Below are 96,977 nucleotides of genomic sequence, written 5' to 3'. Positions count from 1 at the left end.
TATGTTGGGGCGGGGGGGGGCGCCGCGGCCCGGGGGGGGTGGGGTGGGGGGGGCCCCTTTGGTTTGGGGCGGCCCCCCCCCCCCCCCCGCCGGGCTTGGCCGGGCGGGCCCCTCCCTCTCCCAAAGGGAGAGGGGTTTTGGGGGGCTCATGCCTGATTTCGATTATCTCGCGATCGACACCAAGGGGCGCGAGGCGCGCGGGCATATCGCGGCGCCGTCGATCGATGATGCGCGCGTGTTGCTCGATCGGCGGCGACTGTATGTCGTCAAGGTCGAGCCGGGTTCGGGCCGCCCGGCCAAGGGCAAGCCGCTGCTGGCTGACCTGCGCCTTGGCCGTCGCCGCATGAGCACCAAGCAATTGACGCTGTTCACACGTCAGCTTGCCACGCTCAACCGCGTGTCGCCGCTGGAGGAATCGCTGCGCACGATCGCGCGCCAGACCGAGCAGGAGCATGTCCGCGCGATCGTCGAATCGGTCCATGCCGGCGTGGTCGAAGGGCGGCGGCTGCACGAGGCGATGGCGCGCGAGGCCAGGAGCTTCCCGGCCTTGTACCGCGCGATGGTGTCGGCGGGCGAAACGTCAGGCGCGCTGCCGATCATTCTCGAACGCCTGTCGCTGCTGCTGGAGCGGCAAGCCGAGATTAACGGCAAGATTATCACTACGCTGGCTTACCCTATGGTGCTGGCGGTGGTGGCGATGGCGGTGGTAACCGCGCTGATGGTGTTCGTGGTGCCGCAAGTGGTCGAACAGTTCGACACGGTCGGGCAGCAATTGCCCTTCCTCACGCGCGCGGTGATGGGGCTGTCGGCCTTCCTGGTCGGCTATTGGTGGGCATTGCTGACGGGAGCCGCGCTGATCGGCGTTGGCGTTTGGCGGGTGCTGAAAGACCCCCGCGCGAAGCTCGCCTTCGATACGTGGCTCCTGAAGATCCCCTTGCTCGGTCGGTTGCTACGCGATCTCCACGCCGCGCGGATGGCGCGCACGCTGGCGACGATGGTGGCGAGCCGCTTGCCGCTGCTCGAAGGGCTGACGCTGACCGGCGGCACGATCCACAACCTCCGCCTCAAACGCGCGTCGGACGACATCATCGAATCGATCCGGGGTGGCGGCAGCCTGTCGGCGGCGATGCGGCGCACGGGTGTGTTCCCGCCCTTGCTGACCTATCTGGCGGCATCGGGCGAGGCAGCGGGGCAGCTCGACGACATGCTCGAACGCGCGGCGGATTATCTGGAGCGCGAATTCGATCGCTTCACCACCACCGCGCTGTCACTGCTCGAACCGCTCATCATCGTGGTGATGGGGGGCATTGTCGCCACGATCGTGCTATCGATCCTGCTGCCGATCCTGCAACTCAACACGCTTGCCGGACAATGAGGTCTGAAATGTCTGTTCCCCGCACTCGCCGCCGTGTTCGCCCGAGCGAACAAGGCTTTACGCTGATCGAGCTGATGGTGGTGGTCGTCATCCTCGGCTTGCTCGCCGCGATCGTGACCTACAATGTGCTGCCGCTGGGTGACCGGGGCAAGATCACCAAGGCCAAGGCCGATATCGCGCAGATCGAAGGCGCGCTCGATCTCTACAAACTGCAAAATGATGTCTATCCCTCGACCACCGATGGTTTGCAGGCGCTGGTCTCACCCCCCGCCGACGCCGACGCGTCGAAATATCAGCGCGGCGGCTATATCAAGAAATTGCCGCTCGACCCGTGGGGCAAGCCCTATCTTTATGCGTCTCCCGGCGCGCATGGCGAGGCCGATGTGTGGACGCTGGGCGCGGATCATAAGGAAGGCGGCGAGGGGGCCAATGCCGATATCGGTAGCTGGCAATAACGCGCGCGAGCGCGGCTTCACGCTGATCGAGCTGATGATCGTGATCGCGATCATCGGCCTGGCCAGCGCGGTGGTGGTGCTGGCGCTGCCCGATCCGCGCGGGCGGCTGACCGATGAGGCCGCGCGCTTCGCCGCCCGGACGCGCGCGGCGCATGATCTGGCGGTGGTGGGAGCGCGGCCGATCAGCGTGTGGGTGTCCGAGGGCGGCTATGGTTTTGACGAACGGCAGGACGGCGGATGGGTGGCGATGGCGGAAAAGCCATTGCGGGTGACACGTTGGAGCAGCGGCACGCGGGCGGTGCCGAGCGGCGCGACGCCGCGCGACCGTATCCTGTTCGATTCGACCGGCATGGCCGATCGCCCGCTCGACGTGACGCTCACGCGGTCGCGCGAGAGCATGGTGGTGCATGTCGGGGCCGATGGCGCGGTGCGGATCGGTGGTTAGGGTGCCGTCAGCGATGCGCGGTTTCACGCTGATCGAGATGATGGTCGCGCTCGCCGTGTTCAGCCTCGCTGCGCTCGCGCTGATCCGGCTGGAAGGCGCGACGATCCGGGGGGCGGCGACACTCGACACCACGCTGATGGCGCAAATGGTGGCGCGCAACATCGCGATCGAGGCGATGACCGATGCCCGACCGCCCACCATCGGCACTGCCACCGGCACCGAAGCGAATGGCGGGCGCGACTGGGCGTGGACGCGCGTGGTGCAGCCGACCGGCGACGCGCGCATCCTGCGCATCGACGTGACCGTGCTGGATCAGGCGGGTCGCAGCGCCGGGCATATTACGATGGTGCGTGACGGGGCGACCAAGCCATGAGGCGCTTCGCCGAACACGGCTTCACGCCCGTGAGGCGCTTCGCCGAACACGGCTTCACGCTGGTCGAAGTGATGATTTCGCTGCTGATCTTCGGCCTGCTGGCGGCGGCTGGCGTCGCGCTCCTGTCCTTCTCGGTGCGGGCGCAGGGGCTGACCGGGGCCCGGCTGGAGGCGGTGTCGGCGCGTAATCGCTTGTCCTCGATCCTGACCGCAGACCTCGCGCAGGCCGTGGTGCGCACGACGCGCGGCGAGGGGGGCGAGATGCTGCCCGCCTTTGCCGGGGAATCTGGCAGCAATGGCGCGGTGCTGCTGCGCGTGGTGCGCGGTGGCTGGAGCAATCTCGATGGCGCGCCGCGCCCGTCCGAACAGAAGGTCGAATATCGGATCGACGATGGCGCGCTCGTCCGCATTGCCTATCCGATGCTTGATGGCGCGCAAGCTCTGCCGCAAACCCCGCTCCTGTCGCACATCCGCACGGTCGCACTCCGCTATCGCCTCAAGGGCGCGTGGAGCGATCGCTGGATCGGCAACGCGGAAAATCCGCTGCCCGATGCGTTCGAACTCCGCATCGTGCGCGATCCGGGGGTGGAGACGCGCGAACTGTTCCTCGTCGGCACCGGATATGGCAAGCGCGTGACCAATGCGCGCTGAGGTGCCCAGGACCGAGCGCGGCGCGGCGCTGTTGACGGTGCTGCTGCTGGTCGCCGTCATCGCCGTCCTGGCGGGGGTCGCGCTCGAAAAGCTGCGGCTGGCGACTCGGTTGGGCGGCAATGCCGTTGCGCTCGACCAGGCCCGCGCCTTCTCGTTTGCCGCGGAAACGCTCGCCGTGTTCAAGATCAGCGATCTCTTGTCGAAGAGCCCGGACAAGGTGACGCTCGAGGGCGGCTGGAGCGGCCAGCCCTTCGCGCTGCCGATTCCCAACGGCACCGCCACCGCGACCGTCACCGATGGCGGCAATTGCTTCAACCTCAACAGCCTCGCCATTGAGGTAACGCCGGGCGTCTACGCCGCTTATACCCCGGCGCGAACCCAGTTCGCGCGCTTGATCGCGCTGGTTGATCCCACCGCGCGCTCGCCCGATGCGATTGCGGCGGCGGCGGCGGACTGGATCGACAGCGATAACAGTCCGCTCGATGGCGGTGCCGAGGATAATGTCTATGGCGGCGGCAAGCTCGCCTATCGCACCGCCAACACGCTGATGACCGATCCCAGCGAATTGCGCGCGGTCGCGGGCTTGACGCGGCTCGATTACGAGCGGCTGCGGCCGTGGCTGTGCACACTGCCGGTCGCGACGCCGTCGAAGATCAACGTCAACACAGTGTTGCCGGAACAGGCACCGTTGATCGCGATGCTCGGCCAGACCCTCTCGGTCGAGGCGGTGCGTCAGGCGCTGTTGCAGCGCCCGCCAAAAGGATTCGCCAATGCGGGGGCGTTCTGGTCGCAATCGGCACTCGCTGGCGGGGCGGGCGCGAACGGCGCGGGGCAGACCGATGTCAAGACGACGTGGTTCGCGCTGCGCGTCGATGTTGCGCTGGGCGGCACTCGGCTCGAACAAACTGGCCTGATCGACGCAACGGCCCTTCCCGCGCGGCTGGTATCGCGCCAATGGGGTGAGCGACCATGACCGATACGCTCGTCCTCTTTCTTCCGACGCACGACACCGCGTGGCGTTGGCTGCGGATCGCGGGCGATGGCGTGGCCGGGCGGGGCGAGGGGATGCCCGTATTGGCCGCCGTTGGCGAGGAACGCCTGGTCGCGGTGGTGCCCGCCGATGCGGTGACGCTGCACTGGGCCGAACTGCCCGACCGCTCGCTCGCCCAGGCGGTGGCGGCGGCGCGCTTGCTTGCCGCAGATGCGAGCGCAACCCCGATTGGCGAAGTGCATGTCGCGGTGGGGCGCGAGGAGGCGCTGGTCGAACGGCCGATCGCCGTCGTGGCGGCGACCCAGATGCGGGACTGGCTCAACGTCCTGGCAGACTATGGCATCGATCCCGATGTACTGCTGCCCGCGCCGTTGCTGTTGCCGCGACCGGAGGCGGGCTATGTCCGCGCCGATCTCGGCGGTGCGGGGGTGGTGCGGGGGCCGACCAGCGGCTTTGCCGACGAGGCCGGGCTGACCGATCTTATCACCGGCGGGGTTACGCCCGAGACCTTGCCGCGCGACCAAATGGAGGCGGCGATCATCGCGGCGGCCCATGCGCCCGTACTCAACCTGCGACAGGGGCCGTTTGCGAAGGTGGTCGCCACGGCGATCGATTGGGCGTTGATCCGGCGGCTCGGCTGGCTGGCCGGGGCGGTGTTGGCGGTGACGTTGCTGATCACCTGCGTTCAACTGCTGACCTATTCGCTCGCCGCCGACGATCTCGAACGCCGCGCCGATCTGCTAGCGCGCAGTGGCCTGGCGCGCGGCGAGGCGGTGAACGACGCTGACCGCCAACTCAGCGCGCGGCTCGAGCGGTTGCGCGGCGGCGGGCTCGGCTTCAGCCGCACCGCCGCGACCGTTTTCGCGGCAATGCGCGCGACGCCCGGTACCGAGATCCGCACGCTATCCTTCGATTCGAACGGGGCGATGCGCGTGACAGTGGGCGTTCAGAATGAGGGGCAGATCCTCGATTTGCAGCGCCGGATCGAAGCGAGCGGGCTCAGCGCTACGCCGATGGGGCAGTTTCAGTCGGTCGGCGGGCGCGTGACGGGGGACATCATGGTGAAGCCGCGATGACCGAACGCCTGCTCCTCTGGTATCGCGCACGCTCCCGGCGCGAACAATATCTGCTGCTGGCCGGTGGGGCGATGGCGGTGCTCGCCTTGGGCTATTTCCTGGTCGTGCCGCTCGGCGATGCGCTCGAATCGGCCAAGACGCGCCATGCAGATGCGGTGATCCGCCTTGGCGAGACGCAAGCGCGAGTCGACGCGGTAAAGGCGGCGCAGGCCGACCGCGCCGCGCCGCTGGGCGGCCCTCTCGAAACCACCGTGCGGATGCGCGCCAACGATGCCGGGTTCGCGCTTACCAGTGTCGTGCCGCAGGGTGGCGACCGGGTGCAGATCACGATCGCCTCGGCCCGGCCGGGGGCTTTGATCGGCTGGATCGCCGATCTGGAAGCTTCGGGCATCCTGGTCGATCGATTGGGAACGACCGACAATGGCGATCGCACGGTGGCGGTGCAAATGACCTTGAAGGCGCAGGGCCAATGATCCGTCTCCGCACCGGACTGGCGGCGCTGTTCAGCGCGATCTTTGTGCTGGCATTGATCCTGCTGTTGCCGCTGCGGTTCGCGCTGGGGTGGTTCGATCTCGATCGCACCGGCTTTGCTGCGCGGGCAGCCAGCGGCAGCGTGTGGGGGGGCTCACTGCGCGAGGCGCAACTGGGCAGCATCGCCTTGGGCGATGTCGATGCTGCATTGTCGCCATGGGCCTTGCTCGCGGGGCGCGCGCGACTCGCGCTGGAGGGGCACCCTTCGGGCACCGGGCGTGCCTTGCACGGCGCGGTCAGCGTCTCGCGGCACAGCGTCGGAATCGAGCAGATGACCGCTGGCGTACCCGTCGGGGACGCGTTTGCGCCGCTGCCCATTACGGCCATCGATCTGGACGATGTCAGCGTGCGGTTTGTGGACGGGCGGTGCGAGCGCGCCGAAGGGCGCGTCAAGGCAACGCTGGGTGGCGATATCGCCGGAATCACGTTGGGGCAGGGCCTGGCGGGCGCGGCGCGGTGTGATGCGGGCGCGCTGCTGTTGCCGCTCGTCAGCCAGGCCGGGACCGAGCAAGTGACGGTGCGGTTGTGGGATTCGGGACGCTTTCGCGCCGAATTTTTGGCCAAGCCGAGTGACGCTGCGGCCGCGCAAAAGCTGGAGCGCAGCGGGTTTCAGCACATGCCCAATGGATATCTTCTCTCGGTTGAGGGGAAATTTTGAGCTTGTATTCTTGACGCTGGCCCCCCCCGCCCGCTAGGGGCGCTTGCTCTGCGGCGATCGTAGTTCAATTGGTTAGAGCGTCGGCTTGTGATGCCGGATGTTGCGGGTTCAAGTCCCGTCGGTCGCCCCATTTCTTCAAGCAGCCAGGAATTCTAGCGTGACCAGCGGCTGGGGCTTCCCCGATTTCGACGATCATGAGGGCGTACACCTCTTCACCGATCCTGCCTCGGGGCTCCGTGCGGTCATTGCGATTCACTCGACCAAGCTAGGTCCGGCAGCGGGTGGCGTGCGCTTCTGGCATTATGCCGATAGCGACGGTGCGATCACCGACGCGCTGCGCCTGTCGCGTGGCATGAGCTTCAAGAACGCGATGGCGGGCCTGCCCATGGGTGGCGGCAAGGGCGTCGTGCTGGCGGAAAAGCCGGGCGATTCGATCAGCCACGCGCAACTGGAAGCCTTTGGCCGCGTGGTCGAATCGCTGGGCGGACGGTATGTCACGGCGGAAGACGTTGGCATGTCCGAAGCGAGCATGAAGACGATCGCGACAATGACCAAGCACGTCTCCGGCCTGCCGGTCGCGGCAGGCAGCGCGGGCGGTGATCCCGGACCTTATACCGCGATGGGCGTGTATCTCGGCGTCAAGGTCGCCGCCAAGCGTGGTCTTGGTGCGGACGTGATGAAGGACGTGCATGTCGCGATCCAGGGTGTGGGCAGCGTTGGCGGTGGTCTTGCCCGGCTGCTCGCCAAGGATGGCGCGCGGCTGACGCTGGCGGACGTGAATGCCGACCGTGCGAAGGCGCTGGCCGAAGAGCTTGGCGGCGAAACCGTGGCGGCGGACGCAATCCTCGGCATCAAGGCGGACATCGTCAGCCCCAATGCGTTGGGCGCGATCCTGACCCCCGAATCGATCGCCGCGTTGCAGACCACGGTGGTGGCGGGTGGCGCCAACAACCAGTTGGCAACCAAGGCCGAGGGCGCGGCGCTGCAGGCGCGCGGGATCCTCTACGCGCCCGATTATGTGATCAACGCCGGCGGCATCATCAATGTCGGGCTGGAATATCTCGGCCACGGTGACCAGGCCGAGGTCAACGCCCGCATCGCGCGTATCCCCGACCGCCTGATCGAAGTGTGGGACGAGAGCGACCGCACCGGCGCGCCTGCCGCCGACGTGGCGGACAGCATCGCGCGCCGCTTGATCGGCCGGGGCTAACGCACGGGCAGGCAGGCGATCATCGCACGCACGGCTGTGGCGGTTTCCGCCACGTCGCGCACCGCGATCGTGTCCATACCCGCCGCGCGCACGGCATCGTCATTGCCGCCGGGATAGATCGCGTCGCCGAGGAACAGCATGTCGGCGGTCGCGATGCCCGAATGTTCGGCAAGCCGCCGCATCGCATAGGCCTTGTCGATCCCCGCATGGGTGATGTCGAGCGAGGTCGATCCGCCGATATTGACTGATAGATCGGGCAGGGCCTTGCGCAGCAGCACCTGCATCGCCTTGCGCTTGGAGAAATCGGGGTCCCAGGCCTTTTTTGCGTCGAGCGGCGCTTCCTGCCCCAGCCCGGAAAAGGTGATCTGGCTGCCGCGATCCTCGACGCGCTCACCCCAGATCTTCTCGTCGGCAAAGCCCGCTTCCTTGGTCGCTTCAGTCAGCGCGCTTAGGATATGGTCGCGCTCGTCAGGCGCGAAGATCTCGGCATAGACCGGGCTCCATATGCCATCGATGAAGCGATAGAGCTTGGTGCCGGTGGTCGGCATGATGAACAGATGCTCGATCGCGGCGGGGGCGGGCAGGGCCGCAACCACCTGCTTTTCGAATTGCGGCCAATCGCCGCCGGAGATGACGGCAACCGAAACGCGTGCGAGCAGCTGGCCGAGCAAGCCTGCCATCTCATCCCCGATCTTCTGCTTGCTCTCGGCGAGCGTCCCGTCGAGGTCGAAAGCGATTAACTGTTTCACGATATCGATTCCTTAGACCGTTTGGTGGGCGAACGCGCGGCCGGACATGGGGTTGCGCGTCGACGCGCACACAAAATGGTCTAATGTAACGCGATGGCAAGCTTGATGGGTCCGCAATGAACGGTTGGGTGACACTGGCGCTGATTGCGTTGACGGTCGTTCTTGTTCTGTGGCGGGCGGGCGTTTCGCCGCACTTATGGGGTGTTGTCGTGCCCATCATGGTGCTGGGGGCGGTCGGGTACGCGATGCAGGGCCATGCAACCCTGCCGGGCCGACCGGCGCAGGCGAATGCCGCCACGGTCGTGATCGATCCCTCGATCGTCGATTTGCGCGGGGCGTTGCTCGGTCGATTTTCGGGGGATGGGGCCTATCTGGTCGCATCCGACGCGCTGATGCGACGTGGCAGCCGCGACAGCGGTGCGCAGGTAGTGCTGATGGGGCTTGGCCACTATCCGCGCAGCTTAACCTTGTGGGTTGGCCTTGGCACCGCCCTGGCGCAGCATGATAATACGGTTTCGCCCGCCGCGCGGCTCGCCTTCGATCACGCGACTCGGATTGCGCCGGATCATCCTGCACCGCCCTTTTTTGAAGGACTTGCCTATGTGGAGGCAGGCGATTTCCGTACCGCGCAGCGATATTGGGCAAAGGCGCTGGCCTTGTCCCCTCCCGAAATATCATATCGGCGCGAGATAGCGGTGCGTTTGTACGCGCTGAATGTCGCGCTCGCGCAACGCGGATATTGAGCGGCCACGAAAAAGGGCGCTTCCCGCGAAGGAAGCGCCCAATTCATCAGACCTGGGCGAAACGCCCGACAGTCTTACTTGGTAACGTTGTCAGCCTTGGCTGCGCCTGCGTCACGGACGTTGTCCGCCTTGTCGTGCAGCGCGTCAGCCGAGTTTGCGATCACGTCTGCAGCAGCAGCGTTCGAGGTGTTCGACGCAACGTCGTCGAGGACCGAAGCGTTGTTATCAATGCCGTCGGCGATGACGTCGGCGTTGTTCTCGATGGCGGCTGCTTCAGGGTTCTTGTGGCACGCAGCAAGCGACAGGGCACCGGCGGCAACGAGAACAAGGGCGATCTTCTTCATGCAATTGCTCCCAAGCAAATTAGCAGTTTCACGAACGGCCCAACGCCGTCGCGAAGGCTCGTGGCATAACGTCCTGCTGCGGTGCGTCAATCTTAAATTCGCCATAAGTCACCGCAAATGCCACCTTTCCGCCACATTTGCGACGGGTTGAGTTATGGTTACTTCTTTGGGGTCACTGCGCCCATCGCTTCGGGCGCATCGGCGACGATCGCGAGCAGCGTGGTCCAGGCGGCGACATTCTGGCGGAGTTGTTCCGGGTCGATACGATCGAGCGTGTCCTCGGGCGTGTGGTGATAGTCGAAATAGCGCAAGCCCGATTGGTTAAGATCAACTGCCGGAACGCCGGTCTTGAGCGTTGGACCGACATCGGTTCCGTCACCCCCCACACCCGCACCACGCACGATGCCGAGCGGGGCCAGCGCGACGGCCAGACGGTCGCCAACCGCTTTGGCGCTTTCGGGCAAATTGGTTTCGAAGCGCCACACACGATCCGCTCCGAAATCGGATTCGGATGCCAGTGCGTGGTTTTCGCCGGCATGCGCCTTGGCATAGGCCGCGCCGCCAAAGCCGCCTGTTTCCTCGTCGCCGAACCACACCACACGGATTGTCCGGCGATGCGGGCCCGAATCCAGCAAACGCTTGGCGGCGGCTGCCGTAATCGCAATGCCCGCACCATCGTCGATCGCGCCGGTGCCGAGATCCCAACTGTCGAGATGCCCGCCAATCAGGATCGTCCCCGCCGCGGGGTCGGTGCCGGGCACTTCGGCAATGACATTGCCTGACGTGCGGCTTGGCACCACCGTCGGCGTCAGCGTGAGGTGCAGCTTCACCTGCTTGTCGAGTTTGACGATCCGCTCGAGATTTTCGGCGTCGGCGACCGAAAGCGCGGCAGCGGGAATTGGCGTTACGCCCGGCGCGAAGTTGGTCGTGCCAGCGTGCGGCCCACGTCCGTGATCGGTACCGATCGATCGGATGACGATCGCGCTCGCCCCCTTGCTCGCCGCGATATTCGGGCCGACGAAGCGCGCCATGCCCTGGCTGCCATAGCTTGATCCGTCCTGGGTCGGTTGCATCGCATTGGAGACAAAGGCGATCTTTCCGGCGAGGCTGCCTGCGGGCGCGAGCAGCAAATCATTGAAGCTGGCGAAATAAGCGACGGGCAACGTCAGCCCCTCCGGCGGTGTCGCGCCCGAATTGCCGAGTGCGGTCAGGCGTAGCGGCTGGCGAAAGGGCCCTACCACCTCTGCCGTCTCGATGCCGCGCACCCATACGTTCTGGAGTTCATACGGTTCGATCCGCACATTCTTGAAACCCAGCGCCTTCAGCTTCGCCACCGCCCATTGCCGGGCGCGCTCCTCGGCGGGGGAGCCGTCGGGGCGCGGGCCGACCTCGGTCGTGATGCCGGATACGATGTCATAGGCGACATCGTCCTTTAGGGCCCCATCGCGCAGCGCCGTGACTGCTGGCGCGATCGCGACCGCAGGCGGTGCTACACGCTGGGCGAACGTTGGCGTCGCCAGCACGGTGGTGGCAAGAAGCATCGTGGCAGGGGCGAGGGCGCGAAGCTTGATCAAGGGCGGTTCCCGTCTGGTGGTAAAGAGTTGATGCTGAAGGTCCCGAGCGTCGTTGCCGCGCGGATGGTGGAAGGTCGATCGAGGGTAGAGTAAGACCAAGACGCGGCATGGTTGCAACGGGAATCGCGTCCGACAATCGAAATCCGAACGCAACTAGGGCGATCAGGTCTGTCATGGTGCCGATGGGGCCGCCTGCGATCCTCATGTCCTGCGCGGCCGACCGCCAACCATATCGTCGGCGCGTTGCCAAGCGCGCTGGCGGTCGCTATCTGCCGCCACTCAAATCCATCCTTCTCGATCCCGGAGCCCGCAGCCGATGGCCGTGCAGTACAGCTATGTAATGAAGGGCCTGACCAAGACCTTCCCCGGTGCCGCCAAGCCGGTGCTCAACAACATCCACCTGCAGTTCCTGCCCGACGCCAAGATCGCGATCATCGGACCGAACGGCTCGGGCAAATCCACGCTGATGAAGATCATGGGCGGCATCGACCCCGATTTCACGGGCGAGGCATGGGCGGCCGATGGCATCAAGGTCGGCTATCTGCCGCAGGAGCCGCAGCTCGACCCAACCAAGACCGTGCTCGAAAACGTCAAGATGGGTGCCGGGCCGATCGCGCAGATGGTCGAGCGCTATAACGAAATCGTCGCGATCATGGGCGATCCGCCCGAGGATTGCGATTATGACGCGCTGCTCGGCGAAATGGGCGAGTTGCAGGAAAAGATCGACGCGGCCGATGGCTGGAGCCTCGACAACCAGCTCGAGATCGCGATGGAAGCCTTGCGCTGCCCGCCGGGCGACAGCGCCGTCACCAACCTGTCGGGTGGTGAGAAGCGTCGTGTTGCGCTGTGCAAGCTGCTGCTCGAAAAGCCGAACATCCTGCTGCTCGACGAACCGACCAACCATCTCGATGCCGAAAGCGTCGCGTGGCTCGAAAATTACCTGCGCGATTATGTCGGCAACGTCATTCTCGTCACCCACGATCGCTACTTCCTCGACAATGTCGTCAACTGGGTGCTCGAGCTCGATCGCGGGCGCTATTACACCTATGAATCGAACTATTCGGGCTATCTCGAAAAGAAGGTGAAGCGGCTCGAGCAGGAAGAGCGCGAGGAGCAGGGCAAGGCCAAGGCGATCGCCGACGAGCTGGCGTGGATGCGGCAGACCCCCAAGGCGCGCCAGACCAAGTCCAAGGCCCGTATCCGCGCGTTTGACGAGCTGATGGAGAAGCAGGAAAACCGCGCCGTCGGCAAGGCGCAGATCCTGATCCAGCTGCCCGAACGGCTTGGCGGCAAGGTGATCGAGGCCAAGGGCCTGACCAAATCCTACGGCGACAAATTGCTGTTCGAGAATCTCGATTTCACGCTGCCGCCGGGCGGCATTGTCGGGGTGATCGGGCCGAACGGCGCGGGTAAATCGACGCTGTTCAAGCTGATCACCGGCCAGGAAACCCCTGACGAAGGCACGATCGAAATCGGCCAGACGGTGAAGCTCGGCTATGTCGACCAGTCGCGCGACGATCTCGACCCGAACAACAATGTCTGGGAGGAAATCTCGGACAAGCTCGAAATCTTCCGCTTCGGCAAGCAGGAGCTGGGCACGCGGGCTTATGTTGGCGCGTTCAACTTCAAGGGGCAGGACCAGCAGAAGAAGGTCGGCCAGCTTTCGGGCGGTGAGCGTAACCGCGTTCACTTGGCCAAGATGCTGAAGGAGGGTGGCAACGTCCTGCTGCTCGACGAACCGACCAACGATCTCGACGTCGAGACGCTGCGCGCGCTGGAAGAGGCGCTCGAATCGTTCGCAGGTTGCGCCGTGGTGATCAGCCACGATCGCTTCTTCCTCGATCGCCTCGCCACGCACATTCTCGCGTTCGAGGGCGACAGCCATGTCGAATGGTTCGAGGGCAATTTCGAGAGCTATGAGGAAGACAAGCGCCGTCGCCTGGGCGATGCGGCGGACCGCCCGACGCGGCTCGCCTACAAGAAACTGACACGATAGGCGCGGGGCGGAACGGCGTGGCGGGGCCACGCCGTTCCGCCTGCCGCTCAGGCGGTGAAGCGCTTGGTAAACCCCTTGGGGACGCGCTCGCCGTCGGCATTGGCTTCCAGATGGTCGACCCGCGCGAGGGGAGGCCCTTGTCGGCACGCTTCGGTCATTGCCGTGACAGCGTCATCCTCGCCCGCGACAAGCATTTCGATCCGCCCGTCCTTCAAATTGCGTACCCATCCGGTCACGCCAAATTCCTGCGCGCGGCGCACCGCCCAGTCCCGAAATCCCGTATTTTGAACCTTGCCGGTGACGAACACCCGCTGCACCACTGCCATTGTCATCAACCTTTTACTCGGCGCATCGTCTTGCGCGCGATTACCGTGCTGTAGCACCAAGCGCGCGAAGTCATCGGGGTTCGTCACGAATCCGTCGTAAATCCTGCAGTTTCCGTCGCGTGTTGGCGTTTCTTCACGGATAGGAGATCGCGATCACCTCATATTGCCGCTCGCCTGCCGGGAGTGTAACGCGGCGCACGTCGCCGATTGCGGCCCCCCGCAGCGCCCGCGCGATCGGCGCGTTCCAGCCGATCCGCCCGGCGGCGGCGTCGGTCTCGTCGTCGCCGACCAGCGTCAGTACGCGTTCGGCGGTGTCGCTAAAGTCTTCAGGGTCGGCGATCGTCACCGTCGCCCCGAACCATACGCGCCCCCGGTCCGGCTGCGCTGCTGGGTCGATGACCTTAGCCGCCTTCATCCGCCGGGCGAGAAACCCCAGCCGCCGATCGATTTCACGCAGGCGTTTGCGGCCGTAAATATAGTCGCCATTCTCCGAGCGGTCGCCATTGCCCGCCGCCCAGGAGATGACGTCGACCAGCTTGGGGCGCTCATCGCCCAGCAACTGCTGATATTCGGCACTGAGCGCGGCATAGCCCGCCGGGGTCATGTAATTGGGGCGATCGTCCATCGCGGATGCTACACCACATCTGCCGGTGCGCTGTCATCCCCAAGATGGGGTGTTTCAGCCTGGGGTGCTCTTCCCAAGATACCAACTGATCCGGTTCGCGCCCGACGACCGCGAACGGCTCGGGTTCATCAAATCATAGACCACGGCATTTTCGAGCACGCGCTGCACGTAATTCTTGGTTTCGTAGATCGGGATCGCCTCGATCCAGTCGACCATATCGACGCCGGGCAAGCGCGGGTCGCCATTGGCGCGCAGCCATTTGTTCACATTGCCGGGACCGGCATTATAGGCGGCAACGGCGAGCGGGTAGCTGCCGTAAATCCCGTAAATGTGCCGGAAATAAGTCGATCCGACCATGATGTTGTAATCGGTATCGGTGGTCAGCGCCGACGGATCGTAGCTGAGCCCGAGCTTGGTCGCGGTGTCGCGGGCGGTTCCCGGCATCAACTGCATCAGCCCGCGCGCGCCGGCATGGCTGATCGCGGCGCGGTCGAACTGGCTTTCCTGGCGGGCGATGGCGTGGATCATCGTCCAGTCGTCCTGGCTTGCGACGGGCACGCGGACATTGGGGAAGCCGACGGTGGAATATTCGCTCAGGCCATTTTGCAGCGCACTGCGCCCGACCATGACGCCCAGATCGGGGCGACCGAGCGTGCGCGACAATTCGGTCGACAGGACATGGTCGCTATCGGTCTTGGCGTCGATCGCGATCTGGCGGACGAAGGCGGTCTGGTCGACCCACGCCGCCGTCGTCCCGAGATATTGCGCGGCGCGTACCGTCTCGCGCGCATAGAAAGCCGCGCGGATTTCCGGCGCGACCGGGCGCAGGATCGGGTCGCCCGGCGGATTGAGCGGCTGGCCGATGCGCTCGCTCGCCAATTGGCCGTAAAACAGGTCGTGGAAGCCCGCTGCGCGCGCATAATAGCCATTGGCCTCGTCGCGGTGCCCGGCGGCCTCTGCCGCACGTCCGGCCCAGTACAGGCCCTTGGACTGCGTTGTTGGAGTCCGCGATGCACTGGCATAGAGCAGGAACAGCGGCACGGCATCGGCCGGGCGCGCGAGTTGCTTCAGCGCGGTCTGTCCGGCCAGCCAGGTGAGGCTCGTATAGTCGTCGCGCTCGCCATAGGGGCGGGTGCTGACGTCGGTGCCTGCGGGATAGGCATCGCTGACCTTGCGGGCGATATCATATGCCAGCGTCGCCTGACCGTCTGCTGCGGCTGCCTTGGCGTTGGTCAGCAGCACTTCGAACCATTGTTCGGGGCTGCCGGGCATCATCGCCAGCGCCGGACGCTGCGCCAGCAAGGTGCGCGCGCTGGCGGAGGCACCAGTGCTCCGCAGCCAATTGGCGCGATCCGCCAGCCAGCCCGGATCGGCCGCGCCATATTGCTGGGTCGCTACTGCACGCTCGGCCGCATCGGGGGCGTTGGTACGGAAGGCAAGGCGGGCGGCGAACACCGGTTGCCAGGCGGGGCTGACCAGCGCCATCTGCCGCTGTGCCGCCGCAAGCGCGCCCTGCCACAGCAGCATGTCCATCCGCGCATTATGGTCGGAGGGCGTCAGCGCGTTCGCAAAGCCGGTAATGATCCGCGCTTCATCGGCGGTGGAGAGCGACCCTGCGACCCAGGCGGCGCGCGCAGCCGCATTGGCCTCCTCGCGCACGCCCGTGGCCGCCAGTGCCTCGGCAAAGCGCGTGCGGCCTGAACCCGTCAAAGCTGGGAACCGGTGGAAAAATGCGACAACGGTGGAGGGCGACCAACCGCCCAGATCGAGCGACCGCTCCGCCGCACGCCGCAGGCCCATTTCCCCGGGCCAGCCGGGGTGGGCGAGGAGAAAGCGGGCATAGCGTTCGAAGCTATAGCCGCTCGGTTGTTGCAGCGCCTTCCACTCGGCGATCGACGCCGCCAGCGCGGCGTTGGTTGCGGTCGTGCCCGCCAGCACCTGTGTTGCCCGGCCCCAGCCGAGTTGATCCTGTGCGTCGCTCGACGTCACCGCGATGGTGGAAACCCCCGCCAGCAACAGGGCTGATTTAAGGAGCGAAGCAATCATGTGGACAGAATATGCCTTTCGTCCGTATTTGTCGCGCGACAAATCTAAAAATGCGACGGAATTCCGTCTCTCAGGAGCAACTTAACCATGTTTTCGGGATCAATCCCGGCGCTCGTCACGCCGTTCTCCACCGACGGCGCGTTCGATGAGTCGGCGTATCGCGATCTGGTTGAATGGCAGATTGACGAGGGTTCGACCGGTCTCGTGCCCTGCGGCACCACCGGTGAAGCAGCAACGCTGAGCGTGGAGGAGCATTTCCACATCGTCGGCATCTGCGTCGACCAGACCAGGGGCCGCGTGCCGGTGATCGCGGGGGCGGGCTCCAACGACACGCGCGTCGCGATCCAGAATATCAAGGCGGCCAAGGCGGCGGGCGCAGATGCCGCGCTGATGGTGCCACCATATTACAACCGGCCCAATCAGGAGGGCATCTTCCGCCATTTCGAGGCGGTGGCGCAGGCGTGCGACTTGCCGATCGTGCTGTACAATGTGCCCGGTCGCACCGTGACCGACATTGCCGTGGAGACGGTCGCGCGGATTGCGCATGCCTTCCCCAGCGTGGTCGGCATCAAGGATGCGACGGGGGTGATCCAGCGCGCATCGGCGCAGCGCGCGGCGTGCCCGGCGGGGTTCGTGCAGCTTTCGGGCAATGACGACATGGCGCTGGCGTTCAACGCGACCGGCGGGGTGGGGTGCATTTCGGTGACCGCCAATGTCGCGCCGGCTTTGTGCGCGGCGTTCCAGGCGGCGTGTGCGGCGGGGGACTATGCGGCGGCGCTGGAGCTGCACGACCGGCTTTTCGCGCTGCATGTGGCGCTGTTCACCGATGCTTCGCCGGGGCCGGTGAAATATGCGCTGAGCCGGGTGCGGCCGGACTTTCCGAAAGCGCTGCGCTTGCCGATGACCTGGCCGAGCGAGACGAGCCAGCGCGCGGTGGATGCGGGGCTGGCGGCGGCCGGGTTGGTTTGAGGGGGTAGGGACGTTTGGGGTTGGTGGGAAGCGGACAGGCGGCTTTCGGCGGCAGGCGCGTGTTAGCTGCCGTTCCCGACCTGCTCGTATTCGAGCCCTTGCGGCACAACAGCCATCGTTTGCAATCGTCCCTTGCCCAAGTAGACCAAGTAGCAGTTTCCCGCTGTAGAGAAGCGTCGTTCCAGCTCGCTACTCGGACACGCGTCTTGAATTGACCGCATGGCATCACCGGACAAAGAGTAGAGACGCACTCCATCTTTGATCTGAATTGCGCGTATGTCCTGTATCCAATGAGCTCGCGCCAACGGCATCGCTTTTCCAGCCGAGATAGGGAATGAGCCCGACCAGTGGTTATAGTCCTTCTGGAGATACCGCACCATCAACTGTGAATTTGCTCGATTGTCGACGACGGTGGGCCACGCGTCACAGCCTGAAAGGAATGGCAGAAGCAATAAAACGAATGACCGCATTTGGGCAGCCTATGAGGTGGGGTTCATGGCTGCAAGTGGAGCGAAATCACACATGCTCACTCTGGCAACACTGCACCGGGACAGATTGTCGCACCTTCCCCGTTCGTTTCGAGCGTAGTCGAGAAATGGCAGCTTGCGTTGCGCGGGGTTTCTCGACTTCGCTCGAAACGAACGGTTGGGGGAGATGCGAGGCGTTAAGTGCGCCCCCGCCGCTCAATCCTTGGCGAAAAAGCGGTCGATCACGTCGCGCGCCAGGCGGGCCGGGCGCAGGGTGGTGGCGTCGAGGCAGCACCAGCTCGATTTGACTTCGGCGAGCACGTCTTCGCCGCGCTTGATGATCGTTTCGTAGAAAGCGCGCGCGCCCTGCACCTTTTCGAGCAGCACGGTGGCGATCACTTCGTCGTCGAGAAAGGTCGGCTTGCGATAGGTGATCTCGTGCTTCAGCGCGACCCAGGCGTGAGTCGCCAGCGCTTCTGCCGGGGCAAAGCGCTGCCAGTGGCTGACCACCGCATCCTGTACCCATTTGAGATAGGAGGCATTGTTGACATGGCCCATGAAATCGATGTCGGCGGCATCGATGGCGATGGCGAAGCTGTGCGTCGCGAATTTGGGGCTCAGGCACTCGGTCATACCCTCACCTTATAGGATTGGCGCGCGCATAGCGAGCGAACAACGCGCGCGACCTGCGCAAAATGTGCGATCTTGCGGTGGGTCGGTGCCAATCTGCGCTTGTGGCTTTTGTTTCGCGGCGACAGCGCCTACATCGCCGCTCTTATGGCCCGTCCAAAGCCCCCCGTTTTCGAAAAAACCAAGATCGTCGCCGAGAACCGGCGCGCGCGTTACGATTATGCGATCGATACCGTCTATGAAGCGGGCATCGCGCTGACCGGGACCGAGGTGAAGAGCCTGCGCAGCGGCACCGGCTCGATCGCCGAAAGCTATGCCGAGGTGAAGGACGGGCAGGTGTGGCTGATCAATTCCAACGTGCCCGAATTCAGCCACGGCAACCGCTTCAACCATGAGCCCAAGCGCGCGCGCAAGCTGCTGTTGCATGAGCGCGAGATCAACAAGATGCACGGCGCGGTGGCGCGCGAGGGCATGACGCTCGTGCCGCTGATGGTCTATTTCAATTCCAAGGGCCGCGCGAAAGTCGAGCTGGCGCTGGCCAAGGGCAAGAAGGCGCATGACAAGCGCGATTCGATCAAGGAACGCGACTGGAAGCGCGAGCAAGGGAGGCTGATGCGCGACCGTGGTTGACGTCGTCATCCGCGCCCGCCGCACGGCACAGATCATCGCATTCGCGCGTCGCCACATCCCCACGCGGGAAAGCGTGGAGGCGAATCGCTATCTTCGTCCCGTTGCGCACCGCATTCTCGCCCCGGAATTGTGGCGCTTTACGCGTCGTTCGGTGCCGCGGGGCGTCGCTTTGGGGCTCTTTACGGGCGTCCTGTTCCCATTCGCGCACATGCCCCTGGCGGCGGTGACTGCGCTTCCGGTGCGTGCCAACGTACCGGTCGCCGTCGGGACGACGTTGTTGCACAACCCGGTCACAACGGTGCCGCTATTCTGGTGCGCCTACGAACTCGGGCATTGGGTGTTGCGGCTCGATCGCAGCGTGCCGGGCGCGCCGATTGCCAGCAATGTGAAGGCCAATGTCGGCCTGCTCCATTGGCTGGTTTCGCAGGGTGGTCCGGCGACGATTGTCGGCCTGATTTTGATCGCTGTAGCGCTGTCGGCGGCAGGTTTTTTTCTGGCCGGACTGGTGTGGCGCGTCCGCATCGGTCGCAAATGGCGCAGGCGTGCTGCGCAAAAAGGGCCGAAACAAGCGATTTGACGGAATGTGTCATGCGGTTACAACACGCTCCATTAAATGTCCGTTGAGAGGATTTTTGCATGCGTCGTTCGTTGGTCACGGTTTCCCTGCTCGCGTCTGCGGCACTGGTGGGGGTGACCCACGCAAATCCGGCACCGAAGCCCAAGGTTGCAGCGAAGGCAGAGCCCGCGCCGAAAGCGGCCGGTGCCGAGATCGGCGCGTTCGGGCTCGATATTGCCGGCATGGACACCAGCGTTAAGCCGGGTGATGATTTCGTGAAGTTCGCAGGCGGCAAGTGGGAAGCAGCCACCGAGATTCCGGCGGACAAGGCGACGTACGGTATGTTCAACCGCTTGGCCGACCGCTCGCTGGAACAGACCCGCACGATCCTGGATGCTGCGGCGAAGCGTCCCGGCGACAAGATCGGCGATTTCTATGCGAGCTTCATGGATGACGCCGCGATCAACGCCAAGGGCATCGATCCGATCAAGCCGTGGATCGCCGAAATCCGCGCAGCGGGCGACAAGACTGCGCTGGCGGTCGAGATGGCCAAGCTGCAACGGATTGGCGTGGGCGGCCTGTTCCGCATGGGCGTAGGCCAGGACGACAAGGCCCCCGATACCTACATCGTCGGGCTGAGCCAATCGGGCATCGGCTTGCCCGATCGTGATTATTATCTGAAGGACGACCCCAAGCTCGCCGACACGCGCGCAAAATATCAGGCCTATCAGGTGCAGATGCTGGGCCTCGCCGGTGTGGACGATGCCGCGGCGCGCGGCGCGGCGGTCTACGCCTTTGAAAAGACGCTGGCGACCGCGCATTGGGACCGCATCAAATCGCGCGATTCCGATCTGACCTACAATAAGTGGTCGGCGGCTGACTTCGCGGCCAAGGCCCCGGGCTTCCCGTGGGAGGTCTACATGAAGACGGCGGGGACCGCAGGCCAGGGCAATTATCTGGTCGGGATGCCCAGCGCGTTGACCGACGAAGCCAAGGCTTTCGCCGATGCCCCGGTCCAGGTGGTCCAGGATTTCCTGATCCTGCGCTTGCTGCGCAGCTACGCCGGCGTTCTCGCCAAGCCGATCAACGACGCCAATTTCGCCTTTTATGGCACGGTGCTGAGCGGTGCGCCGCAGCAGCCGGTGCGGTGGAAGCGCGGCGTGGGGATCGTCAGCGGGGCGATGGGCGAACAGGTCGGCCAGGAATATGTCGCGCAATATTTCCCGCCCGCGACCAAGGCGGCGGCGGACCAGCTCGTCAAGAACATCATCGCGGCGATGAGCGTGCGGCTGGACAATCTGACCTGGATGGCCCCGGAAACCAAGGTGAAGGCGCACGCCAAGCTCGCCGCCTTTACCCCCAAGATCGGCTATCCGTCGAAGTGGCGCGACTATTCGGCGCTGACGGTGAAGCGCGACGACATCGTCAGCAATGTCGCGGCGGCGAACGCGTTTGAATATGAGCGCGATCTGCACAAGCTCGGCCAGCCGATCGATCGCACCGAATGGGGCATGACGCCGATGACGGTGAACGCCTATGCCAATCCGCCGATGAACGAGATCGTCTTCCCGGCGGCGATCCTGCAGCCCCCCTTCTTCGATGCCAAGGCGGACCCGGCGGTCAACTACGGCGGCATCGGCGTGGTGATCGGGCATGAACTGAGCCACCATTTCGACGATCAGGGGCGCAAATACGATCCGACCGGCAAGCTCGCCGATTGGTGGACCGCAGAGGACGTCAAACGCTTCACCGCGATGACCGACAAGCTGGTCAAGCAGTATGACGCGTATGAGCCGCTGCCGGGCCTGCACATCAAGGGCGGGCTGACACTGGGCGAAAACATGGCGGATCTTGCCGGGCTGGCGCTGGCTTATGATGCGTATCACCGCTCGCTTGGCGGGAAGCCTGCTCCGGTGATCGACGGGCTGACTGGCGACCAGCGCTTCTTCCTTGGCTATGCGCAGGTCTGGCGGATCAAGTTCCGCGAACCGGCGCTGCGTTCGCAGGTGATTTCGAACGAACATTCGCCCGGGCCCTTCCGCACCGCCGAGGTGCGCAACGTCGATGCCTGGTACAAGGCGTTCGGCGTGAAGGCGGGCGAGAAGCTGTATCTTGCCCCGGCTGACCGTGTGAAGGTCTGGTAAAGGCGGTATTCTGCACCGCGCCGCCTGGACGGGTGGCGCGGTGCGGCGGTGTCTGGCCGCTTTGCCCTTGACGCTCCCGGCGCATCGCCCAATGCAGGTGCGGATGGCATCGCTTCCAACGTCTCCGAACCCGTCTCGCGGCGCAGCTTTGATCGCGATTGGCTGCGGCTGCGCGGCTGCGGCGATCGTTCTGGTGGTGATCGGCAGCGCGCCGATTGCGGCGGCGTTCTTTGCGACCGCGCTCGTGGCGACGGGCGGGCTGCTGTTGTTCCGCCGTCTGTTCCCGCGCACCGCGGAACTCGCTGCCGAGCCGGATTGGAGCGTCGCGCGTACGGTTGCGGAGAGCAGCCCGGATGCGATTGCGGTGACCGATCGAGCCGGACGGTTGGTGTGCGCCAACAATCGCTACGAGACGCTGTTCGGCGGCTTTGCGACCCCGCCGGGGCTGCCGTTTGATGCGACTGGTGTGGAGCTTTTGGGGGCTGCCGGACGCGCCGCCTGGCGTGATGGCTCGGCGGGAGTCGCCCGACTCCTCATCAAAGGCGCGCAGCTTTCCGCCGAAGTGACGCGGGCCGGCGAAGACGGCAACCTTCTGGTCTGGCGTTTCCATGCAACGCAGGGCCTGGATCTCGCCCAGACGATGGAGAATTTGATCTCGGGAGCGACGGGCGATCGACTCGGCAGCGCCGGGATCATGGCGGCGTTGATCAATCCCGACGGGCGGATCCGGGCGGCGAACCGCGTGTTGCGGGCACGCGCGATGGGGCATGAGGAAGGCGCGATCGTCGGTCGCGACTTTGCGCGCTTTCTGATCACCGACTCGCACGGCATGGCGCGGTTCGAACGCGAAGGGCTGGCGCAGAACCCGTTGCGCGTTCTCCAGATCCCGTTTCTCGATGGGGAAGACGCGCCGATGCTGGTCGCGCTGATCGACGAGGAAGAGAATAGCCAGCCTGCCATTGGCGAAAGCGCGGCGGCGCATATCAAGAGCCTGGTGTCGTTGATGCCGTTCGGCGTTGCCTTGATCGGCGGCGACGGGCGCTTCGTGCAGATGAACGACGCCTTTGCGCGGGCGGCGGCGGTCGATCCGCACAGCCCGCCCATCTATCCCGGCGATTTGCTGGTGCGCGAAGACAAGGGTGTGGTCGCCGACGCGATCCGCCGTTTTGCCGGTGGCGCGACGCATTCAACCGACCTTGCGGTGCGGCTGAAGGATCATCCCGACGAGCCGGTCGCCCTGTCGATCGCGGGTGCGCGCGGCCTCGGCAATTCGGCAGTGTTGTTGAGCCTCAAGGACAATAGCGAGGAAACGCGGCTGAAGCGCGAAGTGGCGCAGGCCACCAAGATGCAGGCGGTGGGGCAGCTCGCGGGCGGTGTTGCGCACGATTTCAACAACATCCTCACCGCGATCATCGGGCATTGCGATTTGATGCTGATGCGCCATTCGCCCGGCGACAGTGATTATGACGACATCCAGCAAATCCGCGCCAACTCCAACCGCGCGGCCAGCCTGACGCGGCAATTGCTCGCTTTCTCCCGCCAGCAGACGCTCAGGCCGCAAGTGCTGCAACTGCCCGACGTGATTTCCGAAGTCACCAATTTGCTTAAGCGCTTGTTGGGCGAAAGCGTCACGCTTACCGTCAAACATGGGCGCAACCTGGGGCCGGTGCGTGCAGACCCCGGGCAACTCGAACAGGTCGTCGTCAATCTCGCGGTGAACGCGCGCGATGCGATGATGGCGAAGGATCCGCGCGGCACCGGCACGCTGGCGATCCAGACCTATGCGGTCACCACCGCCGAAGTGCGCAAGCTCGCATCGGATATCCTTCCGGCCGCCGATTATGTCGTGCTTGAAGTGGCCGATACCGGCGGCGGTATCCCGCCCGATGTGCTGCCAAAAATCTTCGAGCCCTTTTTTACGACCAAGGAGGTGGGAAAGGGCACCGGGCTCGGTTTGTCCACCGTTTATGGGATCGTCAAACAATCGGGTGGCTATATCTTTGCCGATAATGTGAAGGCTGGACCGCGCGGGCAGGCGGGGGCGGTATTTACCATCTACTTGCCGGTCCACACCGTCGGTGCCTTGGCGGAAGCGCCACCCGCACGGATTTTGCCGCGCGAGAAGCCGGTCGATCTCTGGGGCACAGGCACGATCCTGCTGGTCGAAGACGAGGACATGGTGCGGGCCGTTGCCGAACGGGCGCTGACACGGCAGGGCTATACCGTGCTGTGCGCCGAACATGGGGAGGCTGCGCTCGAACTGTTGGCATCCGGCCCAAAGCCCGATCTGCTCATATCGGACGTGATGATGCCGTTGATGGATGGACCGACCATGGTGCGGCAAGCGCGCGCGCGCTATCCCGATCTGCCGATCGTGTTCATGTCGGGCTATGCCGAGGAGACGATTCGCAAGTCGATCGATCTCGACAACGTCGCCTTCCTGGCAAAACCGTTTTCGGTACAACAGCTTGCTGAAGCGGTGCGGGCGGTATTGGGTGCGAAATGATTTGGCGCATTCCGGCATGCCCGGCTAAGGGCCTATTATGAGCGGGCCACAGACCATTTTGATCGTCGAGGACGAACCCTTGATTGCGATGATGATCGAGGATTTTCTCGATGTCTTGGGAAAGCGTCATGGCGGCACGGCGGATAGCGTTGTGGCCGCGCTGGCGTTGATTGAAGCGGGTGGCATCGACGCTGCCATCCTGGACGTCAATTTGCGCGGCGGGGAGAAGAGCTTCCCGATCGCGGCGGTGCTTGCGGAGAAGGGCATTCCGTTCGTTTTCGCGACCGGCGGGTCGCATGATAGCGTCGGGGAAGAGTATCGCGATCGTCCGACTCTGGCCAAACCTTTCACGATGGATGGGGTTTCCAAGGCATTGGCGGCATTGGGCTAATCAGGCGGCTGATGGGGGGCTGATCACGATCAACCCAACAAAGCCGGCCTGATGCGGACCCATCGCGGCGCTCTGCCGTTTCTCCTGCCACAATCCCGGCACGGAGACCGATCGTGGCACTTTCCAGCTCAGACATTTCGCCATCCGCTTTGACAAACCCGCAAAAGGTTGGTCCCAAACCGCCGTTCGAACGCCAGAGCCAGCCTTGGCCGGGCCTTGCGCGCGACATGCGGCCCCGGCCCGATCACGGTGAATCGACCTATCGTGGCTCCGGTCGTCTGGCCGGTCGCAAGGCTTTGATTACCGGTGGCGACTCCGGGATGGGACGGGCGGCCGCCATCGCTTACGCGCGCGAAGGAGCCGACGTTGCCATCAACTATCTGCTGGAAGAGGAGGCGGATGCCCGGGACGTGATCGATCTGATCCGCGCTTCGGGCCGAGTCGGAGTCGCCATCCCCGGGGATTTGTGCAGCGAGGATTTCTGCACCACCCTGGTCCAGACCGCAGTCGATACGCTTGGTGGGCTCGACATTCTGGTCAGCAATGCCGCCCGACAACAAACCCACGGCTCGATCCTCGACATTTCCACCGAGGAATTCGACCGGACGATGAAGACCAATATCTACGCGCCGTTCTGGCTCATCAAGGCGGCGCTGCCGCATCTGGCACCGGGATCGTCGATCATCGGGACGACGTCGGAGCAGGCAACCGATCCGTCAGAAGATCTGTATGATTACGCGCAAACCAAGGCAGCAACCACCAATTATGTCCGCAGCCTCGCCAAACAACTGGCGTCGCGGGGAATCCGCGTGAACGGCGTCGCACCGGGGCCGATCTGGACCCCGCTGCAGGTGTCTGGCGGCGCGACGATGGAAAAGCTCGAGCAGTTTGGTGGTCAGACGCCGCTCGGTCGCCCGGGGCAACCGGGCGAGCTTGCCGGGATCTACGTTCTGCTGGCCGAAAGTGGCGGCAGCTACGCCACCGGACAAGTCTATGGCGCAGCGGGCGGCAGCGGAATGCCGTGATCCTGCCGGTTTTTTTAAAGAGGTTGTCGTTCTACTCTTGTTCCATAAGAACAAACACGATACACGGTGCATCACGCATTGAACGCACCCGGCGTTCGGTCTAGCGCAGGAGGCTACCAATGGCGGTATCGTTGAAGGTCATCGACAGCAAAATGGCAGCCTCAGACAAGCAAGCAGACAAAGCCACCGCAGAACGCGCCAAGGCGCTGGAAGCGGCGCTCGCACAAATCGACCGCGCCTTTGGCAAGGGGTCGGCGATGAAGCTGGGCTCGAAACAGACGATGCAGGTCGAGGTGATCTCGACCGGCTCGCTCGGGCTCGACATTGCGCTCGGCGTCGGCGGGTTGCCGCGTGGGCGCGTGATCGAGATTTACGGGCCGGAAAGTTCGGGCAAAACGACGCTGGCGCTGCACGTGATCGCCGAGGCGCAAAAGGGCGGGGGCACGGCGGCGTTCGTCGATGCTGAACATGCGCTCGATCCCGTTTATGCCAAAAAACTGGGCGTAAATATCGACGAGCTGATCGTCTCGCAGCCCGACACGGGCGAGCAGGCGCTCGAAATCGTCGATACGCTGGTGCGCTCCAACGCGATCGACGTGCTGGTGGTCGATTCGGTCGCAGCCTTGGTGCCGCGCGCGGAAATCGAAGGCGAAATGGGCGACAGCCATGTCGGTTTGCAGGCGCGACTGATGTCGCAATCGCTGCGCAAACTGACGGGCTCGATCAGCCGCTCGCGCTGCATGGTAATTTTCATCAACCAGCTGCGCATGAAGATCGGCGTGATGTACGGCAACCCCGAGACGACGACGGGCGGTAATGCGCTGAAATTCTACGCCTCGGTGCGCCTCGACATTCGTCGCACCGGCCAGATCAAGGATCGCGACGAGATCATCGGCAACACCACACGCGTGAAGGTCGTCAAGAACAAGGTCGCGCCGCCGTTCAAGCAAGTCGAATTCGACATCATGTACGGGCAGGGCGTGTCCAAGATTGGCGAGATTCTGGATCTGGGCGTCAAGGCTGGGCTGGTCGAGAAATCGGGCGCGTGGTTCAGCTATGACAGCGTCCGCATCGGGCAGGGGCGTGAGAACGCCAAGACCTTCCTCAAGGAAAATGTCGAAATGTCCGATCGTCTGGAAAAGGCGATTCGCGCACGGACCGACAAGGTCGCCGAGGAAATGATGGCGGGTGCGGAACCCGATGAAGGTGACGACGAGATGTGAGTTTCGCCCCGGTCTGCTGCGGCGGGCCGGAGCAGGGGATGGCGGCAGTGCACGGCTGCGTCCCACCACGATGGCGGTATCGAGCGCTCTCGGTGCCGTCGCAGAGACCGGGAAGGCCCGCCAGCGATGGCGGGCCTTTCATATTGCGGCGGCGGGATGGCCGGAGTGCAGAGTGGCGACCCCCGGCGTCGGGCACCGCAAGGTAGCGTGTGACTTGTGTGCCGCATCGCTGCTAGGATGCGGGCAACAAGCCGACCCGGAGAGCTCTCATGACCTTGATCGTCCACCATCTCGAAAACTCGCGCTCGCAGCGAATTCTGTGGATGCTCGAGGAACTCGGGCTCCCCTATGAGATCAAGCGCTATGAACGGAACAAGCAGACGATGCTGGCTCCGCCCGAACTCAAGCGAATCCACCCGCTTGGCAAATCGCCGGTGCTCGAGGATACCGAGCTGGGGGATGTGATCGTCGAAACGGGCGCTATCGTCGAGTATCTGGTCGAGCGCGGCGATGGTCGGTTGGGGCCGCCCGCGCACCGCGATGGTGTGCTGCGCTATCGCCAGTTCCTGCATTATGCCGAAGGGTCGATGATGCCGCCGCTGCTCGTGCTGCTGGTGGTCAACCGCATTCCGCTGCTCGGCAAGACCGCCGCCAAGCGCATCCAACCGATGATCGACGTCCATCTCGATTATGTCGAAGCCGAGCTGTCGAGCCGTCCATGGTTTGCGGGCGACACGATCACGGGGGCCGACATCATGATGAGCTTCCCGCTGGAAGCCGCGCGCAGCCGCGCGGGCCTCGATGCCTCGCGCCCGGCGACGATCGCGTGGCTCGACAAGATCCACGCGCGCCCGGCCTATCAGGCGGCGCTCGCCAAGGGTGGACCCTATGCCTATGCGTGACGGGCGTCTTTAAAGCGGATCGGACCCCGTTCGCCCTGAGCTTGTCGAAGGGCTCCTATCCCAGCGCGGTGAGCGCGCGGGGAAGAAGGGCTTCGACAGGCTCAGCCCGAACGGCTTTTGGGCGGTCCTGCTTAAGATTAACCGGCGCTATGCGTGATCGGCGCGCGGCAGTTCGTTCAGGCCGATCTCGGGAGGCTCGGGCGCTTCCAGCGTCCCCTCCCATTTGGCGATGACGCTGGCGGCGATGGCATTGCCGACGACGTTGGTGGCCGAGCGCCCCATGTCGAGGAAATGGTCGACGGCGAGGATCAGCAGCAGGCCGGCCTCGGGGATGTGGAACACCGGCAAGGTCGCCGCGATCACCACCAGGCTGGCGCGCGGCACGCCGGCGATCCCCTTGGAGGTGATCAGCAAGGTCAGCAGCATCGTCACCTGCGCGCCGATCGACAGATGGATGTCGTAAGCCTGGGCGATGAACAGCGACGCGAAGGTCATGTACATCATCGACCCGTCGAGGTTGAACGAATAGCCGAGCGGGACGACAAAGCCGGCGATCTTGGGCGGCACGCCGAAGCGTTCGAGCGCCTCCAGCACGCGCGGCAGCGCGGCTTCGGACGAGGCGGTGGAAAAGCCGATCATCAGCGGCGCGCCGATATAGCGGAGCAAGCTGCGGGTGCGCGGACCGACGATGAGGTAGCACAGACCGAACAGCAGCGCCCACAAGACCGCCAGCCCGAAATAGAAGCTGCCCATGAAATAAGCGAGGTTCTTGATGACGCCGGGGCCTTGCTCGGTCAGCGTGGCGGAGACGGCGGCGAACACCGCGATCGGCGCGAACATCATCACGTAATTGGTGACTTGCAACATCACCGCGACCAGCGCCTCGGTCGCGCGGACGAGCGGCGCGGCTTTCTCGCCGACCGCCGATATCGCGACGCCGAGAAACACCGAAAAGACCACGATCTGCAGGATTTCGTTGGTCGCCATCGCATCGAAGATCGACGAGGGCACGACATGGGTGACGAACTTGGCGAGATCGAACCCGGCTTTGTCGAGCCCGCTGCCCTCGGTCACGGGCGGCAGCGCCAGATGCGGCGTGAGGCCGAGCACTTCACCCAGCGACGCGGTGACATGGAACAGCACCAGCCCGAGCGAGAGCGACAGCAAGCTCGCGCCGACGAACCACGCGACGGCGCGCAGGCCGATCCGCCCGAGCGCGCCGGTGCCGCCCATATGCGTGATGCCGACGACGAGGGTCGAGAGCACCAGCGGCGCGATGATCATCTTGATCAGCCGCAGGAACACCGTGGTGATGATCGAAATATAGCCGGCGATTTCCTTCAGCCGCGCCGCGCTGGCGGGGGTGCCGTTGTCGATCGCGGCGTTGAGCGTCCATCCCACGGCGAGGCCCAGCACCAGCGCGATCAGGATATAGGTCGTCAATCGCTTCGCCACGTTTCACCCCTTTTTGTCGTTCGTGTCATCAACGGGAGAAAGTGCGAGCGGTCAAGCCGAAGTGCGGCGTTGCTGCGTTGCGGCGGCCGCCTGCCGCTGGCACAGTTGCGCCAACGACAAAGGGGCGCGAGACGATGAAGATGTTGACGCGGCGTGGGTTTGCAGCCGGAGCAGCGATGCTGCCGGTGCTTTCGGCCAGTGGTGTTCTGCGCGCGGCTGAGCCGGATCTGACGAGTCTGCGCAACATCGCCAGTGGCGCGACGCCGATCGGGCCGGACGAGCGCCGCGCGCGCATCGCCCGCGCGCAGGCGCTGATGAAGGCGCAGGGCATTGGCGCGGTGCTGATCGAATCGGGATCGAGCCTGGTGTATTTCACCGGCGTGACGTGGTTTCGCAGCGAACGGCTGACCGCGGCGATCCTGCCGGTCGAGGGCGAGCCGTGCATCGTCACGCCATTCTTCGAGGAACCCTCGGTCCGCCAGACGCTGGGCGTCGCGGCTGAGGTGCGCGTGTGGCAGGAGGATGAGGATCCGCTGAAGCTGGTCGCGGGCTTCCTGCGCGAACGCAAGCTGGCGGAGCGGCCGATCGGCATTGAGGAAACGGTGCGCTATTTCGCGGTCGATGGCCTGGCGCGCGCGCTGCCGGGGGCGAAGATCGTCTCGGCCAATCCGGTCGTGCGCGGGGTGCGGATGCGCAAGACCGCGCCCGAGATCGCGCTGATGCAGACCGCGACCGACGTGACGATCGCTGCCTATCGCTGGACTGTGCCGCGCGTCGAAAAAGGCATGAAACCCGCCGACATCGCCGCGCTGATGAACGCCGCGACGCGGCAATTGGGCGGCGCGCCCGAATTCGCGCTGGTGCTGATCGGCCCGGCGGCGGCGCTGCCGCACGGCAGCCACGAACCGCAAGTGGTGGCGGACGGGCAGATCGTGCTGATGGATTGCGGCTGCACCGTGCAAGGCTATCAGTCCGACGTCTCGCGCACCTTCGTGTTCGGCAGCGCGAACAAGGAACAGCGCACGGTGTGGGATCAGGTCCGCGCTGGCCAGGCCAAGGCCTTCGCCGCCGCGCAAATCGGCACGCCGGCGGGGGCGGTGGATGATGCGGTGCGCGGGTTCTATGCGTCGCTCGGCTATGGGCCGGGCTATCGCTTGCCCGGCCTGTCGCACCGCACCGGGCACGGCATCGGGCTTGACGGGCATGAGCCGGTCAACCTCGTCCACGGCGAAACCATGCGGCTGGCCGAGGGTATGTGTTTTTCGGACGAGCCGGGCCTGTATCTGCCGGGCAAGTTCGGCGTGCGGCTGGAGGATTGCTTCCACATGACCGCGACCGGGCCGAAATGGTTCAGCGTGCCGCCGACTTCGATTGATGCGCCGCTGGGGTGAGGGGGCTAGTTGTGCCGACGTTGCCGGATTGGTGGGTAATGGCCCTAGGGGAGTGGGCCACTGCCTTGGATGGGAATTCGCTTTTCAATGATCTTCTGACCCAGGTAGCTGCCGCCCCTGAGTTGCAAGCACTGCGGCGTTTCAAAGTCCCCTTTTCGGGCAAAGATGAGACTTTTCATCTGATAGATTGACTTGGCTGGCCGCGCTTTCAGCAAAGCTTTGACGGTATTGGCATTTCCCAAATCAATGCCCTCCAGCTTTGGTTCTGTCCCTACGTTAGTATCCTTCCCGCTCGAGCATTCGACAACATAAACATGAGGATACACCTCTGAGTGAGAAATACGCTGAACGTCTTCCTTTTCTAATAATGCGGTGAGTAGCACCCATATCCCGAAGCCATAAGGCTTGCGTGATGCCGCTTCGGCGTCATTCTGAAATTCAGTCGACGAGGCCGGTCGAACAATTGCATTCCTGGCATCGATTTCGACCGAACAGCCTGTTAGCAACATTGCGCCAGCCGCCACTATGGATGATGAAAAAGGCTTCATAGCTCCTATCTAACGGCTATCTCCGATGTCGTATATTGGTCGGAAAGAGATTTCCCGCAGTTTTGATACTATTGTCAGTTGCGCCACACCCCGCTTCCCCGGCGAAGGCCGGGGCCCAGTGGTGGGCGGGTTATGGCGGGGGCTGGTCTTTCTTGCATCTGCCCTACCTACTGGGCCCCGGCCTTCGCCGGGGAAGCGTGTGGTGGGGGGCGTCTTGGGGCGCCCCGCTCCCGTCAGATCAACGCCGCCGTGAACGCGCTCTTGTCTCCGTGCCAGCGCGCCACCGCCGCCGCCCGGTCCTTTTCCGCCGCTGCCGTCTGCCCCAGCGCGGTCAGCGCGTCGGCCCTGACCGACAGGCTCACTGGGTCGCGCGGGCGGCGGGTGAGGGCGGCGTTGGCTTGGGCGAGCGCTTGCTTGGCATCGCCTGCGGCCAGCAAGGCGGCGGCGAGGCTGCGTTCGGTTGGATACCACCACACGGGCGGATCGTCGAAATGGGTCAGGACCTTGGAGGTTTCGATCTTCGCCGCCGTGCGATACGCCTTCACCGCATCGGCCGGGCGGTGTTCCAGCATGGCTGCGCGGCCTTCGAGCACGGCCTTGGCGATGCGCATCAGCGCGGTTGCCTGCAGGCTGGCATCCTCTTTGTTGGCAGGGCCAGCGCGCAGCGGGATCGCCGCCGCTTCGGCACGGACTGCGGCGGCATTGCCGAGGCGTGCATAGGCTTCGCCGCGCGCATAATGGCGATAGGCGCGCAGGAAACCGTACGCCGCGCCGGGTTCGGGCAGCGCCAGCACCGCGGCCGGATCGGCGAAGCGGCCTTGCGCGAAATAAGCGGTGCCGCCGACCATTTGCTGGAACGGGTCGGATTTGGGCGCGCGCGACAGTGCCCCGAGCACGGGCGCGGACAGCGCCAGCGCATCTTTCGCGTCACCCGCGATCAACGCGCCGCCAATGCCGAAATGGACATTGTGCGCGTGGTAAGGCTGGCGGAACACGCCGTCTGGCTCGGGCGCATGCGCGGCCTTCGCATCGGCGACGCCCAGCGCCGCCGCGCGGACATTGGCGGTGGCGGCATCCTGATAGCGGCCGATCCAATAATAGGTATGGCTCGGCATGTGGATCAAATGGCTGGCGGCGGGGGCGAGCGCGGCGAGGCGGTCGGCATAGCGCTCGGCGCGCGCCGGGAAGCCGCTCATCTCGGTCGCGTGGATGTAGAAATGGATGGCGGGGGTGAAATCCGGGTTGCGCTTGAGCACCGTCTCGAGCAGCGCGACCGCGCGCGGCAGCGTGTCGCCGCGCTCGCCCAGCGCCGCCGGGATCATCCAGGCATCGGCGGCGAGCGTCAGCAGCTCGTCACTGTCGGGGTGCGCGACCGCGATCGCTTCCATCGCACGGGCAAAAGTGATGTCGCCCTTCCCCTTGCCGCCGCCATCGCGGTAGCGCAGCGCCAGCGCCGCGAGCAGCTGGCGTTCGAGCAGTGGGCCGGTCGCAGCCATCGGGATCGCCGCATCGACCAGCTTGCCCATCTTCACTTGGGTGGCGGCGTCGACGGGGAAGTTGATCGTCGGGCCGCCCGACCAGGCTTCGCCCCAGCGGCACATTGCGCAGGCCGGGTCGAGTCGCGCGGCCTCGGCAAAGGCGGCGCGTCCTGCATCGTGCGCGAAGGCGTGGCTGAGTTGCAGGCCGTTGTCGAAAAAGGCCTGGGCTTGCGGTTTGGCGGTGCGGATGGCGAGCGCGCCCGCGCCGAAGCCGGGCAGGAGGCGCGCAACGCTAGGGGCTATGGTGTCATCGCCGCAAATGGCGTGCGGCGGCGCGCTGGCGGTGGCACCCGTCACCTCGGCCGTGGGGGCAAGCAACAGCAGCAGTGGCGCAATCTTCAACACGCGCATCACGGGTCCCCAGGCAAGTTCCCTGCGCGATAGCCGATCGCGACGAACCGAGCCATGCTTGAGATACGCACGCGCCTCGCCTAAGCACCGCGCATGACCCAGCTCTCGATCTCGACCAACGACATTCGTCGCAGCTTCCTCGATTATTTCGCGGCCAACGGCCATGCGAAGGTCCCGTCTGCGCCGTTGGTGCCGCAGAACGACCCGACGCTGATGTTCGTTAATGCCGGGATGGTGCCGTTCAAGAACGTGTTCACCGGCCTGGAATCGCGGCCGTATTCGACCGCGACGTCTTCGCAGAAATCGGTGCGCGCGGGCGGCAAGCATAATGACCTCGACAATGTCGGCTATACGGCGCGGCATCACACCTTTTTCGAGATGCTCGGCAATTTCTCGTTCGGCGATTATTTCAAGGAACGCGCAATCACGCTCGCCTGGAATTTGCTGACCAAGGAATGGGGGATCGACCCCAACCGGCTGACCGTCACCGTTTATCACACCGATGACGAAGCGTTCGATTTGTGGCGCAAGATCGCTGGATTGCCGGAAGAGCGCATCATCCGCATCGCCACCAACGACAATTTCTGGTCGATGGGGGACACGGGGCCGTGCGGGCCATGTTCGGAAATCTTCTTCGACCATGGCGACCATATTTATGGCGGCCCGCCGGGCAGCCCCGAGGAAGATGGCGACCGGTTCGTCGAGATCTGGAACCTCGTGTTCATGCAGTTCGACCAGGCCGCCGATGGCACGCGCACGCCGCTGCCGCGCCCGTCGATCGACACCGGCATGGGGCTGGAGCGCGTGGCCGCCGTGCTGCAGGGCGTGCACGACAATTATGATACCGACACCTTCAAGGCGCTGATCGCGGCCTCGGTCGCGCTGTCGGGCGCGCCGCTGACCCCCGAGACGCAGGCGAGCCACCGCGTGATTGCCGATCATTTGCGCTCGTCGGGTTTTCTGGTGGCTGATGGCGTGCTGCCCGCCAATGAGGGGCGCGGTTACGTGCTGCGCCGTATCATGCGTCGCGCGATGCGCCATGCGCATTTGCTGGGTGCGAAGGAGCCGTTGATGCACCGGCTGGTGCCGGCGCTGGTTTCCGAAATGGGCGCGGCTTACCCGGAGCTGGTGCGCGCGCAGGCGTCGATCGAATCGACCTTGCTGCAGGAAGAAACGCAGTTCCGCCGCACCTTGGTGAACGGCTTGCGGCTGCTGGAAGAAGCGACGGCGGGGATGGCCGAAGGCGACACGCTGCCGGGCGAGACCGCGTTCAAGCTCTACGACACGTTCGGTTTTCCGTATGATTTGACCGAAGACGCGTTGCGGCGTCAGGGCTTCGGGATTGATCGCGCCGGGTTCGACACCGCCATGGCCGAGCAGAAGCGCGCCGCGCGGGCGGCCTGGAAGGGATCGGGTCAGCGCGCGTCGGATGACGTGTGGTTCGACATTGCCGAAGCGAGCGGCAGCACCGAGTTCATCGGGTACGCGAGCGAAGAGGGCGAGGGCCAGGTCGTCGCGATCGTCAAGGACGGCGCGCGGGTCGAGCGTGCGGGGCCGGGGGAGACGGTCGAGATCGTCGTCAACCAGACGCCTTTTTACGCGGAGAGCGGCGGTCAGGTCGGCGATACCGGCACGCTGACGGGTGGCGGGGTGCTGGCGCATGTCGAGGATACGCGCAAATATCTGGGCCGCCTGTTCGCGCATCAGGCGAAGATCGAGCAGGGCGAGATCGCGGTTGGCGATGCGCTGCATCTGACGATCGACAGCGGGCGGCGCGACCGGATTCGCGCCAACCATTCGGCGACGCATTTGCTGCACGAGGCGCTGCGCCAGCGGCTGGGGCTGCATGTCGCGCAAAAGGGCAGCATGGTCGCGCCCGAGCGGCTGCGCTTCGACTTTTCGCAACCGACCGCGATCGACCCCGCTGCGCTGGCGCAGGTCGAGGTCGACGTGAACCACCAGATCCGTGCCAACGGCCCGGTCACCACGCGGTTGATGACGCCCGACGAAGCGATTGCGGAAGGGGCGATGGCGCTGTTCGGCGAGAAATATGGCGACGAAGTGCGCGTCGTGTCGATGGGGCGCGAGGGCGACGAGATCTACTCGCTCGAACTGTGCGGCGGCACGCATGTCCGCGCGCTGGGCGACATTGGCCTGTTCACCGTGGTGAGCGAAGGCGCGGTGTCGAGCGGCGTGCGCCGCGTCGAGGCGCTGACCGGGGAAGCCGCGCGCTCCTACCTCACCTCGCGCGACGAGAAATTGCGCGAGGCGGCGACGGCGCTGAAATCCTCGCCCGACGAAGTGCCCGCGCGCGTGGCGGCTTTGGTCGAGGACCGGCGGCGGCTGGAGCGTGAATTGGCCGAAGCCAAGAAGGCGCTGGCGCTGGGCGGCGGGGCCGGTGCGGCTGCGGCGGGGCCGGAAGAGGTTGGCGGCGTGCAGTTCCTCGGCCAGGTGGTCGAGGGGCTCGACCCCAAGGGCCTGCGCGGCGCGGTGGACGAGATGAAGCAGCGCGTCGGCTCTGGCATTGCGATGATCGTCGCGGTCAATGAGGGACGTGCGTCGGTGGCGGTTGGTGTGACGGCCGATCTGGTCGCGACGCGCAGCGCGGTCGATCTGCTCAAGATCGCGGTAGCGACGCTGGGCGGGCAGGGTGGCGGCGGTCGCCCCGACATGGCGCAAGGCGGTGGGCCGGACGGTGCGAAGGGGGCTGAAGCGGTCGCGGCGGTGAAGGCGGCGCTGGCGGGGTGATCTTGCCACCCCGGCTTTGCGCCGGGGGCGCTGTTTGCGGCTACTCTGCTTTAAGGCGCGCGCGGCGCAAGCGTGGGGTCACGTCCATCTCCGCCGCCGCCTTGATTTCCTCGCGCAATTCGGCGCGCTTTTCGTGGATCGAGGCGATGACCGGGCCGACCGCGACGCCAAGATCCGTCAGTACCGCCTCCGCCAATTGCAGCGAGCTTTCCAGCGTTTCGGGCACCGCGTCGCTCGCGCCCGCTTTGTAAAGATCGGCGGCATGGGCGGTGTCGCGGGCGCGCGCGATGATCGTCAGATCGGGCACCCAGCCGCGCACGCGCCGCGTCAAGGCGATGCTCAGCACCGGATCGTCCATCGTCAGGATCAGCGCGCGCGCGCGGCCGAGATTGAGCCGGTCGACCAGTTCCGGCCGCACGACATCCCCGAAAATGACGGGATAGCCGTCCCTGCGGGCAGCCTTCACCGCGTCGATATCGGCTTCCACCGCGACATAGGGCTGGCCGTGGATTGTGAGCATGTCGCACACCATCCGCCCGACGCGGCCAAAGCCGATGACAACGGTGCCGGGGCCGTCCTCCGGGATCGAGGCTTCGGGCGAATCACCCTGGCGACGCTCGATCCGCTTGGCGGCGCGCTTGCCGAGCAAAGCGAGCAATGGCGTGATCGTCAGGCCGATCGCGGTGACGGTCTGCCAGAAGCTGGCGAGTCCCGGGGCAAGCAGTTGCGCCTGACCCGCCGCGCCGAGCACGATCAGCGTCGTTTCGGACGGGCTGCCCATCAACATGCCGGTTTCCGCTGCCACCCCACCCCTAATCCCGGCCAGCCGCAGCAAACCGAAAGTGACCAGCGCCTTGATCGCGACGACGGCGATGATGGCGAGCAGATACGATCCCCAGTCGGCGACGATCGCGCCGAGATCGACGCTCATGCCGACGGTGATGAGGAACACGCCGAGCGCCAGCCCCTTGAACGGCGCGGTCATCACTTCGACTTCGCTGTGGTAATTGGTTTCGGCGATGAGCAGCCCGGCGATCAACGCGCCGACGATCGGGGAGAGCCCGGCTGCCGTCGTCGCCAGGCTCGCGGCGATCACCACCAGCAACGACGCCGCGAGGAACAGTTCCGGGCTCTTGGTGCGCGCCGCCTGGGCGAACAATTTGGGCAGGAAGAAGCGCCCGCCGACGAACAGGATTGCGACCGTCAGGATCGCGCCGCCGCCAACGCGCGCGAATCCCATCCATCCGCCCGCCGCCGCCATCGGCCCCAGCGCGCCCAGAATGAAGATGATCGGCACCAGCGCCAGATCCTCGAACAACAGCATGGCAAACGCCGTACGCCCGACAGGGCTCGACGTGCCCGCGATCGGGAGCACCAGTGCGGTGGACGAAAGCGCAAGCGCAATACCCAGCGCGAACGATCCGGTCCACGCCACGTCCGTCAACAGGTGCAAGCCGGTACCGAGTATCAGCCCCGATCCGATCAATTCCGCCGCACCGGTGCCGAAGACAAGTCGGCGCATCGACCACAAGCGTTTGAACGACAACTCGAGCCCGATCGAAAACAGCAGCAGCACGATGCCGAATTCGGCAAAAGGCTCGATCGCGTGCGGATCGGAAATGGTGATGTGGTAAAGCCAGGGATAGCTGGGGACGAGCGCGCCCAGCCCCGACGGGCCGACCAGTAATCCGACGAGAATGAAACCGATGACCGGGCTGATCTTGGCCCGCGCAAAAGCGGGGATAACGAGCCCGGCTGCCCCCAGGATTACAAGGGCGTCGCTGAAACCGGTGGAGTTTAGGGGAGATGCCATTGCGCCACTGTACGCAACACATTGGCGGCTTGTCAGCTTTTGACTGACAAAAAAGACCTTTAGTGGCCGAAAGACGGTTCGGCGGCCACGGGTCCGTATCGGACGCGGTGGCCGCCAAGTAGATTTGGGAGGAGGGTTAGGCCGAAGCGCCCATCGCCTGTTCGAGATTGACGCGCACCTGCTCGAAGAACTGCTCGGTCGTCATCCACGGCTGATCGGGGCCGATCAGCAGCGCCAGATCCTTGGTCATGTGGCCGTTCTCGACGGTCTGGATGCAGACACGCTCGAGCGTCTCGGCGAATTGGGTCACCTCGGGGGTGCCGTCGAACTTGCCGCGATATTTCAGGCCGCCGGTCCAGGCGAAGATCGACGCGATCGGGTTGGTCGAAGTTGCCTTGCCTTGCTCGTGCTGGCGGAAGTGGCGCGTAACGGTGCCGTGTGCGGCTTCCGCCTCGACCGTCTTGCCATCGGGGGTGAGCAGCACCGAGGTCATCAGGCCGAGCGAGCCGAAGCCCTGCGCGACCTGGTCGGACTGCACGTCGCCATCATAATTCTTGCATGCCCAGACGAATTCGCCGTGCCACTTGAGTGCCGAGGCGACCATGTCGTCGATCAGGCGATGTTCGTAGACGATCCCCGCTTCCTTGAACTTGTCCTTGAACTCGGTCTCGAAAACCTCGGCGAACAGATCCTTGAAGCGGCCGTCATAGGCCTTGAGGATGGTGTTCTTGGTCGACAGGTACACCGGCCATTTCAGGTTCAGGCCGTAATGCATCGAGGCGCGCGCGAAATCGCGAATCGAATCGTCAAGATTGTACATCGCCAGCGCGACGCCCGCCGACGGGAATTGGAACACTTCGCGGTCGATCACTTCGCCGTCATCCCCGTCGAACACCAGGCGCAGCTTGCCCGGGCCGGGAACGAGGAAGTCGGTCGCGCGATACTGATCGCCGAATGCGTGGCGGCCAACGACGATCGGGTGCGTCCAGCCCGGGATCAGGCGGGGCACGTTCTTGATCACGATCGGCTCGCGGAAGATGGTGCCGCCGAGAATGTTGCGGATTGTGCCGTTGGGCGACTTCCACATCTTCTTCAGGCCGAATTCCTCGACGCGGGCCTCGTCGGGGGTGATCGTCGCGCATTTCACGCCGACGCCGTATTTCTGGATCGCCTTTGCGCTATCGACCGTGATCTTGTCGTCGGTCGCATCGCGGCTCATCATGCCGAGGTCGTAATATTCCAGATCGATATCGAGATAGGGGAGAATGAGCCGTTCGCGGATCCACTGCCAGATGATCCGCGTCATCTCGTCGCCATCGATTTCCACGACGGGCGTCTTCACCTTGATCTTCGCCATCACGATCTTTCCTATGGGAGTTTCGAGGAGCGTCTAGGAGCATGGCGCGCGGCGATCAACCCGGTGCGGAACGGCAGGAGCGCGGGATGATGATTGTGGCACGGGGACGTGTGGGGTAGGGAAGGGGGATGCTTCCTCCCGAAACACCAAATCCGTCCGCCGAAGCCGTGAAATGGCGCATCCCCGATCTGCACCCGGAAGGGCGCAAATATGTCGCCATCGCCGGGGTGATCGCGCTGGTCGCATTGGTCTGGTTCGGCTGGTTCGTGGCGTGGCCGTTGATCGGCATCACCTTATGGGTCGCCTTGTTCTTTCGCGATCCGGTACGCGTAACGCCGAGCGGCGAGGGGCTGATCGTATCTCCTGCCGACGGGCTGATTTCGATGATTCAGCGCGTACCGGTGCCGCGCGAACTGGCCGGCCCGAATGGCCTGGGCGATGCGCCGCTGGTGCGCGTGTCGGTGTTCATGTCGGTGTTCGACGTCCATATCAACCGCACGCCGATCGCGGGAACGGTGAAGCAGGTTGTCTATATCTCGGGCAAGTTCGTGAATGCCGAGCTCGACAAAGCAAGCGAGGACAATGAGCGTCAGCATATCGTCGTCGAAGGCCGACCGGCTGCGGATGGCACCGTGCGGCGCATTGGTTTTACGCAAATTGCTGGCCTGCTCGCGCGTCGGATCGTGCCGTTCGTCAAGCCGGGCGACATGGTCGCGGCGGGGCAGCGCATCGGTTTGATTCGCTTCGGCAGCCGGGTTGACGTCTATCTGCCCGATGATTGCGCGTGCCAGGTTGTGCTTGGCCAGCGGAGCGTAGCGGGCGAAACGATCCTTGGCCGCGTAGGCGGCACTATGGCGGCCGGGATCGCGCAGTGATGCGACGGATTGTCATCGCATGAGGTCTCCGTATCGGCGCGGCGCGGCACGGGGGCTGCCACTGCGCGCGGTCGCGCCCAACGCCGTTACCGCGCTTGCTTTGTGTTCCGGCCTGACCGGCATTCGCTTCGCGATTGCCGGTCAGTGGGAAACCGCAGTCGTGATGGTGATGATCGCCAGCGTGCTCGACGGGATCGACGGGCGGATCGCGCGCATGGTGCGCGGCGAGAGCCGCTTTGGGGCCGAGCTCGATTCGCTGTCGGATGCCATTTCGTTCGGCGTATCGCCCGCGCTGATCCTCTATTTGTGGTCGCTGAAGGATCTGCCCCGCGTCGGCTGGCTGTGCGCGCTGGTGTTCGCGGTGTTCTGCGCGCTGCGTCTCGCCCGGTTCAACGCAGCGATCGACGTGGTGGAGCAACCGCATAAATCCGCAGGTTTTTTGACTGGCGCGCCCTCTCCGGTCGGTGCCGGGCTGGCGATGCTACCCCTTTATTTGTGGTTCTGGACCGGTCTCGACTGGTGGCGTTCGCCGCTGATCGTAGCGCCCTGGGTCGCGCTGATGGCAGCGTTGATGGTGTCGAGCGTCGCGACCTTCAGTTGGTCTTCGCTGCGTTTGCGCAACAATATCCGCTTCGAAGCAATTGCGGTGGTGGTTCTACTGGGGGCAGCGCTCATCTCCGCTCCCTGGCACACGCTCAGCTTCCTGTGCGTCGCATATCTCGCGACATTGCCGTTCAGCATCGTCGCCTATGCCCGGGTCAAGCGGCTGCGCGCAGCGGCGTCCGTGCCAGCGCTGGGGCGGTCGTCCCCCGCACCCGCAGACGCGGCTCCCTGACCGTTACCTGCGTTTGGAGAGCAGCGAGAGGGTCGGCTCCATCGCGCAAGATCGCGACGATCCGCGGCAGCGCAGGTGCCAAGGTCAGGTAGAAAACAGCAAGGCTCGCGGCGAAGGCACTCGCGAACACCAGAAAACTCACAACGGCCATCGTTCAACTCCTTCATTCACGGTGAAGAGTCACAAAGTCGCAACATTCACGGGCCGTGTTCCGTTCCACGTTCCGCTCTGAGACCCGTTATGTTCTCATTGCGTTCCGTCGTCAAGCGCATTGCCGGACTTGATTTGCCGGAGCGTCTCGGATAAAGGGCGCGCCTTCACACCGCATGGGAAGCACACATCACCGGTGTCCGAGCAGGTTCGCCTGTCCGGATTACTCGCTTCCCAGAGGATCAACCGGAAAGGAACTACCTTATGGCGGCACCTGTCGTCTCCATGCAGCAATTGCTCGAAACGGGCGCGCATTTCGGCCACCAGACGCACCGCTGGAATCCGAAGATGAAGCCCTACATCTTTGGCGACCGCAACGGCGTCCACATTCTCGATCTCTCGCAGACCGTTCCGCTGTTCGCGCGCGCGCTCGAATTCGTCGCAGCGTCGACCGCCGCTGGCGGCAAGGTGCTGTTCGTCGGCACCAAGCGCCAGGCGCAGGAGCCCGTTGCAGAAGCAGCCCGTCGTTCGGGCCAGCATTTCGTCAACCATCGTTGGCTGGGCGGCATGCTCACCAACTGGAAGACCATTTCGGGTTCGATCAAGCGCCTCAAGACGCTGGAAGAGCAGCTTTCGGGCGACACGCACGGCCTGACCAAGAAGGAAGTGCTGCAGCTTACCCGTGAGAAGGACAAGCTCGAGCTGTCGCTCGGCGGCATCCGCGACATGGGCGGCATTCCCGACGTGATGTTCGTGATCGACGCCAACAAGGAAGAGCTGGCGATCAAGGAAGCCAACACGCTGGGGATCCCGGTCGTCGCGATCCTCGATTCGAACGTTTCGCCCGACGGCATCGCCTTCCCGGTTCCGGCCAATGACGACGCCAGCCGCGCCATCCGCCTGTATTGCGAAGCGATTGCGATCGCCGCGACCCGCGGTGGCCATGAGCAGCTGTCGCGTCGCCAGGACATCGGTTCGATGGAAGCTCCGCCCGTCGAGGAAGCGCTGAGCGTTGCTCCGGCTGCGGCCGCCGACATCACGCCGGCAACCGACGCGGCTCTGCAGGCCGAGCTGGCTGCGGAAACCGAGCGCCAGATCGACGCGTAAGCGTCGCAGAACTGACATACGGACGGGGTAGGGCGCGGCTCTATCCCGTCCAAAACCATATTCTACTGAGATAAGGACCAACGACATGGCCGAGATCACGGCAGCTGCGGTAAAGGACCTGCGCGAAAAGAGCGGCGCGGGCATGATGGATTGCAAGAAGGCGCTGACCGAAGCCAATGGCGACATGACGGTGGCGATGGACTGGCTGCGCGCCAAGGGCCTCGCCGCGGCCGCCAAGAAGTCCAGCCGCACTGCGGCCGAGGGCCTGATCGGCGTCGAAGTATCGGGCACCAAGGGTGCTGCGGTCGAAGTGAACTCGGAGACGGATTTCGTCGCCAAGAACGAGCAGTTCCAGACCTTCGTTCGCGACGTGACTTCGGTCGCGCTCGAACTGGGTGACGATATCGCGACGATCAAGGCCGCCCCGCTGGGTGCCAAGACGGTCGAGGAAATCCTGACCAACAACATCGCCACGATCGGCGAGAACCAGAACCTGCGTCGCGCCAAGCGCCTCGAAGTGTCGGCTGGCGCGGTTGTTCCCTACATCCACAACGCAGCGGCCCCCGGCCTCGGCAAGATCGGCGTGCTCGTCGCGCTGGAGAGCGAAGCGGGCAAGGACGTGCTCGAGCCGCTCGGCAAGCAGATCGCCATGCACATCGCAGCAGCCTTCCCGCTGGCGCTGAACGAAGATGGCCTCGACCCCGAGATCGTCGAGCGTGAGCGCGCGATCGCGACCGAAAAGGCAGCGGAAAGCGGCAAGCCCGCCGACATCGTCGCCAAGATGGTCGAGGGTGCGATCGCCAAGTATCGCAAGGAAAACGCGCTCGTCAGCCAGCTGCTGGTGATGGACGGCAAGACCAAGATCTCGGACGTCGTTGCCAATGCCGCCAAGGCAGCCGGCACCGCGATCGTGCTCAAGGACTATGTCCGCTTCCAGCTCGGCGAAGGCATCGAGAAGGAAACGAGCGATTTCGCGGCGGAAGTCGCGGCCGCTTCGGGTGTGCCGCAGGCGACTGCATAACACTCGGCCCCGCTCGCGCGCGAGGCCGCAAATGCCGAAGGGCCGTGCCGGTGAGGTGCGGCCCTTCGTGTATTCGATCTGCACGGTTTCCGCGCTTCCAATCGCAGTGCGTGCCCGATAAGGTCCGCGCCGCACCGCCCCCAGGGCGATCATGACCCTTTGCAGTCTGGAATGCCGTGACCACCCCGCACTTTAAACGTATCCTGCTAAAATTGTCGGGCGAGGTCCTGATGGGGGCCGGTGGCCTTTCGATCGACCCTGACGTCATTGCCCGTGTGGCCGCCGAAATCGCCGATGTGAAGCACCAGGGGTATGAACTCTGCGTCGTCGTCGGCGGGGGTAACATCTTCCGGGGTATTTCCGGCGCGGCGCGCGGCATGGACCGCGCCACCGGCGATTATATGGGGATGCTGGCGACCGTGATGAACGCGCTCGCCGTGCAGAACGCGCTGGAAAAGATCGGCGTCGAGACGCGCGTGCAATCGGCGATCCCCATGGCGTCGGTGTGTGAACCCTTCATCCGCCGCCGCGCCGAGCGCCATCTCGAAAAGGGTCGGATCGTGATTTTTGCAGCGGGCGTCGGCAGCCCGTTCTTCACCACCGATAGCGGGGCCGCGTTGCGCGCCGCCGAGATGAAGTGCGACGCCCTGTTCAAGGGCACGTCGGTCGACGGCGTCTATGATGCCGACCCGAAATTGGTCCCGACCGCCAAGCGTTTTGAAACCGTGAGTTACGGCACTGTGCTCGCGCAGGATCTCAAGGTGATGGACGCGAGCGCGATCGCGCTTTGCCGCGACAACAAAATCCCGATCGTCGTCTTCAACATCCGTCAGCCCGGCAATCTTGCTGCGGTTCTGCGCGGTGAAGGCGTGTCGACGGTCGTTCAAACCACAGCAGGAGATTAAGTCATGGCCGCTTATGACAAGGCCGATCTCGAACGCCGCATGGCGGGCAGTGTCGAATCGTTGAAGGGCGATCTCGCCGGTCTGCGCACCGGACGCGCATCGACCTCGCTGCTCGATCCCGTCACCGTCGAGGTCTACGGCGCGCAAATGCCGCTCAATCAGGTGGCGACCGTGTCGGCACCCGAGCCGCGGATGCTGTCGGTACAGGTGTGGGACAAGTCCAATGTCGGCCCGTGCGACAAGGCGATTCGCTCGGCCGGGCTCGGGCTCAACCCGATCGTCGATGGCACCACCCTGCGCTTGCCGATTCCCGATCTGACCGAGGAGCGCCGCAAGGAACTGGCCAAGCTCGCGGGTAAATATGCCGAGGATGCGCGCATCGCCGCGCGCAATGTGCGTCGTGACGGCATGGATTCGCTCAAGGTCGATGAAAAGAAGGGCCTGTTCGGCGAGGATGAGCGCAAGAAGCTCGAAACCGAAGTGCAGAAGCTGACCGACAAGACGATTGGCGAAATCGATGCGGCGGCGAGCGCCAAGGAAAAGGAAATTTTGGGCAAGTGAGGCCATTTGCCGCCTCTGCTCCCGAGTTGGTGACCGGCAAGGGCGCGGGGGTGTTGCCGCGCCATGTCGCGATCATCATGGATGGCAATGGGCGCTGGGCCAAGAAACGCCATTTGCCGCGGGTCGCTGGCCATCGGCAAGGCGTCGAAGCGGTGCGTCGTATCTCGCGTGCTGCGCGCGCGATGGGGATTGAGGCGCTGACGCTCTATGCCTTTTCGAGCGAGAACTGGCGACGCCCGGAGAGCGAAGTCAGTGACCTGATGGGATTGTTGCGGCTGTTCATCCGCAATGACCTTGATGAGATGGTGCGCGACAATGTGCAACTGCGGGTGATTGGCGATTATCGCCGGTTCACCCCCGATCTGGTCGAACTGATCGACACCGCAGTCGCGCGTACCGCAGTCAACACCGGGCCGATCCTGGTGATCGCGCTCAATTACGGCGCGCAAGCGGAGATTGCGGCGGCCGCGCGGCGGCTTGCGGAACGCGCGCAAGCAGGCACGCTCGATCCGACGACGATCGACGAAGCCGTGTTCGAGGACGAGCTCGACACGCGCGACCTGCCGCCGCTGGATCTGTTGATTCGCACCTCCGGTGAGGTCCGTTTGTCCAACTTCCTGTTGTGGCAAGCGGCCTATGCCGAATTGCTGTTCGTCGATACGCTGTGGCCCGATTTTGACGCAGATACGCTGGCTGCTGCGGTCGAAGCCTTCGGCCAACGACAGCGCCGGTTCGGGGGCCTGTGACGCCACCTCCCGTGACGCCGCCTGCCGAGCCGCGTGGCCCGTCCAATCTGACGCTGCGCATCATCGTCGGGATCGCGCTGGTCGCGGTCGCATTGACCGGCGTTGTATTGGGCGGGATCGCATTCTGGCTACTTTGCGTGGTGCTCGGCATCGTCATGATGGGGGAATGGGCGGGACTGCAGTCCGCGCCGAACGAGACCAAGCGGCTTGCGCAATATGCGTTGTCGGTGCCGCTTGCGATTATGGCCCCCGTAATTGGTGCGGGAGCGGGGTTTCTCACGCTCGGCTTGCTAATCGGCGCGGGCTTCTTCGTGGTGATCGTGACCGGGCGACGTGGGCTGGCGCAGGGGATTTTCTATGTCGGGCTGCCGATCATGGCCTTGCTGGTGATCCGGCGGCAAGATGAGGGTATTCTCTTTACGCTGTGGGCGCTGGCGTTGGTGTGGGCATGCGACATCGGTGCCTATGCGGCGGGTCGCGTTATAGGCGGGGCGAAGATTGCGCCGGCCATCAGCCCGAACAAGACCTGGGCCGGGCTGGGCGGTGGCGTTTTGGCGGCGGGCCTGTTCGCCGCGTTCCTGCATTATCGCTATGGCTTGCCGCTGCGCATGGCGCTGGCGACGCCGGTGCTGGCAGTGTTGGCGCAGGCCGGGGACTTTTACGAAAGCTGGCTGAAGCGGCGGGCAGGGGTGAAGGATAGCGGCTCGCTGCTGCCCGGGCATGGCGGGGTGTTGGACCGCCTTGACGGGCTGGTGCCGGTCGCGCCGGTCGCTGCGTTGCTGGTGCTGTTACCGAAGGTATATTGGTGGTGAAGACGATAACGATCCTTGGGGCAACGGGCTCGATCGGCACCTCGACGCTCGACCTGGTCGAGCGCGAGCCGGACCGGTTCGAGGTTCTGGCGCTGACCGCCAATCGGGATGTTGCGGGACTGGCGGCGGCGGCGATCCGCACGCGCGCGAAGCTGGCCGTGGTGGCGGACGAGGCTTGCCTGCCCGATCTGCGCGCGGCGCTGGCGGGCACCAATATCGGGACGGCGGGCGGACGCTCGGCTGTGGTCGAGGCGGCCAGCCTTGGGGCCGATATCACGATGGGCGCGATCGTCGGCTGTATCGGGCTGGAGCCGGTGATGGCGGCGATTGCGGGCGGCAAGACCGTGATCCTCGCCAATAAGGAACCGTTGGTCTCGGCGGGCGATGTCGTGCTGGCGGCGGCGGCCCGGCATGGCGCGACCTTGCTGCCAGCCGATTCCGAGCACAACGCGATCTTCCAATGCTTCGATGCCGCACGGCCCGAGCGCGTGCGCCGCATCATCCTGACCTGTAGCGGTGGTCCGTTCCGTACCTGGACGACCGAGGCGATGCGCACCGTCACCCCCGAACAGGCGGTCGCGCATCCGAACTGGTCGATGGGCGCGAAGATTTCGATCGATTCGGCCACCTTGTTCAACAAGGGGCTGGAGTTGATCGAGGCGGCGCGGCTGTTCCCGGTGCCGCATGATTCCATCGAAATCGTCATTCATCCGCAATCGGTGATCCATTCGCTGGTCGATTATGTCGATGGCTCGGTGCTGGCGCAGATGGGTCCGCCCGACATGCGCACGCCGATCGCGCACTGCCTCGCCTGGCCCGATCGCATGGCGACGCCGATGGCTCCGCTCGATCTCGTTGCAATCGGGCGGCTCGATTTCGAGGCACCCGATGCTGAGCGTTTCCCCGCGATCCGGCTGACGCGGGCGGCACTCGACGCAGGGGGCGCACGCCCCGCGATCCTGAATGCGGCGAACGAGGTGGCGGTCGCGGCCTTTCTCGACCGGGAGATCGGCTTCCTCGAAATTGCCGCAATCGTCGAAGATACCCTGTCGGCATATGATCCGGCCGCACCGGAAAGCGTGGATGATGTTCTGGCGGTCGATGCCGAAGCGCGCAGCATGGCGCGCAGGCAGATTGCGGTTCGTGGCGGGGCGTTAAGAGGGACGAATGTGAAGGATATCGTCGCTTGAGCCATTCTCCCGGACTGCTGGTCACCCTTGTCGGCTTTGCGCTGGTGATCGGCCCGCTCGTCTTCCTGCATGAGATGGGGCATTATCTGGCTGGGCGGGTGTTCGGCGTGAAGATCGATGCCTTTTCGATCGGTTTCGGGCGCGAGCTGTTCGGCTGGACCGACCGACGCGGGACTCGCTGGAAGTTCAGCGTGCTGCCGCTCGGCGGCTATGTGAAGTTTGCGGGCGATCTCAACGCCGCCAGCACGCCCGACCCGGCATGGCTGGAATTGCCTGCCGAGGAGCGCGCACGCACGTTGCAAGGGCGTCCGGTGTGGCAGCGCGCGATCGTCGTGGCAGCGGGACCGATCACCAATTTCGTTGTCGCGGTTGTGATTCTGGCGGCGTTCGCGATGGCCTATGGTGTCGATCGTACCCCCTCCATCGTCGGCGGCGTCAGCCCCGGCAGCACGGCGGCAGCGATCGGCTTGCAGACCGGTGATCGAATCACCGCGATCGATGGGCGCGCGATCAACACTTTCGAAGATGTCTACGAATTCGCGGTGTTACGGCCCGGTTACCCGGTGGTGGTCGAATATGAGCACGCGGGAAGCCGGATTCGGCGCGTTGGCGTCCTGGGTACCGCCGTGCAGCGCGACAGTTTTGGCAACACCTTCAAAAAAGGGCTGCTCGGCATATCGCCGACCACCCCGGTGCCGCATCGGGTGGGCCTGTTCGAAGCACCGGTGGTCGGCGTCGAAATGACCGGCAGAATCCTGCGGTCCACGGTCGAAGGATTGGGCCAAATCCTTAGCGGGCGCCGCTCAACCGACGAACTTGGAGGGCCGCTCCGCATCGCCAAAGTGTCGGGCGAGCAATTCTCGCTGGGCTGGCCGGTGTTGATCTATTTCATCGCCGGTGTGTCGATTAATCTGGGATTCATCAACCTCTTGCCAGTCCCTCTGTTGGACGGCGGCCATTTGTTTTTCTACGCAATCGAGGCGATCCGGCGCAGGCCGGTCGCGCCGAATGTGCAGGAATGGGCGTTTCGTGCAGGATTGGCGGCGATTCTCGCCTTGATGGTGATGGTAACGTTTAACGATCTCGGCGCTTTCGGCCTGTGGAAGGCCCTGACCGGCTCTTGATCGGTTGACGCAGGTGAGGCAGGGCGGGCCGACGAGTTTTCGGCCACGCGGAATTTTCTCCGATTTGGGGTGGGATGTGACAGCAATCAAGGTTTCCAAATACGGCGCACGGGCCACCGCCGTGTTGCTCGCAGGCACGATGCTCACCGGCGTGCCGACCGTTGCGGTCGCGCAGACGACGGGCCAACCCGCGGCGACACCGCAGCCGGCACCGGCACCTGCACCAGCGCAGGTCGTCGCACCGGTCACCCGCACGATCAAGGCGATCCGGGTCGAAGGTTCGCAGCGTCTCGAACCCGAGACGGTGCTGTCTTACACCAAGCTGCGCACCGGTCAGGTCTTCACCAACGAGACGCTCGATCAGGCGATCAAGGATCTCTACGCCAGCGACCTGTTCGCCGATGTGACGATCGGCGGTGCCGAGACCGGCGACATCGTGCTGCGCGTGCGCGAAAACCCGATCATCAACCGCGTCATCTTCGAGGGCAATAAGCGGCTGAAGGAAGACAAGATCAAGAAGGAGGTGAAACTCGCCCCCCGCCAGATCTTCACCCGCACCGCCGTGCGTCAGGACGTGGCGCGCATCATCGAACTGTATCGCCGCCAGGGGCGCTTTGCCGCAGTCGTCGATCCCAAGATGGTGTCGCTCGACCAGAACCGCGTCGATGTCATCTTCGAGGTGACCGAGGGGCCGAAGTCGAAGGTCCGCCAGATCAACATCCTCGGCAACGAAGTGTTTTCCGACAGCAAGCTGCGCGAGCAGATGGCGACCAAGCAAGCGCGCCTGACGACGCTGCTCAGCTCGAACACCAGCTATGACCAGGATCGCCTGGCCTATGACCAGCAGAAGCTGCGCCAATTCTATCTGACCGAAGGCTATGCCGACTTCCGCGTCACTTCCGCCGTTGCCGAGCTGACCCCGGACAAGAAGGACTTCATCATCACTTATGTGGTGGAAGAGGGGAAGCGCTACAAATTCGGTGACGTGACCGTCGACAGCGACATTCGCGATTTCGACAACAAGCGGCTCGCGGCGAACCTCGGGATCAAGAAGGGCGACTGGTACAACGCCAAGAAGGTCGAGACCTCGGTCGATTCGCTTAGCGAGGCGGCGGGCCTGTTCGGTTACGCTTTCACCGAAGTGAATCCGGACTTCCAGCGTGACAAGGACACGCTGACGATGGGGATCAATTTCCACATCGCCGAAGCCAAGCGCACCTATGTCGAGCGCGTCGAAATCAACGGCAACACGCAGACTCAGGACAAGATCATCCGTCGCGAAATCCGCCTGTCGGAAGGCGACGCGTTCAACAGCTTCCAGGTCAAGCGTTCGCAGGACCGCATCAACTCGCTCGGTTTCTTCCAGGACAAGTTCGAGATCAAGCAGACGCAGGGGTCGGCCCCCGACCGTGTGGTTTTGACGGCCGATGTCGAAGAGAAATCCACGGGCGAATTGTCGCTGTCGGCAGGCTATTCCAGCCTTGAACAGTTCATCATTCAGGCGTCGATCAAACAACGCAATTTCCGCGGCAAGGGCCAGGAGTTGCGCGCCAGCGTCAATTATTCGACCTATTCCAAGTCGGTTGAGCTGGGCTTTACCGAGCCCTATCTGTTCAACAAGAATATCGCGATCGGCGGCGACATTTTCCGGCGCGATTACAACGCCTTCAACTATCTCGGCAATACGCGGCAGACCACCTACACGCAGGTGTCGACTGGCTTCCAGGTCCGTGCCGGTGTTCCGTTGACCGAATATTGGCAGCTCGCCGGGCGTTATGGCCTAAGCTATGACGAAGTCGGCCTCGACAAGAGCACCTATTTCAGCGACTCGAATAACGACGGCATTCGCGGCAATTCTCCGGGGGACACCTGCGAGCCGCTGCTTGCCGGCCGATATTTGTGCGACGCGATCGGTAATCGCTGGACGTCGTCGATCGGCTATTCGCTGGTGTTCGACAGCCTCAACAGCCGACTGCGCCCGACTGCCGGCCAGCGCTTCATCTTCAGCCAGGATTTCGCAGGGCTTGGCGGCGATGTGAAATATATTCGCTCGAAGATTGAAGGATCGAAATTCTTCAACATTGGTGCGGGGTTCATCGGGTCGCTCAATGCCGAGGGTGGTTACATCCATTCGCTGGAGAAGAGCCGTGGCGTTGGGATCGACAATGTCCGCATTACCGATCGCTTCTACCTGGGCGAGCCGGATTTCCGTGGCTTCGACATTCGCGGCGTTGGGCCGCGCGTCCAGCGCATCGGCTATACGACCGATGCGTCCGGCAACCAGACGCTGGTGACCGACCGTACCCAGTTCGTCGACGACGCATTGGGTGGCCGGGCTTATTATCTCGGCAAATTCGAAATCGAGATCCCGCTCGGCGCGGGCGCGCGTGAGCTCGGGTTGCGGCCGTCCATCTATGTGCAGGCCGGTGCGTTGTTCGGCATCACATCGCCGGTTTTGTCGGGCAGCCAGTTTCCGACAACAGTGGACCCGGTCACGGGGCGGGTAACGTACCAGCCGTTGATCTCGCCGGTCTATGCGACCAACGGCCAGCCTTATTACACGGTGCCGGCGACCGATGCGACCAATCCCGGGGCAACCACGACGTGTCAGACCGGCTATTCTGCGACGATCGGCGGCACGTGCGTCGGCACATCGACCAATACGCCCTACACGACCACACAGGCTCCGTTCAAAGAAGTCTTCGGCGGCAACTCGGCGCGTCCGCGCATCTCGGTTGGCGCGGGCGTCAACTGGAACTCGCCGTTCGGGCCGCTGCGCATCGATCTTGCTTACGCTGTCCTCAAGGACAAGAGCGACGACTCCAAACTCATTACTTTCAACGTAGGGACACAGTTCTGATGAAAATGTATCAAAAGCTCATGCTCGGCTGCGCGCTGATCGCGCCGACGCTCGTTGCGGCGGGCTCTGCACAGGCGCAGGTTTCTGGCGTAGCGATCGCCGATCCGGAAACCGTGATCCTCACCGCCAAGGCACTCGATGCCGCCAACACCTCGATCGCGACGACCTACAAGGCACAGCTCGACCAGGCCAATGCTCGCCAGCAGGCTTTGCAGACCGAGTTGAACACGCTGTACGCGCCGCTTGACCTCAACAAGGACAAGAAGCTCGACGACGCTGAAATCGCCGCCGCCGAAGCCGCGAAGAACCCGGCACTGGCCAAGATCGAAGCGGCGCAGAAATCGGCCCAGACCGATCTCGCCCGTCTGCGCGGCCCGGCGATCCTCGCGCAGGCCTACGCGATCGAGCAGATCTCGCAGAAATATTCGGCTGCGATGAACGCGGTCGTGACCGCCAAGAAGATCAGCCTGTTGCTGTCGGCTAACACGGTGCAGTTCAGCACGCCCGCCGTCGACGTGACCGACGACATCAAGGCTGAACTCGACCGTACCAACCCGTCGGTTCCGATCACGCCGCCGGCCGGGTGGCAGCCGAGCCAGCAGACCCAGCAGCTCCTCCAGCAATATCTGCAACAACAGCAATATGCCGCCGCGATCCAGGCACGCCGCGCTGCGGCCGCCGCGCCGGCACCGACCGGCAAGGCACCGCAGGGCCGCTGAGCGACACGATGGCGGATGCAGACGAAACAGGGCGGGGCGCAATCGGCCCGCTCGACATTGGGCGAGTGATGGCGGCATTGCCGCATCGCTACCCGATGCTGTTGGTCGACCGTGTCGAGGATCTTATCCTCGACCGGTCGATCACCGCGATCAAGGCGGTGACGATCAACGAGCAGTTCTTCCAGGGGCATTTCCCAGGACGACCGATCATGCCCGGCGTGCTGATCGTCGAGGCGATGGCGCAGGCTGCGGGGATTCTCGCGGTCGAGTCGTTGGGGCTCGCGGGCTCGGGCAAGCTCGTCTATTTCATGGCGATCGACGGGGCGAAGTTCCGCAAGCCGGTCGAACCCGGGGTGCTGCTCAAGCTCGAGGTCGAATTCGTCCAGAAGCGTTCCAGCGTGTGCAAATTCGCCGGACGCGCGACGATCGACGGGCAATTGGCGGCCGAGGCGAACTTCACCGCGATGATCGCCGACCCGCCCAAGGCATAACGGCCGCACAAGACGCATTGCTACACGGCGCGGGCTCTGATAGGGCCCGCGCCTTCGCTGCTGGTCGGTAACCAGCGGCCTTTCGGAGATTTACGACGTGAAAAAAGGCATTCACCCCGATTATCACACCATCACGGTGCAGATGACCGACGGCACGCAGTTCCAGACCCGCACGACCTGGGGCAAGGAAGGCGATCTGATGACGCTCGACATCGATCCGCTCGCGCATCCGGCCTGGACCGGTGGTCGCGGCACGATGCTCGATTCGGGCGGCCAGGTTGCGCGCTTCAACAAGCGCTTCGGCGCGATGTCGTCGATCGGCAAGAAGTAAGCTTCTTCGCGTCGTTAACGACGCATTAGCGATAGTCGCCTACTCTTCCCTCCTCGCGGTTTTCGCGGGGAGGGACGTTAAATGATTGCCGCCGAATTCGAACCTGTCGTCCAGACCGATCGCCGCCGCAGTCCGCGTGCGCCGATCTCGCTTGACGCAAAGCTGGGTCGTGGCGGATTCGATCGCGCGCTGTGCAAGGTGACCAACGTGTCGCTGCATGGTGCCAAATTGCACACATATTCCCCGATGAAAAAGGGTGCCAGGATCTGGCTGACCTTGCCGCGTATCGGGCAAGTCATCGCCACGATCGTGTGGGCCGATGATTTCGAAGCCGGTTGCCAGTTTCAGGAACCGCTCGACGACACCACTTTTGCAGCATTGACCGGCGCGAACGTCGAATTTGTCTGAGCAGCTCACGGCTGGGCGGTGCCGCGTTGCGCGGGTGTCCCGCATTTAGACGCCGCTAACCAAAAGAAGCACTGGTCGAAATCGTAAACGCGGCGTTAACCTGTTGCCATGCAACGGACCCTCTTGCTCGCCGCGCCCAGCGCCCGTCACCCGTTCCGCCGCTCCGTCGTAACCGGGCGGGTAGAGCGCGCGCGGGTCCGCGATGAGGGCGACATCAGACTGTTCGCGCTCAGCTTCACAGCCTTCTTCGTGTGCTTCTACACGTTCATTTTCTGAAGCGGCGAGTCGCCGCCGTTTGAGCTGGGTCGTCAGTCGCAGGCGAGGTGCAGCTTTTGCGCCAGCCACGCCGATACAGGACACATCGCCGCCACGATCAGCAGCATGTTTTCGGGCGATAGCCCGGCGACCGCCAGTCCCTGCACCGCCACCGCACCGATGGTCATCGCGCCGGCATTGACGACATTGTTGGCGGCGACGGTGCGGGCGGTTTGGTCCTTGGTCACCGTGGTGGTGAGGAAGGCGTAAAGCGGAACGACGAACATGCCGCCGGTCACCGCAATCCCCATCAGCGCCACAATCACCAGCACAGCGCGGGGAATCTCGATAAAGGTCATCACGTCGTACAGCGTGCCGTGCGGTGCGGCGGGCCAGTCGCGGCAGAGGAACGAGAAAGCGACGATAAACGCGCCCATCGCCAGCACCGAGGCAGGGGCATATTTCGCCGAGGTGTGGCCTTTCAGCAGCGCGTTGATCAGCACCGATCCGACCGCGACACCAATCGAAAACAGCGCGATCATCAGCGTCAGGACATGTTTGTCGGCCGTCAGCACATTCTTGGCGAGCGGCTGGAAGATGATGATGAGCACTGCCCCCATCGTCCAGAAGAAGCTGATCGCGCAGATAGCGAGGAACAGGCGGCGGATGTGCATCGTAGCGGAAATCAAGCGCCACGACGACGTGAAGGGATTGTAGCTCACCACCAGTTCGCGGCCTTCGCGCAGTGCGGGCGGGATTTGCAGCGATGCGATCCAGCCGACCGCTGCGACCACCAGTACCACGATCGCGGCATGCTGCACGGCGATGAACCCGCCGAGCACGGTGCCGATCAGGATCGCGAGATAGGTGCCCGATTCGACCAGACCAGTGCCGCCCAGCACTTCATCCTCATGCAGATGCTGCGGCAGAATCGCGTATTTGATCGGGCCGAAAAACGCGGAGTGCACGCCGAGGAACAGCACTGCGGCCAGCATCAGTACCAGCCCGGCGGTGGTATACCCCGCCCAGGCGATCATCAGTCCGCTCGCACCGACGATCATGATGCCGATCTCGGCGGTCTTCACCACCCGGATAATCTTGGCCTTGTCGTGCGTGTCAGCCAATTGCCCCGCAAGCGCGGACAGCAAGAAAAACGGCAGAATACCAAGCGCGGTCGCGAATGCCGTGAAATTCTGCTCAAGCCGTTGGTCGGCGAAAATCCGGTAAATGGCGAATTGCACCATCACCGTCTTGAACAGATTGTCGTTGAACGCCCCAAGGAACTGCGTGACGAACAAGGGCAGAAATCGGCGCTCTTTCAGCAAGCCGAGCGCGTTGAGCATGATGTGTTTCGAGGCCTCGATATCGCGAAATAAGGACCGCCCATAGCCCAGCCGGGCTAGCGCCAGCAACCCGCTTGTCATGTTGGGGTTTCGCGCGCGGGATCGGGCGAGTAGAGCGGGTGTGTGCTGACCTTACCCAACTTGCTCACCCTGTCGCGGATCGTCGTGGTGCCGCTGCTTGCCTGGTTCCTGTGGTGGCCGGGCTGGGCGGAGGGCTATGCAGCGGGATTCGTGCTGTATTGCCTGATGGGCATCACCGATTATTTCGACGGGTATCTCGCGCGGGCCAACGGAACGGTGTCGAAGCTCGGCGTGTTCCTTGACCCGATCGCTGACAAGATCATGGTCGCGGCCGTCATCCTGCTGCTGGTGGGCACCCGCGATGGCAATCCGGCGGTTATCCAGGGCGTGCATCAGATCGCCGCGCTGATCATCCTGCTGCGGGAAATCACGGTGTCGGGCCTGCGCGAGTTCCTCGCGCAATTGCAGGTGTCGGTGCCGGTGTCGCGGCTCGCCAAATGGAAAACCACGCTGCAGATGGTGTCGCTGGGAGCGTTGATTCTGGGTGGCGCGGTGCCGCTCTACCCGTGGGTGGCGCACGTCGGCCTGGTTACCCTGTGGGGCGCAGCGGTGCTGACGGTGATCACCGGTTGGGACTATCTGCGCGTCGGCCTGAAGCATATGGACTGAACTGTGGCGATCGAGATGCTCTATTTCGCGTGGGTACGCGAACGGATTGGACGTGGCGGCGAGATGGTTGACCCGCCAGGCGACGTCGTGACGGTCGCCGATCTGATCGGCTGGCTGGCGAACGGGAGCGCGGTGCACGGCGCGGCCTTCGCCGACCCGGCGCGCTTGCGCGCCGCGGTCGATCAGGTGTTCGTGCCGCTGGACGCGGTGCTGGGGTCGGCGCGTGAAGTTGCTATTTTCCCACCGGTGACCGGCGGATGATCGTCGTCGATCCTGCCCGCATCGACGCCGCCGAGCAATTCGCAGCCTTGTCTGCCGCCGGGGCAGGGGGCATCGCCACCTTCGTGGGCCTCGTCCGCGCCGATGACGGCGTCGCGACGCTGGAACTCGAACATTATCCCGGGGCGACCGAGGCGGCCCTGCAGAGGCTGGTGGACGAAGCGCGTGAGCGTTGGGCGCTGATCGATGCGCGGATCACGCACCGGGTCGGTGCGATGGCACCGGGGGATGTGGTGGTGTTTGTCGGCACAGCGGCACCGCACCGCGCGCCCGCGCTGGAGGCTTGCGCCTTTCTGATCGATCGCTTGAAGACCGACGCGCCCTTTTGGAAAAAGGAAACACGCGGCGACGAGACCCGTTGGGTAGAACCACGCGGCAGCGACGATGCCGCCGCCGCGCGGTGGACGCTTTAGCCGAGCTTGGGCGACAGTACGCCGTTGACGACATGCACGACGCCGTTCGACTGGGCGACGTCGGGGGTTTCGATGTAGCTCTTATTGCCGTTGACGTCGGTCAGCTGCACGCCGCCACCGATCAGCTCGATCGTCAGCGGTTCGCCTTCGACCGTGGTCAATACCGCCTTGCCACCACCAGCGGTGACCTTCGCCTGGATGTCGGTCAGCGTCAGCGTACCCGGCACGACGTGATAGGTCAGCACCTTGGCCAGCGTGGCCTTGTTCTCAGGCTTCAGCAGCGTGTCGACCGTGCCCGGCGCGAGGCGGCTGAAGGCATCGTTCGTCGGCGCGAAGACGGTGAAGGGGCCAGGGCCCGCCAGGGTCGTGGCAAGGCCTGCAGCCTTCACTGCGGACACCAGCGTGGTGAGGTTGGGGGCAGCGGCCGCGTTCGTAGCGATCGGCTTGGTCGCATCCATTACGGCCCCGCCGACCGTCGGGTTCGGTGCGGGGGCTGCTGCCGGGGCTGCGGGCGCTGCCGGAGCGGCTGGCGCGGTCTGTGCGGTGGCGGCAGCACCGAAGGCGAGTGCGCCAGCAACGGTTGCCAGATACAGGTTGGTCTTGAACGTCATCAGTTTCTCCACTGGATCAGGGAGCCTCTGTTACAGGAGGCACCCCCAAACTACGGTCGAGCGGCCGAATAGTTTCGTCAAGCCGGTTCCGCCAACGCCGTCGCCAGCAATTGAAAGTCTTTCTCCCTCGGCGAACCGCGTCGCCAGACCAGTGCGATTTTTCGCGCCGGATTGGCGGCATCGAGCGGGCGCGAGACCAAACCGGTATGATCGAGGATGCCGGCCTTCAGCGCCATTTCGGGCAACATCGTGAGCCCCAGCCCATTGTCGATCATCTGTACGATCGTGTGGAGCGACGTGCCCATCATCGTCGCCTCGGCTCGCAATTCCGGCCGGGCACAAGCGGATAGCGCATGGTCCTTAAGGCAATGCCCGTCCTCGAGCAGCAACAGCCGTGTCTCGTCGATTTCCGCAGAGGGCATCGCACGCGCGATATTGCCCATCTCGCCCGGCTGGCCTGCCACGAACAAGCGATCCTCGAACAGCACCTGCGCGCTCACCTCGCCACACGCGAACGGGAGCGCCAGCAACACGCAATCGGCACGCCCGTGATGGAGGCCCTCACAGGCGGCACCGCTGGGTTCCTCGCGCAGGAAGAGTTTGAGGTCGGGATAGTCGCGCCGCAACCGCGGCAGGATGCGCGGAAGCATGAACGGCGCGATCGTCGGGATCACGCTCATCCGCATCTCCCCCGATAAGGGGCGTCCGGCGGCGCGCGCCATGTCGCCCAGTTCATCGGCTTCGCGCAGCACGCGGCGCGCTTTGTCGGCGATGCGGTCGCCCAGCGGGGTGAAGCGCACGACGCGGCGGGTGCGCTCGACCAGGGTCACCCCGATCAGGGTTTCGAGTTCGCGGATCCCCGCCGACAAGGTCGACTGTGTCACGAAACACGCCTCGGCGGCACGCCCGAAATGCCCGTGATCCTGCAGGGCAGCGAGATATTGCAACTGTTTCAGGGTCGGCAAATAGGTCGCCATTTATCGCTCCACTCGATCAGAAGCGTGTAAATAACCCATTGGATCGATAAAAACAGGCCCTATATGAGCCTGTGCAACAGACGGTGCAGAAGCGCTGCGGTGGAGGATGCCAGAAGAGGCCCCATTTTTAGGAGGCCCAGAATATGTTGACCATTGGCGATAAGCTCCCCGATTTCACGGTTCCCGTTCAGCAGGGCGTCAACGCGCTTCCCGCCGGTGAAACGCTCAGCCAGGACGCGTTCCCAGGCAAGTGGAAGGTGCTGTTCTACTGGCCAAAGGATTTCACCTTCGTCTGCCCGACCGAAATCGTCGGTTATGCGGGCCTGAAGGGCGATTTCGAAGATCGTGACGCGGTGCTGATCGGTGCGTCGACCGATACCGCGCACGTTCACCTCGCCTGGCGCAAGTCCGACCCCGATCTGGCCGCGGCGGATTTCCCCTGGCTGGCGGATAACGGTGGCGTGCTGGCGTCGCAGCTCGGCATTCTCGACAAGAACGAGCATGTCGCGTTCCGCGCGACCTTCATCATCGATCCCGACAACGTCATCCAGGCGGTGCAGGTCAACGGCCTGAACGTCGGTCGCAACCCGGCGGAAACGCTGCGCGTGCTCGACGCACTGCAGACCGACGAGCTGTGCCCGTGCAACTGGAACAAGGGCGACGACGTCCTGAAGATCGCGGCGTAAGTCGGTAAAATTCCCCTCCCGCTCTGCGGGAGGGGCTAGGGGAGGGGCGTACCGTAGGTCGGAGCGCCCCTTTTCTATGTCAGGCCCTCCCCCCACCCCTCCCGCACAGCGGGAGGGGTGCGAGAAAGAAACATCATGTCACTCAAGGATTTCGCCGGGACGCTCCCGGATTTCGCCAAGGATATTCGTCTCAACGTCGGCTCGCTGCTCAACGAGGCGCATTTGCCCGACCAGCAGAAATATGGCCTGTTCCTGTCCTGCGCCCACGCCACCGGCTACAAGCCGCTGGTCGATGTGACCGAGGCCGAGGTTGCCGCGAAGCTGACGCCTGAAGCCGCCAACGCGGCGCGTGCGGCGGCGGCGGTGATGGCGATGAACAATGTGTACTATCGCTTCACCCACCTCGCCGGGAACGCCGAATATCAGACGATGCCGGCCAAGCTCCGCATGAATGTGATCGGTGCGCCTGGCATCGACAAGGTCGATTTCGAGCTGTTCAGCCTTGCCGTGAGCGCGATGAACGGCTGCGGGATGTGCATCGACAGCCATGAGCAAGTGCTCAAGAAGGCCGGTGCCACCGCCGAAGCGATCCAGACCGCGGTGCGGATCGGTGCGGTGATGAAAGCGGTTGCGACGGTCCACGCCGCCGTCAATTAAACGTCGTTCAGGCGAGCGCCGCCCAAACCGAGTAAGCGCTCGTCGCGGTCAGCAGCGTGCCGATCAGCCCCATCAGCGGGCGCGTCGGCACGCGCTTGGCGATGACAGCACCAAAGGGGGCCGCCAGCAACCCGCCGATCAGCAGGCCCAGCGTCTGAAGCGTGAATGCCTTCCACCCCATCGTGGTGATGAAGGTTATCGAGATCGTCGAGGTCAGGAAAAATTCCGAGGTGTTGACGGTGCCGATGGTGGTGCGCGGCGGCGCCCCCTGCACCAGCAAATTGGAGGTCACCACTGGACCCCAGCCACCGCCGCCCGCCGCATCGAGAAAGCCGCCGGCAAAGCCGAGCGGTTCAATGATCTTGGGTTCGCGCGGGTGGACCTTGCCGCGATAGGCGCGAAACAGCAGGTACAACCCGATTGCCGCGAGATAGGCCATCACGAACGGTCGCGCGACCGATGCATCGATGGTGCTCAGCACATAGGCACCCAGAATGCCGCCAAGCACGCCTGGGATCACCAGTCGGCGGAACAGCCGCCAATCGACATTGCGATGCAGAATGTGGCTTACGCCCGATGCGGCGGTGGTGAACGTTTCGACCGCATGGACGCTGGCCGATGCGAGGGCAGGGGGCACGCCCAGAAACACCACCAGCAAGGTGTTGTTGATGATGCCGAAAGCCATTCCGAGCGCACCATCGATCATCTGTGCGGCAAAACCGACCAGAATGAAGGGCAGCATCACGGCTAGGATCGCCGTGAAATCCCATGAGGAGAGATCGAACATCGGCGAACTTTCGCGGAATTTCCCAAATCCCACAAGGTAGATAGGGATTTATGCGGCGTGGTCGGCGGTGAACTGGTCCTTTTATTCGCTCGACTGAGCGCCTAGATAATCTCCCATAATAAGGGGACACCGCCACGATGGGACGATTGCTCGCCTATCTCGATTCAATTAAGGCGCGCGATCCGGCCCCCCGGTCGCGGCTTGAGATTCTCACATATCCGGGTGTGTGGGCGCTCGCGTACCACCGGATCGCGCATCGTCTTTTCAAGGCGCGGCTGTTCTTTCTGGCGCGTGCGGTGAACCATTTTTCGCGTTTTCTGACCGCGATCGACATTCATCCCGGCGCGACGATCGGGCGCAATTTCTTTATCGACCATGGCTTCGTGGTGATTGGGGAAACCGCCGAGATCGGAGACAACGTCACCATCTATCAGTGCGTCACGCTCGGCGGCACGAGCCCAGACAATGGCGTCGCGGGCAAGCGTCATCCGACCCTTTGTGACAATGTCATCATTGGCTCCGGCGCACAGGTGCTGGGGCCGATCACGCTGGGCAAGGGCTCTCGCGTCGGTGCCAATGCGGTGGTGACCAAGGATGTCGTCGAAGGCGCGGTGATGGTCGGTATCCCGGCGCGCGCGACGATGGTGGAGGGGGGGCAGAAGCCGACCGGCTTCCTCGCTTATGGCACGCCGTGCAGCGATATGTTCGATCCGGCGACGCAGCGCGTGGAGTTGCTGCGGTGTGAGCTGGAGACGATGCGCAAGCGGCTCGACGCATTGCTCGCGGAAAATCATCAGGAGCGTGACCGCGCCTGATGGGGACGGTTACGCCCTTTCCCAGCCCGCGCGGCGTTCCGACGCAGATCGGGTTCGAGCGGGTCGAACTGACGCGGATCCTCGATTTGTACGGACGGATGGTATCGGCTGGGCTGTGGCGCGACTATGCGATCGAGTTGGGCCATGACGCCGCGATCTTTGCCGCCTTTCGCCGTGCCGCCGAGCGCCCCGAATTCCGCATCGAAAAGCGCCCGGCCTTGCGCAACCGGCAAGGCATGTGGGCGCTGGTCAATGAAGCGGGCCTCGTTTTGAAGCGTGGGCACGAATTGGGCCCGGTGCTGGCCCCCGTCGAACGACGATTGATGAAGGTGGTGGACTGACGACAAACCCCGCTCGCGGCCGAGCGGGGTTTGGAGCGGGGTCAGGCGGCGACCATCGTGCCGACCGGGGGCAAACGCTCGCCCAAATGGCCGAGCGTGCCGATCACTATCCGCCGCATCGTTGGCCAGAATGCCGACAGCGTCAGCAATGCCGAGCCGATCGCGAGGCCGGTGAATGCCCAGGCGAGTTCGATTGCCCCTGCATTCTGGAACAACGCGTACATCGCGTAGAGGACGTAGACGAGGCTCGACACCAGTAGCGCACGCCGGTCGACCGCAAGGGCGACGAAGGCGAAGGCGAGATACAGCGCCAGCACGATCAGCGCAGTGCCGATGTCGATATTCGCGCCGAACACGCCGAGCATGTGAAAGATCGGATGCGCAATCATCGGTGCGGCGGCGAGGTGGAGCCAGAAGGCGACGTCGGCGCGGCGCGTACGCCGTTCGCGGTCGGACATGTCCCACCGCATGGCGAGCGTGAACACGGCGATGCCGCACACCAGCACCAGCGGATAGACGAGGTCTTGCATCGTCGGGAAGGCCGCGAAGGTCAGACCGACCACGACGCCGACGCCCGCTGCTGCCCCCGCCGCGACGGTGATCGGTACCATGAACCGTTGCCAATGCGCCCAGGCTGCCGCTGTGGCGATAAGTGCAATCCCCGCGCCGATCGCGGCGTTGACCTGATTGGAGAGGTCGGGATGGAGTTCGACCATTACGCCGATCAAGCTCGCCGCGACCCCACCGACAAAGGCGAGCAGCAGCAGGATGCTCGGCAACGCCATGCGGCGGACGCGCGTGAAATATTCGGCCAGCGCCCAGGCGGCGACCGCGACCAGCGCACCTGCTAGGGGCGTGGTGATCGACTTGCCGATCCACGCCACCGCGACCAGCACCAGCGCCAGCGCGATCGAGACGAAGATGTCGTTGAATCCGGTCAGCAGCCGGAAGTGCTCTTCGTCGACCGCTGGCACCGCGCTCCGCGCGGCGACGTGGTTGCGCAGCGCAGCGGCGGCGTCGCGCGAGATCGCGCCTGCCGTCACCGCGCCGTCGATATCGCTTTCGCTATACATGGTAATCCTCCTGTTGTCGGCAGGAGGATTACCATACGTGTGTCACTGTAGCAATACAGCGTATCGCTAAGCCGATCAGCCGCCCTGCAGCTTCTTGAGGATGCTCATCGACTGTTCCGCGCCGTTCTGCGGGGTCAACTCACCGGTGCGATCGGTGATCTCCGCCCAGTGCGCCGCAATGCCCTCCGGCGACAGGTCGTCACCGGTCAGCAGCTTGCCTTGCGTCAGCGTGACATAGGCCGCCTGGAACACGCCCGCGCCAGCACCGACGATCATGTTGGTCGGCGCGTCTTCGGACACGAGATAGAGCGCGGCGGGGGCGACCTTCTCGGGCGCGAAAGCAGCGAACGCCTCGGCCGGGAACAGGTCCTCGGTCATGCGCGTGCCCGCGGTCGGCGCGATCGTGTTGACCTTGATGTTGTTCTTGGCCCCCTCGATCGCGAGCGTCTTGGTGAGCCCGGCAAGGCCGAGCTTGGCCGCGCCATAATTGGCCTGGCCGAAATTGCCGTACAGCCCGGTCGAGGATGCGGTCATCAGGATGCGGCCATAATTCTGCGCGCGCATCGTTTCCCACACTGCCTTGGTGCAGTTGGCCGATCCGTTCAGGTGGACGTCGATGACGAACTTGAAGTCGGCCGGCTCCATCTTGGCGAAGCTCTTGTCGCGCAGCACGCCGGCATTGTTGATCAGGATATGGACGCCGCCCCAGGCTTCCTTGGCCTTGGCGACCATCTCGACCATCTGCTCATATTCGGTGACGCTGCCGCCATTCGAGATCGCGTCGCCGCCGGCTGCTTTGATTTCCTCGACGACCTTCAGCGCTGCGTCGGAATGGCCGGTGCCATCGCGCGCGCCACCGAGGTCGTTGACCACGACCTTCGCACCGCGCCGCGCCAGTTCAAGCGCATAAGCGCGGCCCAGGCCACCGCCGGCACCGGTAACGATGGCGACCTTATCGTCGAAACGGATGGACATAGCAGGACTCCTCCAAGTGATTTGAGGCGCGTCCTAGGCGATTGCGCGCACGGTGCAAGCCACGATCGCCATACTGAACTTACGAAAAGGTCGACGTGCGGATGTTCCGCACGTCGGCCGTAAGGGAAAAGGAGGCAGGCCTTCTGCCTACCTTTCCGTCATTTCAATTTAGCGTTTTGGCCGCGGCGTGGAGTGCAGGCGCGCGCCGGCTGCGTTGGAGTGTTCGCGGCACCCGTCGGTGACCGTGCGCGAGCACCACGGATAGCTTTCGGGGGCGGCAGGTGCCGGGGCCGCAGCGGAAGGCGCTGGAGCGGGTTCAGCGGGCGGCGGGGGCGGCGGGGGCGGCGGTGCCGGTGGGGTGGGCGCGGGCTGGGCCATTGCCGCGTCGGGCGCTGCGGGGGCGGTCTGGGCCAAAGTCGGCGTCGCGACGGCGGCGGCGAGCGCCGCGAACATCATGAGCTTCATGCGGGGTCTCCTGCAAACGGGCAGCAATCTGTGCTGCTCGTCCGGTCCAACGCACATTTCCCCGCATGGCTCCCGATTTTCTTTACGCTCCCGAATCGAGCGCGTAGCCCGCCGAGCGTACGGTGCGGATGATGTCGGGACGGTCGCCGCGATTGATCGCTTTCCGCAGGCGGCGGATGTGGACGTCGACCGTGCGGCTTTCGATGTCGCTGTCATGGCCCCATACCGCATCGAGCAAGCGCTCACGCGAGAACACCCAGCCGGGATGTTCGAGGAAATGCTTGAGCAGGCGGAATTCGGTTGGGCCGAGCGGAATGACCTCGCCCGAACGGCGCACCTTGTGGCCGACCGTGTCCATCTCGATGTCGGAATAGGTCAGTTGCTCGCCCGCCAGTGCCGGGCGCACGCGCCGCAGCACCGCGCCGACGCGCGCGACCAGTTCGCGCGGGGAGAAGGGCTTGGTGACATAATCGTCCGCGCCCGTCTCCAGCCCGCGCACCCGGTCTTCTTCCTCGCCGCGTGCCGTCAGCATGATGATCGGCACGTTCGCCGTCTCGGGCATGCGCCGTAGGCGACGGCAGACCTCGATGCCCGACAGCCCCTCGACCATCCAGTCGAGCAGGACGATATCAGGGGTGTTCTCCTTGGCGAGCAGCAGCGCTTCCTCGCCATCGGGGGTCTGCGCGATTTCGAAATCCTCGCGCTTGAAATGCCAGATCAGCAGCTCGGCGAGCGCGGCGTCGTCTTCTACCAGCAACATCTTGGCGCGGGCCATATCGTGTACTCCGTTACGAGGTCGGGATGTCGCCGCGGTCGCGTTCGGCCATGTGCGTGCCGGTTGCGGCGAAATAGATCATCTCGGCAATGTTGGTGGCATGGTCGCCGACACGTTCGAGATTCTTGGCGATGAACAGCAATTGCGCGACCTGACCGATCGTCTTGGGGTTTTCCATCATGTGCGTGACCAGCACGCGGAACAGACTGTTGTAGAAATCGTCGACCTGCCGGTCGCGATCGCACACTTCGACGGCCGCCTCGGCATCGCGCGCGGCAAAGGCGTCGAGCGCATCATGCACCATCTGCACCGCCAGCGCGGACATGGCGGGCAACACCGAGAGTGGCTCGATCTCGCCGTGGCTTTCGATCATGGGAACGCGCTTGGCGATGTTCTTGGCATAATCGCCGATGCGTTCGACCACGCCTGCGATCTTCAATGCGGCGACGACTTCACGCAGATCATCGGCCAGCGGCGCGCGCAACGCGATGATCCGCACCGCGAGCTGTTCGACTTCCATCTGCAGCGCGTCGATACGCTTGTCGCCCGCGACAATCTCGCGCGCGCCTTCCAGATCGTGACGACGGAGCGCTTCCATCGCGGCCGCGATGGCATGCTCCGCCAGCCCGCCCATTTGCGCGATCAGCCCGCGCAACTGGCCGATATCTTCGTCGAAAGCTTTTACCGTATGGTCGTTCAAGGGCGTGGTCCTGCGTTCAGCCGTAGCGGCCGGTGATATAATCCTTGGTGCGCTCCTGCCGAGGATTGGTGAAGATGTCCGAGGTCGCGCCATATTCGACCAGCGTGCCGAGGTGGAAAAAGGCGGTGCGCTGCGACACGCGCGCCGCCTGTTGCATGTTATGCGTCACGATCACGATGGCATAGCGGCCCTTGAGCTCGTGGATCAGTTCCTCGATCTTGGCGGTGGCGATCGGGTCGAGTGCTGAGCAGGGCTCGTCCATCAAGATGACTTCGGGGTCGACCGCGATCGCGCGCGCGATGCACAAGCGCTGCTGCTGGCCGCCCGACAGAGCGGTACCGCTTTCGGTCAGGCGATCTTTCACTTCCTCCCACAGCCCCGCGCGGCGCAGCGACTTCTCGACGATCTCGGCGAGTTGCGGCTTGTTGGCGGCAAGCCCGTGAATGCGCGGGCCGTAGGCGACGTTTTCAAAGATCGATTTGGGGAAGGGATTGGGTTTCTGAAATACCATGCCGACACGGGCGCGGAGTTGCACCACGTCCATTTCCGGCGAGTAGATGTTCTCGCCGTCAAGCGTGATATCCCCTTCGACCTTCGCCCCGGCGATCGTGTCGTTCATGCGATTGAGCGTGCGGAGGAAGGTCGATTTGCCGCAGCCGGACGGGCCAATCAGCGAGGTGACATAGTCCTGCCCGAAGGTGAGCGAAACGTCGGCAATGGCCTGTTTCGCGCCATACCACACGTTGACGTGCTGCGCGGAGATTTTCGGTTGATTGGGAATGCTCACCAGCGGGTCTCGAATTTGTTACGGAGGTAGATCGCGAAGCCATTCATCGCGAGCAGGAAGACGAGCAGCACGATGATCGCCGCGCTGGTTTTCTCAACGAAACCGCGGTCGATCTGATCGGACCAGAGGAAGATCTGCACCGGCAGCACGGTTGCCGGATCGGTCAGCCGCGCCGGGGGCGAGGCGATGAACGCGCGCATCCCGATCATCAGCAGCGGGGCGGTTTCGCCGAGTGCGCGCGCCATGCCGATGATCGTGCCGGTCAGGATGCCGGGTAGCGCAAGGGGCAGGACATGGTGGAACACCACCTGGATCGGGCTTGCGCCGACGCCCAGCGCAGCATCGCGGATCGACGGCGGCACCGCCTTTATCGCATTCCGCCCGGCGATGACGATCACCGGCATCGTCATCAGCGCCAGCGTCAATCCGCCGACGATCGATGCCGAGCGCGGCATGCCGAAGGTGCCGAGAAACACCGCCAGCCCGAGCAGACCGAAGATGATCGAAGGGACTGCCGCGAGGTTGTTGATCGATACCTCGATCAAATCGGTCCAGCGGTTCCGCGGGGCGTATTCTTCGAGATAGAGCGCGGAAAGAACGCCGATCGGAAACGCGATCAGCAACGTCACCAACATCGTGAACAGCGATCCCTTGAACGCGCCCCAGATCCCGGCGCGGGTCGGGTCGTTGGAATCGGAGGCGGTCAGGAAGGGCAGGTTGAACCCGGTCGAAATCGCGCCGCGTGCCTGCAACGTCGCGACGATCGCCTCGGCGGCGGGATCGCCCTGGCGCTTGGCGGCGACGTCGATCGTGTCGGCGGCCGGCACCCAAATGATGCTGCGCCCACGGAGGATGGCGGGGTCGCGCTTCACCGCCTCACGGACGCTGAGCCAGGCACCGTCCGATAGCCACTGGTCGCCGTTCTTGCCGAAAGCGGCGATTGCGGCGTCGTCGGTCGCGCGTTCGATTCCGGCACCGGCCAGCGCCAGGTCGGCACCCGGACCGTGCAGCCGGTTTGGGTCGAGCATCAGCCCGGCGCGTGGGAAATCGATCGGGAGCGCGATCCGCGTTTGCAGGAAGCCGCTCGCACCGTTCATCACCATGGTGACGAGCAGTACCGCAAGAAACCCGGCCGAGAGGATTACCGCAGCGAGGCCGAGCAACCGAAAGCGTTGCTCCGCACCATATCGTCGGCGGATACGCCGTTGCATGGCGGGGGCACGCCAATCGGTCGGCTCGCGGTCGCGGGCGGGGTTTGTGGGTTGGGCGACGGGACTGTCACTCATAAGCTTCGCGATACCGTTTAACGACCGTCAGCGCGACGATGTTGAGGAGCAAGGTAATGACGAACAGCGTCAGCCCGAGCGCAAAGGCGGCGAGCGTCTTCGGGCTGTCGAACTCGGCCTCGCCGGTGAGCAGGTCGACGATCTGCTTGGTGACGGTGGTGGCGCTGGCAAACGGATTGAGCGTCAGCGTGGCAACGCCCGATGCAGCCATCACCACGATCATCGTCTCGCCGACCGCGCGGCTCACCGCGAGCAGCACGCCGCCAACCACGCCCGGCAACGCTGCCGGAAGCAATACCCGCTGGATGGTTTCAGACGTCGTCGCACCCATCGCCAGACTGCCGTCGCGCATCGCATCGGGCACGGCGGCGAGCGAATCGTCGGCCATCGACGAGACGAACGGGATGATCATCACCCCCATCACCAGCCCGGCGGCGAGCGCGCTTTCCGAACTGGCCCAGGTGATCCCGATTGATACCGCGAAATCGCGCACCGCCGGGGCGACCGTCAACGCCGCGAAATAGCCGTAGACAACGGTCGGAACGCCCGCGAGCACCTCCAGGATCGGCTTCATCCAGCGACGCGCGGCGGGCGTCGCATATTGGGTGAGGTACACCGCGCTCATCAGCCCGAACGGTATCGCCACCAGCATGGCGATCACCGCGCCGATGAAAAACGTTCCCCAGAACAGCGGCACCGCGCCCAGCGTTTTGCCTGGGGCGGCGGGATCGATCACTTGCGGGCTCCAATGCGTCCCGAACAGAAAATCGCCAATCGGCACGATATTGAAAAAGCGCCAGGATTCGAACAGCAGCGACGCGACGATGCCGATCGTGGTGAGGGTTGCGATCAGCGAAGCCGCGAGCAGCCCGGCCATCATCACCCGTTCGATCTTGGTGCGGGCGCGGAAATCGGGGCGGACGCGGGTATAGGCGAAGCCGCCGGTCGCAAAGCTCAGCAACAGTGCAACGGCCGCACCGATCCAGTCATTGCGGGTCTGCGCGGCCGCATAAGCGGGCGCGAGTTGCTTGGACAGGGGATTGAACGCCCCGAAGCTGTTGCCCGAGGCGAGACTGCGCGCCTCCGACAGGATGGCTGCGCGGTTGAACCCCGGCGGGGGCAATTGTGCCGCGGCGGGGTCGCGCAACACGCGGTCGGTCACCAAGGCCGGTGAGGTCGCCGACCAGACACAGAGAAACAGGGCAGCGGGGATCACCGTCCACAAGGCGACATAGCCGCCGAAGTGCGAGGGCAGCGAGCTGAACCGCGCGGTACTGCCACGGCGAAAGCTGACGGCGCGCAACCGCGCCGTCAGCCAGCCGATGAGGCCGAGCCCGGCGATGACCAGGAAAAGAGCGAGCATGGACAAAGCGAGGGTTCGACTTCGCGTAAGAGTGTAGGACTAGAGCAGCTTCTTGGGGTCGAGCAGGGTCTCGTCCTTCAGGATTTGCGCGCTGCGCTTGCGGACGTCGTCCGGGGCGGCAATCAGGCCTTTGGCGACAAGCGGACCCTTGGGATCCCACGAGGCGGCATACAGCGCGAGAAAGTCGCGCAGGCCCTTGATCGCGCTGAGATGGGCTTTTTTGACGTAGAGGAACAATGGGCGCGATCCCGGATAGGCCCCGCGCGCGATCGTCTCATAGGTCGGCTCGACCCCGTTGATCGGCACGCCGTTCAGCTTGTCCTTATTCTCTTCGAGATAGGAATAGCCGAAGATACCGATCGCATTCGGGTTCGATTGCAGTTTCTGCACGATCAGATTGTCATTCTCGCCAGCGTCGACATAGGCACCGTCCTCCCGGATCGCGGTACAGCCCTTGGCATAAGCCGCCGGGTCTTTGTCCTTATGGTCGGCCAGCGTCGGGTTGATCGCGTCGCAGCCCTTGGCGAGGATCAGTTCGGCCAGCGCGTCGCGGGTGCCGCTGGTCGAGGGCGGCCCATAGACCTGGATCGGCACTGCGGGCAGCGAAGGATTGACGTCCTTCCACGTCTTGGCCGTGTTCTTTTGGCCCATCGGCGATGCGGCGAGCGCTTTATAGATATCGACCGCCGTCAATTGCAGCTTGGGGCCGCCTTTCGATTCGGCGAAGGCGATGCCGTCGAGGCCGATCTGCGCCTCGATAATGTCGCTGACGCCATTGTCCTTACACGTGTTGTATTCAGTGGCCTTCATCCGGCGCGAAGCATCCTCGATATCAGGATGTGCAGCCCCGATCCCGGCGCAAAACAGCTTCATGCCCGCACCCGTACCGGTCGACTCGATCGCGGGAGATTTGGTGCCGGGGGTCTTGTTGACGAATTGCTCGGCGACAATCGTCGTAAACGGAAAGACCGTCGATGACCCAACGACCGTGATGTGGTCGCGCGAGCCCGCGCCGCCGCCATTCGCCTGATCCTGACAGCCGGTGAGTGTCAGCGCTGCCGCACTCGTGGCAAGAGCGAGTATCGCACATTTCCTGATCATGGAATCTCCCCTCGGGCACTGGACGGCCCCGGACTCGGGCTACCACGACGACCTGCTGCCTGTGTGACATTGACGTTACCGTTTAATGACAGCGGCATTCGGATCCGAACTTGCGGGGGTGGCTTGATATGTCTGGACGTGGGCGGGCAGCATGACGGTGACCGTCGTACCCTTGCCCAACAGACTTGTGACGTCGAAGCGGCCGCGATGGCGCTCGATAATATGTTTGACGATCGCCAGGCCAAGTCCGGTTCCGCCCGCCGCACGGCTGCGGCCCGGATCGACGCGGTAGAACCGTTCGGTCAGGCGCGGAAGATGCTCGGGCGCGATCCCGTCGCCTTCGTCGGCGACGCTGATCCGCACCGTGCCCGCCGCATCGCGCCACAATTTGATGGTGATCGGCGACCCCGGTCGCCCATATTTCATGGCGTTGCCGATGAGATTGTGGAGCACCTGGCTCAATTGGGCGCGGTCGCCCGCGACCGGCGGGACGCCAAGATCGATATCGGTTACAATGTCACCGCTGCGCTTGTCCTGCGCGTCCAGCAGTTCGGAGCGAACCTCGCTGATCAACGCGCCGAGATCGACCGCCCGATCTGGCAAGCGATATTTCTCGGCCTCGATTCGGCTGAGCGAAATGAGATCCTCGACCAAGCGCTGCATGCGGCGCGCTTCGTCAAACATGATCTTGAGGAAGCGGCCCCGGACCTGCGCATCCTCGCCGGCTTTGTCGTCCCCCAGCGTCTCGATATAACCGAGGATCGACGCGAGTGGCGTCCGCAACTCATGGCTGGCATTGGCGACGAAATCGACGCGCATCCGCTCCGCTGCATAATTGCCGGTCTGGTCGACCAGTTGGACAATCCGCTGCCCACCGCTGGCGCGCGCGACGTGCATTTCCCAGTGCTGGTCCTTCGTGCCCAGCCCGACCAGATTGATCGGCCCTTGCGGAACGCCGGTGGTCGGGCTGGCCAGGCGTTCGGCGGCACCGGGGTGGCGGATGGCGACGCGCACATCCTCGCCCACGATATGCTTGCCGAGCAGCGCCAGGGCGACCGCATTGGCATGGGTGACGCGCCCGTCCGCCACGATCAGGACGGGGTGCACGATCGCCTGAATCACGTCCTGTACGTCGGGCGGGCTGGGCTGGCGGATGCTTTCGACGGGGCGTAGCATTTCGATCGGGCCGTCGCCCGTGCCCGTTGCCGCCAACGCCGCCGCGATGCCGCCGACCAGGGTGATGATGGCGGGCTGCAGATCCCAGTCGAGCAAAAACACCGCGATCGCCGCCACGACGACGATGGCGATGGCCGTGATTGTTCGAGAGCCGAAACCTTGGAGCATGCACTGCGCCTTAGCCTAAAGATCGTTAACCCCGATAGCCTTGCTTGCCAGCGTTTTGCGAATGTGAAAGGGCTAGTGCAATGAACGACGATACGCCTGAACTTCCGAACACGACGCGCCGTCGGGCGCTGATGCTTGGCGCGGTCGGCGCGGCGGCGGTGGTGTCGATCCGCCCGGCCCTGGCGTCGACAGCGGCGTCGATTTCGACCTGTGAAATTCCGGTGCCGGATTCAGGGCGCGCGGGCAGCTATATCGCCGCCGACGGGACGGTGGTGCCTGCTGGCACGCGTGGTGCGTTCGCGCCGCCGGGGCGGCCGTTCAAGGGCGAAGAGGTCAAGACCGCGCTGGCGGGGGGGCAATTGCCCGGGACCAATTACGAGCAGAGCCGCGCTTACACCAATTACATCCGGCGGCTGCAATCGGGGACGAGCGGTTTCACCTGCTTCGCATCGCTGCAAATGCCGCGCGGCTGACGCCGTGAACGATTCCCGCGGCGATATTGTGTATCGCATGGCGCGGCCGGAAACGCTGAAGATCGTGCACCTGGACAGCTTCACTGCGGTTTTCCACCGCGCGTCGGGCATCACGCATTTGGTGACGTCGCCCGTGCCGGAAATCCTCGCGGCATTGGGCGAGGCGGGGATGACCCGCGCTGATCTGATGGCGCGGTTGTCGGTCGATTATGTGCTGGGCGATGCCGAGGAGGGTTCCCTGGACGCGCGGCTGGAAGAACTTGTGGCAACCGGTCTGGTCGCGGTCGCATGAGGCATGTGTTCCAGGTGCGGATTGGCCCGATCGGCTTTCGCATCGGCTCGGACTGGCGCGCGCCCATCGCGCAGCTCGAAACGCTCTACGCCGCTTATCCCAAGCCTGAGGACGGCGTGCCCGATTTCACCGTGCGCCTGTTCGCGGCGCGGCCGTGGCGGCGAGTCGTGCGGCCGGCGGTGATGATCGGCGGGGATTATATCCTGCCCGAGGCGGCCCCGCTTCCGCTCGCGCAGGGGCTGCTCGCGGCCGAAATGGGGATGAATTTGCAGATGGCGCTGGGCCAGCGCCATTTTTTGCTGTTGCACGCCGCCGTGGTGGAACGCGACGGGAAGGCGCTGGTCCTCACCGGCGTGTCGGGCGCTGGCAAATCGACATTGGCGGCGTTGCTATCGCTACGCGGCTGGCGCTTGATGGGCGACGAGTTCGCCTTGCTCGATCCCGCGACCGGCTTGCTGCACGCCTTTCCCCGGCTGGTCAGCCTCAAGAACGCGAGCGTCGCGACCGTCGCCGCCGAAGTCCCGGCCGATCGGCTCGGGCCGATGCTGGAGGGCACGCCCAAGGGGACCATCCGCCATCTTGTCCCCGATGCGGCGGCGCTGGCGGCGATGGATGCTCCGGCCAGACCTGCGCTGATCCTGTTCCCGAGTTTCGGCTACGACTCGGCCACGCGCGATGTGGCGCAAAGCGAAGTATTCGTACGTCTTACTCAGGCCTCGACCAATTATGTCGCGATGGGCGAGCGCGGTTTCGATGCGCTGACCGCGCTGGTGCAGGGCGTTCCCGCGCGCGCGATCGATTATCCCGATACCGACAGCGCGATCGCGCTGGTGGAGGCGGCATGGGCCGCGCGCTAGACGGCTGGCTGCTCGCGCAGGCGCTCCGCGATCCGGGCGGCACGGTGGCGCTGGGCGCGGATGAGTGGACCGCCTTGCTCGCCATTGGCCGCGCGGAACAAATGATCGGGACGCTGGCGTGGCGGCTTAATGGCATAGACGTGCCGCCATCGGTCGCGCGCATCCTCGCCGACGCGCGCGCCTCCGCCGAACAGGGGCGGGTGGCGGCCCTGTGGGAGGCGGAAGTCGCGCGGCGTGTGCTGGCCCCGCTCGGGGTGCGCATGGTGTTGCTCAAGGGCACCGCCTTCGTCGCGGCGGGCTTGCAAGCGGGGCGGGGGCGCTCGATCGGCGATCTCGACATCCTCGTGCCGCGCGCGGCGCTCGATGCGGTCGAGGCGGCGCTGCTGGAGGCCGGCTGGGAATGGGTAAAGCCCGATCCCTATGACGATGCGTATTACCGGCAATGGATGCACGAACTGCCCCCGCTCATCCACCGTGACCGCGACCGGATGATCGACGTCCACCACACCATTCTGCCGCTGACCGCGCGGATTACCCCGGATGCAGGCGCGCTGTTGGCGGATGCGGTGGAACTGAAGCCTGGCCTATGGGCGCTGTCACCCAATGATATGCTGGTCCATGCGGCCGCACATCTGTTCGCCGATGGCGATCTGGCAGGCGGTATGCGCAATCTGTGGGACGTGCACTGCCTGGTGGCCGAGTTCGGTGCCGATGGCCTCGCCGGGCGGGCGGCGCAGCATGGTCTGTCGCACGAAGTGGCGCGGGCGCTGCGGCTGGCGGCGGCGCTCTATGGCGAGGGCGCGCGATTGACCCCGGTCGACCGGCTTTACCTGTACCGCCTCACCGCGCGGGATGGCTGGGGCAGGGCGACGCGGCCGATCACGCGTATGGCCTTCTACATCCGCTCGCACTGGCTGCGCATGCCGCCCGCGATGCTGGCGCGGCACTTGTGGACCAAATGGCGCAAGGGCGGGGCAGGGCCAGCGTCAGGTTGACAGGCGTTCCAGTGTCGGCACCAGTGCATCGAACGAATCGATCACGGCGTCCGCACCCATCTCCTCGACCGGGTGGAGCAGGAAGCCGAAGCTGACGGCGATACCCGGGATTTCGGCATTCCTCGCCGCCATGATGTCGTAGATCGAATCGCCGACGAAAGCTGCCGTGCCGCCGCCGCAGCGCCGGATCATTTCGTCGATTGGGGCGCGGTTGGGTTTGGACAAGCCGGGGCCCAGCGTGTCGCCTCCGATGATCGTCGCGAACCGCTCGCGCAGGCCGAGATCGTCGAGCAAGCGCAGCGCAAAACCTTCGAACTTGTTGGTCACGATCGCCACCGTCACGCCCATCGCGTCGAGCTGGTCGAGTGCCGCGACTACGCCCGGAAAGGGCCGTGTATGCACCGACAGGTGCTCGCCATAATAAGCCAGCATCCGCTTGTAGAGCGGTCGGAACGTTTCGGGCGAGCTGCCTCCTGTCGCCTCCAGTCCCTGGCTCAACATATGCTTGGCCCCGCCGCCGACCATCGTTTTGACCTGCTCGACCGTCAGTAACGGTCGCCCGGCAAAGGCAAGCGTGTGGTTGACGGCATCGGTCAGGTCGCCGCTGCTGTCGACCAAGGTTCCGTCGAGGTCGAAACCGACGATGGAGAAGGAATTCTGTGTCATTTGACGATGCCTGACAGGGTTGCTCTGGAAATGGCAAGTGTGTCGTGGCAGGGGGGCACGCATGACCATCCCTTCCGTACCGAACATCGCCGCCGTCATCCTCGCTGCCGGCAAGGGAACGCGTATGAAATCGGATCTGCACAAGGTGCTGCATCCAATCGCCGGGCACCCGATGTTGCTGCATCTGGCGGAGAGCGTCGCCGCGCTGAACCCGGAGCGTACCGTCGTGGTAACAGGCGCTGGGCGCGAGCAGGTCGAGGCGGCGGTCGCGCCGCTCGGCATCGTCACGGCGATACAGGCCGAACAGCTCGGCACCGGCCATGCGGTCGCGCAAGCCGAAGCTGCGCTAGCGGGTTTCGAAGGTGACGTGCTGGTTCTTTATGGCGATGTGCCGTTGGTATCCTCGGCGACGATGGCGGCGATGGTCGCGCGGCTGCACGCGCCCGATTCGCCTGCCGTCGTGGTGCTCGGCTTCCGCCCCGCCGATCCCGCCGCTTATGGCCGGATCATTGCGGACGAAGCGGGCGTCATCGCCAAGATGGTCGAATATAAGGACGCAAGCGAGGCCGAGCGCGCGATTAACCTGTGCAATTCGGGGCTGATGGCGGTGCGCAGCGCCGATCTGTTCGCGCTGCTGGCGCGCGTCGGCAACGATAATGCGGCGAGCGAATATTATCTGCCCGACGTGGTCATGCTCGCCGCTGCGGATGGACGCGCCTCGGCGGTGATCGAAACGAGCGCGGCGGAAGTCGCCGGGATCAACAGCCGCGCCGAACTCGCGGGCGTCGAACTGTCCTGGCAAAATGCGCGCCGCGCCCAGGCGATGGCGGATGGCGCAACGCTGATCGCACCCGAAACCGTGTGGTTCGCTTATGATACCGTGCTGGGGCGCGATGTCGTGATCGAGCCCAATGTCGTGTTCGGTCCCGGCGTCACCGTCGCCGATGACGTGGTGATCCACGCCTTTTCGCATATCGAAGGGGCGACGATCGGCGCCGGCGCGGAGGTTGGCCCGTTCGCGCGGTTGCGCCCCGGTGCGGTGCTGGGCGAGCATTCCAAGATCGGCAATTTCGTCGAAATGAAGAAGGCCGTGCTCGGCGCGGGTGCAAAGGCCAGCCACCTCACCTATCTTGGCGATGCCGAGGTCGGGCCCGGCGTCAATATCGGCGCAGGCACGATCACCTGCAATTATGATGGCTTTTTCAAATACAAAACGGTTATCGGCGCGGGCGCGTTCATCGGGTCTAACTCGGCGCTGGTCGCCCCGGTCACCATCGGCGCGGGCGCGATTGTCGGGGCCGGGTCGGTGATCACCGGCGATGTCGATGCCGACGCGCTCGCGCTCGCGCGCGGCAAGCAGGAAGCGCGGCCCGGCTGGGGCAAGCGCTTCCGCGACGCGATGATGGCGAAGAAAGCCGCCACCAAGAAATAGCCCGGTCCGGGCAACGGAGAGACGAAACTATGTGCGGTATCGTAGGCATTCTCGGCAAGGGCGCGGTCGCGGACCGGCTGCTCGACGGGCTCAAGCGGCTCGAATATCGCGGCTATGATTCTGCGGGCATTTGCACCGTGCACGATGGCGAATTCGATCGCCGCCGCGCGCCGGGCAAGCTCGTCAATCTCGCCGCCGAACTGGCCAAAGACCCGCTGCCCGGCGACAGCGGCATCGCCCACACTCGCTGGGCGACGCATGGCGCGCCGACCGTCGACAATGCCCACCCGCATATCGTGGGGGACGTGGTGCTGGTCCACAACGGCATCATCGAGAATTTCAAGCCGCTGCGCGATGAACTGATCGCTGAGGGGCGGCAGTTCAAGTCCCAGACCGACACCGAAGTCGTCGCGCATCTCATCGACCGCGAATTGTCGCGCGGGTTCAAGCCGCGAGAGGCTGTCGCCAACGTCCTCCCGCGCCTGCACGGTGCCTTCGCGCTGGGCGTCATGTTTAAGTCCGAGCCCGATCTGCTGATCGGCGCACGGCTCGGCGCACCGCTCACCGTCGGTTACGGTGATGGCGAGAATTTCATCGGTTCGGACGCGCTTGCGCTCGCGCCGCTGACCCAGCGCATTGCCTATCTCGAAGAGGGGGACTGGGCGGTCGTCACGCGCGCAGCGGTGCAGGTCTATGACAAGAACAATGATCCCGTCACGCGCCCGATCGTCAATTCGGGTGCCTCGGGCCAGTTGATGGACAAGGGCAACCACCGCCATTTCATGCTCAAGGAAATTTACGAGCAGCCGGTGGTGGTCGCGCAGACGCTGCGCAGCTATTTGCGCCCCTTGGAAGAGCGCGTGGCGCTGCCCGACATGGAATTCGATCTCGGCTCGGTCGAGCGCGTCGCTATCGTCGCGTGCGGCACCGCGTCTTATGTCGGCATGATCGGCAAATATTGGATCGAGCAGCTCGCCCGCGTCCAGGTCGAAGTCGATGTCGCTTCCGAATTCCGCTATCGCGATCCGGTACTCACCCCCAATATGCTGGGCGTGGTCATCTCACAATCGGGCGAGACCGCCGATACGCTGGCGGCGCTGCGCCACATGAAGGCGGCGGGGCTGACCACGGCGGGCATCATCAACGTGCCGACCAGCTCAATGGCGCGTGAAGTCGATTTGCTGTTGCCGACCCATGCCGGCCCCGAAATCGGCGTTGCCTCGACCAAGGCGTTCACCTGTCAGCTTGCCGTCATGGCGGCGCTTGCGGTCAATCTCGCCCGCGCCAAGGGGCAACTGACGCCTGAGGCCGAGCGCGACATCGTCCATCATCTGCAGGAAGTGCCGGAGGCGATGAGCCGCGCGATTGCGCATGACGAGGAAATCGCCGCGATGGCACCCAAGATCGCGGCGGCGCGCGACGTGCTCTATCTGGGGCGTGGCCCCGATTATCCGCTGGCACTGGAAGGTGCGCTGAAGCTGAAGGAAATCAGCTACATCCACGCCGAGGGCTATGCCTCGGGCGAGATGAAGCACGGGCCGATCGCGTTAATCGACGACACCGTGCCGCTGATCGTGCTCGCGCCCTCCGGCCCGTTGTTCGACAAGACCGTCAGCAACATGCAGGAAGCGCAGGCGCGCGGCGCGCTGGTCGTGCTGATTTCGGATGCAGACGGGATTGCGCAGGCCGGTGAAAACACGATCGCAACGATCGAAATGCCCAAGGTGCATCCGCTGATCGCGCCGTTGGTCTATGCCGTGCCGGTGCAATTGCTCGCTTATCATGTCGCCGTTGCCAAGGGCACCGATGTCGACCAGCCCCGCAACCTTGCCAAGTCGGTGACCGTAGAATGACAGCGCCGTTGATTGCCGGAGTAGAACTGGGCGGGACCAAGTGCATTTGCGTCCTCGCCAGCGGTCCCGATGATGTGCGCGATCGCGTCCAGATCCCCACCACCACGCCCGAGGAAACGCTCGGCGCGGTGGAAAACGTGCTGCGTGGCTGGTCGCACTACGATGCGCTGGGCATCGCCAGTTTCGGACCCGTCTCGCTCGATCACACCGCGCCCGATTACGGCTCGATTACCGCGACTACCAAGCCAGGCTGGTCGAACACCGATGTCGGCAAGCGGCTCGCCAGCATTGGCCTGGTGCCGACCGGTTTCGACAGCGACGTTAACGGGGCGGCCCTGGGGGAGGGGCGCTGGGGCGCGGCGCAGGACGTCGCCGACCATGCCTATATCACCGTCGGCACCGGGGTCGGCGTCGGCCTGGTGCTGGGCAACGCCCCGGTCGCAGGGCTGACCCATGCTGAACTCGGCCACATCCGGCCGGTCCGCCTGGCAGGCGATAGTTGGGGCGGGAGTTGCTCGTTCCACGGTGATTGTATCGAGGGGCTGGTCTCGGGCACCGCAATCCGCGCGCGTACCGGCGCGGGCGCGGAGACGCTGGCCGAGGACGATCCGGTATGGGAGGGCGTCGCCCATACGCTCGCGCAATTGTGCCACACGCTGGTGCTGACCGGCATCCCGCGGCGGATCGTGATGGGCGGCGGCGTGATCGTCGGTATCCCGCATTTGCTGCCGATGATCCGCACTCGACTGGAAGCGAGCCTTGGTGGCTATGTGGCGGCGCGCGGGCTGCTGCCGATCGACGCCTATGTCGTGCCCGCCGCGCTGGGCGGCATGGCCGGGCCGCTTGGCGCGATCGAACTGGGCGCGCGTGCCCTCGCTGGGGCCTGAAGTCGGCAACGTCGTTTACGGGCCTTTAACCGTGTCCGCTTAGGTCGTTGCAGCGGGCTGTTAGGCCCGGTGATTTTGCGACTGGCGGTGCTTACATGCGAATTCTGATCGTCGATGACGAACCGGCCATGCACGACAGCTATCGGCGCAGCTTCGCGCCGGTCGCGGTCGCTACGGGCCTGCTCGACGCGATGGCGGCGGAGTTGTTCGGTGACGACGATGCTGCCGCGCCGGACGAGACCGGGCCCGATTTCGCACTGACGCATTGTATGCAGGGGCTCGACGCCGTCGCTGCGGTTGAGACGGCGCTCCGCGATGGAGATCCGTTTGCGGTGGCGTTTATCGACGTACGGATGCCGCCGGGGATCGACGGCAAGGAAACTGCGGTGCGGATCCGCGCGCTCGATCCCAATATCAATCTCGTCATCGTGACCGGCTATTCCGACTTCTCTCCGGTCGAAATTTCCAAGGCAGCGGGCCCGGCCGACAAGATCTTCTACATCGCCAAGCCGTTCGAGGTCGCCGAGGTCACCCAGATGGCGAGCGCGCTGGCGCATCGCTGGCAGGGCGACCGCGAATTGGCCGAAGCGCGCGAAGTGCTCGCCGCGCAAGTGGTGCAGTTGCAGGAGCAGGGCCATGAACTCGCCGCGAACGAAAGCCGCGCGATCCATATGGCGAATCACGATTCGCTGACCGAGGCCCCCAACCGGCTGGCGTTCCGCCGCGCGCTGACCGACCGTGCGCGGACCGACGCGCGCTTTGCGGTGGCGATGGTCGATCTCGATCGTTTCAAGCTGGTCAACGACACGCTCGGTCACCTGGCTGGCGATGAACTCATTCGCAAGATCTGCTCGGTCCTGCAGGCCAATGTGCCAGCGGGCGGCATGGTCGCGCGGCTTGGCGGGGACGAATTCGGGCTGATGTTCGATACGCCCGGTGTCCAGGCGGCGGAAATGGATTGTACGCGCGTGTTGAAGGCCTGTTCGGGCACGTTCAAGGTGCTGGGCAACACGGTGCAGGGCGGCGCGTCGATCGGCTTGATCGTGACCGAGGCCGGCGAATCGCGCGACCCGACGGATCTCATGCGCCGCGCCGATTTGGCGCTCAACGACGCCAAGCGCGACGGGCGCGGCGTGGTGCGCGTGTTCGATGAAAGCATGGATGAAAACATCCGCCTGCGCCGCGCGATCGAGGGTGGCCTTTCGCAAGCGATTGCGAAGGGCGAACTGAGCCTCGTTTATCAGCCGATCGTTGGGCGCGAAGCGTTCGAGGTGGTCGGCTTCGAGGCGCTGCTGCGCTGGAACACCGAGGATCACGGGCCGATCTCGCCTGCCGTGTTCATCCCGATCGCCGAAGAATCGAACCTCATTCACGAACTGGGCGATTGGGTGCTGGCCGAATCGCTCAAGGTGCTGGCCGAGTGGCCGGGCCAATATGTCTCGGTGAACTTTTCACCGCGTCAGTTCCGTCGCCACAATTTCGTCGGGCGGCTGGTCGAGAGCGTACAGCACGCCGGGATCGATCCACGTCGCGTGCAGATCGAAATTACCGAGACGGCGATTTTCGACGATGCCGATCGCGCCGCCGATACGCTCTACAAGCTGCGCCAGATGGGCTTTCGCATCGCGCTGGATGACTTCGGAACGGGCTATTCGAGCCTGTACAACATCCGCAAATTCGCGCTCGATTGCCTCAAGATCGACCGCAGTTTCATCGACGGCATGGGCCGCGAGCGCGAGAGTGCCGCGATCGTCCATTCGATCATCCACCTCGGTCGCGCGCTCGGGCTTGGCGTCGTTGCCGAAGGCGTCGAGACCGAAACCCAGTTGCAGGCACTGCGGGTTGCGGGCTGCAGCCATATGCAGGGCTATTTCTTCTCGCGTCCGGTGGTGCAAGAGCGCGCGAAAGAGATTGCCGAGGCGCGCTTCATCGCGGTTCCCGGGGTGCTCGACGTGGCGGCCGACATACCCGAGCTGGGTAACGGGACGCACGGATGACGGGCAGCATGATCCGTGCCGCGCGCGGCCGGATCGGACGATGGCGCGGGCGCGGCTCGCTCGGTGTCAAGCTCGTCCTGATCCTGACCGCGGTCGGCCCCGCCGGTTCGCTGGCGCTTACCTTGCTGCTCGCCAGCGTTATTGTCCCGAGCTTCAACCAGCTTGAGGCGAAGTCGATCGATGCCCAGGTCGAGCGTACGCACGCAGCGCTGAGCGATTTCGCGACCAAGGTCGAGAATGCGGTGCGCGATTATGGCGACTGGACCGCAAGCTATACCTATATGGCGCACCCCACGCCCGAATTTGAGCGTGAGAGTTTCTCGACGCTGGCGATGGCCAATCTCAGTGTCGATGGCATGGCCTATATCGGCAATGACGGACGGATCGTCATCGCGCGCTGGCGCGATCTTGCGCGCGGGTTGGATCGGCCCGATCGCCGAGACGCCTTTGCCACAGCGCTGACCCGCACCGATTTTCGCCGATTTCTGGGCGAGAAGAGTTCCGGGCACTATTATCTGCGCCTCGGCGACGAATTGGCGGCGGTCGGCGTGGCCAAGGTCCGACGGAGTGACGGCAGCGGGGTGCCGCGCGGCTATGTGGTGATGGCGCGGCGTATCACGTCAAAGGCGCTGTCCGAGGTCTTGCAACTGCGCGCGCGGATCGACCTTGCGCATGCCCCGGATGGCAATCGCATCGTTTCGGCGGGTGAAATCATGCGGATTGCGGTCCCGATCCGGGGCGTGGACGGTCACTCCGTTGCCAGCGCAGCCTTCACCGTGCCGCGCGATGTGTCGGTGCTGGGGCGGCGGATGCTGCTGCTCGCGGTGACGGGGGCAATCATCCTGCTGCTGGGCGTGTTGGTGATGTTGCGGCGGATGATCACACGACTGGTGTTGCGCCCGCTCGCGCGGGTCGAGGGACACATGCAAATGGTGCGATCCTCGGGCACGCTGGGATTGTTGCCGGATGAGGCGCGCCGCGACGAGATCGGATCGCTTGGCAAGAGTTTCAACGCGATGCTGCAGCAATTGAAGGATCTGCGCGAGCAGTTGGAAGTACAGAGTTTCGCACTGGGCAAGAGCGAGAGCGCGGTTGCGGTGATGCACAATGTCCGCAACGCGCTCAATCCGATCAGCACGATCCTGAGCCAGGGAATTGCGCAACCGACCCCGGTGGATCGCGCCGTGCTGGAACGCGCGGTGGCGGAATTGGCCAAGGACGACCTGCCCGCGCCACGCCGTGCGAAGCTGGTCGCCTTCGTCACTGCTGCGATCGAAGCGGAGAACGCGGATCGTGCACACCGTCGCGATCAACTCCAGATCGGGCGTGAGGCGATGAGCCATGTGCTGGAAATCATCGGCGAGCAGCAAAGCGCTGCGCATGAGCGACCGGCGGTCGAGCCATGCGACGTGACCGAAATCATCGCCAAGAACGCGACCATCGCGCGATATTCGGGCAGCGTCTCGATCGCGTTCAGCTTTCCCGCACAGCCGTGTTACGTGCTCGCCAGCCGCATCATCCTGAGCCAGGTGATCGGCAATCTTTTCTCCAACGCCGCCGATGCGATCGCGGCCAAGGGCAATGCCAGCGGTTCCATCGCCGTTTCGATCGAGGAGCAGGGCGATATCGCCCGAATTGCGATTTGCGACGATGGGGAGGGCTTTGCCGCAGATGCCACGCCGACGCTGTTTCAGCGTGGCTTTTCCACGCGCCGCCACAAATCGGGTGGGCTTGGCCTGCATTGGTGTGCCAATTCGATGGCGGCAATGCACGGCACGCTTCGGTTGGAAAGCGAAGGTCCGGGCCGGGGAGCGGTGGCGGTGTTGACGCTGGGGCTGGCACCGCGCGCCGCCAGCGAGTTGGCGGCGTAAGGGTGCCGTGCGACGCGGAAGGCCACAAGGTCGCGCGGAACGGGATCCTATTTGACCTCGATCCCGGGCCATGGCCGGATTAACTCGGCGAAAGTCCGGTCGCCTTTCCTGCAAAGTCGAGTATCGTCGGCAATGTCCCGGCCAACGTCGGGGCGAGAACCACCAATACTTTGCCGAGCGCGGGAAGCAGACCGGCGTCCAGCAGCGGGGCCGTCTTCCCGTCGCTCGGTATTTGCGGCGCGCCCGCTGCCCGTGCATCCAGAATCGTGGCTGAGGGTATCGCAAATAGCGCAATCACGATCGAGCCGCTGACTCCAGTGAAGACCGCCCAGGCATCGACCTGATGCCTCATTGTCTCCGCGACGGCTGGTGTCGCGGCGATGAGCGTCCAGCGCATCCAAGCAATCTGGAACAAGAGCGAAATGACCAGCAGTCCCGCCGCAGCGTTCACATAGCTGCGCAAGCGGAGGCGCTGGTGGACGAGAAACGCATACGCTTCTGCTCCGGCGAGCGGCTTGATGGATTCCACCAGCGAGGAGATGCCACCGGTCACGACAATACCGGCAGCGACCATGAAGGCTATTCTATCGCACACCGCCAAAGCCTGGAACTTGGGAAGCAGCGTATCATCGGGGACGCCCTGCATCGACCCGAACAAGCCAAGAGCGCTTGCCAAAAGGTCACCTCCGGGCTGGGCGCTGGTTGGCACCAGGAGATAGCCGCCGGCTACCCAGAGCGTGCCCACCAGGATGCCACCGCCATACCAACGTAAAATCCAGCCGCGCACTTGCGGGCCGAACTCGTCGCGAAGATCCGCGACAAAACGCAGCACAATCAGGTACGACAGGCCAAAACCCGCCAACGCTGCCGCGATTACGAACAGGCGGCTCGTGGCATCGGTTTGCTTTGCTGCGGAGTCCAGTGCAGTTAAGATGGGAACCTTTCCTTGCCAAGCGAAGATCCATCCCAGCATGTCGCTAAGGAAGAATACGCCAATCGAAGGTAGAGCGAGCAGCGTTACTGCTAACGATATGCGGGTATCGTCGATTTGTTTCATAGTGTCGTCCCTCGGGATCAATATTACAGATTCCGCAAAAGGGAGCAATTATCTCAAAACGGCAGAATACTCTCGTAGGTAGCGAGTGGCAGTGCGCCGCGCACGAAGCCGCCATGGCGCAGCACGAAGGTATGGCGCACGATTTCGGCCTGCTGCTCGATCCCGTAGCGGTGCAGCGGTAGGCCGGGCCGGATGGCGTAATGGTAGCGGCAGAAGGGATGGCGGCGCAGCGGCAGGAAAATCCCCTGCTGGCTTTGCCAGATATGCGTCAATTCGTGGATCAGGAGCCCTTGGTCATCAAGGGTGCCGCACGAGAAATCGGCGCGGTAGCGGGTGCCTTCCGGATGAAAGTGGATCGTGCCGGTCGGTGCCATCACCGTTTCGCGCGGCTGGAAAAATGCCCATTTGCGTTGCTCGAGCCGTACCGGCGCATAATCGATTGCGTCGCCGAACACGCCGCGGGCAAGCGAGATCTCGCCTGTTGTCAGCGCACGCCCGGTCACTCGGTCGGGGCAGGGGCCCCTGCGGCGATGGTCGGTGCGTCGTATAGCACGCGCTGGTTGTTGGAGAAGGTGAAGGTCAGCGTAACCGCGCGGCCCGCTTTGATCCCCGGATTCATGTCGAACAACATCACATGCTTGCCGCCGGGTTTGAACACGGTGGTAGAGGCTGCGGGGATCGCCAGGTCGCCGATCGGCTTCATCGTCGCCATGTTGCCGGACGTCATCGATTCGTGCAGTTCGCTCTTCACCGACACATCGCTGCTGACCGAAAGCAGGGTGGTGTCCGCGGTGCCGCCATGAATGGTAAAGTATGCGACGGCGGGACGGCTGGGGATTGCCGCAAGCCGCACATAGCCTTTGTCGACCGACAGCACCGGCGGCTGGCTGCACCCACCCACGGCCAGTGCTGCCGCCACCAGAATCTTTCGCATCTGCAAACACCTTCTCCCGCTTTGGGAACTTATCGCGTCACTCTACGTGCTGCGAAATCTTGCGACAAGCGAAAGCCCCCCTATATCGCCGGAGTGAAGTGTCGCGTTGCTTATCGTAAGGGCGCGGCGGAATGGCAATTTTTTGACAGACGGGGGCCCCAGAGGACCAATGGCAAAAGTAATCGGAATCGATCTCGGCACCACCAACAGCTGCGTCTCGGTGATGGAGGGCGGCAAGCCCAAGGTTATCGAAAACGCCGAAGGCGCGCGCACCACGCCGTCGATCGTCGCCTTCGCCAAGGATGGCGAGCGACTGGTCGGCCAGCCTGCGAAGCGCCAGGCGGTGACCAACCCTGAAAACACCATTTTCGCGGTGAAGCGCCTGATCGGCCGTCGCTTCGACGATCCCATCACCAAGAAGGACACCGAGCTGGTCCCGTACAAGATTGTGCGCGGCAACAATGGCGACGCATGGGTCGGTGCCGGCGGCAAGGAATACTCGCCCTCGCAGATCTCGGCCTTCACGCTCCAGAAGATGAAGGAAACCGCGGAAGCCTATCTCGGCGAGACGGTGACCCAGGCGGTCATCACCGTTCCTGCATACTTTAACGACGCGCAGCGCCAGGCAACCAAGGACGCCGGGCAGATTGCCGGGCTCGAAGTGCTCCGCATCATCAACGAGCCGACCGCAGCCGCGCTCGCTTACGGGCTCGACAAGGACACCAACAAGACCATCGCGGTCTATGACCTTGGCGGCGGCACCTTCGACATCTCGATCCTCGAGATTGGCGATGGCGTGTTCGAAGTGAAGGCCACCAATGGCGATACTTTCCTCGGCGGCGAAGATTTCGACAACAAGCTGCTGAACTTCCTGTCGGACGACTTCAAGAAGGCCGAAGGCATCGACCTCACCAAGGACAAATTGGCGCTCCAGCGTTTGAAGGAAGCGGCCGAAAAGGCGAAGATCGAGCTGTCGTCGGCTGCGACGACCGAAGTCAACCTGCCCTTCATTACCGCCGATGCGACCGGTCCGAAGCACCTCGTCAAGTCGGTGTCGCGCGCCGATCTGGAGCGTCTGGTCGATGACCTGATCCAGCGCACGCTCGAGCCGTGCCGCAAGGCGATGGCCGATGCCGGCGTCAAGGCGTCGGACATCAGCGAAGTGGTGCTGGTCGGCGGCATGACCCGCATGCCCAAGGTGCGCCAGGTCGTGAAGGACTTCTTCGGCAAGGAACCGCATTCGGGCGTCAACCCCGATGAAGTCGTGGCGATGGGCGCTGCCATTCAGGCAGGCGTGCTGCAGGGTGACGTCAAGGACGTGCTGCTGCTCGACGTGACGCCGCTGTCGCTCGGCATCGAGACACTGGGTGGCGTGTTCACCCGCATGATCGATCGCAACACCACGATCCCGACCAAGAAGTCGCAAACCTATTCGACCGCAGACGACAACCAGCAGGCTGTCACCATCCGCGTGTTCCAGGGCGAGCGCGAAATGGCGGCGGACAACAAGATGCTCGGCCAGTTCGATCTGGTCGGCATTCCGCCGGCGCCGCGCGGCGTGCCGCAGATCGAAGTCACCTTCGACATCGACGCCAACGGCTTGGTCAACGTGTCGGCCAAGGACAAGGGCACCGGCAAGGAGCAGCAGATCCGCATCCAGGCTTCGGGTGGCCTGTCGGAGCGCGACATCGAGCAGATGGTGCGCGACGCCGAGCAGTTCGCCGAGGACGACAAGAAGCGCCGCGACGCGGCCGAAGCGAAGAACAACGCCGAGAGCCTGGTTCACACCACCGAGCGTCAGCTCGCCGAAAATGGCGACAAGGTCGACGCCGCGCTGAAGGGCGAGATCGAGGCCGCGATTGCCGCGACCAAGACTGCCGTTGAAGGTGGCGATCCCGAAGCGATGAAGGAGAAGGCAGGCGCGCTCGCGCAGGTCGCGATGAAGCTGGGCCAGGCGATCTACGAAAAGCAGGCCCAGGCCGAAGCGTCGCCGAGCGCTGACGCCGCCGAGGCTCCGAAGGAAGACGTGGTCGACGCGGAATTCTCCGAAGTCGACGATCACAAGGCGTAAAATACTATCTCCCTCTCCCCACATGTGGGGAGAGGGTCGGGGAGAGGGGCCGTGCTGCGTTGCAGATCGCACTGCGGCTTCCTCATCATTCCCTCTCCCAAACCCTCTCCCGCTCGGGACAGGGCCTAGAGGCGCAAGATGAGCACTGAAGTCGATTTCTACGAATTGCTGGAATGCGAGCGCGATGCCGATGAAGGCACGCTCAAATCCTCCTATCGTCGCCTGGCAATGCGCTATCACCCCGACAAGAATCCGGGATGCGATGATTCCGAGGCGCGCTTCAAGGCGATCAGCGAAGCCTATGAATGCCTGAAGGACCCGCAGAAGCGCGCGGCCTATGATCGCTATGGCCATGCCGCGTTCAGGCAGGGCGGCGGTGGCGGCGGCGGCCCGCAGGATTTTAGCGCCTTTTCGGATATCTTCGAGAATATCTTCGGCGAATTCATGGGCGGGCAGCGGGGCGGTGCCAGCGGCCCGCGGCGTGGTGCCGATTTGCGCTACGACATGGAAATCACGCTCGAAGAGGCGTTCCACGGCAAATCTACGGACATCACGATCGATGTGACCGGTGTGTGCGACGTGTGCAACGGCACCGGCGCGACCAAGGGTACATCGGCGAAGTCGTGCACGACCTGCCACGGCCATGGCAAAGTCCGCGCGCAGCAGGGTTTCTTCGTGGTCGAGCGCACATGCCCGACCTGCCACGGCGCGGGCCAGACCATTTCCGATCCGTGTGGCAATTGCCGCGGCGAGGGCCGCGTCGAAAAGACCAAGACCCGCACGGTCAACATCCCGCCCGGCGTCGATGAGGGCACGCGCGTGCGCCTCACTGGCGAAGGGGAAGCGGGGATGCGGGGTGCCCCTCCGGGTGACCTCTATATCTTCCTGCACGTTGCGCGACATCCGCTGTTCCAGCGCGAGGGCACGACGTTGTTTGCGCGTGCGCCGATCAGTTTCACTACGGCGGCGCTGGGTGGGGAAATCACCATCCCGGGACCAGACGGTGTCCAGCACACGATCAAGATTCCAGCGGGAACCCAGTCGGGCCGCGAATTGCGGCAGCGTGGTGCCGGAATGCCGGTGCTGCAGGGACGTGGGCGCGGTGACCTGGTCATCCGCATCGAGGTGGAAACGCCGAGCAGCCTGACCTCGCGCCAGCGCGAATTGCTCGAGGAATTTCGTGCGACCGAAACCGGCAAGGAATGCCCGCAGACCAGCGGCTTCTTCAAGAAAATGAAGAGCGCCTGGGGTTAAGGGGCGGGGCGGGGCCGGCGCTATGACCTGTCACCCCGGGCTCGTCCCGGGGTCCACCGGAAATACCCACCGCACGCACAGGATTTGCGGCACGGTTGACCCCGGCACAGGGCCGGGGTGACGACGGATGTTTGGCGGACGCCTTCCGCTAAAGATTTGAAAAACTGCTCTCAACCCCACAGCCCTGGCCGCCCCGTCAAGAAGAAGGGGCGGGTGGGCCGATGGGTTAGAGGCTAAGAACCTCGACCACCAGCGCGACGCCTGCAACGGCGATGAGGCCGCTCGCGAGGCTTTGCAGAATGCGCATGGTAGGATCTCCGTGCCGGACCGTTCCGGCAGGGAGGCATTTGGAGATTGTTGCTTATGCGCGCAATATTATTACGCGCATTCGCGCATGCAGCATTTGCACGTTGAAGCGTGCAAAAATGTCGTTCAGTCGTTACCGAAGACGCGCGCAAAGATCGTGTCGACGTGCTTCAGGTGATAGCCGAGGTCAAACTTGTCTTCGATCTCCGCAACCGACAGTGCCGCCGTCACTTCCGGGTCGGCCTTGAGCAATTCCATCAGCGATAGCGCGCCGTCCGAATCCCACACCTTCATTGCGTTGCGCTGCACCAGGCGATAGGCGTCCTCGCGGCTCACCCCCGCTTGCGTCAGCGCCAGCAACACGCGCTGCGAATGGACCAGACCGCCCATCTTATTGAGATTCTTGTCCATCCGCGCCGGATAGACGACGAGCTTGTCCATCACGCCCGTCAGCCGCGCCAGCGCGAAGTCGAGCGTGATCGTGGCGTCGGGGCCGATATAGCGCTCGACCGAGGAGTGCGAGATATCGCGCTCATGCCACAGCGCCACATTCTCCAGCGCCGGCGTCACATAGCCGCGCACCATGCGGGCGAGGCCAGTCAGGTTTTCGGTCAGCACCGGGTTGCGCTTGTGCGGCATCGCCGACGAGCCCTTCTGGCCGGGCGAGAAGAACTCCTCGGCTTCCAGCACTTCGGTGCGCTGCAAATGGCGGATCTCGGTTGCGAGCCGCTCGATCGAGGAGGCGATCACGCCCAGCGTCGCGAAGAACATCGCATGGCGGTCGCGCGGGATGACCTGGGTAGACACCGGCTCGACGGTAAGGCCGAGCTTCTCGGCGACATGCGCCTCCACGAACGGATCGATATTGGCGAAGGTGCCGACCGCGCCCGAAATCGCGCAGGTGGCAATATCGGCCCGCGCCGCGACGAGCCGCGCGCGGTTGCGGGCAAACTCGGCATAGGCCTGGGCGAGCTTGAGCCCGAACGTGACCGGCTCGGCATGAATGCCGTGGCTGCGGCCGATCGTCGGGGTCAGCTTGTGTTCGATCGCGCGGCGCTTGAGCACCGCCAGCAGCGCGTCGAGATCGGCGATCAGCAAATCGCTCGCGCGCGCCAACTGCACCGCAAGGCACGTGTCGAGCACGTCCGACGATGTCATCCCCTGGTGCATGAAGCGCGCTTCGGGGCCGACATGCTCGGCGACATTGGTCAGGAAGGCGATCACGTCATGCTTGGTCTCGCGCTCGATCTCGTCGATGCGCTCGACCTCGAACGCGCCCTTGGCCCAGATCGCGGCGGCGGCTTCCTTGGGGACGACGCCCAGTTCGGCGAGCGCATCGGTCGCGTGTGCCTCGATCTCGAACCAGATCTGAAAACGCGCTTCAGGCGTCCAGATCGCGACCATGTCGGGGCGGGAATAGCGGGGGACCATCGGATTTCCTTGATGCGGCAGAGTCGGGCCATCGCGGAATCGCAACGGGTCCGCGATGACACGCGCGTTAGCAGGGACAAGCCGATGGTTCAAATCGGCGATAAAGGGACCGATCCGGAAGCAAGCGTGTTGATACAGCGAACGCCGTTGAGGACGTAAGGCGTCGCGTTCGTAGAGATCGATAAAAAGCTGAAGGAGAAATCCGATGTTGAAATATGCTTTACTTGCAGGCGCAATGATGTTGGCCGCTCCGGCACTTGCGCAGGAGGCGCAGACCACTCCGGTGAGTCCGCAAACGTCGCAGTCAGCGCCAACGACGACTGATCAGGCGCTTCCGGCGCAGCCTGCTCCAGCGACGCCGCAGAGCGCAGCACCCGCCGATTCGGCGACTGCCCCTGCTGCAGATTCGGCGGTGGCGGCCCAGCCAGCGACGGGTACGCAGGTGGCGCAAGTGGTGAACCAGGAATTTGCCACCTATGACAAGGATGGCGATGGCGTGCTGAGCGCCAAGGAGTTCGACACGTGGATGGTGGCGCTGAAAAGCGCGAGCGATCCTTCAACCAAGGCCACGTCGCCCGCCACCAAGGCCTGGCTGAACAAGGCGTTCGCCCAGGCCGATACCGACAAGAACAAGAAGGTCAGCAAATCGGAGTTGACCGGCTTCCTATCGCAGCAGGGCTAATTCCGCGCCTGCCGCATGTGCGCCCGCCGCTCTCCACCCCGGAGCGGCGGGCGCTTCGCGTTTTACAACAGCCCCATTGCGCGCAGGCTGGAATGCCCGTTCGCTCCGATGATGATGTGGTCGTGCACGGCAATGCCCAGGCGCTTGCCTGTTTCGGCGACCTTGCGGGTCACTTCGATATCGGCGCGGCTCGGGGCGGGGTCGCCACTCGGGTGATTGTGCATCAACCGCGTCGCATGCGGTAACCTATTGAATTAATGATGGTTTCTGGTAATGCCCGAGGGGGCGGGGGTATGAGTTTGGGGTCGGTAGATCGTGAAGTTGCGTGACATTCACTTTCGTTCAGCCTCTGTCTCAATGAGTTTATGCGAAGCACGGCAGATCACGAGATTCTTTTTGTCCCAATCCTCGAGTCCAGGCACGGGGTAAAGCACCGACTTGCCGATTTTGATGTATGGCGGACCGACGCGCTGTGCTCGCCAATTGCGAAGGGTGCCGACAGAGATCTGACCGCGGTATCGCTCGGAGACCTCTTCGGTGGTCAGAAATTTCTCTTCGGCCATCTGCACCTCCGTCGTAAATCCAAGACTATGACCCGGGATTTGGTCACCGGTCGCGCATCGAGCGGAAGCCTGCGCATGTCTCCGTCACATTGTGGAGGTGCTCGTCCCGGCTTGTCACGATGGCGCACGAGCAAGATGAGAGTTGATGCGGCTTGTGGGAAGTCGTTGTTGATTGCGATGGGGCCGCAGGATGGGCGAGGTTAGAAATCGGATGGCCATCGTACGAGACATGCCACCCGGACCTCTTGGCCCATCCTGCCTTCACGCCAATCGGTCGGCGCCGATCCGTGATATTGCGTGTCTTGGGGGCGGCCTCGTCAGCCTACCCGGCCGCATTCGAGAAGAGATTGCCTAGCGGCGCAACTTATTTAGACTTATTCGGATCATTATGAGGATAACCAGAGCGAAGGTGGCCAACGTCGCAAATATCGTGGCCTTTCCCGTAATTACCTCGTACCCACATACAATCGAGACGATGACGGACAATGTAGCCAAGGCAATGTAACTTGGAATCGGGCGCTTTATGGCGGCAATAACGACGACGATCATGGTGAAAAGATTTGCAACAAGCGTTATTTGCGTAGCACTCACTGTCGAATCCCTATCGTGATCGCTTTCATCTTGTTGCGCTGGCTTGCTGAGAATGCACAGGCGCTGAGGGATGAGGCGCTCTTACCTGCTCGCCGTATCAGACCACTTTAGGCGTGCTCATTCTCTTGAAACTCCGATGAGATTCCCGCGGCGCCAGATTATGCGGCATGACATCGTTATGCCGGCACTCGGTACGTCCAGCTCAAACTTGTCCGGGATGTGGATCGAGGGCTCGACTTCGAGACGGGCGCCGGACTCCGAAACATTTCGCACCATGCAATTGATGACCGAGGATTGCTGATTGAAAATTATTCGGCCTGCGAGGAGTGTGCGCCGGCGCGGAGAGTTGCGGCGATCGTTTGCAGGGACATCCCGCCGACCGCTGGAATTGTTTATCGGATTGCTCATGTATCGAGCAGCCTCAAACGTTCAGAGAGCCTATGAACTGTCGAGTGCCACCGTTCATAGGGTTGCATTGATTTCAATTCCTTCCCGCGATTTAGCTAGCCCTCCCGAGGGCACCAAGTCGTATACCGAGGTATATTGTGCGGTTGTATGCGAACCGCCTGTGCGAGAAGAGCGGTCGAGGTTGCCGTGCGTGCCAATACCAGGCCCGGAAACCATGATGACCTCGCACAAGATGGCAGCTTTCCGCCTTGCGGCGCCTCATCGAAATGCAAGCTTGAATCCCCAGGCGCGAATGCGATGTGCAGCTCGGAGCGTTGCCTTGGTAAAGCGTGCGTCGACCAAGCGGCGACGGTACAGCCACAGCGTTGCATGACAGAGACGGTCCGCACTCGCCAGCACGACGCCTGCCAGCCAAAGCTGTAATCGGACGGGGCGACGGCCTGCTCGGGCGCGCCGGCCCGTGTTGCCGGAACGTCTTGGTGGCTCGCGGTCGTAGAAATCTGATCCAAGGGAGGACCGCGCCAGTCGCTGGGCGGAATCGAAACCGTCGCGCGCGCACCGTTGTGGAACTGTATTCGGGGTGTTGACCTGAGCTGTACAGAGCGTGCGTAACTGTGGCTCAAAGAACGAAAATAGCGCTTGCCTAGTGCCGGTCGCTAAGTTGCGCGCAATACGAATATAGCTGGTCATAACATGCTCCCAAAGTGCGGGATGCGTCGCCAAATTCAAGGCGCGACTCTGTGTTGCTTACGGTGTCTGGTCGGTTTTCGTCTAAGTTGGGTCATCGAGACTGAACAGATCGGTGGTTTCGTGGTAGGCAAAGACCTCCGCGTATCGTGCCCATTGCGTCACTGCCTTAAGTGTTCGGCTGGCGTAGCTTTCGGACATGAAGTCTTCGAGCTCGTCGTGAAAACGCCGGGCTTGGGATTTGTGACTTGGGCGATCGTCGAGGACGCGCCGGATGTGTGCGGCCAGGGGCACATAACTGAGAAGCTGCTGCGCAAAGATCTTCTTGCGTTCATCGACATCGGCCAGTGCATAGCGTCTGCCCGCCGGAAGAAGTTTGATGTCCCCACCTACCAATTCGGCGAAGCGGAGCAACTGCAGAACCTCTGCTATCGGAAATAGATCGTCGGTCTCATAGAGGAGACCGCTCGCAAGTTCGGGCAGATCGGCTCGGCCGTTATTGGGTTCTGCATTTATGGCCTCGATCAGACCGGCCAACGCATTCGTCGAAACAACAGGAAGAGCCATCCCTATGCCGGATCCCGGAAAGAGGCCGTCTCGGGGCTGACTGTCGTCGTTCTTTTGCGTCATGCGGACGTAGATCTGTTCGACCAGCGCACGGAAGGTCGGGTCCTGTCGGTTGCGTGGCTGCGGAATCTCCACCTTGATTTCGCCGATGACGCGCCCGGGATTTGAGGAAAAGAGCAAGATGCGGTCACACATCAGCACCGCCTCTTCGATATTGTGGGTGACGATCAGGATCGATTTGAATTGGCATGCGCCCTTCGGACCAAAGGTCGAGAAGATCCGTGCGCAGCGTTTCCGCGGTTAGCACGTCAAGGGCAGAGAATGGTTCGTCCATGAGCAGGATGTCCGGATCGACAACCAATGCTCGCGCCAAGCCGACGCGTTGGCGCATGCCGCCCGACAGCTCTTTCGGATAAGCGCTTTCGAAACCGTCCAAGCCGATGAGGTCGATCGCCGCCAACGCGCGCTTGCGTCGGTCAGTCGGGGGCACGTTCTTCGCCTCGAGGCCGACTTCAACGTTCTGTAAGACCGTGAGCCATGGAAAAAGCGCGAAGGTTTGAAATACCATCGAAACGGTGGCGCGCTGTCCGTCTTCGATTTTGGGAAACTCAATGACGCCCTGTGTCGGCGTCACGAGGCCGGCAATGGACCGGAGCAGCGTCGATTTGCCGGAGCCGGATCGGCCGAGCAGCCCGACGATTTCATTCTCTTTGAGGGTGAGATCAACGTCGTCGAGGACCAGCAAATCGGGTCCCCCGGACTTTCCGTAGACCTGGCGGACTTTCTGCACTTCGACTAAATTGCGGCTCTCAATGACAACCATGAACTGATCCTCCTCTTAATCGAAGCGCAGCCGGCGCTCGGCGTACCGATAGAGTGGGCGCCAAAGCGTGCGATTGAGGGTGACGACGAAGGCCGACATCACGACGATGCCGACGGCGACCCGCGGCAGGTCGCCAGCAGCGGTCGCGTCGGCGATGAAGGAGCCGAGACCAGTGGCCTGCAGACGTTTGTCGCCCCAGGAAACGGATTCGGCGACGATGCTGGCGTTCCACGACCCGCCTGACGCCGTGAGCGCGCCGGTCACGAAGTAGGGAAAAATGCCGGGCAAGGCGACTTGGCGCCACCATTGCAGGCCGCGCATGTTAAACGTCCGCGCCGCTTCCCTCAGATCGTTAGGAAGTGCGCTAGTCTGAGTTCACAAACGAAGTGCAACACCTCAAGCAGGTGATGCCATGTCGAACTACAGTCAGCTATCGCTCGAGGAGCGGTGTTCGATTGCCCGGCTTCGCGAAGCCGGGCAATCGATCCGGCAGATCGCTGCAGCTCTGGATCGCCAGCCGTCGACCGTCTCGCGCGAGTTGAGGCGCAACAGCGGATCGAAGGTCGGATACCAACCCGGCTACGCCCAGGCCCAGGCAGGGGCCAGGCGCTGGCATGGAGCACGCCTGGAGCGCGAGGAGGCATTACGGGAAGTGATCTTGGACCGCCTTGGCGAGGGCTGGTCACCCGAGCAGATAGCCGGACGCCTTGCTTATGAAGCGGGCCATCGGGTCATCAGCCACGAGACCATCTACCGCTTCGTCTATGCCCAGCTGAAACGAACCAATGAACGCCACTGGCGACTTTATCTGCCCCGCGCCAAATACAAGCGCGGCTGGCGCAACAAAGGCGGCGGATGGCCGCGCATCGCCGACCGTTGCTCGATCCACGATCGCCCAGACGACATCGCCACACGCCAGGTTGTCGGCCATTGGGAGGCAGATGGCATGCTCTTCTCCGCCCCCGGCAAGGCCATCCTCGTCGCACACGAGCGACGATCCCGCCTCACCATCGCCATGCCTCAGCAAAACCTGAAGGCCGACCCCGTCGCCGCAGCGCTCACCCGCATGCTGCGCCCCATGCCGCCAACCATGCGGCGCTCGATCACCTTCGACAACGGTACCGAGTTCGCCCGGCATCACCGCATCGCTCGCCAGCTCGGCCTCCAGACCTTCTTCTGCGACCCTCACTCACCCTGGCAAAAGGGTGGCGTCGAAAACGCCATCGGCAGACTTCGACGCAACCTACCCCGAAAAACCAACCTAAACGCCTTGCCGCGAGCATCCCTCGACGCCATCATCGCTCGCTACAACAACACGCCTCGAAAATGCCTCGGCTTCCAAACTCCCGCCGAAGCCTTCCTCAACTCGTTGCACTTCGAATGTGAATCCACATAGCTCCAGCAATGACATTGAAGAGAATGTACCATTGCGTGCCCAGAATCATGAGCGGCGAAAGCCAGATGTTCGGATCAAGCCTCAGCCCGATGATGATCACGACCGCGAAGGGAAACAGCACATTGGCCGGGAAGGCGGCCAGGAATTGGGCGACGGGTTGCAGGCGCTCGGACCAGGTCGGCCGTAATCCGATCCACACGCCGATCGGCACCCAAATGATGCTGGCGATCGCAATGAGGACGGCGACGCGAACCAAGGTCGCAAAGCCCAGGCCAACAATTGATATGATGTCCGCCGCTGTCAGGGATGTCGAAATAAAGCGCAGCAGCCAGAGCGAGGCGCCGAAGCAGACCACGGCGATGAAACCGATCCAGAGGCCGTCGGGGACACGAATGATGTGTTTATTGGGGTGGAGCGTTTGACGTCGAGGTGGGGCCGACCAGCTCAGCGCACTCAGGGTTCGGCCAGCCACCAGCAGAAGCTCGATGATCGACGGCAGAAGGCGCGTGCGGCGTGCGAGGTCGTATACCCAGGAGCGCGGTCGTTCACGCGACGCGGTTTGCTCGAATCTGAACTTGTCAGCCCAAGCGACGATTGGCCGGAATATGAGCTGGTCGTAGAGGACGATGACGACGGCCATTGCGAAGACTGCCCAGGCGACAGCGCCGAAATCTTTCCGCTCAATTGCGAGCGCCAACCAGGAGCCGATACCGGGCAATGCGATCGTCGTGTTGCCAACCGCGATCGCTTCCGAGGCGACAACAAAGAACCATCCTCCCGACATCGACATCATGGCGTTCCAGACCAGACCTGGCATGGCGAACGGAAGCTCGAGGCGCACAAATCTGCGCCAGGACGAAAAGCCAAACTGCCTGCTTACCTCATCGAGATCCTTCGGGACCGTGCGAAGCGACTGGTAGAAGCTGAACGCCATGTTCCAGGCTTGGCTTGTGAAGATCGCAAAAATCGCGGCGCACTCGACCCCAAGCTGGCGCCCAGGAAACAAGTTCATGAAGAACATGACGGTGAACGTCAGAAAGCCGAGCACCGGAACCGACTGTAGAATGTCGAGAGCAGGAACGATGATCAGTTCGGCTTTGCGGCTCTTTGCTGCGAGGGTCGCAACAGTCAGAGTGAATATCAGAGATGCCGCAAGTGCCCCGAACATGCGCAGGGTCGAGAGAAGCGCATATTCAGGAAGGTGCAGGAGCTGAAGGTCGACGGGCGCGGCATTGAGAGCCGTCAGCGGTTGGCGCATTTGGCCAACCCCGACGATGACGAGCAATGCGATGACTAGCAGAAGGGCTATGGCGGCGAGGTCTGCCCAACTTGGCCCGGCGAGACGAGGCGCCAAGCTCCTATCGAAATGGCGGTGTTTGCCGTCACTCCTGGAATGAAAGACCATGGCGCCCTCGTGTCAGCCGTGCCGGCCGTCACGAGCGAGCTCTTGTCTAGGCTCGGCGAAACGTCCGTGGCGGCGTAAGCTGTCGACTACCGTCGTTCGGCATCGTTCGGTTTCCTAGAACTGCTCAAGCGAGGCTAGACGATTCCCGCCAAGCAGATTTGCTGTGTCTATAGAGTGCGATCGTTGTTTGCGCTACTTATACCCGGAGGCGTTCTTCGCTCGAAAAGTGTCTGAAGAATATACTCGGGTATATTCGGCGTGGCGCTTTGGCCGTCCGCCGCGCGGATTCGCCGGTGTTCAGCGCATCGTAGTCCAGCCGCTCAATGCAAGAGCAAGAAACGCGACGGCTTCGTGCCAGTAGTTCAGGCGCGCGAGCGTCCAGGCCTCACGACGCACGAGCGCCAGACCAATGCAGATCATGCCCGATAACGCCGTCAAAGCGACGAAGGCGTAACCGAACCCCCATCGCGACGGTATTTGCGCAAGGGCAAAGACGAGAAGTATTGCGAGCTTTAACGCAAAGCGCTTCACGACGTAGCGGATGCTCGGACTATCAGGTTCTCGTGGCCAAGCCTTGATCTTATGGTTGTTGATCGTCGTTGTTTCGATCCCGTTCAAAAGCCTGGGAACGAGTCGGCCGCTCGGCCCGAATAGCGAGGTGATCGCCGCTCGGCCGGTCGAGGTGAGTTCAAGACCCCATGACTGCCGGAGCCTTGGAGGCTCGAATCTGAGATGCTGATGATGGATTTGTTAGCAGCGGAGACGAGTCATGACGGAGGCAGTGAAATACGTTGGTCTGGACGTTCATAA

General features: G+C 63.9%; 94 protein-coding genes, 1 tRNA gene and 3 pseudogenes. 60 read left to right on the top strand and 38 right to left on the bottom strand.

Annotation, left to right across the window (positions count from 1 at the left end; translation table 11 throughout):
* Positions 1-148 precede the first annotated feature (148 nt).
* The 11 genes from gspF to ACP7BL_RS03865 all read left to right on the top strand — a co-directional run bounded on the left by gspF (position 149) and on the right by ACP7BL_RS03865 (position 7,764).
* Complete coding sequence (gene gspF / locus ACP7BL_RS03915; RefSeq protein ID WP_033966730.1) at positions 149-1,375, top strand: type II secretion system inner membrane protein GspF; 1,227 nt, start codon at positions 149-151, stop codon at positions 1,373-1,375.
* Positions 1,376-1,383: 8 nt separating this feature from the next.
* Positions 1,384-1,830 (top strand): type II secretion system major pseudopilin GspG, encoded by a 447-nt coding sequence (gspG, locus tag ACP7BL_RS03910; protein WP_081988829.1) that lies wholly within the window; start codon positions 1,384-1,386, stop codon positions 1,828-1,830.
* Positions 1,805-2,275, top strand: coding sequence for a GspH/FimT family pseudopilin (locus ACP7BL_RS03905; RefSeq protein WP_426257676.1), 471 nt, complete (start codon positions 1,805-1,807; stop codon positions 2,273-2,275). Before gspG ends, ACP7BL_RS03905 begins: the two co-directional genes overlap by 26 nt.
* Before the next feature lie 13 nt (positions 2,276-2,288).
* Complete coding sequence (gene gspI, locus ACP7BL_RS03900) at positions 2,289-2,648, top strand: type II secretion system minor pseudopilin GspI (RefSeq protein ID WP_426257675.1); 360 nt, start codon at positions 2,289-2,291, stop codon at positions 2,646-2,648.
* The gene (gene gspJ / locus ACP7BL_RS03895) at positions 2,645-3,298 is read left to right on the top strand and encodes a type II secretion system minor pseudopilin GspJ (protein ID WP_426257674.1); all 654 of its coding nucleotides are present in this window, start codon (positions 2,645-2,647) and stop codon (positions 3,296-3,298) included. The genes gspI and gspJ overlap by 4 nt, the downstream gene beginning before the upstream one ends.
* A complete protein-coding gene (gene gspK / locus ACP7BL_RS03890; RefSeq protein WP_426257673.1) occupies positions 3,288-4,271 on the top strand; it encodes a type II secretion system minor pseudopilin GspK in 984 nt (327 codons plus the stop codon). Before gspJ ends, gspK begins: the two co-directional genes overlap by 11 nt.
* The gene (gene gspL, locus ACP7BL_RS03885; RefSeq protein WP_033966736.1) at positions 4,268-5,365 is read left to right on the top strand and encodes a type II secretion system protein GspL; all 1,098 of its coding nucleotides are present in this window, start codon (positions 4,268-4,270) and stop codon (positions 5,363-5,365) included. Before gspK ends, gspL begins: the two co-directional genes overlap by 4 nt.
* Positions 5,362-5,838, top strand: a complete 477-nt coding sequence (gspM, locus tag ACP7BL_RS03880) for a type II secretion system protein GspM (RefSeq protein ID WP_426257672.1) — start codon at positions 5,362-5,364, stop codon at positions 5,836-5,838. The genes gspL and gspM overlap by 4 nt, the downstream gene beginning before the upstream one ends.
* Entirely contained in the window at positions 5,835-6,554 is a 720-nt protein-coding gene (gspN, locus tag ACP7BL_RS03875) for a type II secretion system protein N (RefSeq protein ID WP_426257671.1), read from the top strand. The genes gspM and gspN overlap by 4 nt, the downstream gene beginning before the upstream one ends.
* Positions 6,555-6,607: 53 nt before the next feature.
* Positions 6,608-6,684: transfer RNA gene (locus tag ACP7BL_RS03870), tRNA-His, on the top strand.
* Between the two features lie 27 nt (positions 6,685-6,711).
* Positions 6,712-7,764 carry a Leu/Phe/Val dehydrogenase gene (locus tag ACP7BL_RS03865; RefSeq protein ID WP_426257670.1) on the top strand — a complete coding sequence of 351 codons (1,053 nt, stop codon included), beginning with the start codon at positions 6,712-6,714 and terminating at the stop codon, positions 7,762-7,764.
* On the opposite strand, the gene ACP7BL_RS03860 is transcribed toward ACP7BL_RS03865, so the two are convergent.
* Positions 7,761-8,513: an HAD-IIB family hydrolase gene (locus tag ACP7BL_RS03860; RefSeq protein ID WP_426257669.1), complete on the bottom strand. Its 753-nt coding sequence runs from the start codon at positions 8,511-8,513 to the stop codon at positions 7,761-7,763. The two genes, ACP7BL_RS03865 and ACP7BL_RS03860, sit on opposite strands and share 4 nt — an antisense overlap.
* A 116-nt stretch (positions 8,514-8,629) precedes the next feature.
* On the opposite strand from ACP7BL_RS03860, the gene ACP7BL_RS03855 reads away from it, so the two are divergent.
* Positions 8,630-9,256, top strand: a complete 627-nt coding sequence (locus ACP7BL_RS03855; RefSeq protein WP_426257668.1) for a tetratricopeptide repeat protein — start codon at positions 8,630-8,632, stop codon at positions 9,254-9,256.
* Between the two features lie 74 nt (positions 9,257-9,330).
* On the opposite strand, the gene ACP7BL_RS03850 is transcribed toward ACP7BL_RS03855, so the two are convergent.
* Together ACP7BL_RS03850 and ACP7BL_RS03845 are read right to left on the bottom strand one after the other, a co-directional pair.
* Positions 9,331-9,600: a hypothetical protein gene (locus ACP7BL_RS03850; protein ID WP_010403172.1), complete on the bottom strand. Its 270-nt coding sequence runs from the start codon at positions 9,598-9,600 to the stop codon at positions 9,331-9,333.
* 158 nt (positions 9,601-9,758) lie between these two features.
* Positions 9,759-11,141, bottom strand: a complete 1,383-nt coding sequence (locus ACP7BL_RS03845; RefSeq protein ID WP_426257928.1) for a M20/M25/M40 family metallo-hydrolase — start codon at positions 11,139-11,141, stop codon at positions 9,759-9,761.
* A 349-nt stretch (positions 11,142-11,490) separates the two neighbouring features.
* Between ACP7BL_RS03845 and ettA the strand changes: the two genes are divergently transcribed.
* Positions 11,491-13,170, top strand: coding sequence for an energy-dependent translational throttle protein EttA (gene ettA, locus ACP7BL_RS03840; protein ID WP_372888501.1), 1,680 nt, complete (start codon positions 11,491-11,493; stop codon positions 13,168-13,170).
* A 47-nt stretch (positions 13,171-13,217) separates the two neighbouring features.
* On the opposite strand, the gene ACP7BL_RS03835 is transcribed toward ettA, so the two are convergent.
* Genes ACP7BL_RS03835 through ACP7BL_RS03825 form a run of 3 tightly spaced genes read right to left on the bottom strand, consistent with a single transcriptional unit; the run spans position 13,218 to position 16,167 of the window.
* Positions 13,218-13,583, bottom strand: a complete 366-nt coding sequence (locus ACP7BL_RS03835; RefSeq protein ID WP_341203337.1) for an acylphosphatase — start codon at positions 13,581-13,583, stop codon at positions 13,218-13,220.
* Between the two features lie 46 nt (positions 13,584-13,629).
* Complete coding sequence (locus tag ACP7BL_RS03830) at positions 13,630-14,121, bottom strand: GreA/GreB family elongation factor (RefSeq protein ID WP_137902596.1); 492 nt, start codon at positions 14,119-14,121, stop codon at positions 13,630-13,632.
* 54 nt (positions 14,122-14,175) lie between these two features.
* Complete coding sequence (locus ACP7BL_RS03825; protein WP_426257667.1) at positions 14,176-16,167, bottom strand: lytic transglycosylase domain-containing protein; 1,992 nt, start codon at positions 16,165-16,167, stop codon at positions 14,176-14,178.
* 87 nt (positions 16,168-16,254) lie between these two features.
* Here ACP7BL_RS03825 and dapA point away from each other — a divergent pair, with 87 nt between their 5' ends.
* A complete protein-coding gene (dapA, locus tag ACP7BL_RS03820) occupies positions 16,255-17,136 on the top strand; it encodes a 4-hydroxy-tetrahydrodipicolinate synthase (protein WP_426257666.1) in 882 nt (293 codons plus the stop codon).
* Between the two features lie 683 nt (positions 17,137-17,819).
* On the opposite strand, the gene ACP7BL_RS03815 is transcribed toward dapA, so the two are convergent.
* Positions 17,820-18,236 carry an acyl-CoA thioesterase gene (locus ACP7BL_RS03815; protein WP_033964580.1) on the bottom strand — a complete coding sequence of 139 codons (417 nt, stop codon included), beginning with the start codon at positions 18,234-18,236 and terminating at the stop codon, positions 17,820-17,822.
* A gap of 144 nt (positions 18,237-18,380) precedes the next feature.
* On the opposite strand from ACP7BL_RS03815, the gene smpB reads away from it, so the two are divergent.
* The 8 genes from smpB to ACP7BL_RS03775 all read left to right on the top strand — a co-directional run bounded on the left by smpB (position 18,381) and on the right by ACP7BL_RS03775 (position 27,610).
* On the top strand, positions 18,381-18,863 hold the full coding sequence (gene smpB / locus ACP7BL_RS03810; RefSeq protein ID WP_033964621.1) for an SsrA-binding protein SmpB: 483 nt from the start codon (positions 18,381-18,383) through the stop codon (positions 18,861-18,863).
* Complete coding sequence (locus ACP7BL_RS03805) at positions 18,856-19,440, top strand: DUF2062 domain-containing protein (protein WP_052192291.1); 585 nt, start codon at positions 18,856-18,858, stop codon at positions 19,438-19,440. Before smpB ends, ACP7BL_RS03805 begins: the two co-directional genes overlap by 8 nt.
* Before the next feature lie 59 nt (positions 19,441-19,499).
* Positions 19,500-21,563 (top strand): M13 family metallopeptidase, encoded by a 2,064-nt coding sequence (locus ACP7BL_RS03800; RefSeq protein WP_137902599.1) that lies wholly within the window; start codon positions 19,500-19,502, stop codon positions 21,561-21,563.
* A gap of 103 nt (positions 21,564-21,666) precedes the next feature.
* The gene (locus tag ACP7BL_RS03795; protein WP_126845676.1) at positions 21,667-24,069 is read left to right on the top strand and encodes a response regulator; all 2,403 of its coding nucleotides are present in this window, start codon (positions 21,667-21,669) and stop codon (positions 24,067-24,069) included.
* A gap of 37 nt (positions 24,070-24,106) precedes the next feature.
* Complete coding sequence (locus ACP7BL_RS03790; protein WP_033964581.1) at positions 24,107-24,460, top strand: response regulator; 354 nt, start codon at positions 24,107-24,109, stop codon at positions 24,458-24,460.
* Between the two features lie 110 nt (positions 24,461-24,570).
* On the top strand, positions 24,571-25,485 hold the full coding sequence (locus ACP7BL_RS03785; RefSeq protein WP_426257927.1) for an SDR family oxidoreductase: 915 nt from the start codon (positions 24,571-24,573) through the stop codon (positions 25,483-25,485).
* Between the two features lie 119 nt (positions 25,486-25,604).
* The gene (gene recA / locus ACP7BL_RS03780; RefSeq protein ID WP_010403152.1) at positions 25,605-26,708 is read left to right on the top strand and encodes a recombinase RecA; all 1,104 of its coding nucleotides are present in this window, start codon (positions 25,605-25,607) and stop codon (positions 26,706-26,708) included.
* 269 nt (positions 26,709-26,977) lie between these two features.
* Positions 26,978-27,610: a glutathione S-transferase family protein gene (locus ACP7BL_RS03775; RefSeq protein ID WP_126845675.1), complete on the top strand. Its 633-nt coding sequence runs from the start codon at positions 26,978-26,980 to the stop codon at positions 27,608-27,610.
* A 147-nt stretch (positions 27,611-27,757) separates the two neighbouring features.
* Here ACP7BL_RS03775 and ACP7BL_RS03770 read toward each other — a convergent pair whose 3' ends face one another.
* Positions 27,758-29,065, bottom strand: a complete 1,308-nt coding sequence (locus ACP7BL_RS03770; RefSeq protein WP_426257665.1) for a dicarboxylate/amino acid:cation symporter — start codon at positions 29,063-29,065, stop codon at positions 27,758-27,760.
* Between the two features lie 134 nt (positions 29,066-29,199).
* On the opposite strand from ACP7BL_RS03770, the gene ACP7BL_RS03765 reads away from it, so the two are divergent.
* Positions 29,200-30,456 (top strand): M24 family metallopeptidase, encoded by a 1,257-nt coding sequence (locus tag ACP7BL_RS03765; protein ID WP_426257664.1) that lies wholly within the window; start codon positions 29,200-29,202, stop codon positions 30,454-30,456.
* Positions 30,457-30,500: 44 nt separating this feature from the next.
* Here ACP7BL_RS03765 and ACP7BL_RS03760 read toward each other — a convergent pair whose 3' ends face one another.
* Both ACP7BL_RS03760 and ACP7BL_RS03755 read right to left on the bottom strand, forming a co-directional pair.
* Positions 30,501-31,004: a hypothetical protein gene (locus tag ACP7BL_RS03760; protein ID WP_426257663.1), complete on the bottom strand. Its 504-nt coding sequence runs from the start codon at positions 31,002-31,004 to the stop codon at positions 30,501-30,503.
* A gap of 233 nt (positions 31,005-31,237) precedes the next feature.
* On the bottom strand, positions 31,238-32,893 hold the full coding sequence (locus ACP7BL_RS03755) for a hypothetical protein (RefSeq protein ID WP_426257662.1): 1,656 nt from the start codon (positions 32,891-32,893) through the stop codon (positions 31,238-31,240).
* 93 nt (positions 32,894-32,986) lie between these two features.
* Here ACP7BL_RS03755 and alaS point away from each other — a divergent pair, with 93 nt between their 5' ends.
* Positions 32,987-35,641 carry an alanine--tRNA ligase gene (alaS, locus tag ACP7BL_RS03750; RefSeq protein WP_426257661.1) on the top strand — a complete coding sequence of 885 codons (2,655 nt, stop codon included), beginning with the start codon at positions 32,987-32,989 and terminating at the stop codon, positions 35,639-35,641.
* Between the two features lie 40 nt (positions 35,642-35,681).
* Here alaS and ACP7BL_RS03745 read toward each other — a convergent pair whose 3' ends face one another.
* Both ACP7BL_RS03745 and ACP7BL_RS03740 read right to left on the bottom strand, forming a co-directional pair.
* Positions 35,682-37,454: a cation:proton antiporter gene (locus tag ACP7BL_RS03745; protein ID WP_126845670.1), complete on the bottom strand. Its 1,773-nt coding sequence runs from the start codon at positions 37,452-37,454 to the stop codon at positions 35,682-35,684.
* Between the two features lie 136 nt (positions 37,455-37,590).
* On the bottom strand, positions 37,591-38,811 hold the full coding sequence (locus ACP7BL_RS03740) for an NADP-dependent isocitrate dehydrogenase (RefSeq protein ID WP_010403143.1): 1,221 nt from the start codon (positions 38,809-38,811) through the stop codon (positions 37,591-37,593).
* 128 nt (positions 38,812-38,939) lie between these two features.
* Between ACP7BL_RS03740 and ACP7BL_RS03735 the strand changes: the two genes are divergently transcribed.
* From ACP7BL_RS03735 to ACP7BL_RS03660, 16 genes are all read left to right on the top strand, one after another.
* Positions 38,940-39,686 carry a phosphatidylserine decarboxylase gene (locus ACP7BL_RS03735; protein WP_033964591.1) on the top strand — a complete coding sequence of 249 codons (747 nt, stop codon included), beginning with the start codon at positions 38,940-38,942 and terminating at the stop codon, positions 39,684-39,686.
* Positions 39,687-39,705: 19 nt separating this feature from the next.
* On the top strand, positions 39,706-40,521 hold the full coding sequence (locus tag ACP7BL_RS03730; RefSeq protein ID WP_137902602.1) for a CDP-alcohol phosphatidyltransferase family protein: 816 nt from the start codon (positions 39,706-39,708) through the stop codon (positions 40,519-40,521).
* Positions 40,522-40,935: 414 nt separating this feature from the next.
* Positions 40,936-41,778 (top strand): 30S ribosomal protein S2, encoded by an 843-nt coding sequence (gene rpsB, locus ACP7BL_RS03725; RefSeq protein ID WP_426257660.1) that lies wholly within the window; start codon positions 40,936-40,938, stop codon positions 41,776-41,778.
* Between the two features lie 85 nt (positions 41,779-41,863).
* Positions 41,864-42,799, top strand: a complete 936-nt coding sequence (gene tsf / locus ACP7BL_RS03720; RefSeq protein ID WP_033964595.1) for a translation elongation factor Ts — start codon at positions 41,864-41,866, stop codon at positions 42,797-42,799.
* 176 nt (positions 42,800-42,975) lie between these two features.
* The gene (gene pyrH / locus ACP7BL_RS03715; RefSeq protein WP_033964598.1) at positions 42,976-43,704 is read left to right on the top strand and encodes a UMP kinase; all 729 of its coding nucleotides are present in this window, start codon (positions 42,976-42,978) and stop codon (positions 43,702-43,704) included.
* A gap of 3 nt (positions 43,705-43,707) precedes the next feature.
* Entirely contained in the window at positions 43,708-44,265 is a 558-nt protein-coding gene (frr, locus tag ACP7BL_RS03710; RefSeq protein WP_033964599.1) for a ribosome recycling factor, read from the top strand.
* Positions 44,262-45,011 (top strand): isoprenyl transferase, encoded by a 750-nt coding sequence (locus tag ACP7BL_RS03705; protein ID WP_426257659.1) that lies wholly within the window; start codon positions 44,262-44,264, stop codon positions 45,009-45,011. The genes frr and ACP7BL_RS03705 overlap by 4 nt, the downstream gene beginning before the upstream one ends.
* 11 nt (positions 45,012-45,022) lie before the next feature.
* On the top strand, positions 45,023-45,823 hold the full coding sequence (locus ACP7BL_RS03700; protein ID WP_426257926.1) for a phosphatidate cytidylyltransferase: 801 nt from the start codon (positions 45,023-45,025) through the stop codon (positions 45,821-45,823).
* The gene (locus tag ACP7BL_RS03695) at positions 45,820-47,013 is read left to right on the top strand and encodes a 1-deoxy-D-xylulose-5-phosphate reductoisomerase (protein WP_033964603.1); all 1,194 of its coding nucleotides are present in this window, start codon (positions 45,820-45,822) and stop codon (positions 47,011-47,013) included. The genes ACP7BL_RS03700 and ACP7BL_RS03695 overlap by 4 nt, the downstream gene beginning before the upstream one ends.
* On the top strand, positions 47,010-48,137 hold the full coding sequence (locus ACP7BL_RS03690) for a M50 family metallopeptidase (RefSeq protein ID WP_126845665.1): 1,128 nt from the start codon (positions 47,010-47,012) through the stop codon (positions 48,135-48,137). Before ACP7BL_RS03695 ends, ACP7BL_RS03690 begins: the two co-directional genes overlap by 4 nt.
* A gap of 76 nt (positions 48,138-48,213) precedes the next feature.
* On the top strand, positions 48,214-50,997 hold the full coding sequence (bamA, locus tag ACP7BL_RS03685) for an outer membrane protein assembly factor BamA (protein WP_185867560.1): 2,784 nt from the start codon (positions 48,214-48,216) through the stop codon (positions 50,995-50,997).
* The gene (locus ACP7BL_RS03680) at positions 50,997-51,716 is read left to right on the top strand and encodes an OmpH family outer membrane protein (protein ID WP_033964606.1); all 720 of its coding nucleotides are present in this window, start codon (positions 50,997-50,999) and stop codon (positions 51,714-51,716) included. The genes bamA and ACP7BL_RS03680 overlap by 1 nt, the downstream gene beginning before the upstream one ends.
* Positions 51,717-51,724: 8 nt before the next feature.
* Positions 51,725-52,207 (top strand): 3-hydroxyacyl-ACP dehydratase FabZ, encoded by a 483-nt coding sequence (gene fabZ, locus ACP7BL_RS03675; RefSeq protein WP_033964608.1) that lies wholly within the window; start codon positions 51,725-51,727, stop codon positions 52,205-52,207.
* 97 nt (positions 52,208-52,304) lie between these two features.
* Complete coding sequence (rpmE, locus tag ACP7BL_RS03670; protein WP_033964609.1) at positions 52,305-52,538, top strand: 50S ribosomal protein L31; 234 nt, start codon at positions 52,305-52,307, stop codon at positions 52,536-52,538.
* Between the two features lie 81 nt (positions 52,539-52,619).
* Positions 52,620-52,946, top strand: a complete 327-nt coding sequence (locus ACP7BL_RS03665) for a PilZ domain-containing protein (protein ID WP_033964610.1) — start codon at positions 52,620-52,622, stop codon at positions 52,944-52,946.
* A gap of 108 nt (positions 52,947-53,054) precedes the next feature.
* On the top strand, positions 53,055-53,222 hold the full coding sequence (locus ACP7BL_RS03660) for a hypothetical protein (RefSeq protein ID WP_426257658.1): 168 nt from the start codon (positions 53,055-53,057) through the stop codon (positions 53,220-53,222).
* 32 nt (positions 53,223-53,254) lie between these two features.
* Here ACP7BL_RS03660 and ACP7BL_RS03655 read toward each other — a convergent pair whose 3' ends face one another.
* Positions 53,255-54,544, bottom strand: coding sequence for an MFS transporter (locus ACP7BL_RS03655; RefSeq protein WP_126845784.1), 1,290 nt, complete (start codon positions 54,542-54,544; stop codon positions 53,255-53,257).
* Between the two features lie 123 nt (positions 54,545-54,667).
* Here ACP7BL_RS03655 and pgsA point away from each other — a divergent pair, with 123 nt between their 5' ends.
* From pgsA to ACP7BL_RS03640, 3 genes are read left to right on the top strand one after another with little or no spacing between them, the layout of a single operon-like run.
* Positions 54,668-55,234 carry a CDP-diacylglycerol--glycerol-3-phosphate 3-phosphatidyltransferase gene (gene pgsA, locus ACP7BL_RS03650; protein WP_426257657.1) on the top strand — a complete coding sequence of 189 codons (567 nt, stop codon included), beginning with the start codon at positions 54,668-54,670 and terminating at the stop codon, positions 55,232-55,234.
* 3 nt (positions 55,235-55,237) lie between these two features.
* Entirely contained in the window at positions 55,238-55,495 is a 258-nt protein-coding gene (locus ACP7BL_RS03645) for a MoaD/ThiS family protein (RefSeq protein ID WP_126845663.1), read from the top strand.
* Positions 55,492-55,926 (top strand): molybdenum cofactor biosynthesis protein MoaE, encoded by a 435-nt coding sequence (locus ACP7BL_RS03640; RefSeq protein ID WP_033964613.1) that lies wholly within the window; start codon positions 55,492-55,494, stop codon positions 55,924-55,926. The genes ACP7BL_RS03645 and ACP7BL_RS03640 overlap by 4 nt, the downstream gene beginning before the upstream one ends.
* Here ACP7BL_RS03640 and ACP7BL_RS03635 read toward each other — a convergent pair.
* Positions 55,923-56,537: a fasciclin domain-containing protein gene (locus tag ACP7BL_RS03635; RefSeq protein ID WP_126845662.1), complete on the bottom strand. Its 615-nt coding sequence runs from the start codon at positions 56,535-56,537 to the stop codon at positions 55,923-55,925. The genes ACP7BL_RS03640 and ACP7BL_RS03635 overlap by 4 nt on opposite strands.
* A 77-nt stretch (positions 56,538-56,614) precedes the next feature.
* The gene (locus ACP7BL_RS03630) at positions 56,615-57,514 is read right to left on the bottom strand and encodes a hydrogen peroxide-inducible genes activator (RefSeq protein WP_033964614.1); all 900 of its coding nucleotides are present in this window, start codon (positions 57,512-57,514) and stop codon (positions 56,615-56,617) included.
* 143 nt (positions 57,515-57,657) lie between these two features.
* Here ACP7BL_RS03630 and ACP7BL_RS03625 point away from each other — a divergent pair, with 143 nt between their 5' ends.
* Together ACP7BL_RS03625 and ACP7BL_RS03620 are read left to right on the top strand one after the other, a co-directional pair.
* Positions 57,658-58,200, top strand: a complete 543-nt coding sequence (locus ACP7BL_RS03625; protein ID WP_010403117.1) for a peroxiredoxin — start codon at positions 57,658-57,660, stop codon at positions 58,198-58,200.
* A gap of 135 nt (positions 58,201-58,335) precedes the next feature.
* Positions 58,336-58,857, top strand: a complete 522-nt coding sequence (locus ACP7BL_RS03620; protein ID WP_033964615.1) for a carboxymuconolactone decarboxylase family protein — start codon at positions 58,336-58,338, stop codon at positions 58,855-58,857.
* Between the two features lie 7 nt (positions 58,858-58,864).
* Here the strand turns inward: ACP7BL_RS03620 and ACP7BL_RS03615 are convergent, their stop codons facing one another.
* The gene (locus tag ACP7BL_RS03615; RefSeq protein ID WP_033964616.1) at positions 58,865-59,644 is read right to left on the bottom strand and encodes a sulfite exporter TauE/SafE family protein; all 780 of its coding nucleotides are present in this window, start codon (positions 59,642-59,644) and stop codon (positions 58,865-58,867) included.
* A gap of 137 nt (positions 59,645-59,781) precedes the next feature.
* On the opposite strand from ACP7BL_RS03615, the gene epsC reads away from it, so the two are divergent.
* Together epsC and ACP7BL_RS03605 are read left to right on the top strand one after the other, a co-directional pair.
* The gene (epsC, locus tag ACP7BL_RS03610) at positions 59,782-60,459 is read left to right on the top strand and encodes a serine O-acetyltransferase EpsC (RefSeq protein WP_126845661.1); all 678 of its coding nucleotides are present in this window, start codon (positions 59,782-59,784) and stop codon (positions 60,457-60,459) included.
* A complete protein-coding gene (locus ACP7BL_RS03605; RefSeq protein WP_033964617.1) occupies positions 60,459-60,800 on the top strand; it encodes a DUF2794 domain-containing protein in 342 nt (113 codons plus the stop codon). The genes epsC and ACP7BL_RS03605 overlap by 1 nt, the downstream gene beginning before the upstream one ends.
* 41 nt (positions 60,801-60,841) lie before the next feature.
* Here the strand turns inward: ACP7BL_RS03605 and ACP7BL_RS03600 are convergent, their stop codons facing one another.
* From ACP7BL_RS03600 to ACP7BL_RS03555, 10 genes are all read right to left on the bottom strand, one after another.
* Positions 60,842-61,873, bottom strand: coding sequence for a hypothetical protein (locus ACP7BL_RS03600; RefSeq protein WP_033964619.1), 1,032 nt, complete (start codon positions 61,871-61,873; stop codon positions 60,842-60,844).
* A 75-nt stretch (positions 61,874-61,948) separates the two neighbouring features.
* Positions 61,949-62,848 carry an SDR family NAD(P)-dependent oxidoreductase gene (locus ACP7BL_RS03595; RefSeq protein WP_341203358.1) on the bottom strand — a complete coding sequence of 300 codons (900 nt, stop codon included), beginning with the start codon at positions 62,846-62,848 and terminating at the stop codon, positions 61,949-61,951.
* Between the two features lie 168 nt (positions 62,849-63,016).
* Positions 63,017-63,313, bottom strand: a complete 297-nt coding sequence (locus tag ACP7BL_RS03590; RefSeq protein WP_426257656.1) for a hypothetical protein — start codon at positions 63,311-63,313, stop codon at positions 63,017-63,019.
* Between the two features lie 82 nt (positions 63,314-63,395).
* Positions 63,396-64,088: a phosphate regulon transcriptional regulator PhoB gene (gene phoB / locus ACP7BL_RS03585; protein ID WP_010187105.1), complete on the bottom strand. Its 693-nt coding sequence runs from the start codon at positions 64,086-64,088 to the stop codon at positions 63,396-63,398.
* Positions 64,089-64,101: 13 nt separating this feature from the next.
* Positions 64,102-64,788 carry a phosphate signaling complex protein PhoU gene (gene phoU / locus ACP7BL_RS03580; protein WP_033964222.1) on the bottom strand — a complete coding sequence of 229 codons (687 nt, stop codon included), beginning with the start codon at positions 64,786-64,788 and terminating at the stop codon, positions 64,102-64,104.
* Between the two features lie 16 nt (positions 64,789-64,804).
* A complete protein-coding gene (gene pstB / locus ACP7BL_RS03575; RefSeq protein ID WP_033964220.1) occupies positions 64,805-65,575 on the bottom strand; it encodes a phosphate ABC transporter ATP-binding protein PstB in 771 nt (256 codons plus the stop codon).
* Positions 65,572-66,861, bottom strand: a complete 1,290-nt coding sequence (gene pstA / locus ACP7BL_RS03570; protein ID WP_033964214.1) for a phosphate ABC transporter permease PstA — start codon at positions 66,859-66,861, stop codon at positions 65,572-65,574. The genes pstB and pstA overlap by 4 nt, the downstream gene beginning before the upstream one ends.
* The gene (pstC, locus tag ACP7BL_RS03565) at positions 66,854-68,224 is read right to left on the bottom strand and encodes a phosphate ABC transporter permease subunit PstC (RefSeq protein ID WP_405052997.1); all 1,371 of its coding nucleotides are present in this window, start codon (positions 68,222-68,224) and stop codon (positions 66,854-66,856) included. The genes pstA and pstC overlap by 8 nt, the downstream gene beginning before the upstream one ends.
* Before the next feature lie 39 nt (positions 68,225-68,263).
* Complete coding sequence (locus ACP7BL_RS03560; RefSeq protein WP_426257655.1) at positions 68,264-69,325, bottom strand: substrate-binding domain-containing protein; 1,062 nt, start codon at positions 69,323-69,325, stop codon at positions 68,264-68,266.
* Between the two features lie 75 nt (positions 69,326-69,400).
* A complete protein-coding gene (locus ACP7BL_RS03555; protein WP_426257654.1) occupies positions 69,401-70,669 on the bottom strand; it encodes an ATP-binding protein in 1,269 nt (422 codons plus the stop codon).
* 80 nt (positions 70,670-70,749) lie between these two features.
* Here ACP7BL_RS03555 and ACP7BL_RS03550 point away from each other — a divergent pair, with 80 nt between their 5' ends.
* From ACP7BL_RS03550 to ACP7BL_RS03535, 4 genes are read left to right on the top strand one after another with little or no spacing between them, the layout of a single operon-like run.
* Positions 70,750-71,142 (top strand): hypothetical protein, encoded by a 393-nt coding sequence (locus tag ACP7BL_RS03550; protein ID WP_010403104.1) that lies wholly within the window; start codon positions 70,750-70,752, stop codon positions 71,140-71,142.
* A 4-nt stretch (positions 71,143-71,146) separates the two neighbouring features.
* Positions 71,147-71,434, top strand: a complete 288-nt coding sequence (locus tag ACP7BL_RS03545; RefSeq protein ID WP_231564978.1) for an HPr-rel-A system PqqD family peptide chaperone — start codon at positions 71,147-71,149, stop codon at positions 71,432-71,434.
* Positions 71,431-72,291 (top strand): HprK-related kinase A, encoded by an 861-nt coding sequence (locus tag ACP7BL_RS03540; protein ID WP_033964210.1) that lies wholly within the window; start codon positions 71,431-71,433, stop codon positions 72,289-72,291. The genes ACP7BL_RS03545 and ACP7BL_RS03540 overlap by 4 nt, the downstream gene beginning before the upstream one ends.
* Positions 72,276-73,286 carry a nucleotidyltransferase domain-containing protein gene (locus tag ACP7BL_RS03535; protein ID WP_426257653.1) on the top strand — a complete coding sequence of 337 codons (1,011 nt, stop codon included), beginning with the start codon at positions 72,276-72,278 and terminating at the stop codon, positions 73,284-73,286. Before ACP7BL_RS03540 ends, ACP7BL_RS03535 begins: the two co-directional genes overlap by 16 nt.
* Here the strand turns inward: ACP7BL_RS03535 and ACP7BL_RS03530 are convergent.
* Positions 73,278-73,952 (bottom strand): HAD-IA family hydrolase, encoded by a 675-nt coding sequence (locus tag ACP7BL_RS03530; RefSeq protein WP_426257652.1) that lies wholly within the window; start codon positions 73,950-73,952, stop codon positions 73,278-73,280. The two genes, ACP7BL_RS03535 and ACP7BL_RS03530, sit on opposite strands and share 9 nt — an antisense overlap.
* 61 nt (positions 73,953-74,013) lie before the next feature.
* Between ACP7BL_RS03530 and glmU the strand changes: the two genes are divergently transcribed.
* The 5 genes from glmU to ACP7BL_RS03505 all read left to right on the top strand — a co-directional run bounded on the left by glmU (position 74,014) and on the right by ACP7BL_RS03505 (position 81,992).
* On the top strand, positions 74,014-75,384 hold the full coding sequence (glmU, locus tag ACP7BL_RS03525; protein ID WP_126845651.1) for a bifunctional UDP-N-acetylglucosamine diphosphorylase/glucosamine-1-phosphate N-acetyltransferase GlmU: 1,371 nt from the start codon (positions 74,014-74,016) through the stop codon (positions 75,382-75,384).
* Between the two features lie 29 nt (positions 75,385-75,413).
* On the top strand, positions 75,414-77,237 hold the full coding sequence (gene glmS / locus ACP7BL_RS03520) for a glutamine--fructose-6-phosphate transaminase (isomerizing) (protein WP_426257651.1): 1,824 nt from the start codon (positions 75,414-75,416) through the stop codon (positions 77,235-77,237).
* Positions 77,234-78,124, top strand: a complete 891-nt coding sequence (locus ACP7BL_RS03515) for an ROK family protein (protein WP_426257650.1) — start codon at positions 77,234-77,236, stop codon at positions 78,122-78,124. The genes glmS and ACP7BL_RS03515 overlap by 4 nt, the downstream gene beginning before the upstream one ends.
* A gap of 95 nt (positions 78,125-78,219) precedes the next feature.
* Complete coding sequence (locus ACP7BL_RS03510) at positions 78,220-80,121, top strand: EAL domain-containing protein (protein ID WP_426257649.1); 1,902 nt, start codon at positions 78,220-78,222, stop codon at positions 80,119-80,121.
* Positions 80,118-81,992, top strand: a complete 1,875-nt coding sequence (locus ACP7BL_RS03505; protein WP_426257648.1) for a CHASE4 domain-containing protein — start codon at positions 80,118-80,120, stop codon at positions 81,990-81,992. The genes ACP7BL_RS03510 and ACP7BL_RS03505 overlap by 4 nt, the downstream gene beginning before the upstream one ends.
* A gap of 79 nt (positions 81,993-82,071) precedes the next feature.
* Here ACP7BL_RS03505 and ACP7BL_RS03500 read toward each other — a convergent pair whose 3' ends face one another.
* Genes ACP7BL_RS03500 through ACP7BL_RS03490 form a run of 3 tightly spaced genes read right to left on the bottom strand, consistent with a single transcriptional unit; the run spans position 82,072 to position 83,983 of the window.
* Entirely contained in the window at positions 82,072-83,049 is a 978-nt protein-coding gene (locus ACP7BL_RS03500) for a hypothetical protein (RefSeq protein ID WP_426257647.1), read from the bottom strand.
* Between the two features lie 53 nt (positions 83,050-83,102).
* Positions 83,103-83,552: a vgr related protein gene (locus ACP7BL_RS03495; protein WP_426257646.1), complete on the bottom strand. Its 450-nt coding sequence runs from the start codon at positions 83,550-83,552 to the stop codon at positions 83,103-83,105.
* Positions 83,549-83,983: a copper chaperone PCu(A)C gene (locus tag ACP7BL_RS03490; RefSeq protein WP_341203371.1), complete on the bottom strand. Its 435-nt coding sequence runs from the start codon at positions 83,981-83,983 to the stop codon at positions 83,549-83,551. The genes ACP7BL_RS03495 and ACP7BL_RS03490 overlap by 4 nt, the downstream gene beginning before the upstream one ends.
* 169 nt (positions 83,984-84,152) lie before the next feature.
* Between ACP7BL_RS03490 and dnaK the strand changes: the two genes are divergently transcribed.
* Positions 84,153-86,054 carry a molecular chaperone DnaK gene (dnaK, locus tag ACP7BL_RS03485; protein ID WP_033964200.1) on the top strand — a complete coding sequence of 634 codons (1,902 nt, stop codon included), beginning with the start codon at positions 84,153-84,155 and terminating at the stop codon, positions 86,052-86,054.
* A 138-nt stretch (positions 86,055-86,192) separates the two neighbouring features.
* A complete protein-coding gene (dnaJ, locus tag ACP7BL_RS03480; RefSeq protein WP_126845630.1) occupies positions 86,193-87,308 on the top strand; it encodes a molecular chaperone DnaJ in 1,116 nt (371 codons plus the stop codon).
* 432 nt (positions 87,309-87,740) lie between these two features.
* Here the strand turns inward: dnaJ and purB are convergent, their stop codons facing one another.
* Entirely contained in the window at positions 87,741-89,045 is a 1,305-nt protein-coding gene (gene purB, locus ACP7BL_RS03475) for an adenylosuccinate lyase (protein WP_426257645.1), read from the bottom strand.
* A gap of 205 nt (positions 89,046-89,250) precedes the next feature.
* On the opposite strand from purB, the gene ACP7BL_RS03470 reads away from it, so the two are divergent.
* Positions 89,251-89,727, top strand: a complete 477-nt coding sequence (locus ACP7BL_RS03470) for an EF-hand domain-containing protein (RefSeq protein WP_426257644.1) — start codon at positions 89,251-89,253, stop codon at positions 89,725-89,727.
* Between the two features lie 62 nt (positions 89,728-89,789).
* Here ACP7BL_RS03470 and ACP7BL_RS03465 read toward each other — a convergent pair.
* The 5 genes and pseudogenes from ACP7BL_RS03465 to ACP7BL_RS03445 all read right to left on the bottom strand — a co-directional run.
* A pseudogene (locus ACP7BL_RS03465) lies at positions 89,790-89,954 on the bottom strand (JAB domain-containing protein); the annotation flags it as partial.
* A 105-nt stretch (positions 89,955-90,059) separates the two neighbouring features.
* A complete protein-coding gene (locus tag ACP7BL_RS03460) occupies positions 90,060-90,290 on the bottom strand; it encodes a helix-turn-helix domain-containing protein (RefSeq protein WP_004620414.1) in 231 nt (76 codons plus the stop codon).
* A 708-nt stretch (positions 90,291-90,998) separates the two neighbouring features.
* The gene (locus ACP7BL_RS03455) at positions 90,999-91,289 is read right to left on the bottom strand and encodes a PilZ domain-containing protein (protein ID WP_012047213.1); all 291 of its coding nucleotides are present in this window, start codon (positions 91,287-91,289) and stop codon (positions 90,999-91,001) included.
* 771 nt (positions 91,290-92,060) lie between these two features.
* A pseudogene (locus ACP7BL_RS03450) lies at positions 92,061-93,366 on the bottom strand (AAA-associated domain-containing protein).
* 15 nt (positions 93,367-93,381) lie between these two features.
* Positions 93,382-93,732: pseudogene (locus tag ACP7BL_RS03445) on the bottom strand (ABC transporter permease subunit); the annotation flags it as partial.
* 46 nt (positions 93,733-93,778) lie between these two features.
* On the opposite strand from ACP7BL_RS03445, the gene ACP7BL_RS03440 reads away from it, so the two are divergent.
* Positions 93,779-94,762, top strand: a complete 984-nt coding sequence (locus ACP7BL_RS03440) for an IS30 family transposase (RefSeq protein WP_426257643.1) — start codon at positions 93,779-93,781, stop codon at positions 94,760-94,762.
* Here ACP7BL_RS03440 and ACP7BL_RS03435 read toward each other — a convergent pair.
* Both ACP7BL_RS03435 and ACP7BL_RS03430 read right to left on the bottom strand, forming a co-directional pair.
* Positions 94,728-96,167 carry an ABC transporter permease gene (locus tag ACP7BL_RS03435; protein WP_426257642.1) on the bottom strand — a complete coding sequence of 480 codons (1,440 nt, stop codon included), beginning with the start codon at positions 96,165-96,167 and terminating at the stop codon, positions 94,728-94,730. The genes ACP7BL_RS03440 and ACP7BL_RS03435 overlap by 35 nt on opposite strands.
* A 297-nt stretch (positions 96,168-96,464) precedes the next feature.
* Positions 96,465-96,785, bottom strand: a complete 321-nt coding sequence (locus ACP7BL_RS03430; protein WP_426257641.1) for a hypothetical protein — start codon at positions 96,783-96,785, stop codon at positions 96,465-96,467.
* Between the last annotated feature and the right edge of the window lie 192 nt (positions 96,786-96,977).

The sequence above is a fragment of the Sphingomonas sp. DC1600-2 genome (assembly GCF_049897605.1).
Classification (GTDB): domain Bacteria; phylum Pseudomonadota; class Alphaproteobacteria; order Sphingomonadales; family Sphingomonadaceae; genus Sphingomonas.
This window is presented reverse-complemented; position numbering and strand designations above follow the sequence as displayed.

Bases quoted from the DNA above. Each gene is read 5' to 3' on its own strand.
- gspF (WP_033966730.1), top strand. From the start codon at position 149: ATGCCTGATTTCGATTATCTCGCGATCGACACCAAGGGGCGCGAGGCG.
- gspG (WP_081988829.1), top strand. From the start codon at position 1,384: ATGTCTGTTCCCCGCACTCGCCGCCGTGTTCGCCCGAGCGAACAAGGC.
- ACP7BL_RS03905 (WP_426257676.1), top strand. From the start codon at position 1,805: ATGCCGATATCGGTAGCTGGCAATAACGCGCGCGAGCGCGGCTTCACG.
- gspI (WP_426257675.1), top strand. From the start codon at position 2,289: ATGCGCGGTTTCACGCTGATCGAGATGATGGTCGCGCTCGCCGTGTTC.
- gspJ (WP_426257674.1), top strand. From the start codon at position 2,645: ATGAGGCGCTTCGCCGAACACGGCTTCACGCCCGTGAGGCGCTTCGCC.
- gspK (WP_426257673.1), top strand. From the start codon at position 3,288: ATGCGCGCTGAGGTGCCCAGGACCGAGCGCGGCGCGGCGCTGTTGACG.
- gspL (WP_033966736.1), top strand. From the start codon at position 4,268: ATGACCGATACGCTCGTCCTCTTTCTTCCGACGCACGACACCGCGTGG.
- gspM (WP_426257672.1), top strand. From the start codon at position 5,362: ATGACCGAACGCCTGCTCCTCTGGTATCGCGCACGCTCCCGGCGCGAA.
- gspN (WP_426257671.1), top strand. From the start codon at position 5,835: ATGATCCGTCTCCGCACCGGACTGGCGGCGCTGTTCAGCGCGATCTTT.
- ACP7BL_RS03855 (WP_426257668.1), top strand. From the start codon at position 8,630: ATGAACGGTTGGGTGACACTGGCGCTGATTGCGTTGACGGTCGTTCTT.
- ACP7BL_RS03850 (WP_010403172.1), bottom strand. From the start codon at position 9,600: ATGAAGAAGATCGCCCTTGTTCTCGTTGCCGCCGGTGCCCTGTCGCTT.
- ACP7BL_RS03845 (WP_426257928.1), bottom strand. From the start codon at position 11,141: ATGCTTCTTGCCACCACCGTGCTGGCGACGCCAACGTTCGCCCAGCGT.
- ettA (WP_372888501.1), top strand. From the start codon at position 11,491: ATGGCCGTGCAGTACAGCTATGTAATGAAGGGCCTGACCAAGACCTTC.
- ACP7BL_RS03830 (WP_137902596.1), bottom strand. From the start codon at position 14,121: ATGGACGATCGCCCCAATTACATGACCCCGGCGGGCTATGCCGCGCTC.
- ACP7BL_RS03825 (WP_426257667.1), bottom strand. From the start codon at position 16,167: ATGATTGCTTCGCTCCTTAAATCAGCCCTGTTGCTGGCGGGGGTTTCC.
- dapA (WP_426257666.1), top strand. From the start codon at position 16,255: ATGTTTTCGGGATCAATCCCGGCGCTCGTCACGCCGTTCTCCACCGAC.
- ACP7BL_RS03815 (WP_033964580.1), bottom strand. From the start codon at position 18,236: ATGACCGAGTGCCTGAGCCCCAAATTCGCGACGCACAGCTTCGCCATC.
- smpB (WP_033964621.1), top strand. From the start codon at position 18,381: ATGGCCCGTCCAAAGCCCCCCGTTTTCGAAAAAACCAAGATCGTCGCC.
- ACP7BL_RS03800 (WP_137902599.1), top strand. From the start codon at position 19,500: ATGCGTCGTTCGTTGGTCACGGTTTCCCTGCTCGCGTCTGCGGCACTG.
- ACP7BL_RS03795 (WP_126845676.1), top strand. From the start codon at position 21,667: ATGGCATCGCTTCCAACGTCTCCGAACCCGTCTCGCGGCGCAGCTTTG.
- ACP7BL_RS03790 (WP_033964581.1), top strand. From the start codon at position 24,107: ATGAGCGGGCCACAGACCATTTTGATCGTCGAGGACGAACCCTTGATT.
- recA (WP_010403152.1), top strand. From the start codon at position 25,605: ATGGCGGTATCGTTGAAGGTCATCGACAGCAAAATGGCAGCCTCAGAC.
- ACP7BL_RS03775 (WP_126845675.1), top strand. From the start codon at position 26,978: ATGACCTTGATCGTCCACCATCTCGAAAACTCGCGCTCGCAGCGAATT.
- ACP7BL_RS03765 (WP_426257664.1), top strand. From the start codon at position 29,200: ATGAAGATGTTGACGCGGCGTGGGTTTGCAGCCGGAGCAGCGATGCTG.
- ACP7BL_RS03760 (WP_426257663.1), bottom strand. From the start codon at position 31,004: ATGAAGCCTTTTTCATCATCCATAGTGGCGGCTGGCGCAATGTTGCTA.
- ACP7BL_RS03755 (WP_426257662.1), bottom strand. From the start codon at position 32,893: ATGCGCGTGTTGAAGATTGCGCCACTGCTGCTGTTGCTTGCCCCCACG.
- alaS (WP_426257661.1), top strand. From the start codon at position 32,987: ATGACCCAGCTCTCGATCTCGACCAACGACATTCGTCGCAGCTTCCTC.
- ACP7BL_RS03745 (WP_126845670.1), bottom strand. From the start codon at position 37,454: ATGGCATCTCCCCTAAACTCCACCGGTTTCAGCGACGCCCTTGTAATC.
- ACP7BL_RS03740 (WP_010403143.1), bottom strand. From the start codon at position 38,811: ATGGCGAAGATCAAGGTGAAGACGCCCGTCGTGGAAATCGATGGCGAC.
- ACP7BL_RS03735 (WP_033964591.1), top strand. From the start codon at position 38,940: ATGCTTCCTCCCGAAACACCAAATCCGTCCGCCGAAGCCGTGAAATGG.
- ACP7BL_RS03730 (WP_137902602.1), top strand. From the start codon at position 39,706: ATGAGGTCTCCGTATCGGCGCGGCGCGGCACGGGGGCTGCCACTGCGC.
- rpsB (WP_426257660.1), top strand. From the start codon at position 40,936: ATGGCGGCACCTGTCGTCTCCATGCAGCAATTGCTCGAAACGGGCGCG.
- tsf (WP_033964595.1), top strand. From the start codon at position 41,864: ATGGCCGAGATCACGGCAGCTGCGGTAAAGGACCTGCGCGAAAAGAGC.
- frr (WP_033964599.1), top strand. From the start codon at position 43,708: ATGGCCGCTTATGACAAGGCCGATCTCGAACGCCGCATGGCGGGCAGT.
- ACP7BL_RS03680 (WP_033964606.1), top strand. From the start codon at position 50,997: ATGAAAATGTATCAAAAGCTCATGCTCGGCTGCGCGCTGATCGCGCCG.
- fabZ (WP_033964608.1), top strand. From the start codon at position 51,725: ATGGCGGATGCAGACGAAACAGGGCGGGGCGCAATCGGCCCGCTCGAC.
- ACP7BL_RS03665 (WP_033964610.1), top strand. From the start codon at position 52,620: ATGATTGCCGCCGAATTCGAACCTGTCGTCCAGACCGATCGCCGCCGC.
- ACP7BL_RS03660 (WP_426257658.1), top strand. From the start codon at position 53,055: ATGCAACGGACCCTCTTGCTCGCCGCGCCCAGCGCCCGTCACCCGTTC.
- ACP7BL_RS03655 (WP_126845784.1), bottom strand. From the start codon at position 54,544: ATGCTCAACGCGCTCGGCTTGCTGAAAGAGCGCCGATTTCTGCCCTTG.
- ACP7BL_RS03640 (WP_033964613.1), top strand. From the start codon at position 55,492: ATGATCGTCGTCGATCCTGCCCGCATCGACGCCGCCGAGCAATTCGCA.
- ACP7BL_RS03635 (WP_126845662.1), bottom strand. From the start codon at position 56,537: ATGACGTTCAAGACCAACCTGTATCTGGCAACCGTTGCTGGCGCACTC.
- ACP7BL_RS03630 (WP_033964614.1), bottom strand. From the start codon at position 57,514: ATGGCGACCTATTTGCCGACCCTGAAACAGTTGCAATATCTCGCTGCC.
- ACP7BL_RS03625 (WP_010403117.1), top strand. From the start codon at position 57,658: ATGTTGACCATTGGCGATAAGCTCCCCGATTTCACGGTTCCCGTTCAG.
- ACP7BL_RS03620 (WP_033964615.1), top strand. From the start codon at position 58,336: ATGTCACTCAAGGATTTCGCCGGGACGCTCCCGGATTTCGCCAAGGAT.
- ACP7BL_RS03615 (WP_033964616.1), bottom strand. From the start codon at position 59,644: ATGTTCGATCTCTCCTCATGGGATTTCACGGCGATCCTAGCCGTGATG.
- epsC (WP_126845661.1), top strand. From the start codon at position 59,782: ATGGGACGATTGCTCGCCTATCTCGATTCAATTAAGGCGCGCGATCCG.
- ACP7BL_RS03605 (WP_033964617.1), top strand. From the start codon at position 60,459: ATGGGGACGGTTACGCCCTTTCCCAGCCCGCGCGGCGTTCCGACGCAG.
- ACP7BL_RS03600 (WP_033964619.1), bottom strand. From the start codon at position 61,873: ATGTATAGCGAAAGCGATATCGACGGCGCGGTGACGGCAGGCGCGATC.
- ACP7BL_RS03595 (WP_341203358.1), bottom strand. From the start codon at position 62,848: ATGTCCATCCGTTTCGACGATAAGGTCGCCATCGTTACCGGTGCCGGC.
- ACP7BL_RS03590 (WP_426257656.1), bottom strand. From the start codon at position 63,313: ATGAAGCTCATGATGTTCGCGGCGCTCGCCGCCGCCGTCGCGACGCCG.
- phoB (WP_010187105.1), bottom strand. From the start codon at position 64,088: ATGGCCCGCGCCAAGATGTTGCTGGTAGAAGACGACGCCGCGCTCGCC.
- pstA (WP_033964214.1), bottom strand. From the start codon at position 66,861: ATGAGTGACAGTCCCGTCGCCCAACCCACAAACCCCGCCCGCGACCGC.
- pstC (WP_405052997.1), bottom strand. From the start codon at position 68,224: ATGCTCGCTCTTTTCCTGGTCATCGCCGGGCTCGGCCTCATCGGCTGG.
- ACP7BL_RS03560 (WP_426257655.1), bottom strand. From the start codon at position 69,325: ATGATCAGGAAATGTGCGATACTCGCTCTTGCCACGAGTGCGGCAGCG.
- ACP7BL_RS03555 (WP_426257654.1), bottom strand. From the start codon at position 70,669: ATGCTCCAAGGTTTCGGCTCTCGAACAATCACGGCCATCGCCATCGTC.
- ACP7BL_RS03550 (WP_010403104.1), top strand. From the start codon at position 70,750: ATGAACGACGATACGCCTGAACTTCCGAACACGACGCGCCGTCGGGCG.
- ACP7BL_RS03540 (WP_033964210.1), top strand. From the start codon at position 71,431: ATGAGGCATGTGTTCCAGGTGCGGATTGGCCCGATCGGCTTTCGCATC.
- ACP7BL_RS03535 (WP_426257653.1), top strand. From the start codon at position 72,276: ATGGGCCGCGCGCTAGACGGCTGGCTGCTCGCGCAGGCGCTCCGCGAT.
- ACP7BL_RS03530 (WP_426257652.1), bottom strand. From the start codon at position 73,952: ATGACACAGAATTCCTTCTCCATCGTCGGTTTCGACCTCGACGGAACC.
- glmU (WP_126845651.1), top strand. From the start codon at position 74,014: ATGACCATCCCTTCCGTACCGAACATCGCCGCCGTCATCCTCGCTGCC.
- glmS (WP_426257651.1), top strand. From the start codon at position 75,414: ATGTGCGGTATCGTAGGCATTCTCGGCAAGGGCGCGGTCGCGGACCGG.
- ACP7BL_RS03515 (WP_426257650.1), top strand. From the start codon at position 77,234: ATGACAGCGCCGTTGATTGCCGGAGTAGAACTGGGCGGGACCAAGTGC.
- ACP7BL_RS03510 (WP_426257649.1), top strand. From the start codon at position 78,220: ATGCGAATTCTGATCGTCGATGACGAACCGGCCATGCACGACAGCTAT.
- ACP7BL_RS03505 (WP_426257648.1), top strand. From the start codon at position 80,118: ATGACGGGCAGCATGATCCGTGCCGCGCGCGGCCGGATCGGACGATGG.
- ACP7BL_RS03500 (WP_426257647.1), bottom strand. From the start codon at position 83,049: ATGAAACAAATCGACGATACCCGCATATCGTTAGCAGTAACGCTGCTC.
- ACP7BL_RS03490 (WP_341203371.1), bottom strand. From the start codon at position 83,983: ATGCGAAAGATTCTGGTGGCGGCAGCACTGGCCGTGGGTGGGTGCAGC.
- dnaK (WP_033964200.1), top strand. From the start codon at position 84,153: ATGGCAAAAGTAATCGGAATCGATCTCGGCACCACCAACAGCTGCGTC.
- dnaJ (WP_126845630.1), top strand. From the start codon at position 86,193: ATGAGCACTGAAGTCGATTTCTACGAATTGCTGGAATGCGAGCGCGAT.
- purB (WP_426257645.1), bottom strand. From the start codon at position 89,045: ATGGTCCCCCGCTATTCCCGCCCCGACATGGTCGCGATCTGGACGCCT.
- ACP7BL_RS03470 (WP_426257644.1), top strand. From the start codon at position 89,251: ATGTTGAAATATGCTTTACTTGCAGGCGCAATGATGTTGGCCGCTCCG.
- ACP7BL_RS03460 (WP_004620414.1), bottom strand. From the start codon at position 90,290: ATGGCCGAAGAGAAATTTCTGACCACCGAAGAGGTCTCCGAGCGATAC.
- ACP7BL_RS03455 (WP_012047213.1), bottom strand. From the start codon at position 91,289: ATGAGCAATCCGATAAACAATTCCAGCGGTCGGCGGGATGTCCCTGCA.
- ACP7BL_RS03440 (WP_426257643.1), top strand. From the start codon at position 93,779: ATGTCGAACTACAGTCAGCTATCGCTCGAGGAGCGGTGTTCGATTGCC.
- ACP7BL_RS03435 (WP_426257642.1), bottom strand. From the start codon at position 96,167: ATGGTCTTTCATTCCAGGAGTGACGGCAAACACCGCCATTTCGATAGG.